100 protein-coding genes, 1 tRNA gene and 2 pseudogenes (2 of these 103 running past the window's edge) are annotated in these 115,343 nt (G+C 42.0%); 61 read left to right on the forward strand and 42 right to left on the reverse strand.

Annotation, left to right across the window (positions count from 1 at the left end):
* Both polA and LBC_RS09055 read left to right on the forward strand, forming a co-directional pair.
* On the forward strand, positions 1 to 1,417 hold the 3' portion of the coding sequence (gene polA / locus LBC_RS06960; protein ID WP_221253722.1) for a DNA polymerase I. Its footprint begins 1,229 nt before the window's first position; 1,417 of the gene's 2,646 nt are visible here — the last part of the coding sequence; its start codon lies beyond the left edge, outside the window; its stop codon occupies positions 1,415 to 1,417.
* Positions 1,414 to 2,940, forward strand: a complete 1,527-nt coding sequence (locus LBC_RS09055; protein WP_260173349.1) for a glycosyltransferase family 9 protein — start codon at positions 1,414 to 1,416, stop codon at positions 2,938 to 2,940. The genes polA and LBC_RS09055 overlap by 4 nt, the downstream gene beginning before the upstream one ends.
* On the opposite strand, the gene LBC_RS06970 is transcribed toward LBC_RS09055, so the two are convergent.
* Together LBC_RS06970 and LBC_RS06975 are read right to left on the reverse strand one after the other, a co-directional pair.
* Positions 2,921 to 3,820 (reverse strand): glutamate--tRNA ligase family protein, encoded by a 900-nt coding sequence (locus LBC_RS06970; RefSeq protein WP_221253723.1) that lies wholly within the window; start codon positions 3,818 to 3,820, stop codon positions 2,921 to 2,923. The two genes, LBC_RS09055 and LBC_RS06970, sit on opposite strands and share 20 nt — an antisense overlap.
* A 1-nt stretch (position 3,821) precedes the next feature.
* Complete coding sequence (locus LBC_RS06975) at positions 3,822 to 4,154, reverse strand: SMR family transporter (protein WP_221254991.1); 333 nt, start codon at positions 4,152 to 4,154, stop codon at positions 3,822 to 3,824.
* Between the two features lie 345 nt (positions 4,155 to 4,499).
* Here LBC_RS06975 and LBC_RS06980 point away from each other — a divergent pair, with 345 nt between their 5' ends.
* A complete protein-coding gene (locus LBC_RS06980) occupies positions 4,500 to 4,685 on the forward strand; it encodes a hypothetical protein (RefSeq protein WP_221253724.1) in 186 nt (61 codons plus the stop codon).
* Between the two features lie 270 nt (positions 4,686 to 4,955).
* Here LBC_RS06980 and LBC_RS06985 read toward each other — a convergent pair whose 3' ends face one another.
* Positions 4,956 to 6,542 carry an ABC-F family ATP-binding cassette domain-containing protein gene (locus tag LBC_RS06985; protein ID WP_221253725.1) on the reverse strand — a complete coding sequence of 529 codons (1,587 nt, stop codon included), beginning with the start codon at positions 6,540 to 6,542 and terminating at the stop codon, positions 4,956 to 4,958.
* 259 nt (positions 6,543 to 6,801) lie between these two features.
* On the opposite strand from LBC_RS06985, the gene LBC_RS06990 reads away from it, so the two are divergent.
* Both LBC_RS06990 and LBC_RS06995 read left to right on the forward strand, forming a co-directional pair.
* Positions 6,802 to 7,110, forward strand: a complete 309-nt coding sequence (locus tag LBC_RS06990) for a hypothetical protein (RefSeq protein WP_221253726.1) — start codon at positions 6,802 to 6,804, stop codon at positions 7,108 to 7,110.
* Positions 7,111 to 7,123: 13 nt separating this feature from the next.
* The gene (locus LBC_RS06995) at positions 7,124 to 7,708 is read left to right on the forward strand and encodes a glycosyltransferase (RefSeq protein WP_260173473.1); all 585 of its coding nucleotides are present in this window, start codon (positions 7,124 to 7,126) and stop codon (positions 7,706 to 7,708) included.
* 26 nt (positions 7,709 to 7,734) lie between these two features.
* Here the strand turns inward: LBC_RS06995 and LBC_RS07000 are convergent, their stop codons facing one another.
* From LBC_RS07000 to LBC_RS07040, 9 genes are all read right to left on the reverse strand, one after another.
* Complete coding sequence (locus LBC_RS07000) at positions 7,735 to 9,072, reverse strand: anaerobic C4-dicarboxylate transporter (RefSeq protein WP_221253728.1); 1,338 nt, start codon at positions 9,070 to 9,072, stop codon at positions 7,735 to 7,737.
* 25 nt (positions 9,073 to 9,097) lie between these two features.
* Positions 9,098 to 10,498, reverse strand: coding sequence for an aspartate ammonia-lyase (locus LBC_RS07005; RefSeq protein ID WP_221253729.1), 1,401 nt, complete (start codon positions 10,496 to 10,498; stop codon positions 9,098 to 9,100).
* 217 nt (positions 10,499 to 10,715) lie between these two features.
* Positions 10,716 to 11,438 carry an NAD(P)-dependent oxidoreductase gene (locus LBC_RS07010; protein WP_221253730.1) on the reverse strand — a complete coding sequence of 241 codons (723 nt, stop codon included), beginning with the start codon at positions 11,436 to 11,438 and terminating at the stop codon, positions 10,716 to 10,718.
* Positions 11,435 to 11,827, reverse strand: coding sequence for an HIT family protein (locus LBC_RS07015; protein ID WP_221253731.1), 393 nt, complete (start codon positions 11,825 to 11,827; stop codon positions 11,435 to 11,437). The genes LBC_RS07010 and LBC_RS07015 overlap by 4 nt, the downstream gene beginning before the upstream one ends.
* Positions 11,824 to 13,965: a cation-translocating P-type ATPase gene (locus LBC_RS07020; RefSeq protein WP_221253732.1), complete on the reverse strand. Its 2,142-nt coding sequence runs from the start codon at positions 13,963 to 13,965 to the stop codon at positions 11,824 to 11,826. Before LBC_RS07020 ends, LBC_RS07015 begins: the two co-directional genes overlap by 4 nt.
* Positions 13,966 to 14,169, reverse strand: a complete 204-nt coding sequence (locus LBC_RS07025) for a heavy metal transport/detoxification protein (RefSeq protein WP_221253733.1) — start codon at positions 14,167 to 14,169, stop codon at positions 13,966 to 13,968. It abuts the gene before it with no gap.
* A complete protein-coding gene (locus LBC_RS07030; RefSeq protein ID WP_221253734.1) occupies positions 14,166 to 14,684 on the reverse strand; it encodes a GNAT family N-acetyltransferase in 519 nt (172 codons plus the stop codon). The genes LBC_RS07025 and LBC_RS07030 overlap by 4 nt, the downstream gene beginning before the upstream one ends.
* The gene (locus tag LBC_RS09210; protein ID WP_221254992.1) at positions 14,681 to 14,965 is read right to left on the reverse strand and encodes a GNAT family N-acetyltransferase; all 285 of its coding nucleotides are present in this window, start codon (positions 14,963 to 14,965) and stop codon (positions 14,681 to 14,683) included. The genes LBC_RS07030 and LBC_RS09210 overlap by 4 nt, the downstream gene beginning before the upstream one ends.
* A 24-nt stretch (positions 14,966 to 14,989) precedes the next feature.
* The gene (locus LBC_RS07040) at positions 14,990 to 15,172 is read right to left on the reverse strand and encodes a hypothetical protein (protein WP_221253735.1); all 183 of its coding nucleotides are present in this window, start codon (positions 15,170 to 15,172) and stop codon (positions 14,990 to 14,992) included.
* Positions 15,173 to 15,289: 117 nt separating this feature from the next.
* On the opposite strand from LBC_RS07040, the gene LBC_RS07045 reads away from it, so the two are divergent.
* From LBC_RS07045 to LBC_RS07055, 3 genes and pseudogenes are all read left to right on the forward strand, one after another.
* The gene (locus LBC_RS07045) at positions 15,290 to 15,997 is read left to right on the forward strand and encodes a YebC/PmpR family DNA-binding transcriptional regulator (RefSeq protein WP_221253736.1); all 708 of its coding nucleotides are present in this window, start codon (positions 15,290 to 15,292) and stop codon (positions 15,995 to 15,997) included.
* A 407-nt stretch (positions 15,998 to 16,404) separates the two neighbouring features.
* Positions 16,405 to 16,557, forward strand: a pseudogene (locus tag LBC_RS09215) (DapH/DapD/GlmU-related protein); the annotation flags it as partial.
* A gap of 15 nt (positions 16,558 to 16,572) precedes the next feature.
* Positions 16,573 to 17,065, forward strand: a pseudogene (locus LBC_RS07055) (peptidylprolyl isomerase).
* A gap of 738 nt (positions 17,066 to 17,803) precedes the next feature.
* Here LBC_RS07055 and nrfD (LBC_RS07060) read toward each other — a convergent pair.
* From nrfD (LBC_RS07060) to phsA, 3 genes are read right to left on the reverse strand one after another with little or no spacing between them, the layout of a single operon-like run.
* Entirely contained in the window at positions 17,804 to 18,685 is an 882-nt protein-coding gene (gene nrfD / locus LBC_RS07060) for an NrfD/PsrC family molybdoenzyme membrane anchor subunit (protein WP_221253738.1), read from the reverse strand.
* Positions 18,678 to 19,244 carry a 4Fe-4S dicluster domain-containing protein gene (locus LBC_RS07065; protein WP_221253739.1) on the reverse strand — a complete coding sequence of 189 codons (567 nt, stop codon included), beginning with the start codon at positions 19,242 to 19,244 and terminating at the stop codon, positions 18,678 to 18,680. Before LBC_RS07065 ends, nrfD (LBC_RS07060) begins: the two co-directional genes overlap by 8 nt.
* 3 nt (positions 19,245 to 19,247) lie before the next feature.
* A complete protein-coding gene (phsA, locus tag LBC_RS07070; RefSeq protein WP_221253740.1) occupies positions 19,248 to 21,524 on the reverse strand; it encodes a thiosulfate reductase PhsA in 2,277 nt (758 codons plus the stop codon).
* 175 nt (positions 21,525 to 21,699) lie between these two features.
* Here phsA and der point away from each other — a divergent pair, with 175 nt between their 5' ends.
* The 8 genes from der (at position 21,700) to LBC_RS07110 (ending at position 31,519) form a co-directional block, all read left to right on the forward strand.
* Entirely contained in the window at positions 21,700 to 23,085 is a 1,386-nt protein-coding gene (der, locus tag LBC_RS07075) for a ribosome biogenesis GTPase Der (RefSeq protein WP_221253741.1), read from the forward strand.
* Positions 23,086 to 23,143: 58 nt separating this feature from the next.
* Positions 23,144 to 23,641 (forward strand): shikimate kinase, encoded by a 498-nt coding sequence (locus LBC_RS07080; protein WP_221254993.1) that lies wholly within the window; start codon positions 23,144 to 23,146, stop codon positions 23,639 to 23,641.
* On the forward strand, positions 23,638 to 24,606 hold the full coding sequence (trpS, locus tag LBC_RS07085) for a tryptophan--tRNA ligase (protein ID WP_221253742.1): 969 nt from the start codon (positions 23,638 to 23,640) through the stop codon (positions 24,604 to 24,606). The genes LBC_RS07080 and trpS overlap by 4 nt, the downstream gene beginning before the upstream one ends.
* Positions 24,607 to 24,617: 11 nt before the next feature.
* Positions 24,618 to 25,862, forward strand: a complete 1,245-nt coding sequence (gene serS, locus LBC_RS07090; protein ID WP_221253743.1) for a serine--tRNA ligase — start codon at positions 24,618 to 24,620, stop codon at positions 25,860 to 25,862.
* The gene (locus tag LBC_RS07095; protein WP_221253744.1) at positions 25,862 to 28,225 is read left to right on the forward strand and encodes a tetratricopeptide repeat protein; all 2,364 of its coding nucleotides are present in this window, start codon (positions 25,862 to 25,864) and stop codon (positions 28,223 to 28,225) included. Before serS ends, LBC_RS07095 begins: the two co-directional genes overlap by 1 nt.
* Before the next feature lie 78 nt (positions 28,226 to 28,303).
* Positions 28,304 to 28,903 carry a peroxiredoxin gene (locus LBC_RS07100; RefSeq protein WP_221253745.1) on the forward strand — a complete coding sequence of 200 codons (600 nt, stop codon included), beginning with the start codon at positions 28,304 to 28,306 and terminating at the stop codon, positions 28,901 to 28,903.
* A gap of 306 nt (positions 28,904 to 29,209) precedes the next feature.
* Positions 29,210 to 29,755, forward strand: a complete 546-nt coding sequence (locus LBC_RS07105; protein ID WP_221253746.1) for an outer membrane beta-barrel protein — start codon at positions 29,210 to 29,212, stop codon at positions 29,753 to 29,755.
* A gap of 267 nt (positions 29,756 to 30,022) precedes the next feature.
* Complete coding sequence (locus tag LBC_RS07110; RefSeq protein ID WP_221253747.1) at positions 30,023 to 31,519, forward strand: hypothetical protein; 1,497 nt, start codon at positions 30,023 to 30,025, stop codon at positions 31,517 to 31,519.
* Between the two features lie 355 nt (positions 31,520 to 31,874).
* On the opposite strand, the gene bioD is transcribed toward LBC_RS07110, so the two are convergent.
* The 3 genes from bioD to LBC_RS07125 form a co-directional block, all read right to left on the reverse strand.
* Positions 31,875 to 32,582 carry an ATP-dependent dethiobiotin synthetase BioD gene (gene bioD / locus LBC_RS07115; RefSeq protein WP_221253748.1) on the reverse strand — a complete coding sequence of 236 codons (708 nt, stop codon included), beginning with the start codon at positions 32,580 to 32,582 and terminating at the stop codon, positions 31,875 to 31,877.
* Between the two features lie 334 nt (positions 32,583 to 32,916).
* Positions 32,917 to 34,854, reverse strand: a complete 1,938-nt coding sequence (locus LBC_RS07120; protein ID WP_221253749.1) for a BCCT family transporter — start codon at positions 34,852 to 34,854, stop codon at positions 32,917 to 32,919.
* Between the two features lie 307 nt (positions 34,855 to 35,161).
* Positions 35,162 to 37,453, reverse strand: coding sequence for an ATP-binding protein (locus tag LBC_RS07125; protein WP_221253750.1), 2,292 nt, complete (start codon positions 37,451 to 37,453; stop codon positions 35,162 to 35,164).
* A gap of 193 nt (positions 37,454 to 37,646) precedes the next feature.
* On the opposite strand from LBC_RS07125, the gene LBC_RS07130 reads away from it, so the two are divergent.
* Positions 37,647 to 38,084 carry a hypothetical protein gene (locus tag LBC_RS07130; RefSeq protein ID WP_221253751.1) on the forward strand — a complete coding sequence of 146 codons (438 nt, stop codon included), beginning with the start codon at positions 37,647 to 37,649 and terminating at the stop codon, positions 38,082 to 38,084.
* Positions 38,085 to 38,675: 591 nt separating this feature from the next.
* Here LBC_RS07130 and dnaE read toward each other — a convergent pair.
* Positions 38,676 to 42,272, reverse strand: a complete 3,597-nt coding sequence (gene dnaE / locus LBC_RS07135; RefSeq protein ID WP_221253752.1) for a DNA polymerase III subunit alpha — start codon at positions 42,270 to 42,272, stop codon at positions 38,676 to 38,678.
* A gap of 126 nt (positions 42,273 to 42,398) precedes the next feature.
* On the opposite strand from dnaE, the gene LBC_RS07140 reads away from it, so the two are divergent.
* The 11 genes from LBC_RS07140 (at position 42,399) to LBC_RS07190 (ending at position 51,842) form a co-directional block, all read left to right on the forward strand.
* Complete coding sequence (locus LBC_RS07140) at positions 42,399 to 43,295, forward strand: DMT family transporter (RefSeq protein ID WP_221253753.1); 897 nt, start codon at positions 42,399 to 42,401, stop codon at positions 43,293 to 43,295.
* A complete protein-coding gene (gene kdsA, locus LBC_RS07145) occupies positions 43,292 to 44,092 on the forward strand; it encodes a 3-deoxy-8-phosphooctulonate synthase (RefSeq protein WP_221253754.1) in 801 nt (266 codons plus the stop codon). The genes LBC_RS07140 and kdsA overlap by 4 nt, the downstream gene beginning before the upstream one ends.
* A gap of 3 nt (positions 44,093 to 44,095) precedes the next feature.
* Positions 44,096 to 44,566, forward strand: a complete 471-nt coding sequence (gene ribH, locus LBC_RS07150) for a 6,7-dimethyl-8-ribityllumazine synthase (RefSeq protein WP_221253755.1) — start codon at positions 44,096 to 44,098, stop codon at positions 44,564 to 44,566.
* Position 44,567: 1 nt separating this feature from the next.
* Complete coding sequence (nusB, locus tag LBC_RS07155; RefSeq protein ID WP_221253756.1) at positions 44,568 to 44,963, forward strand: transcription antitermination factor NusB; 396 nt, start codon at positions 44,568 to 44,570, stop codon at positions 44,961 to 44,963.
* Complete coding sequence (pyrF, locus tag LBC_RS07160) at positions 44,964 to 45,641, forward strand: orotidine-5'-phosphate decarboxylase (RefSeq protein ID WP_221253757.1); 678 nt, start codon at positions 44,964 to 44,966, stop codon at positions 45,639 to 45,641.
* 60 nt (positions 45,642 to 45,701) lie between these two features.
* The gene (locus LBC_RS07165; RefSeq protein ID WP_221253758.1) at positions 45,702 to 46,073 is read left to right on the forward strand and encodes a chemotaxis response regulator CheY; all 372 of its coding nucleotides are present in this window, start codon (positions 45,702 to 45,704) and stop codon (positions 46,071 to 46,073) included.
* Positions 46,070 to 46,906 carry a 50S ribosomal protein L11 methyltransferase gene (locus LBC_RS07170; protein ID WP_221253759.1) on the forward strand — a complete coding sequence of 279 codons (837 nt, stop codon included), beginning with the start codon at positions 46,070 to 46,072 and terminating at the stop codon, positions 46,904 to 46,906. Before LBC_RS07165 ends, LBC_RS07170 begins: the two co-directional genes overlap by 4 nt.
* Positions 46,906 to 48,867, forward strand: a complete 1,962-nt coding sequence (gene ftsH / locus LBC_RS07175; protein WP_221253760.1) for an ATP-dependent zinc metalloprotease FtsH — start codon at positions 46,906 to 46,908, stop codon at positions 48,865 to 48,867. The genes LBC_RS07170 and ftsH overlap by 1 nt, the downstream gene beginning before the upstream one ends.
* Positions 48,854 to 49,486, forward strand: coding sequence for a hypothetical protein (locus LBC_RS07180; protein ID WP_221253761.1), 633 nt, complete (start codon positions 48,854 to 48,856; stop codon positions 49,484 to 49,486). Before ftsH ends, LBC_RS07180 begins: the two co-directional genes overlap by 14 nt.
* Positions 49,487 to 49,490: 4 nt before the next feature.
* Positions 49,491 to 50,210 carry a CDP-diacylglycerol--serine O-phosphatidyltransferase gene (gene pssA / locus LBC_RS07185; protein ID WP_221253762.1) on the forward strand — a complete coding sequence of 240 codons (720 nt, stop codon included), beginning with the start codon at positions 49,491 to 49,493 and terminating at the stop codon, positions 50,208 to 50,210.
* Between the two features lie 123 nt (positions 50,211 to 50,333).
* Positions 50,334 to 51,842 (forward strand): 2-isopropylmalate synthase, encoded by a 1,509-nt coding sequence (locus tag LBC_RS07190; RefSeq protein ID WP_221253763.1) that lies wholly within the window; start codon positions 50,334 to 50,336, stop codon positions 51,840 to 51,842.
* A gap of 159 nt (positions 51,843 to 52,001) precedes the next feature.
* Here the strand turns inward: LBC_RS07190 and nrfD (LBC_RS07195) are convergent, their stop codons facing one another.
* The 8 genes from nrfD (LBC_RS07195) to LBC_RS07225 form a co-directional block, all read right to left on the reverse strand.
* Positions 52,002 to 52,823, reverse strand: coding sequence for an NrfD/PsrC family molybdoenzyme membrane anchor subunit (gene nrfD / locus LBC_RS07195; protein WP_221253764.1), 822 nt, complete (start codon positions 52,821 to 52,823; stop codon positions 52,002 to 52,004).
* A 1-nt stretch (position 52,824) separates the two neighbouring features.
* Positions 52,825 to 53,394: a molecular chaperone gene (locus LBC_RS07200; protein WP_221253765.1), complete on the reverse strand. Its 570-nt coding sequence runs from the start codon at positions 53,392 to 53,394 to the stop codon at positions 52,825 to 52,827.
* Entirely contained in the window at positions 53,387 to 53,932 is a 546-nt protein-coding gene (locus LBC_RS07205) for a 4Fe-4S dicluster domain-containing protein (protein WP_221253766.1), read from the reverse strand. Before LBC_RS07205 ends, LBC_RS07200 begins: the two co-directional genes overlap by 8 nt.
* 2 nt (positions 53,933 to 53,934) lie before the next feature.
* A complete protein-coding gene (locus LBC_RS09220) occupies positions 53,935 to 55,074 on the reverse strand; it encodes a molybdopterin dinucleotide binding domain-containing protein (RefSeq protein ID WP_409240980.1) in 1,140 nt (379 codons plus the stop codon).
* 68 nt (positions 55,075 to 55,142) lie between these two features.
* A complete protein-coding gene (locus LBC_RS09075; protein WP_260173351.1) occupies positions 55,143 to 56,219 on the reverse strand; it encodes a molybdopterin-dependent oxidoreductase in 1,077 nt (358 codons plus the stop codon).
* Between the two features lie 88 nt (positions 56,220 to 56,307).
* Entirely contained in the window at positions 56,308 to 57,396 is a 1,089-nt protein-coding gene (locus tag LBC_RS07215; RefSeq protein ID WP_221253767.1) for a hypothetical protein, read from the reverse strand.
* Between the two features lie 11 nt (positions 57,397 to 57,407).
* Entirely contained in the window at positions 57,408 to 58,127 is a 720-nt protein-coding gene (locus LBC_RS07220; RefSeq protein WP_221253768.1) for a disulfide bond formation protein B, read from the reverse strand.
* Between the two features lie 10 nt (positions 58,128 to 58,137).
* The gene (locus LBC_RS07225) at positions 58,138 to 58,305 is read right to left on the reverse strand and encodes a hypothetical protein (RefSeq protein ID WP_221253769.1); all 168 of its coding nucleotides are present in this window, start codon (positions 58,303 to 58,305) and stop codon (positions 58,138 to 58,140) included.
* Between the two features lie 304 nt (positions 58,306 to 58,609).
* Between LBC_RS07225 and LBC_RS07230 the strand changes: the two genes are divergently transcribed.
* Positions 58,610 to 58,927 carry a zinc ribbon domain-containing protein YjdM gene (locus LBC_RS07230; RefSeq protein ID WP_221253770.1) on the forward strand — a complete coding sequence of 106 codons (318 nt, stop codon included), beginning with the start codon at positions 58,610 to 58,612 and terminating at the stop codon, positions 58,925 to 58,927.
* Positions 58,928 to 58,966: 39 nt separating this feature from the next.
* Here LBC_RS07230 and LBC_RS07235 read toward each other — a convergent pair whose 3' ends face one another.
* The 3 genes from LBC_RS07235 to LBC_RS07245 form a co-directional block, all read right to left on the reverse strand.
* Positions 58,967 to 61,651 carry an ATP-dependent RecD-like DNA helicase gene (locus LBC_RS07235; protein ID WP_221253771.1) on the reverse strand — a complete coding sequence of 895 codons (2,685 nt, stop codon included), beginning with the start codon at positions 61,649 to 61,651 and terminating at the stop codon, positions 58,967 to 58,969.
* Positions 61,652 to 61,716: 65 nt separating this feature from the next.
* Positions 61,717 to 64,536, reverse strand: a complete 2,820-nt coding sequence (gene uvrA, locus LBC_RS07240) for an excinuclease ABC subunit UvrA (RefSeq protein WP_221253772.1) — start codon at positions 64,534 to 64,536, stop codon at positions 61,717 to 61,719.
* Between the two features lie 108 nt (positions 64,537 to 64,644).
* Positions 64,645 to 65,889 (reverse strand): nucleotide sugar dehydrogenase, encoded by a 1,245-nt coding sequence (locus tag LBC_RS07245; protein WP_221253773.1) that lies wholly within the window; start codon positions 65,887 to 65,889, stop codon positions 64,645 to 64,647.
* Positions 65,890 to 66,001: 112 nt separating this feature from the next.
* Here LBC_RS07245 and LBC_RS07250 point away from each other — a divergent pair, with 112 nt between their 5' ends.
* The 14 genes from LBC_RS07250 (at position 66,002) to LBC_RS07315 (ending at position 74,465) form a co-directional block, all read left to right on the forward strand.
* Complete coding sequence (locus LBC_RS07250) at positions 66,002 to 66,904, forward strand: PDC sensor domain-containing protein (protein WP_221253774.1); 903 nt, start codon at positions 66,002 to 66,004, stop codon at positions 66,902 to 66,904.
* Complete coding sequence (hisH, locus tag LBC_RS07255) at positions 66,901 to 67,518, forward strand: imidazole glycerol phosphate synthase subunit HisH (RefSeq protein ID WP_221253775.1); 618 nt, start codon at positions 66,901 to 66,903, stop codon at positions 67,516 to 67,518. The genes LBC_RS07250 and hisH overlap by 4 nt, the downstream gene beginning before the upstream one ends.
* Positions 67,518 to 68,231, forward strand: a complete 714-nt coding sequence (gene hisA / locus LBC_RS07260; RefSeq protein ID WP_221253776.1) for a 1-(5-phosphoribosyl)-5-[(5-phosphoribosylamino)methylideneamino]imidazole-4-carboxamide isomerase — start codon at positions 67,518 to 67,520, stop codon at positions 68,229 to 68,231. The genes hisH and hisA overlap by 1 nt, the downstream gene beginning before the upstream one ends.
* A 126-nt stretch (positions 68,232 to 68,357) precedes the next feature.
* Positions 68,358 to 68,448: transfer RNA gene (locus LBC_RS07265), tRNA-Ser, on the forward strand.
* Between the two features lie 351 nt (positions 68,449 to 68,799).
* Positions 68,800 to 69,366 carry an Arm DNA-binding domain-containing protein gene (locus tag LBC_RS07270; RefSeq protein WP_221253777.1) on the forward strand — a complete coding sequence of 189 codons (567 nt, stop codon included), beginning with the start codon at positions 68,800 to 68,802 and terminating at the stop codon, positions 69,364 to 69,366.
* A complete protein-coding gene (locus tag LBC_RS07275) occupies positions 69,360 to 70,586 on the forward strand; it encodes an integrase arm-type DNA-binding domain-containing protein (protein ID WP_221253778.1) in 1,227 nt (408 codons plus the stop codon). Before LBC_RS07270 ends, LBC_RS07275 begins: the two co-directional genes overlap by 7 nt.
* A 29-nt stretch (positions 70,587 to 70,615) precedes the next feature.
* The gene (locus LBC_RS07280; RefSeq protein ID WP_221253779.1) at positions 70,616 to 71,254 is read left to right on the forward strand and encodes a hypothetical protein; all 639 of its coding nucleotides are present in this window, start codon (positions 70,616 to 70,618) and stop codon (positions 71,252 to 71,254) included.
* 245 nt (positions 71,255 to 71,499) lie between these two features.
* Positions 71,500 to 71,718: an AlpA family transcriptional regulator gene (locus tag LBC_RS07285; RefSeq protein WP_221253780.1), complete on the forward strand. Its 219-nt coding sequence runs from the start codon at positions 71,500 to 71,502 to the stop codon at positions 71,716 to 71,718.
* Positions 71,705 to 72,007 carry a hypothetical protein gene (locus LBC_RS07290; protein WP_221253781.1) on the forward strand — a complete coding sequence of 101 codons (303 nt, stop codon included), beginning with the start codon at positions 71,705 to 71,707 and terminating at the stop codon, positions 72,005 to 72,007. The genes LBC_RS07285 and LBC_RS07290 overlap by 14 nt, the downstream gene beginning before the upstream one ends.
* Positions 72,000 to 72,215, forward strand: a complete 216-nt coding sequence (locus LBC_RS07295) for a hypothetical protein (protein ID WP_221253782.1) — start codon at positions 72,000 to 72,002, stop codon at positions 72,213 to 72,215. The genes LBC_RS07290 and LBC_RS07295 overlap by 8 nt, the downstream gene beginning before the upstream one ends.
* A gap of 101 nt (positions 72,216 to 72,316) precedes the next feature.
* Entirely contained in the window at positions 72,317 to 72,577 is a 261-nt protein-coding gene (locus LBC_RS07300) for a hypothetical protein (protein ID WP_221253783.1), read from the forward strand.
* Positions 72,578 to 72,583: 6 nt separating this feature from the next.
* The gene (locus LBC_RS07305; RefSeq protein WP_221253784.1) at positions 72,584 to 73,654 is read left to right on the forward strand and encodes a hypothetical protein; all 1,071 of its coding nucleotides are present in this window, start codon (positions 72,584 to 72,586) and stop codon (positions 73,652 to 73,654) included.
* Positions 73,655 to 73,889: 235 nt separating this feature from the next.
* The gene (locus LBC_RS07310; RefSeq protein ID WP_221253785.1) at positions 73,890 to 74,117 is read left to right on the forward strand and encodes a type II toxin-antitoxin system HicA family toxin; all 228 of its coding nucleotides are present in this window, start codon (positions 73,890 to 73,892) and stop codon (positions 74,115 to 74,117) included.
* Complete coding sequence (locus tag LBC_RS07315) at positions 74,118 to 74,465, forward strand: type II toxin-antitoxin system HicB family antitoxin (protein ID WP_221253786.1); 348 nt, start codon at positions 74,118 to 74,120, stop codon at positions 74,463 to 74,465.
* A gap of 236 nt (positions 74,466 to 74,701) precedes the next feature.
* On the opposite strand, the gene LBC_RS07320 is transcribed toward LBC_RS07315, so the two are convergent.
* Positions 74,702 to 74,917: a hypothetical protein gene (locus LBC_RS07320; RefSeq protein ID WP_221253787.1), complete on the reverse strand. Its 216-nt coding sequence runs from the start codon at positions 74,915 to 74,917 to the stop codon at positions 74,702 to 74,704.
* A gap of 267 nt (positions 74,918 to 75,184) precedes the next feature.
* Here LBC_RS07320 and LBC_RS07325 point away from each other — a divergent pair, with 267 nt between their 5' ends.
* The 8 genes from LBC_RS07325 (at position 75,185) to LBC_RS07360 (ending at position 83,549) form a co-directional block, all read left to right on the forward strand.
* Positions 75,185 to 75,340, forward strand: a complete 156-nt coding sequence (locus LBC_RS07325) for a hypothetical protein (RefSeq protein ID WP_221253788.1) — start codon at positions 75,185 to 75,187, stop codon at positions 75,338 to 75,340.
* Between the two features lie 106 nt (positions 75,341 to 75,446).
* Positions 75,447 to 75,614, forward strand: coding sequence for a hypothetical protein (locus LBC_RS07330; RefSeq protein WP_221253789.1), 168 nt, complete (start codon positions 75,447 to 75,449; stop codon positions 75,612 to 75,614).
* 177 nt (positions 75,615 to 75,791) lie between these two features.
* Complete coding sequence (locus tag LBC_RS07335) at positions 75,792 to 75,929, forward strand: hypothetical protein (RefSeq protein WP_221253790.1); 138 nt, start codon at positions 75,792 to 75,794, stop codon at positions 75,927 to 75,929.
* A 785-nt stretch (positions 75,930 to 76,714) separates the two neighbouring features.
* Positions 76,715 to 77,752, forward strand: a complete 1,038-nt coding sequence (locus LBC_RS07340; RefSeq protein ID WP_221253791.1) for an ABC transporter substrate-binding protein — start codon at positions 76,715 to 76,717, stop codon at positions 77,750 to 77,752.
* 16 nt (positions 77,753 to 77,768) lie between these two features.
* Positions 77,769 to 78,749: an iron ABC transporter permease gene (locus tag LBC_RS07345; RefSeq protein ID WP_221253792.1), complete on the forward strand. Its 981-nt coding sequence runs from the start codon at positions 77,769 to 77,771 to the stop codon at positions 78,747 to 78,749.
* A complete protein-coding gene (locus tag LBC_RS07350; RefSeq protein ID WP_221253793.1) occupies positions 78,733 to 79,497 on the forward strand; it encodes an ABC transporter ATP-binding protein in 765 nt (254 codons plus the stop codon). Before LBC_RS07345 ends, LBC_RS07350 begins: the two co-directional genes overlap by 17 nt.
* Before the next feature lie 61 nt (positions 79,498 to 79,558).
* The gene (locus tag LBC_RS07355) at positions 79,559 to 80,380 is read left to right on the forward strand and encodes a DNA ligase (RefSeq protein WP_221253794.1); all 822 of its coding nucleotides are present in this window, start codon (positions 79,559 to 79,561) and stop codon (positions 80,378 to 80,380) included.
* A 289-nt stretch (positions 80,381 to 80,669) separates the two neighbouring features.
* Positions 80,670 to 83,549 (forward strand): hypothetical protein, encoded by a 2,880-nt coding sequence (locus LBC_RS07360; RefSeq protein ID WP_221253795.1) that lies wholly within the window; start codon positions 80,670 to 80,672, stop codon positions 83,547 to 83,549.
* Between the two features lie 89 nt (positions 83,550 to 83,638).
* Here the strand turns inward: LBC_RS07360 and LBC_RS07365 are convergent, their stop codons facing one another.
* Complete coding sequence (locus LBC_RS07365) at positions 83,639 to 85,714, reverse strand: hypothetical protein (RefSeq protein ID WP_221253796.1); 2,076 nt, start codon at positions 85,712 to 85,714, stop codon at positions 83,639 to 83,641.
* 421 nt (positions 85,715 to 86,135) lie between these two features.
* On the opposite strand from LBC_RS07365, the gene LBC_RS07370 reads away from it, so the two are divergent.
* From LBC_RS07370 to LBC_RS07380, 3 genes are all read left to right on the forward strand, one after another.
* Positions 86,136 to 89,516, forward strand: coding sequence for a glycosyltransferase (locus tag LBC_RS07370; protein WP_221253797.1), 3,381 nt, complete (start codon positions 86,136 to 86,138; stop codon positions 89,514 to 89,516).
* Entirely contained in the window at positions 89,513 to 90,544 is a 1,032-nt protein-coding gene (gmd, locus tag LBC_RS07375; RefSeq protein WP_221253798.1) for a GDP-mannose 4,6-dehydratase, read from the forward strand. Before LBC_RS07370 ends, gmd begins: the two co-directional genes overlap by 4 nt.
* Positions 90,545 to 90,814: 270 nt before the next feature.
* Positions 90,815 to 93,538 carry a hypothetical protein gene (locus tag LBC_RS07380; RefSeq protein ID WP_221253799.1) on the forward strand — a complete coding sequence of 908 codons (2,724 nt, stop codon included), beginning with the start codon at positions 90,815 to 90,817 and terminating at the stop codon, positions 93,536 to 93,538.
* A gap of 44 nt (positions 93,539 to 93,582) precedes the next feature.
* On the opposite strand, the gene LBC_RS07385 is transcribed toward LBC_RS07380, so the two are convergent.
* The 5 genes from LBC_RS07385 to LBC_RS07405 all read right to left on the reverse strand — a co-directional run bounded on the left by LBC_RS07385 (position 93,583) and on the right by LBC_RS07405 (position 99,750).
* Complete coding sequence (locus LBC_RS07385; protein WP_221253800.1) at positions 93,583 to 95,295, reverse strand: hypothetical protein; 1,713 nt, start codon at positions 95,293 to 95,295, stop codon at positions 93,583 to 93,585.
* A gap of 278 nt (positions 95,296 to 95,573) precedes the next feature.
* Positions 95,574 to 96,704 (reverse strand): glycerate kinase, encoded by a 1,131-nt coding sequence (locus LBC_RS07390; protein ID WP_221253801.1) that lies wholly within the window; start codon positions 96,702 to 96,704, stop codon positions 95,574 to 95,576.
* A complete protein-coding gene (locus LBC_RS07395) occupies positions 96,701 to 98,071 on the reverse strand; it encodes a GntP family permease (RefSeq protein WP_221253802.1) in 1,371 nt (456 codons plus the stop codon). Before LBC_RS07395 ends, LBC_RS07390 begins: the two co-directional genes overlap by 4 nt.
* A 91-nt stretch (positions 98,072 to 98,162) precedes the next feature.
* Positions 98,163 to 99,155 carry a phospholipase A gene (locus LBC_RS07400; RefSeq protein ID WP_221253803.1) on the reverse strand — a complete coding sequence of 331 codons (993 nt, stop codon included), beginning with the start codon at positions 99,153 to 99,155 and terminating at the stop codon, positions 98,163 to 98,165.
* Positions 99,148 to 99,750: a molybdenum cofactor guanylyltransferase gene (locus LBC_RS07405; protein ID WP_221253804.1), complete on the reverse strand. Its 603-nt coding sequence runs from the start codon at positions 99,748 to 99,750 to the stop codon at positions 99,148 to 99,150. Before LBC_RS07405 ends, LBC_RS07400 begins: the two co-directional genes overlap by 8 nt.
* Before the next feature lie 104 nt (positions 99,751 to 99,854).
* Between LBC_RS07405 and LBC_RS07410 the strand changes: the two genes are divergently transcribed.
* The 3 genes from LBC_RS07410 (at position 99,855) to LBC_RS07420 (ending at position 104,243) form a co-directional block, all read left to right on the forward strand.
* On the forward strand, positions 99,855 to 101,426 hold the full coding sequence (locus LBC_RS07410; protein ID WP_221253805.1) for a phosphoethanolamine transferase: 1,572 nt from the start codon (positions 99,855 to 99,857) through the stop codon (positions 101,424 to 101,426).
* Between the two features lie 9 nt (positions 101,427 to 101,435).
* On the forward strand, positions 101,436 to 101,996 hold the full coding sequence (gene dcd, locus LBC_RS07415; protein WP_221253806.1) for a dCTP deaminase: 561 nt from the start codon (positions 101,436 to 101,438) through the stop codon (positions 101,994 to 101,996).
* A 96-nt stretch (positions 101,997 to 102,092) separates the two neighbouring features.
* A complete protein-coding gene (locus LBC_RS07420; protein WP_221253807.1) occupies positions 102,093 to 104,243 on the forward strand; it encodes a TonB-dependent siderophore receptor in 2,151 nt (716 codons plus the stop codon).
* A 515-nt stretch (positions 104,244 to 104,758) separates the two neighbouring features.
* On the opposite strand, the gene purF is transcribed toward LBC_RS07420, so the two are convergent.
* Genes purF through LBC_RS07440 form a run of 4 tightly spaced genes read right to left on the reverse strand, consistent with a single transcriptional unit; the run spans position 104,759 to position 109,275 of the window.
* Positions 104,759 to 106,096, reverse strand: coding sequence for an amidophosphoribosyltransferase (purF, locus tag LBC_RS07425; protein WP_221253808.1), 1,338 nt, complete (start codon positions 106,094 to 106,096; stop codon positions 104,759 to 104,761).
* Positions 106,097 to 106,861, reverse strand: a complete 765-nt coding sequence (gene dapB / locus LBC_RS07430) for a 4-hydroxy-tetrahydrodipicolinate reductase (RefSeq protein ID WP_221253809.1) — start codon at positions 106,859 to 106,861, stop codon at positions 106,097 to 106,099.
* Positions 106,862 to 106,913: 52 nt separating this feature from the next.
* Positions 106,914 to 107,621, reverse strand: coding sequence for a molecular chaperone (locus LBC_RS07435; protein WP_221253810.1), 708 nt, complete (start codon positions 107,619 to 107,621; stop codon positions 106,914 to 106,916).
* Positions 107,614 to 109,275 carry a 4Fe-4S dicluster domain-containing protein gene (locus LBC_RS07440; protein ID WP_221253811.1) on the reverse strand — a complete coding sequence of 554 codons (1,662 nt, stop codon included), beginning with the start codon at positions 109,273 to 109,275 and terminating at the stop codon, positions 107,614 to 107,616. Before LBC_RS07440 ends, LBC_RS07435 begins: the two co-directional genes overlap by 8 nt.
* Before the next feature lie 121 nt (positions 109,276 to 109,396).
* On the opposite strand from LBC_RS07440, the gene pseB reads away from it, so the two are divergent.
* Positions 109,397 to 110,392 (forward strand): UDP-N-acetylglucosamine 4,6-dehydratase (inverting), encoded by a 996-nt coding sequence (pseB, locus tag LBC_RS07445; RefSeq protein ID WP_221253812.1) that lies wholly within the window; start codon positions 109,397 to 109,399, stop codon positions 110,390 to 110,392.
* On the forward strand, positions 110,379 to 111,569 hold the full coding sequence (gene pseC / locus LBC_RS07450) for a UDP-4-amino-4,6-dideoxy-N-acetyl-beta-L-altrosamine transaminase (RefSeq protein WP_221253813.1): 1,191 nt from the start codon (positions 110,379 to 110,381) through the stop codon (positions 111,567 to 111,569). The genes pseB and pseC overlap by 14 nt, the downstream gene beginning before the upstream one ends.
* Before the next feature lie 203 nt (positions 111,570 to 111,772).
* Here the strand turns inward: pseC and LBC_RS07455 are convergent, their stop codons facing one another.
* Positions 111,773 to 113,083 carry an MFS transporter gene (locus LBC_RS07455; RefSeq protein ID WP_221253814.1) on the reverse strand — a complete coding sequence of 437 codons (1,311 nt, stop codon included), beginning with the start codon at positions 113,081 to 113,083 and terminating at the stop codon, positions 111,773 to 111,775.
* Positions 113,084 to 113,405: 322 nt separating this feature from the next.
* On the opposite strand from LBC_RS07455, the gene LBC_RS07460 reads away from it, so the two are divergent.
* Both LBC_RS07460 and LBC_RS07465 read left to right on the forward strand, forming a co-directional pair.
* Complete coding sequence (locus tag LBC_RS07460; protein WP_221253815.1) at positions 113,406 to 114,005, forward strand: non-canonical purine NTP pyrophosphatase; 600 nt, start codon at positions 113,406 to 113,408, stop codon at positions 114,003 to 114,005.
* 449 nt (positions 114,006 to 114,454) lie between these two features.
* A protein-coding gene (locus LBC_RS07465) for a flagellin B (RefSeq protein ID WP_221253816.1) crosses the window boundary here: on the forward strand, positions 114,455 to 115,343 show its 5' portion. It continues 620 nt past the right edge of the window; 889 of the gene's 1,509 nt are visible here — the first part of the coding sequence; it begins with the start codon at positions 114,455 to 114,457; its stop codon lies off the right edge, out of view.

The following is a 115,343-nucleotide window of genomic DNA, read 5'->3' on the forward strand; positions in this document are numbered from 1 at the left end:
TTTAGCCTGGCTAGAACGTCCAGGAGAGAGCGTAGGGATGGATGCTTTAGCACTTCGGCTTTTTAGCTACGAGACAGTGAAATTTGAAAGTATCGTCTCAAAAAAACAGACTTTTGCAGATGTGGAGATAGCGCAAGCTAGCAAATACGCAGCAGAGGATGCTTGGATTACGCTTAGATTTTATGAGTATTTTATGAAAAACCTACCCGCTGAGCTGCTTGATGAGGCGCACAGTGTGGAGATGCCCTTTGTTTGCGTACTACTTTACATGCAGCGCCTTGGAATTGGGCTTGATCGCATAGTTATGCGTGGGCTAATAGAGCAAAATGCGCAAATATTAAAAGAGCTAAGCGCAAAAATTTATGAGCTGGCTGGAGAGCAGTTTAATATAAACTCCACAAAGCAGCTTGGCGAGGTGCTTTTTGAGCGGCTTGGACTAAGCGCGAAAAAAAAGACAAAAACAGGCTACAGCACGGACGAGAGCGTGCTGGCTTCGCTGGTAAATGAGCATCCTATCATCAGCGAGCTTTTAAGCTACCGCGAGGTATACAAGCTGCAAAGCACCTACTGCGAGCCGCTTTTAGCTCTTGCTTTAAAAGATAGCGAGCATAGAATTTATACAAGCTTTGTCCAAACTGGCACCGCCACAGGCAGGCTAAGCAGCAAAAACCCAAACCTGCAAAATATCCCAGCTCGTGGCGAGAGAGCAAAGGCGGTAAGAGAGGCTTTTGTGCCTAGGCGTGGGTATAGCTTTGTTGGGCTTGATTACTCCCAGATTGAGCTTAGGCTGCTTGCGCATTTTAGCGGCGATCCTGCGCTTATAAGGGCGTTTAATGAAGGGCAGGATATACACTCTCACACGGCGATGACGATTTTTGGCGATAGCAATAGCGAGCATAGAGCCGTGGCAAAGAGCATAAATTTTGGGCTTATTTACGGCATGGGCTCAACTAAGCTAGCCGATCAACTAGGCATCGAGAGAAAGGCAGCAAAGGAGTATATAGAGCGTTATTTTGCGGCATTTGCGAGCATTAAAAGCTATCTTGAGAGCATAAAAACCGAGGCTAGAGAGCTGGGCTATGTAACGACGCTACTAAATAGACGGCGATATTTTGACTTTGAGCGTGCTACGCCTATGCAGTTAGCGATGTATGAGCGAGAAGCGGTAAATACACGCTTTCAAGGCTCAGCGGCGGATATTATAAAGCTGGCGATGATTAGAATTTATAACGAGCTTTTAGACGATAGCACACGTATGCTGTTGCAAATCCACGATGAGCTTATTTTTGAGGTGGCTGATGAGAGGGCACAGGAGTTTGCCAGTGCAGCGCAGGAGATTATGAGTGGCGTCGTGCGGCTAAATGTGCCACTTTTAACTTCGCTTAGCATAGCTAAAAACTGGGGCGAGCTAAAGTGAGAGTTTTTATCGAGCTGCCGACCTGGCTTGGGGATGCGGTGATGGCTAGCGGGGGCTTAAATCTGCTGCTAGCTAGCCTTGGGGGCGATATACCTTTTGCCAGATGGCAAGATAGTGCGGATAAAATGGGTGATGCGAGCGTTGCGTCTAGCCACTCTGCTACGCTAGAAGCGACTTTAAGCCCGGCTGGAAACTATCCAGCCCAAAGCGAAGTCGGCTTAAATTTAATCTACACAAACCAAAGCCAGCAGGCTGCTACGCCCAGCCGCTGCGATACTAGCACGCACCACGTACCACAGAGCGAGCGAGTCCAAAATGGGGCTAATTTAAATTTAACGCCCCAGCAAAATGCCAGCCAAGCCCCACGTCAATCAAAGCCCAGCCAGCTTAGCTTTGTGCTTTTTGGCTCAGCCGTAGCAAGCGAGCTATACGCCCCACTGCCAGGCTGCGAGCTAGCCCTAAGCGACACTAGCCGCCACGCACGCTTTAGGTTGGCTAGCCTGGTTCGCACTTACCGCAGCCTTGGTGAGTTTGACGCCGCTTTTAGCTTTCGTAGCTCGCTTGCCTCACGAGTGGCGTTGCGATTTTTGCGCACCAAGCACCGCTTTAGCTTTAGGCGTGATAAAAGCAGCACCGCTCACCAAGCACAGAGGTATTTTGACTTTATTAAAGCTAGCCTTTTAAGCCTGCAAAAAAGGGGATTTTTAAATTTAAACCAAGCCTTTTTTGGCGATGAGGCAGAGTTAAAAAATGCCAGCCAGCCAGCCATTAATCAAGGCGCAAAAAATAGCCACATATTTTTAGGCACGCCACAAATGAGCCAGCCAGAGCCAAAAAAGGCCACGTCTCAAACGAGCAAGCCCCAGCAAGCAAACAGCGGACAAGCTTTAAATTTAATTAACCACGCCCAGCCAGAGAGCCAATTAAATTTAAAAGCGGCGCGGCAAGCCAGCCAACTAAATTTAACCCACCCCCAGCTTTTTTTGCCCTTTGCGCCGCATAAATTTGCTCGCCCCACACTTGGCATAAACGCCGGTGCTAGCTACGGAAGTGCCAAGCGGTGGCTGCCCGAGCGGTTTGCTAGCGTTGCGGCAGAGCTAGCTGGGCAGTTTGAAATCGTGATTTTTGGTGGCAAGGCAGAGAGCGAAATCTGCGGCGAGATAGAGCGGCTGCTAGCCCAAAATGGCGTGGCGGCTAAAAACTTAGCTGGCAAAACAAGCATCGCCAAGCTTTGTTCGCTTATTGCTGGACTTGGCCTATTTATCACCAACGACAGCGGTCCAATGCACATCGCAGCGGCTTATAAAGTGCCTACAATCGCCATTTTTGGCAGCACAAAAGATGACGAGACAAGCCCCTTTGACAACCCAAACGCCCGCATTGTAAAGCTTAATCCACCATTAAAATGTATGCCCTGTATGAAGCGTGCCTGCCCCCTAAAAACACACGAATGTATGGATAAAGTCACCGCCCAAATGGTGCTAGACGAGGCGAGAAGGCTGCTTAAAATAAGCCAAATTTAAAAGAATTTGGCTTTAAAAACCCCTCCACCTTTAACCCCCTCACCATCCCATCCAAACTATCACACTCTCTTATACCAAGTATCTTGCTAGCTTGTAGGTATAGTGTGGCTGGGCTTTGGTTTAAATTTAATGCAGTAGCAGATGAGCTTTTACTTAGCTTTTTACCATCATCTTGTAAAAGCAGGTCATGATAGATAAAAAGGCTATCTTGAAAACTAAGCCCTAAGCAAGAACTAAGAAAGCTCTGCTGATAACTACACTCTCTTAAGTCAAGTCCTCGCACGAGTAGATTTACCCCAAGACTAGCATCATCAATAACGCTTGCTAGATTATAACTAGCTGAGCTATCTTTTTTAAGTAAGACAAAATCCCATGCCCATTTTGGTAGTTTTAAACTAGGCTCTTTAACCAATAAAAATAGCTCATTTATATTTAGCCTTTCATTGTTTGCTTTTATCCTTAAGGCCTTATCGCCATTACCGCTTTTTTGTAAGCTTTTACAAAGTCCAGTATACCTTCCATTCTCATCATATGCTCCAGGCTTAGTTTTAGAGCAAGCGCACGCATACACTAAGCCTTTTTTATCTAGCTCTTTTATAGCGTTTTTATATCTTTCTTGTCTAAAGCGTGAGCTAAAATGTCTTTCAAACTCATCTACGCTCCTAGATCCATAATCCCAGTTTATATCAAGCCATTTAAGAGTATCAAAGATATTTTGCACATATTCTCTGCGGTATCTTAAAAGGTCATAATCATCAATGCGAAGATGTAATACTCCATTTAAAGCTTTAGTAATAGCAGCTGTGAGAATGAAATTTAAAGCATTACCAGCATGTAAGTAGCCGCTGGGTGTTGGGGCTAGGCGGGAGATGATTTGCATTTTAATGGCTAGCAGTCTTTGAGAAAAGATTTATCACAACCACACCAGCAATAATTAAAGCTATGCCGATTAAGGCTGGCATATCTAGCTTTTGGGCTAGGAAAAAATATCCAATCAAAGATATCAAAACTATCCCAAGCCCACTCCATATAGCGTACGCTATACCGACTGGAATACTTTTAAAAACAATACTAAGCAGATAAAATAACACAAGATATATAAGCATGCTACAGATCGCATAAAGAGGCCTGCTAAAGCCCTCACTAAGCTTTAAAAGTGTAGTCGCCACGACCTCCATGACCACCGAAATTCCAAGAAGCACCCAAGCATTTATCATCTTTTCTCCTAATTTATGTGATATTTTAGCAAAACAGCGCTTAAAACCCATGCACGTATGGATAACTTTAAATAGGATTTTAGCTTGTGTTTGAATTTATCTTTACATCAAGAAAAAAAAAGGGGGGGCTTGAGTTATTACTAAGTCGCTCCCCTTCCTATTTATCCTTCGCTCACATTGCTTCATAATATGCTCACTCGCTTACAGCGCACAGGAGCGTATGCAAGCCACAAAGTAGCTTAGCACAGCAGTTGCTGTGCGTGCATAAAGTGAAAACAAGGCGTAGCCGCAGTTTTCTTCGCCACTTCGTGGCGCAAACCCATTGGGTCTAGGTAAAGCGTAGTGGAACTGGACGTCGGCGAACATATCGCTTGCGATGTGAGCCACACAAAAGCAGTGGACTTGCTAGGACTGCGTCCTGCTAGAGCTCCTGTGGGGTTTTGGGTGCAAAGCTTTTCTGCACAGGTATCGAGTGGAGAATACTTCGCACAAACTGGCTATATGCAAAATATCGTGAGATGGATTTAAATGTTGCGACGGATTTTCGCAAAGGAGTTACCGAGTGGGTAATTAATGAGCGAAAATCCTAGCTCATTTAAAGACGCTCACAAGACAAGCTGGTCTAACAAATTTAAATTCAAGATAAGTTAAACCAGCAAGACAGGAACGCAAAAATGCAAGCATCACTTGTCTAGGCGAGGCGCAGGAAGTTACCTGATAGGTAATGACCACAGCAGCTGCGGACTGAAACGAAGCATAGCCAAGCAAGACGAGCTAAATTCTAAAGCAAAGAAAAGTTTACTCAAGCCCTAGGCTCGCCCTATACTCCTCATAGCTTCCCCTAAAATCGACAATCTCGCCGTTCCCTTTAAGGTGCAAAATGCGGTTTGCAAAGGCGTCAATTAGCTCTCTGTCGTGGCTAATGCAAATGACTGAGCCAGCAAAGCTGTAAAACGCCTCGCCCAGGGCGATGATGGCTTCAAGATCTAGGTGGTTGTTTGGCTCGTCCATCACAAGCAGATTTGGGCGGTGTAGCATTAGCTGGGCTAGACGGACTCGGTGCTTTTCGCCCCCACTTAGCGCCCCCACTGCCTTTTCCTGCTCCGCACCGCTAAAAAGCATCCTGCCAAGGCACTTGCGAATTTCATCTATGTCTTTGTTTTTAGCATCCTGCAGGTATTCATAAAGCTTAAGCTCGCCTGAGAGTTTATTCGTCGTATCCTGCGCAAAATATCCAAGCTCAATAGTCGCCCCCACGTGCACGCTGCCGCTATCTGGGGCGACTTCGCCCATTATGATTTTAGCTAGCGTGCTTTTGCCAACGCCGTTGTGTCCGATGACGGCTAGCTTGTCGCCCTTTTCTAGCTTAAAGCTAAAGTCTTTAAAAATCACCTTTTCATTGTAGCTTTTGCTGATGTTTTTTAGCTCAATTAGCTCGTTTCCTATCTCACGATTTAGCCGAAACAGAATGCTCGGATCCCTCCTGCTTGAAGTGGCGATCTCGGCGATATTTAGCTTTTCAAGCTGCTTTGCACGGCTTGTAGCCTGGCGGGCTTTGCTTGCGTTTGCCGAAAAGCGCGCGATAAATTTCTCAAGCTCCTCTTTTTCTTTTAGCTTTTTATCTCGCTCCATTTCGGCTTGGCGGGCGATTAAATTTGCCGCCATATACCAGTCGTCATAATTGCCGCTAAACTCTCGGATTTTCTTAAAATCCACGTCCAGTATGTGCGTGCAAACTCGGTTTAAAAAGTGGCGGTCGTGGCTGATTACTACTAGCGTGCCTTCGTGGCGGTTTAGCTCGTTTTCTAGCCAGGCGATGGCGTCGATGTCTAGGTTGTTTGTCGGCTCGTCTAGGAAAAGCACGTCTGGGCGCGGGAAAAGCACCTGAGCTAGCAGGACTTTAAATTTATCCGAAGTTTCAAGCTCGCTCATAGCTGCGTCAAAGTCCGTAATGCCAAGGCTTGAGAGGATTTTTTCAATTCTTAGCTCATACTCGTAGCTTGGGTCTTCTTCAGCCGTGATTAGCTCAAGCTCGCTTAGGCGCTCATTAATGGCGTCGGTAAATTCCTCACTCATATAGAGCTTTTCTTTTTCTTTAACGGCGTCGTATAGGCGTTTGTTGCCATAAAGCACGGCGTCTTTTATGCTAAAGCTTTCAAAGGCAAACTGATCCTGTCCTAGCACGCCGATTTTTAGCCCATTTTCTACCGCTATCTCGCCGCTGCTTGGCTCGATTTCGCCGCTTAGGATTTTTAAAAATGTCGATTTGCCAGCGCCATTTGCGCCGATTAATCCGTAGCGGTTGCCACGATTTAGCTTTAGGCTCACGTCTTCAAAAAGCAGGCTAGAAGCAAATCTTTGCGTTAAATTTCTTATCTCTACCATATCTGTCCTTTTAAATTTAAAGCAGAGATTTTACTAAAAGTTAGTTTAAAGAGTGATTTTGCGTGATATAATACGCCATATTTTTTGCAAAAGGACGGCAAATGAGAGAGAGTAATGCCGCCATTTTGTTTAAGCAAAATGGCTTTGGCGGGGCGATAAAGGTATCTCGCTTTATTTATGATAGCCTTAAAAAGCTGGCTTTGGGCTAAAGGCTGTCTGTCTAAGAAGCCACGCTGATGGCAGTGGATATTTTGACGGAGTGGATTATCAAAAAACAAGTATCCCAAAGGTGGGCTTTGATCCGTTTTATTCTAAACGCATAAATTTTTTTAAATCCATAATAAAAGAACTTGATGTTGACCCAATCATCTGCACTTGCCACGAATATAACTTTTTTATAGCTTTTGCCGCTAAAAGTCTTGGCGTTAAGTGCATTATCTCAGAACACGGAAATCACCTGCTTGTAAGGGGGATTAAGAAAAAAATATTACGCTATTTTGCCTACAAAAGCGCCGCTTTTATCACGCTTTTGACTAAATTTGATATGGACTTTTTTAGGGGGGCATAAAAACATAGTGCAGATGTATAATCCAGTGGATTTAAAAATCCCTTTAAATTTGGCGCAAAAAGAAAATATCGTGCTATTTCCGAGCCGCCTTGATAAAAATAAGCGGCTTGATTTTCTGATTTGCGCCTTTAGCCTGCTAGATGATGAGCTAAAGCGCAGCTATAAAATCGTAGTCTGCGGCGACGGAGAGGAAAGGGCTAGCGGTGAAAGGCTAGCTAAAAGCCTAGGAATAAACCTGCAAGTGCTTGGCTTTGTTAAAGATATACAAAACTACTACGCAAAAGCTAAAGTGGTGGCGATGAGCTCAAGAAGCGAAGGCTTTGGCAACGTTTTGGTTGAGGCCATACCTTTTGACTGCGCTAGAATATCAACTAAGGCTATCGCTGGACCAGCAGAGCTAATTAAGGACGGCTGGGACGGCTTTTTGAGCGAGATTGACGATGTGAATGAATTTAGCCAAAAGCTTGGCTTGCTTTTAAGAGATGATGGGCTAAGGGCGGAGTTTTGTAAAAATGCTAGGGCTAGGCTAGCTGAGTTTGACCCTAAGCACATAGCCCAAAAATGGGTAGATTTAGCTAATAGAGCTTTAAAAATTTAAACTGCCCCAAAATAACCGGGGCAAAATCAAATAAGCACAGGAGCTATAACAAAACCCAAAGCCACAGTAATTGCTACCATTAGCGTACCAGGCACGATAAAGCTATGATCAAAGACATACTTACCCACCCTAGTAGTGCCTGTATCATCCATTGCAATAGCTCCTAGCGTAGTCGGATACGTCGGTAGGACAAATAGCCCTGAAACCGCCGCAAAACTAGCCACAACTACCCATAGGTTTTCGTGGTGCTCTGGGGTTAGCCCCATGGCGATGACGACTGTTGGAATAAGTGCCTTTGTGGTAACTGCCTGTGAATAAAGCAGCGAGCTAGCAAAGTATAGCACAATGGCTAGGACATAGGGGTGATCGCTCACTACAGCCGAGGCAAAGCTTTTAATCGCATCTGTGTGATTGCTCACAAATGTATCGCCCAACCACGCTATGCCAAGAACGCAGATACAGGCGTTCATGCCACTTTTAAACACGCTTGTATCCAGGAGCTTTTCTGACTTTACACCACAGCTTAGCACTATAAGCGCACCCACAACAAGCATAAAGCTCATGATAGCTTCATTTCTGCCTAGGGTCGGATTTTGTATAAGCCCCACACTTTTTGAGATGACTAGGGCGTAGGCTACGACTACTAAAACCCCAAGCGCAAATATCCACACAGAAAGTTTTGCGTCTGCGCTTACGCTTTTATACTGCGCCTCTTTTACCTCAGCCACAAGCCCAGCTTTTAGACGCTCTTTATAGATTTTGTCGCTACTTAGGTCTAAATTTGCAAAGGTGTTATACAAAAAGCTAGTGATTAAAATTCCAAAAAAGCTAGTACTTATAACAATCGCAAGTAGCGTCGGATAGCCAAGCCCAAGTGGCTCTACTATACCAGTCATAGCCACTACAGCCGCACTAATCGGACTGGCAGTGATTCCTATTTGAGATGCTACAACAGCTAGACTAAGTGGAGCTGACGGCTTGATATTTTGCCCCTTTGCCACCTCAACAATAACTGGTATGATAGAAAATGCCGTATGTCCAGTCCCTGCAAACATAGTAAGAAAATACGCCACCAAAGGGGCTAGGTAGTTTATATGCTTTGGATGCTTTCTAAGAAGCCGCTCAGCTATTTGCACAAGAAAATCAAGCCCACCAGCAGCCTGAAGCGCAGAAATAGCGGCAATTACCGAAGCAATGATAAGTATCACATCCACCGCAATATTTCCTGCCTTCATCCCCAGACACATGCTTAGCACCACCACGCCAAGTCCGCCAGCATAGCCTATACCCATGCCACCCATTCTCACGCCCAAATATATCGCACCAAAGAGCACGAGTATTTGCAAGACAACTATAAAGTCCATCTACTCTCCTTTAAATTTGATTGCGTTATTTTACCATAGTTGGGTTTAGCATATTTTTTGGATTTAAAATTTCCTCTATCTCTTTTTTACTTAAATACCCGCGCTCCTTTACTATCTCACCCACACTTTTGCCTGTATCTAGGGCTTCTTTGGCGATGCTAGCTGATTTTTCATAGCCTAAATATGGATTAAAAGCCGTTACTATTCCCACTGAGTTTAGCACCTGTCTTTCACACTCTTTTACGTTTGCACTTAGCCCAGAGATTGCCTTTTCACGCAGGGTATTTGTGGCGTTTATGGCTAGGGTTATCATGTCAAATAGCGCATATGCGATACCTGGCTCAAGCGCATTGAGCTCAAACTCTCCACCCTTGCTATTTAACATTATTGCAGTATCATAAGCGATTATTTGATTAGCCGCGATTAGCACGACTTCAGCAATGACTGGGTTTATCTTGCCTGGCATTATGGAACTACCTGGCTGCATTTGTGGTAGGTTTATCTCGCCCAGCCCACACCGTGGTCCAGAGTTCATAAGCCTTAGGTCGTTTGCGATTTTGCTTAGCCTTATGGCTAGGGTTTTCACGCTGCCGCTAACCTGCGCAAAATCTGCAGTATCTTGCGTCGCGCTTATTAAATTTAAAGCAGGCTTAAAGCTCTCTCCCACTATCTCGCTTAGCTTTTTATGCACCTCGTCTTTATAAAGCGGATGGCAGTTTATCCCTGTGCCTATAGCAGTGCCACCTAGATTTAGGATTTTCATTAGATTTTTTGTCTGTGTTATCTGCTCTAGACTTGATTTTATAGACGCCGCAAAAGCACCAAAGCTATTTCCCAGCGTCGTAGGCACAGCATCCTCAAGCTCTGTGCGTCCCATTTTTATCACATCTTTAAACTCGCTCTCCTTTGCCTCAAGTGCGGCAACAAGCCCATTTAGAGCACCCTCAAGCTCGCCCAAAATAGCACAAGTTGCCACCTTTATCGCACTTGGATAGGTGTCGTTTGTGCTTTGTCCTAAATTTGCATGATCATTTACATGAATATACTCATATTCGCCCTTTTTATGCCCTTTTATCTCAAGTGCTAAATTTGTTAAAACCTCATTTACGTTCATATTTGTGCTAGTGCCTGCGCCGCCTTGTATCATATCCACGACAAACTGCTCCCTTAGCTCGCCAGCTATCACTCTATCAGCTGCGGCTGCTAGTGCTTGAGCTATTTCATGCGGTAAAACACCCACCTTTGCATTTGTAAGCGCTGCTGCTTTTTTAATCTGCGCAAAAGCCTTTATAAAAAACGGATAATCCTTTAACTTTCGATCGCTAAATTTAAAATTTTGAGTAGCTCTAAAGGTCTGAATACCATAATAAACCGAATCATCTATCTCAAGCTCTCCGATAAAATCATGCTCTTTTCTACTTGACATTTTCATCTCCTTAAAAACCCTGACGGGTTTAAATTTAAAGATAAATTATACATACAAAAGGCATTTTTAACTTAAAATGTATAAATTTTATCCTTGATATTAAAAGTGATGTTACTATTATAAGCACTTTTTGGCTTTAATGATTAAATTTAAAAATGAAGTTTTAGAGGCAAAAAGGGCTTTTAAAAAACCCTTTTTAAGGATTAGCGGATTTGCCCTACTCCGCTATGCGAAAGCCGCTATCAAATTTAAGCTCCGCTTTTGCCTTTTGGCTACTTACATGTCCATTATCTTCTGAAATGTTATAAATTCCGCTTTTATACGCATTCATAGCTAGCTCTGCTGCCTTTGCCGCCGCATCCACATGCACCGTCGCCACAAAGTTAACAGGCTCAGAAAATCCACTATCCCTACCATAAAGCCAGCCATATCTTAGCACCACGCCTCCATTTTCTATTGTCTGAGTTTCGAGCGAATGCACCGCCCTTGCCGTCTCGCCGTATGTTGGTTCAGCAAAATCAAGTAGCGCACTCTCCTCGCTAAATGGGGCTTGCTCATTAGGACTATAGACAAAAGCTATGCTTTGAGCGATAAATTTACTAGCCCCACAGGCTTTGGCTGCATCTAGAAGGTTTGCGGTGCCGACCTCCCTTATTTTGGCGTTGCGTTTTAGGGCTTCGCTCATCTTGCCCTCATCTAGCCCATCAGGTAGGTCAGTAAGCTGGTGAAAGACGACTTCAGGCTTGATTTTTGCCACTTGAGCTATGAGATTGTCCTTATCAAAGACATCGAGTATTACGGGCTTTACGCCGAGATTTTCGAGCATTTTTGCCTTTGCTTCACTCCTTGTTGTGCCGTAAACTTCGTGTCCAGCCGCGACTAAAAGCTTGCTAAGCTGCTTACCAATAACGCCGCTAGCACCTGCTAAAAATATTTTCATTTTCTGTCCTTTTTTAAATTTAAACGGTGCATTGTAACTGCTTTATTTAAATTTTTGCCAAACTCCTCAAATGGCGCAAGCTCAAGGTTTGCCTGCCTTAGTGGCTCGCCCCAGACGCTATTTGGGAAAAATGCGTCATCTTTAAAGCGTGCAATGACGTGTATATGCACACGAGGGAGCATATTTGCAAAGCTTGCGATGTTGATTTTATCAGGTGCGTAGTACTGCCTTAGCGCTTTTTCGACTTCGCGCACGAGAAGCCAAAGCTCATTATAGGCGCTATCTGGCATGTCGCTTAGCTCTTTGTAGGGGGTTTGGGTAAAAATTTTAACCCACGGCAAGTCGTGAGGCTCTTTTTGTATGTAAAAATCGCAATCTTGGTATATCATATCACTTTTATCCTTTTTATGCGAAGGGAGTTTAGTATTACGCTTACTGAACTAAAGCACATCGCAAGTGCACCGTAGGCTGGATTTAGCACTATGCCAAAAAGCGGATAAAGCGCACCAGCAGCCACTGGGATACACACCGCATTATACGCAAACGCCCAGAATAAATTCTGCCTTATCACGCTAAGGCTAGCTCTGCCTATTTTTATAGCCTTTGCTACACTTGTTAGCTCAGAGTGCATTAGCACTACATCGCCACTATTTTTAGCTAGCTCGCTGCCTGCACCCATGGCTATGCCCACATCGGCCTCTTTTAGAGATACAGCGTCATTTATGCCATCTCCTATAAATATCACTCCACCCTCTTTTTTTAGCTCTTTTACTTGATTTAATTTATCGGCTGGCAGCATATTTGCCAGTGTCTTATCTATGCCTAAATCATCCGCTACTTTTGCGGCATTAGCACTACTATCACCAGTCATCATCACAGTTTTTATACCCAAATTTTGCAAGGCTTTTATAGCACTTTTTGCCTCTTGACGTATCTCGTCCTCTAGCTCAAGGCTTCCCACATATCTGCCATAAATTGCTGCGTATATGGCATCTTTTGTGCCGTCTGGTATGGCTATATTATTCTCTTTTAGCAATGCTTCGTTACCTATTATTATCTCGCCTTTTTCTTGAGTGACTATCATGCCTCTGCCAGATAAGGGGGTAAATTTAATCTCGCCCAAATCACTAAAGACTATTCTATTTTTACTTGCGTATTTTGTAATTGCTTTTGATATAGGGTGCTCACTTAGGCTCTCAGCTGCTGCGATTATGGATAGATCATCATCTCTAATATCTGTATTTTTCACACTTATTTCGCCCTTTGTTAGGGTGCCAGTCTTATCAAATACAGCAAATTTAACCCTTTGCATAAGCTCGATTATCTCGGGGGTTTTTATGAGTATGCCATCTCGTGCGGCTCTAGATATACTAGCAATAACAGCCATAGGCGTAGCAAGCCCTAAAGCACAAGGACAGGAGATTATAAGCACGGCTATAGCGCAAAGTATGCCGTAGTTTACATTACCAGCCGCGCTCCATACTAAAAGCGTGATTAAGGATATAGCAATGACAACTGGGACAAAGATATTTGAGGCTTTATCAGCTAGTCTAGCTATAGGGGCTTGCTTCGTGCCAGCTTCGCTTAAAAGCTGAGCTATTTGACTTAGCAGTGTATCCTTTGCAAGAGCGGTTACTTTTATACTTATAAAACCGCTTGTGTTTATGTATCCAGCGTATACCTCATCACCTACGGTTTTATATTTTGCTAGCACTTCACCCGTGATAGCCGAGGTATCAAGCTCCGCACCGCCTTGGATTATCACGCCATCGCTTGGCACAGCCTCGCCTGATTTTACCACGACAACATCGCCTAAGCTAAGCTCTTTTACCGGTATATTTTCATGACAGCCGTCAGCTTTTATGCGAGTAGCCATTTTTGGAGCCAGTGTAGATAGCGAGCGCAAAAAATCCGCCGTACTAGCCTTTGAACACTCCTCTAAATACTTGCCAAACAGCACAAAAGTAACTATCATACTAGCCCCACCAATATATGAGTGAGCCATGCTTTGAGGTATTAAATTTGACACAAAAGCACTAAAAGCTGAGTAGATAAAAGCCGCACTTGCCCCTAAAGCCACAAGCACGCTCATGCCGTAGCTACGCTCTTTTATCCCCTCTATAGCCTGCTTGTAAAATCCGCTCGCACTATATCCTAGCACCACAAGCCCAAGCCCCAAAGCACACATCTTCGCCCACTTCCACGCTCTAAGCCCACTCATCTCAAGCACCATTATAGCCGCACTTAAAACCGCCGCCACGATGAGCTTTTTGCGCAAATTTATAGCTTGTGCTTTCTGCTTTTGCTCATACTCCTCATAGCTTTGTGCCACATCATATCCTAGCTTTTTTATCTTTTGCACGAGTGCAAATTCTATCTCATCATTTTCAACCTCAAACTCCCCATTGCCAGAGGCAAAGCTTACCTTTGCACTTCTTACACCCTGCATTTTTGACGCCACTCGCTCAATCGCACTTGAGCAGTTTACACAGGTCATTCCTGTGATATTTAGCTTAAGCTTTGTCATTTAAAGCTCTCTTATTACATCAAATCCCAAATCGCTAAGCTCGATTTTAAATTTTTCCACTTCGCTATCTTTGATGTTTACACTTAGCACTCGCGGCGTTTGGTCAAAATCGACTAAAATCTCGCCAAATTCATCCTCAAGTGAGCCTTTTATCGTATTTGCGCAGTTTTGGCAATTTACATTTGCTACTTCAAATTTTTTCATCTTATCTCCTTTATCATATGCAAAAAACTAAATCCATAAGCTAGTATTTTATCATCTTTTTTAAAGCCTAAACTTTCATAAAATTTTATATTTTTTATTTTATCTTGCTTTACGATTAGGGCTATTTTGCTTAAATTTTTAGCACGTGCTATCTCATCTGCGCTTTTTAAGAGTGCGCTTGCATAGCCCTTTTTACGCTGATTTTTAAATGTAGCTATAAAATCTATATAAAGCTCGCCACTAAAGCACTCTTTTTGAAATTTAATCCCGCTTTTTGCGTCCATTTGCCCCTGAGTAGCGCCGTCATAGCAGCCCATAGCAGCCACCACCTCGCTGCCAGTTTCTACGACGCTTATATGCTCGTGGCTTAGTCTACTATTTTCCGCACTTTGGCTAAAAAGTCGCTCTAAGGCATTTTGATTAAGCCCAAGAGTCTGTATTATGCCATCCATGGCAAGTTCTATCAATCTCACGCAAGAGTGCGTATCGTTTAAATTTGCTTTTCGTATTTTCATATTTTTTGAACCATTTTTGTAAAGTAAATCCCGTTTATCTCGCCACTATTTACTGCGTTAAAACCCCTATTTTGATAAAATTTCAAAACGCTTTTATCATTGCTTCTAGCTAGCAAGCTAACGCTGCTAAGCCCAGCCTTTTTTGCCGATTTTACCGCACTAGCTAAAAGTGCGCTTGCTACGCCTTTATTACAAAAGCGCTTAAAAGTGGCGATAAAATCGACATAATACTCATCATTAAAGCTAAAATCGCCTATTTTTAGGGTTTGGCCTTGCTTGATATTATCATACCAGCTATCTCGCTCCTACCCCCCTGCGCCATTTATATATACATTTATATTTTTACTATTTAGTCTGCTTAGCCTAAAATCAAAACAAGCTGCAATTTTGCACTCATTAAAGCCAAGCGCTAAAGCCGCGTCTCCAAGGGCTAGCAACGTTAGCTGTACACACCCATTTTTATGCTCTTTTGTGGCGTTTGTTACCATTTTTTACCTTTTAAATTTAATAAAACCAAATTATATGCACTAAAGGTTTAAAATTTTTTAAATTTTTAAGCCCATTTTTGCTAAAATCCGCGTTAAAAATTTAAAAAAGGAATAGTAATGGGACGAGCATTTGAATACCGCCGAGCCGCAAAAGAAGCACGCTGGGACAAGATGAGTAAGGTCTTTCCAAAGCTGGCAAAGGCTATTACAGTAGCTGCTAAAGAGGGCGGCACAGAACCTGATATGAATCCAAAGCTACGAGCCGCCATAGCTGCAGCTAAAGCCCAAAATATGCCAAAAGACAATATAGACGCCGCCATAAAGCGCGCAAGCGGCAAAGATAGCGCAGATATAAAGACTATCTTTTATGACGGCAAGGCGGCAAATGGCGTGCAAATCATAGTAGAAACTGCGACCGATAACCCAACTCGCACCGTAGCAAATGTAAAGGCAATTTTTAACAAAAACGGCGGCGAGATACTACCGTCTGGCTCACTTAGCTTTATGTTTAGCAGAAAGAGCGTATTTGAGCTGGTTTTACCTGATATGGCGCTTGATGAGCTTGAGCTTGAGCTTATTGATTTTGGGCTTGAGGAGCTAAAAAGCGAAGGAGAGAGCCTGTTTATTTACGGCGATTACACTAGCTTTGGTACACTAAATGAGGGCGTGGAAAAGCTGGGACTTGAGATAAAAAAAGCAAGCCTAGCATACGTACCAAACTCAACTGTTGAGCTAGATGATAGCCAACTTGAGGCGGTGGAAAAGCTACTTGATAAACTTGAGGATGATGACGACGTGCAGGCAGTTTATACAAACATAGAGTAAAAATGCAATTAGGCGAATTTAACCAAAGCGTGAAAAATAGCGGCGTCGTGAGTGCTGGGAGTGCGGAGTTTGCCTTTATGCACGAAGCAGCCCAGCAGGCTATGCAAATAAGTGCAAGGCTAAACGTAGGCTATCATACGCCAGATGAGATAAACGCCATTCTTAGCGAGCTGGTGGGCAAAAGTGTGGATAAGTCGGTGGTGGTTTTTCCGCCTTTTTATAGTGATTTTGGCAAAAATATAAGCCTGGGCAAAAATGTCTTTATAAACGCAGGCTGCAAATTTCAAGACCAAGGCGGCATCGAAATAGCAGACAATGTCCTAATCGGACACAACGTCGTCCTTGCTACCATTAACCACGCCGAGGCTCCAAGCCAAAGGGCAAATATGCACCTAAAGCCCATTAAAATCGCTAAAAACGTCTGGATAGGCTCAGGGGCTATCATCACCCAGGGCGTAAGTGTGGGCGAAGGCGCTATCATCGCAGCTGGTTCAGTGGTGACAAAGGACGTCCCAGCTATGGTGGTAGTGGGCGGAGTGCCTGCAAAGGTGATAAAATTTATAAAAGGAGAATAAATGAGAAACGAGCCATTAAAGTTATATGAGATAGATTTAGAAGCGCTGAAAAACGAGCGTTTTGTAACGCTTAGCACGGACAAGGGCGAGATAAAGCTCGAGCTTTTTCCTGACGAAGCACCGCAAGCTGTGGCAAATTTTTTAGAGCTAATAAAAAGTGGCTTTTATGATGGATTAAATTTTCACAGGGTGATACCAAACTTCGTGATCCAAGGTGGATGTCCACAAGGTAGCGGTATGGGTGGCCCTGGCTGGCGTATAAAATGCGAGTGCGATAAACAGGGCGTAAAGCACGAACGAGGCAGCCTAAGTATGGCGCACGCTGGCAGGGACACAGGGGGGTAGTCAGTTTTTCATCTGCCACAGCCCTCAGCCGCACCTAGACGGCATGCACACGGTATTTGGCAAGTGCGTGGACGAGGCGAGCCTAAAGGTGCTAGACGCCATTCGTCAGGGAGATAAGATAAAATCCGCCAAAATAGCCAGCGAATAAGCAAGGCTTAAAAGAGCGATTTAGCAGGGCTTTGCCGTGGCTAGGTCGCTTTGCGTTTTAAATTTAAATCTACACTTTTGCTACTTTTTGCGCTATTGTTTGCTCCTTGTTGGCAAATTTATATTGCCACTTTTATGTTTTCTAAGCAATGGCGGTACTCACTCTGTTTTATAAATACCGTAAGTGCATTTGCTGATATTACGAGTATTTTCATGCCTCATACACAAATAGCAAAACCTTACTTTATCAAATTTATAAGCTCGGCAAAACCACATACAGCCATCGTATTTTTATTTTAAAAAAAATACGATGATTTTGCCTTGCCTTGTTTACATTATTTAAGAACCCTGATATGACGATAATTTTGCATGTTAAAAAGTACTTGATCCGAATGGCTAATGTTTTTTGCAAAACCCGCTAATCTGTTAAAAGGGTGTAAGGCATTTAAACCTACCCATAGCATTGGTTATCACTCTTGTAAGTTGTAAAGCAAAACTCCACAAAAACGCTCACAGCACAAGCTATCCATCGCAGCAAAAGAACGTCAAAATACGAAGTATAGCCAGTCTTATCTGGGTGTAGAGCTAAGGCAAAAAGCTAGCTAATAAGCAATATCTGCGGATTTTGGCGACGTATTTTTAGTTTTACTTCGCCAAAACCGATGAATCTAAAAAGATAAAATGGCAAAAATGCGGTTTTAAAACTGCATCTGTGCCATGTTTTGCAAAGCAAACCAGCCTATATGGAAATGGCGCTAATCTGCCCAGCATAAACTATAAAATATCTAAGCGCTAAAACGCCCACTAAAACGGCGCTACACTTTATCATCACGGCTAGCTTTGAGTGGGCTTTGCTAAGCAGCAGCGGTAAAGCCAGCCCCACGCCAAGCACGAGAGCAAAAAATACCACTCCCCAGCCCCCGCTTAGCACCGCAGCCACGCCATCTTTGCCAAGCCCAGCAAAAAGCGCCCCTAAAAAAACAATCTCAAAAACAATAGCCACTACATCGATGCGTAGCACCAGAGCGCTTGCCCTTGAGCCAGCCCCAGCAAAAAGCCCCACGCAAGCAGCTCCTGCGCTAATGGCACTGGCTAAAAATAGCAAAGGCAGCACCCAGTTATGCCACAGGGCGATCTTTGCCACAGCAGAGAGCAAAAAGCCCGTGTATGCGCCCACGCCAAGGGCTAGCAGGATAAGCAGTGGCTCGATTAAATTTATCGCTCTAAGCAGCGGCTTAGCCAAGGAGCTACCCAAAAAAGCGATAAAAGCGTAGGCAAAAGCAAGCGGCGTATATACAAGAAGTAGTGCTACGCCAATACTCATCACGCTATCCCAGTTATACCTTAGCAGTATCCAGTAAAAGCTAAGCGGCTTGCCAAGGTCAAGCACGAGCAGCCCAAGCCCTAGCACGATAGCAAGCGGAGCTGTTAAAACAGCGGCTTTAAAGCCGGGGGCTAGGACACTGCCTTTTAAATCTAACCCAGCAAGCCCAGCACGGCGCAAAAGCACCGCCACTATCATCGCCCCAGCCGAAAGCCCAGCCAAAAAGAGATAAAGCGCTATCTCGCCGCCCCAGTAAATTTGAGTATATTGCGCTAGGCTGCCTGACATACTATTCATCTTTCGCTCCTTTTGTGTTTGCTATCATCGCTAGCTGTGGACGTGTGAGAAGCTCCGCTTTTGGGTAGTAGTGTGGGCTTGTTTTTAGCGTCTTAGCTACTTGGCTATTTTCATCATTTAAATCACCAAAGATTAAAGCGTCCGTCGGACACACGCTCACGCAGGCTGGCTCTTGCCCGACGCTTAGGCGGTTGGTGTAGCAAAAGGTGCATTTGCCTATCTCGCCGCTACTAGGCTCTACATAGCGCGCGTCGTAAGGACAAGCTAGAATGCAGTATTTGCAGCTTATGCAGATGGAGTGGTCTAGCAGGGTGATATTTTCAGCCGTTTTAAAGCTAGCGCCCGTTGGGCAGACATCAACACAGGGACTATCCTCGCACATTACGCAGCTGTGGCGGATAAAGTCCGTTTTTAAATTTGGAAACGTCCCGCTCATCTTAGCGTGCACCTGCAGGCGATATACGCCGCGCGGCACGTCGTTTTCACTACGACAGGCTACGGAGCAGGCCTGGCAGCCTATGCAGAGATTTTCATCGTGTATCATTGTGTATTTTTTCATTTTTTAGCCCTTTATTTTCTCAATATCCACGCCGACGTTTGTTACCATAGTCGCCGCTACTGCCCCTTCGGCTGGGTTTAGTAGCACGCTTTGATTTATGCCCATACCATTTGTGCGTGGCATTCCTGGCGTGGTATGCCCAAAGCCGTGATAGACAAAAAGCGTATCAGGGCGGATGCCTTCTGTGATAAAAATTTTCGCCCTTGCCTGGCCAAATTTATTCTTTATTAGCACCATTTCGCCCTGCTTTAGCCCCTTTTTAGCAGCGGCTTGCGGATGTATCCAGACTGGGCTTTCGCTCATTAGGTCATTTAGCACTTCGATATTTTGAGTGTGTCCGTTAGTATGAATAGGCGTTTTGCCGCTCATTAGGCAAAACTCGCAGCCGTCAAAGACATCTATATCGTTTGCATTTAGTCCGCCATATCCCTTAAACTCGGCTTCGACATCGGCTTTAAATAGCTCAATCTTGCCACTTTTAGTCTTTGGTTTAGCCAGCTCGCTCATTAGCCCATCATCGCCCACAAATTTTGCCGCCTGCGGATAGCGTGCGATAAATTTATCCACCATCGCCTTTTCACGAAATAGCAAAGGCGGCACGTCATAAGTAAGATAGCCATCACTTTCAAGTTTAGCTAAAAGCTCCACATTTCCCTTTGCCTGAGCCATACGCCACTGCCGCATATCATCCCAGGTATATAGCTCATCGCAATTTAGCCTGCGAGCTAGCTCCCTAAATATGCTCGCGCCGTCTTTGGTATCTCCAATAGGCTCTACTACCTTATTTCGTATCATATAGGCTGGCTTGGTGCCGCTTTTATCCTCTATGCCCTCATCTCGCTCAAGATATGTGCTCTCAGGCAAAATCACATCAGCATAGGTCGCCATATCGTTTAGGTAAATGTCACTAACGACGATAAATTCAAGCTTCTTAAGCGCCTCTATACTTTTAGCCGAGCCAGCGACGTTTATTATGTGGTTAAAGCGAATGTTAAACCAGCCCTTTATCGGATAGGGCTTTTCGCTTAGAATTGCCTCAGCTATATCCATTAGCACGCCGTGACTGCGGCCAATGAATTTATGAGCTCCAGCTTCGCCAGCTGCGTCTAGGCGCGGGGTCTTTGGCACTTTAAAGGCGGCGTCAGGGTTAGCTAGCTCGGCAAATTCATTACTATCAGTTAGCTTATTAAACAGCTTTGCTTTTTTGCCGCTAAAAATACCGCCCTTTCGCTCCCAGTTGCCCATCATCGCATTTGCTACCATTATCGCTTTTGTGCGCATATACTCAGCCCTTGTGGTGGTGGTTTTATGCCCAAAGTCAATGATAACCCTTGGTGCTGCTGCCCAGATTTCAGCGGCTATTCGCTCCACATCAGAGGCCTTTATGCCAGTAATGCTCTCTTGCCACTGCGGAGTTTTATCGGCCACATCCCTAGCTATCTCATCAAAGCCAGTGGTAAAATTAGCTATAAATTCCTTATCATAAGTGCCGTTTTTTATCCAAGTGTGAATGAGTGCTTGCACAAAGGCTATATCAGTGCCAGGCTTAACTGGCAGCCACTCATCAGCCTTAGCGGCTATGACGCTAAAGCGAGGTTCTAGCACTAGTAGCTTTGTGTCCTTTTTTTGGATAAATTTCATAAGCTTTTTGGCGTCTGAAATGACTATACCCTCAAAGATATTGTGTCCGAAATTTACCACGTATTTGGCATTTGCAAAGTCTCTCTTTAGCTTGCTATCGCCATACATATGAGAACACACCATCTGATAGGTGATAGGACAGGCTGAAAGATGAGAGAAGATATTTGGGCTGCCGTAGCTTGCGGCAAAGGCGGTCATTAGCTTGTGTGTTTGGCTACTTTTAGCAGTAAAAACAAAGCTCTTTGCGCCATATTTTTCCTTTATCTCGGCCATCTTTTTAGCCACTAAATCAAGTGCCTCATCCCAGCTAGCCTCGCGCCACTTGCCCTCTCCACGCTCGCCTACTCGAATAAGCGGCCTCACCACTCGCTGTGGGTCATAAAGCTGATACCGCCCAGCCCCACCCCTAGCACACACCGATGTGGACGTGCCTTTTACTCGGTGGTTGCCTTGGATAAAGATAGCCTGCTCATCAACGACTTTTGCTTCGATAGTGCAGCGGGTAGAGCACATCTCGCAAAAGCTTGGGATAAATTTATCGCTTGGAGTTAGCGCCTTTGCGCCCACAGCCCCCAGCGTCCCAGGGGCGAAACTACAGGCTGCGATAGAGCCTAGCTTTAAAAAATTTCGTCTATCCATCAAATCTCCTTTTGGAAGTTTGATTATACTAAAATAATTCTTAAAAAAATAATATAATTTTTAAATTTTATATTATATATTTAATTTAAATTTTTAATAAAATTAAACCAAAATAAAACAGATAAATTTTTAAGCCATTTATAGCTATAATAGCTAAAAAATTTCAAGGATTTTGGTGCAAAAAGTAATCATTATAGGCAGACCAAATGTCGGAAAATCAAGCCTTTTTAACCGTTTAGCAAAAGAGCGCATAGCAATCACAAGCGAAGTCGCAGGCACTACAAGAGACACAAATAAAGCCATCATAGACATAGAACAAAAGCAGTGTATGCTAGTTGATAGCGGCGGACTTGACGATAGTAGCGAGCTTTTTAAAAACGTCAAAAAAAAGACGCTAGAGGAGGCAAAAAGCGCGGACATTATACTATTTATGGTAAATGGAAAAATGCTTCCAGATGAGGAGGACAGGCGGATTTTTTACGATTTGGCAAAGCTTAAAAAGCCCATTGCGCTTGTGATAAATAAAATCGACAGCAAAAGGGACGAGCAGCGTAGCTGGGAATTTGATAGCTTTGGCGCAAAGGTCGTCTTTGCAATCTCCGTAAGCCATGCAAGTGGCATCGATGAGCTTTGCGAGTGGATTTATAAACTCCTGCCAAATGACGAGCTAAAAGCCGATGAGAGCGATGATTTTGAGGACTTCATCGCTGGCTTTAATCAGAGCGGCGAAAAAGCTAGCGAAGACTTTGCAAACCGCCCTATAAAAGTGGGCATAATAGGCAGGGTAAATGTGGGCAAATCAAGCCTGCTAAACGCCCTAGTAAAAGAAGCCCGCGCGGTAGTGAGCGACGTAGCAGGCACGACCATTGATCCAGTCAATGAAAGCTACGAAATAGACGGGCGAGTGTATGAATTTGTCGATACTGCTGGCATTCGTCGCCGTGGCAAAATTGAAGGCATCGAACGCTACGCCCTAAACCGCACCGAAAAGGTGCTTGAAGCTAGCGACATCGCTCTGCTGGTGCTTGATTCTAGCGAGCCGCTTAGCGAGCTAGATGAGCGTATAGCGGGGCTTGCGGCGAAGTTTGAGCTTGGCATTATCATCGTGCTAAATAAGTGGGACAAGAGCCAAGCGGAGTTTGACAAGGTCTGCGTGGATATTCGTGATAGGTTTAAATTTCTTGCCTATGCGCCCATTATTAGCGTCTCAGCCCTTGGTGGCAAGCGAATTCACAAGCTCTATCCGCTCATAAATGAAGTGTATGAAAACTTCACCCAAAAGCTGCAAACCGCAAAGCTAAACGACGTAATCGCCGCTGCCACACGCCTGCACCCCATACCAAGCGACCGCGGCAAGGTGGTGAAAATTTACTACGCCGTGCAGTTTGGCTTTGCGCCACCTAAAATCGCCCTAATCTCAAACCGCCCAAAGGCGATACACTTTAGCTACAAGCGATTTTTAGCTAATCAAATCAGGGCTAGCTTTGAGCTAACTGGCTCACCACTCGTGCTAATCCCACGCAAAAAAGGCGGCGAGCAAACGGAGAGTGAGAGTGAGTAAAAAGGCTAAATTAAATTTAAGCTGCAAAGACAAGCTTAGCTCATCTGCGAAGCCAAAAATAAAGTCAAATATCATTCTAATCGGCTTTATGGGCTGTGGTAAAAGCTCGGTGGCTAGGGCTTTGGCTAAAAAGCTTGAGCGAATTTGCCTTGACACTGACGCACTAATTGAGCAAAGCCAAAATAGAAAAATCAAAAAAATTTTTAGCGCACAGGGCGAAGCGGCGTTTCGCAAAATGGAAAAAGAGCTTTTAAAGCGTCTAAAAGCGAGCGTGCAAAATGCCGTCATCGCCACTGGTGGGGGCTTTGGTGTGCAAAAGGGGCTAAAAAAGCTTGGGCTGGTGGTCTATTTGAAAATGGAATTTGATGAGATTTTAAGCCGATTAAGTGGGGATAAAAAGCAGCTAAAATCCCGCCCACTGCTAAAGGATTTAAACGCCGCAAAAGCCCTTTTTAACGCAAGAGCTGGGCTATATGAAAAAAGGGCAAATTTGATAATCGAAGTAAAAAATAAAAGCGTAAAAGAGATAGCAAAAGAGATAAGGAGTAAAATTTGAGAGTGCTTACAGGGCTTCAGCCTAGCGGACGGCTGCATTTGGGGAACTATTTTGCCAGCATAAAGCAGATGGTAGATGAGCAAAATAGCGGTAAAAGCGATATGTTTATGTTTATCGCCAACTACCACGCTATGACTTCAGTAAGCGACGCTAGCACGCTTAGGCAAAGCAGCATTGAAGCGGCGGCAGCGTTTATGGCGCTTGGCATTGATCCGGGCAAATGCACCTTTTGGATGCAAAGCGATGTAAAGGAGGTGCTGGAGCTTTACTGGGTGCTAAGCCAATACACGCCTATGGGGCTGCTTGAGCGAGCGCACAGCTACAAGGACAAGGTCGCAAAGGGCATAGCTGCCAGCCACGGACTTTTTAGCTATCCTGTGCTAATGGCGGCTGATATTTTGCTCTTTAGTGCCGACGTCGTCCCAGTGGGCAAGGATCAAATTCAGCACGTCGAAATCGCACGAGATGTGGCTATTAAATTTAATAACGAACACGGCGAGATACTCCGCCTGCCAGAGCATAAAGTCGCCGAGAGCGTAGCCGTAGTGCCAGGCATTGACGGAGCAAAGATGAGTAAGAGCTATAAAAATACGATTGATATTTTTTGCACTCAAAAGGAGCTAAAAAAACGCACATCAAGCATAGTAACCGATAGCACGCCACTAGAAGAGCCAAAGCAGTGGCAAAGCTGCAACGTCTATGCGCTGGCAAAGCTATTTTTAGACGAAGCTGGACAGGCCGAGCTAAGGGCAAGATATGAGCGTGGGGGCGAAGGATATGGGCATTTTAAGGCGTATCTAGCCGAGCTAGTGTGGGAGTATTTTGCCCCAGCGAGAGAAAAATATGAGTATTTTATGGCAAATCAGGGTGAAATTAAAGCCATACTAGCCAGCGGAGCGGCAAAGGCTAGGGAGGTCGCCCTGCCACTAATAGAGCAAATAAGAGCAAAAACTGGTATATACTAAAAGGAGAGATGATGATAAATTTAAAACTGCTTGAGAGTAATTATGATGAGTTTTTGGCCAAGCTAAAGGGCAAAAAGGTAGCCCCTGCCCTGCTTGATGAGCTTGTGAGTAAATTTAATGCGCTTAAAGCCGCTAAGCTCGAGCTAGAAAGCCTGCAAGCCGTGCAAAATGCCAAAAGCAAGGAGCTAGGCATAAAGGCTAGAAACGGCGAGGATGTGAGCACGCTAAAGGACGAGCTAAGCGAGAATAAAGCCAAAGCCAGCGAGCTTGAAGCGGTCGTTAGAGAGCTTGATGAGAGCCTAAGCCAAATCGCCGCTAGCGTGCCAAATATCACTGACGATGACGTGCCAGCTGGGGCTGATGAGAATGATAACGTCTGCTTAAAAGTGGTGGGCGAAGTGCCGCACTTTAGCTTTACGCCAAAGGAGCATTACGAGCTTGGGGCTCAGCTTGGCTGGCTTGATTTTGAGCGTGGGGTAAAGCTAAGCGGGAGCCGATTTACAGCCATTCGTGGCGAGGGAGCACGGCTAAATAGGGCTCTAATTAACTATATGATAGACTTTAACGCCGCTCGTGGCTTTGAGCTAGTGAATGTGCCGTTTTTGGTAAGTTCTGCTACGCTTTATGGCACTGGACAGCTGCCTAAATTTGAAGATGACCTTTACAAAGTCCGTGATGAGGATCTTTACCTAATCCCAACCAGCGAAGTGCCTGTAACAAATTTATACGCAGATGAAATTATTCCAGCCGATGAGCTACCTAAAAAGATGACTTGCTACTCGGCTTGCTTTCGCAAAGAAGCAGGAAGTGCGGGGCGAGATACGCGCGGTATGATACGCCAGCACCAGTTTGAAAAGGTCGAGCTGGTGGCGATCACAAAGGCGGATGAGAGCGAAGCTATGCTTGAAGAGATGATTTCTTGTGCGTCTGATCTGCTTAGCTCGCTTGGGCTTGCGCACCGCCATATGCTCCTTTGCAGTGGGGATCTTGGCTTTAGTGCGGCAAAGACGATTGACCTTGAAGTCTGGCTACCAGGACAGGGCAAATACCGAGAGATAAGCTCAATTTCAAACACTCGTGATTTTCAAGCACGCCGAGCTAAAATTCGATATCGTGACGGCAAGAAAAACACCCTAGCCCACACGCTAAACGGCTCTAGCCTAGCTGTAGGTAGGACGCTAATAGCCATAATGGAAAACTACCAGCAAAGTGACGGCAGTATCGCCATACCAGACGTGCTTAAAAGGTATATGTAGTGGCAGACAGGGACGAAGTCAGCGCTAGCCAAAACGAGGATGTAATAGTCCTAAAGCCAGCCGGCGAGGAAAGCGGCGAAGCTGACGAGATAATAGACCTGCAAAGCCTAGAGGAGAGCGAAGCAGACGATGAGATACAGCCTGAACCAACCGCCCCCAAAAGCAAAAAAAAGCTCTTTATAATAGCTGGGGCGGCGGCTCTTTTTATTATCATAATAGCTATTGTTTTGATAATGCTACTACGCAGTGACGACAAAGCTCAAAGCTCTCAAGACCTAGCCGGCCAGATAGGACAAAGCTACAAAACACAGGAGTTTAAAGCTGGCAAAATCGATGATATGATCCGCAAAGCAAATGAGCTATACGAGCGTGGGAATAAATTTGAAGCGCTTAAAATTTATGAAAATGTAGCCACGTATAATCAAGCCCTATCAAACTACAACCTAGGTGTAAGCCAGCTAAAACAAGAACGCTACACCGAAGCACTATCAAGCTTTAAAAAAGCCATAGATGACGGCGAAAATATAGCCGTAAGTGCGATAAATGCGGCAGTTTGCGCGCTGGAGTTAAAAAATGAAATGGAGTTTAACTACTACATCGAACTTGCAAATTCATTCCTAAAAAACGAAAAATCAAGTCCGCTATACTCCTACTACTACGCACTCATTCGCTATTATAAAGGCGAATATTTAGCCGCACTTGAGGCACTTAAAAATCCTAGTAGTAAAGATTACAAATCTCAGTATGCCTATCTAGCGGCTAAAATTTATGCAAGCCTCGGGAATATGAGGCTAGCGGCTGAGTATTTAGACGAGGCAAAAGCGCTAAAACCATACCTAACACAGGCTCAAGTTTACGCAAGCTTGGGGGATTTTAAAAAAGCACGCGAACACATAGCACAAGCCCAAAAAGAAGGCATAAAACCAGATGAAGTAAGCAAAAGCGAAATACTAATCGATCTAAAAACCAGCCAGTACGGCGACGCAGCAGCTAAGCTAAAGCAGCTCTTTAGCGCCTCGCCAGCTGCAGCAGCTGACATTTACCCCATAAAAGCGCGGCTAAATCCAGAGCTTTTTGATATAAATTTAGCCCAGCAAAGCTTTAAAAATGACATTTTCTATACCAAAAAAGGGCGCTATGAGACGCTGTTTTATTTCGCGCCTTACAAGGTCTTTAATGCAAAGCAAAGCATGGAGTACATAAGAAAAGGCGGGGTAAATTTATTCCTTGACGATACGGCAGAGGCTGGAAATTATCTCGAGGCTGGCAGGGCGCTTTCAAAGGTAAATATGCAGCTTTCAAGCGCGATCGCAAATGCGCTAAACTACGATTTAAGAGCAGCGAATGCTAAATTTAAAGAGTTAATAAGCCTCTATCCAGAGCATGCCATACTGCGGTATAATCTAGCGCTCAGCTACGCTCAAATGGGCGATTTTAAGGAAGCTGCGAGGAATTTCATAGCAAGCTATCACTTAGCGCCACGTGATTACATAGCTGGGGCTTTGGGCGTGCTAGCAAGCGAGCTAAGCGGGGGAGCAAATGCGAAATTTATTAACGAAATCACTGAAAATATGCAAAACGATCCAAATCTAAAAAGCACAAATTTATACGAAGCGTTAATAAATTTAACCACCACAAACCAGGCTGCACTCATGCGCTGGCTTGATGAGTCAAAGCCCCAAAGTGCGCTAAATCTAGCCTTTGATGTGATAATTGCAAAGCTAATCTCAAACCAAAGCATAATGAAAGCCGAGGCGCGCAAATTACGAGAGCTTTTGCCTGATGATATAATGGCAAACATAGTCGAATTTATCGCGAATCACGAGGGCGAGGAGATAAAAACCTACGCCAAAAATATCCAAATCGCGTTTAACAACGCAAAATTGCGGCAAGATAGCTTTTACCACGGCGCAAGCATAGTAAGAGAACAGTATATAAAGCTGCTACAAATTGCTGGATTGCTCGACAAAGAAAGAGAACGCGTCAAAGCCGAGCTAGACAAAGCCCCAGAAAACGTAAGCTACATGCAGACGTTGGCTTACGTGGATATTTTTACAGGCAATTTTGATGAGGCTTATCATCTATATAACACAGTCATTGATAAATTTAAAATAGATGACGCTAGCACGCTTTTTTTGGCTTCTGTTGCCGCTACTGGAGCTGGCAAGGACGCAAACGCAATCGCGCTTTTAGAGCTTAGCAAGCTGGCAAACTCAGGCGCGTCCGAGCCACGTGCAGCGCTTGGCTATCTGTATCAATCGCAAAAAAATATAGAAGCCGCAATAATCCAGTATAATAAAATAGGAAACGACGCCGAGAAAAATGAATTTTACGATTTTGAAATTTCATACGATAAAAATTGAAATGATTTATCAAATGTTAACTTTTTACAGATATAATTTCGCAATCAATAAATTTTATTAATTACAAGGAGAACTAAAATGTTAGTAACAAAAAAAGCAGCTGACTTTACAGCACCAGCAGTCCTAGGAAACAACCAAATCGTAGGCGATTTTAACCTATACAAAAACATCGGCGAAAAGGGCGCGGTGGTATTTTTCTACCCTATGGACTTTACTTTCGTTTGCCCAAGCGAAATCATAGCATTTGACAAGCGATACGATGAGTTTAAAAGCCGCGGCATCGAAGTAATCGCCGTAAGCACAGACAACGAATTTAGCCACTTTGCGTGGAAAGAGACTCCAGTAAATAAGGGCGGTATCGGCCAAGTGCGCTTCCCAATAGTAGCTGATAGAAACCACGCAATCGCTAAGGCTTTTGATGTGCTAGTTGAGGATATGGGCGTTGCGCTTCGTGGAAGCTTCTTACTAGACAAAGACGGCACTATCCGCCACGCAGTAATCAATGACCTACCACTAGGCAGAAACATCGACGAAATGGTAAGAATGGTCGATACTATGATCTTTACAAACGAGCACGGCGAAGTATGCCCAGCTGGCTGGAACAAAGGCGATAAAGGTATGAAAGCTGATACAGCTGGCGTGGCTGAGTATCTATCAAGCAACGCTGACAAGCTATAATCATAGCTTAATAATAAACCTTTTTTGGGGCGGGCTTCTGGCTCGCCCTTTTTTATTATTTGCTTTTAAAATTTAACTTTACTTTCAAAAATCACGACAACTTTAATGCTAAAGTGCCGATAAAAATTTTACAACACAAAAAAATACAAACCATATACCACTACTATGATTTAAATTTATAAAATAACACCATCCTTTAAAAGAGCTATCGAATTTAAATTTTTAATCCATTAATCTATTTTTAAGTAAAAATTAAGGGGGGGGGTAATATACCCTTTCATTTTTTAAATTTAAAAGGAGAAAAAGATGAAAAAACTACTCATCACATCAGTAGCAGCCCTAGCCCTAGCTAGCCAAGCTATGGCAAATGGCGCATTTATGGGCGTTGGCGCAGATTATAGCCTAAGCACGAAACTAAAATTCGACGGCGATAGCGACAGCATCAAAAAAGCTCAACCTGGAATAAGCCTAAAAGCGGGCTATGATTTTGGTATTATGAGGGCTTATGGTCAGTATGATTATAGATTTAAGTTTAAAAAAGAGGTACAAGGCGTCAAGTACAAATATGACAGCCATAGATTTATCGTGGGTGCTGACTTCACACCAAGCCTAAGCGACAGCTTCAAGCTAGCGGTGGGTGCGTACACTGGCGTAACAAAAAGCAAACTAAAAGTAGAGGATTTAGAGGGAGATAGCGCAAACGGCTGGCTAATAGGCGCAAAACTAGGCGGGCTTTATGAGATAAACGAGCACAACGAGCTTGATTTTGGCTTTAAATTTGACACTACAAAATTTAAAGACGCAAGAGAAACAAGCCCAGCAATCTACCTAGGGTACAACTTCAAATTCTAACGCAAAAAGCTTGCATATCCCTATGCAAGCTGCCCAACTGCACTGCCAAACACACTGCAGCTAAAGGAGCATAATTTATTATCATAAAAAGACTTTAGAGGCTAAATTTTATAAAAACTCGACCTCAAACTAATCCTAAGCTTACGCCCACAAAATCCGCCCAGCAAAAGCAAAAATCAAGGCTAAATAACTTTTAAAAATAAAACAACATTTACCAAAACCAGCTAAAATACGTAAAATATAAAATAATATACAAAGGATAAAACGATGAAACGGCTTTTATTTTTGGCTACGCCTCTTGTGCTTTTTGCCACCTCGCACATCACGTCAGTTACGGCGATTACGAAGGTTTATGGAGATGGCGAGCATATCGCTAAAATCGTGCTAAGCTACGACGCGCCCATTTTGGCTAGCTCATTATCTAGCGATGATTTTAGCGTAGAAGGCAGGCAGATAGTAAAAGCTGCCCTAAGCGACGCCGCTGGGACGCAAACAGGGGCAAAAAGCTCTAAATTTATAGCGCTTGACTTAGCCCCACTTGCCTTTTCTGGCTCGCCAGCTAGCCCCAACAAGCCAAAATCCCTAGGCAAGGGCGGCCCAAAGCTAAATAGCCTAGGAAATCCAAAGCAAATCCCAGACATAAAAGCCAGCATAAGCCAAACTGGCACGCTACAAACCGCCACCGCCACCTACCCAGCAGGAAAGAGCGTAAGCGTGGATATAAGGGGTAGTTCTATGAGCGAAGAGGCGTGGCAAGAGGCCGTGCAAAAGGCTGCCGCGCAAAGAGCAAGTGAAGCTAAAAATACCCAAAACAAAACGCCAAATTTAACCCCAGCCAGCCACGAAAATAGCATAGTCAAAACCGCGCAAAACTCAGCCCAGTTAAGCGATCTGGCCACAAGCAGTCTTAATCACCCTAGCCAGTCTGCAAGCAAAGCTAGCCAAACCGCTACTAAATCTAGCCAGTCAAGCAATAATCTATCCAAACCCCACTCCACGCCCCAAACGCAAGCACTCAGGCTTGGGGTGAGAGACTTCACTCAGCATAAATTTATAGCAAAAGATGGCGAGAGCCTAGAATATAATCTTTTCATACCAAAGGATTATAACGCAAGCAAAACCTACCCGCTCGTGCTTTTTATGCACGACGCTGGGGCGGTCTCGCCTGACGTGCTTACCACGCTCACGCAGGGGCGGGGTGCGGTGGCGTGGAGCGAAAGTGCAGTGCAGGACATGCAGAGTGCCTTCGTGCTAGCGCCACAATACTCACGCATAATGGTCGATGATAACTACGCTCACAGCGCGGATTTAGATCGGACAATCGAGCTAATAAACGAGCTAAAAACCCGCTATAACATCGGCAAAATTTATAACAGCGGGCAGTCTATGGGCGGTATGACTTCGCTTGCTATGGATATGCTCCATCCTGGGTTTTTCGCTGGTTCTTACGTGGTGGCGAGCAAGTGGGAGTTTAGCAAGGCGGCAAATCTAAGCGGCACGAAGCTGTTTTTAATCGCTAGCGAAAATGACCCTGGCGCAAAGCCTAGTATGGACGAGCTAACAAGCAAGCTTACTCAGATTGGACGCTGCGTCAAACGCCTAGAGATAGACGCCAAGAGTGCCGATTTAAACGCACGAGTGGCTAGCCTTTTTAGCCCTGATTGCGACGTTTATTATCTCATCTTTAAAGGCGGCGATCACCGCTATACGTGGCAGTATGGCTATGATATTACCCCAGCTTTGATTTGGCTTTTAAAGGGTTAAATTTGATTTAAAAGCCAACTCGTCTCGTGAGCCCTTTTTGCGGAGCTTCGCCATTTTCAATGCTCACATACTTTATGTATGCTCCGCTTGAAAATGGCTCACAACCCCAAAAATCATCTCACGATACTTCGCATATAGCCATTCCGTGCGGAGTAGTCGCCAGCCGTTGCGATTTAAATTTGTTACTTAACAAATTTAAATATCAGCGACCCATTACACGTGTGGTTGTCAAGGGGTGGGGTGGCTTCATAACTCCAACCCCATCCCTTGACATAAAAATAAATGTAAAAATAAATTTAAATCACAAACCTAAAAATTCCAAAGTTTCTGCGGCTTTGCCACTTGCTCTGTCAACCTAAGCGTCCAAAACACCAACCTGCCTAATCTGCCTACCTAGCCAAGCCGCCGCCGCTTTAAAATCGCCATCCACACCAAAGCGTGGCAGACTAAAAACTCTCTCACCACGTCTAGATAAAAACTCACCCAGCACTCTATCCTCGCCGCTTACTATCACGCCAAGCACCCTTATACCCCTGCTAGTTAGGGCGTTTAGGCTTAGCATAGTGTGGTTTATCGCACCCAAATAATCCGCACAAACCAAAAAAGTCGCCAAGGAGTGCGTGGCAAGATAATCAATCATAAACCCACCCCCAAAAGCGCTATCAGGGCTTTGCTCTGTGCGGCTCTGCCCTAAATTAGGCTTTAAATTTACGCCCCTAAGCTCCATCTCATTTTTACCACCAAGCGGCGTATATAGCCCCCCAGCAAGCTCGACTAAAACGCCGCTAGTAGCGGGCAAAGCTATACTAAGTGCGTCATAGCTAACGCCTTGCGCTTGACTTGCGATGTGGGGGCTGGCTGGCTGGTTCAGGCTCACTCCGTTTGGGTAAATTTGCACGCTCGCCCCAGCACTTTTTGCTAGGCTTGCCACTCTAGCACTATCGTGCTCGCTTCCTGCTTGAATAAGCTTAAAATACGAGTAGCCAAATTCGGCGCAAAGTGCGGCAGATACGGCTGTTTTACCTATTTCGGTGTGGATACCACATACGCTTATATTTTGCATTTTTTGCCTTTTTTATTTGGCATTATACCCCAAAACTTTGGTTTTGTTTGGGTTTAAATTCTTTTTTTGCGCCTGTCGCCCCACCCCTTGACTCCGACAAAGTTAGAAGTGTCGCTAGCATTTAAAAATTTGCCTTTGTCAAATTTTTAAATCGCAACGTTTAAAGTTTGCTCCGCACAGACTGGCTATATGCGAAGTATCGCAAAGCTAGGCAAGGCGGATTTAAATTTTTACGACCGAGCATACATATAGTATGTGAGAGAGTAAAAATTTAAATCTAACGACGCATAGCAAAGCGAGACAAGCTGGCTTTTAAAGCAAAGAAACCCCCAGCCTATCTAATCCTGTGCAAAAACTGCATATGCTTTCTATACTGCTCGATTACGTCATTTAGTAGTGTGCTTTTGCTCCAGCCTAGCACGTCATAATCCTGCCCACCCTGCGCTAAAAACACCTCCGCACGGTAATAAATCTCCTCGCCATCGCTAGCGTAATCAGGCACATCCTGCCCCACAAGCCTCACGCCATAGACAAAATCGCTCTCCTCGCCTAGATCTACCCTTAGACTAGTCTGCCTCTCTCCCTCGCTAAGGCTAGCTTTTAGCCCTAGCTGTTCAAACTCTCGTGCCACTTCGCTAAAAGCTGGCACTACCACGGCTTTTAGGTATTTGGCTGCGTCTTTTTTATTAGGTAGTTCTACTATCGCCTCAAGCCGTTCTTGCCAGCTTTTGCTAGCGTCGCTTAGTGGCATGGCAGCGAAGTTTTGCGTCTCCTTTTTTAGCGCATCAAGCCTAAGGGCGCGAAATAATCCAGCTGTGCCAGCTAAAAGCGCTATTGAAAGTGGCAAAGCAGTAGCTATCGTCATGGCTTGAAGGCTCGCAAGCCCACCACTGCGTAGCAGCACCACAGCCACCACGCCTATTGCCATGCTCCAAAAAATTTTCTGCCATAGTGGGGTATTATCAGCGCCATTGCTTGTAAGCATATTTATCACCATGGCTGCCGAGTCGGCTGAAGTAATAAAAAATACCACAACCATAGCCACAGCCACTAGGCTAAGCAGCGTAGAAAAGGGCATAGCGTCTAAAAATGCAAAAAGGCTAAGGGCTGAGTTTTGGCTTAGGCTAGTAGCAAGTGCGGCGTTATGAGAGAGCATATCTATAGCAGAGTTGCCAAATATGCTAAGCCAAGCAAAGGTAAAGCCAGTCGGCACCAAAAGCACCCCTATAACAAATTCTCTAATAGTGCGCCCCTTGCTGATTTTGGCGATAAAAACACCCACAAAAGGCGACCAGCTAAGCCACCACGCCCAGTAAAGCAGCGTCCAGCCCCCAAGCCAGCTTTGGCTTTCTTGTTTGTAGGCGTAAAGGTTAAAGGTGTTTGAGATAAAAGTAGAGATGTAATTTCCCGTATTTTGCACCAGATCACGTAAAAGCACGACCGTATCGCCAAGTGTTAGCACAAGTAGCATAAAGACAATGGCAATTGCTATGTTTGTGTTTGAGAGGATTTTTATGCCCTTATCGACGCCGCTACTAGCCGAGATGGTCGCAAGCACAGTAAGCAGGGCTAGCAGGATTAAATTTGAGCTAGCGTCATTAGCCATTCCAAATACGTGACTAAGTCCAGCATTTACCTGAAGTACGCCATATCCTAGCGATGTGGCTATGCCAAAGAGCGTTGAAATCGCAGCAAAGCTATCTACCATTGCGCCCCAAAAGCCATAAATCCTATCTCCAATAAGCGGATAAAACGCCGATTTTAACGACAGCGGCAAGCCGTGGCGATAGGCAAAAAATGCAAGCATGAGTGCTACAAGCGCATAGATCGCCCATGCTGAAAGTCCCCAGTGAAAAAAGGTGATATTCATAGCAAGCCGTGCGGCTTCTGGGGTAGATGGGGTAGCATTTGGCGGAGCTAGATAGTGCATAAGTGGCTCAGCCACACCAAAAAATACTAGCCCAATCCCCATACCAGCGCTAAAAAGCATGGCAAACCAGCTTATGTTTGAATACTCCGCCAAAGCGTGATCAAGCCCCAGCTTTATCTCGCCAAGCCTGCTAAAGCCAAGTACTAGCACAGCCAGCACCATAATCGCCACAACAAGTACGTAAAACCAGCCAAAATAGTCATTTATGCCAGCTTGCAAGGCTTTAAATTTATCGCTAGAAAACTCTGGGAAAATCATCGCAAATAGCGTAATAATTGTGATTGTAATTACGGATGGGTAAAAGATGTTGGGGTTAAATCTCTGTAATTTTTCTCTATTCATATCGTTCCTTTAAGTTATTTTTAATATTTCTTAGCTCCTTTTACCATAACAAAAAATTTTAAATTTGACAAATTTTAATGGTATTTTAAGCGTGCAAAATCCCCATATCTTTGATTTGGTGTGGTTTTTTGGTACTTGCGAAAGTAACGTGGGGCGCGCATAAATTAAACGCGCAGTTTTTAAGCCCACGAGGATTTAATAGTGCGTGGCTTTTGCGCTACTTTGCGTAAAGAGTGATAATAAAGCCCCTGTGGTTTTAGGGGGGGGGCGATTTGTGAAACGTAAATTTAACTTGCCAAAAAGCTGGCTAGTTTTGCCATAAAATTGCGAGATTTTCGCCGTAAATGTCGGTGCGTTTTGGGCTTAAAAACATCTCGTTTATCTGTATGTTTCTTATGTCGTTTTTCTCTTTTATGACTAGAATTTGCTCTTTGTAAACCTCATTTAGCCTAGCTATTTCAAGCTCTAGTCCCTCTACGCTAGCTTCGCTGCTTTTTACATCGCCTCGCTCTTTTATCACTCGATTTGCGCTTCTTGCGCCTGAGGCTAGCTTAGATGCGTTTGTGCTAGAGAGGATTTTTTTAGAGCCAAAAATCGCCCCAAGAATGCTAGCGCCTATACTAATAGCTGCGTCTATTCCGCTTTTTTTAAGCTCGTCTTTTTCTTTTTCTAGCTTTAAAATAGCCTGATTTAGCTTTGTCTCTAGCTTTGATTTTTCTTTTTCAAATTTATCACCAAGCTCGCTTAGCTCGATATTTGCCAGCTCATCGCACCTGCTTGCAAGCCTAGCACAAAAGCTCTCTTTGCTCTCATTTGGCTCTGAGAAAATCCCAGCTGCGCTAAAAATTTTTAGCTTATAATCCCTGTAAATGTAGTCCTTAAACTCACGGCTAAACTCTTTTAAATTTTTTGCATTTAAAATTATACTAGGCAGGCTGTAATACTCGCTCGTTGCAGGCTTTTGGTCGCTATATGCGCTCTTGTTGCTCTCATAAGCCTCGCTAAAATCAAGCCTTTTTAAGCTCTCATCAAGGTATAAAACAAGGCTTAAATCCTTAGTAATATCAACCCCTTTTTTAGCGTCATTAAAACGCACTTTGGCATTTGCTAACAAATAAGGCTCAAGCGCACCATTATTTTTGGCGTTAAAAAGCTGAGGTATTTCATCAGATAGTAGTGGCGAGCCAAAGGTCTGGCTTTGCGTGGTTTTATGGGGTGTCTGCGGCTCTTGTTTTGCTTTTTTGCTAGCCATTAAATTTGAAATTTGCTCTTTATTTAGTGGGCCTTTTAGGTAGCTTAGCGCCCAGCGTGTGGTGATTTTATCAATGCTATCTTTATTTATATTTTTAACCAAAAAATTGCGCTTTTGCAAATTTGAAATACTATCCTCAAGCTGAGATTTGCTAGCCCCTTTAAGCGTGCTAAGCCCATCAATCACTCGAGCTTTATCCTGCGCAGTCTGAAGTCTGCCGATAAACCACGTGCCTATGTTGCTAAGCCCTTTATAGTCGATATCGACTGGATTTTGCGTGCTTAGCACCACACCTATGCCAAAGGCGCGTGCTTGCTTTAGTAGCGTTAGCATTGGGGTTTTTGAGCTAGGGTTTTGATTTGGCGGGAAAAAGCCAAAAATTTCATCCATATATAGCACCATTTTAAGCGAGCCCAGGCCCTCGCTTTGGCGCATAAAAGAGATTATTTCATTTAGCAAAATCGTTACAAAAAACATCCTCTCGCTATCGCTTAAATGCGCTATGCTAAAGATATTGCACCGCGCTTTGCCTTCGCTATTAAAAAGCATATTTTTAATATCCAGCCGCTCTCCATTTTGCCACGGCGCAAAGCTAGGGCTTGCTAGTAGTGCATTTAGCTTCATCGCTAGTTTTAGCCGCTCATTTTGCGGATAGAAAGTCTTTAAATCAAATACGCCAAGCTTGCTAAATGGTGGATTTGCGATAAGCTCTATGAGCTGCGGCAGAGTAAGGCTTGAGTTTTGTTTAAATTTATCCATAAAAATGGAGCAGATGAGCAAAAACTCCCTAGAAGTTGCGTCTATGTCCATTTCAAGCAAAGATAGCAGAGAGCTTGTAAGCGTAGCTGAATATTCGCTTAAGCTCTCATCATCAAGCCCCACCGCTCTAAACTCCCCAAGTAGCGCCACGCCAGCCCCAGCGCTACTTTTTGGCGTAAAGATGGTAAAATCGCAGCTATCTTTAAATAGCCCCACACGAGCCTTATCCTGATATGTCCGCTCTAGTCCGTCTTGCCATTTTTGCGCTTCACTTTTGGCGTATTCTAGTGGGCTTAGCCCAGAGTTTTTGGCTTCGTTTTCATCGACGTAGGGCAAAAACTCATCTGCGCTTAAATCCCTAAAAGCGAGCAATAAATTTGTCATATCACCCTTTGGGTCGATGATAATAGTCGGAATATTGTCTATGCACGCCTCTTCAAGTAGTGTGATACCAAGCCCGGTCTTACCGCTACCTGTCATCCCGATGATGGCTGCGTGCGTGGTTAGGTCTTTGCTTTTATAGATAAATGGCTCATCATCGCTAAGCCCTAAATAAAACGACTTTATATCCTCTTTTATGCTCTGCATGCTCCTGCCTTTTATTAAATTTAAACGCTATTTTAGCATATTTAGCCCTTATACTCAGGCTGCTTAGCCCATACTGCCTGCGCCAAAGCAGACGTAGTGTTGCTAGGTCATTTCGCCGCTTATTTTTAAAGTGCTCAAATTTTGTAGCCTGTCTATGATATAATCATAAGAATATTTTTAAAGGATACGCTTTATGAAAAAAATGCTCTTAGCCTCACTTTTGTTTTGCACTTTCATTTTCGCTGCTGATAATAGTGCATTAGATAAAGTAAAAATACTTAAGAGTATGACTGCTGCTAAAGCAGCTAAGTATTTAGTTGATGATATGAAGCCATTTTTGCCATTAAATGTTGAGCCAGGTGATGTTATAGTAGATATAAAAAATGATGGAACTACCTTAGAATACGTCCATACTTTACTTAATACCATAGCTTTTTCTATCAGCAAAATGAAAGAGGAGGATTATCCTTTAACGGGCAGGCTTGTTAAAGGAGTTGAGGTTGATAAACTCTGCTCTAACGAAAGCAATCGCTCTTTAATGGAGGGTGGTTTGGTGTATAAACATACTTACTTCATAAACTCTAAAAAAGCATTTGATTATGAGGTAGGTATTGGTGATTGCAGGGAGTAAAATATTTTTAGGGCTTTTCTTTGCTTTTTGGCTAGCTCGTCTCGCTTTGGCTTGATTTCGCTTTTTAAGCCAGCTCGTCTCGTGAGTGCTTTTTGCGGAGCTTCGCCATTTTCAATGCTCACATACTTTATGTATGCTCCGCTTGAAAATGGCTCACAACCCCAAAAATCATCTCACGATACTTCGCATATAGCCATTCCGTGCGGAGTAGTCGCCAGCCGTTGCGATTTAAATTTGTTACTTAACAAATTTAAATATCAGCGACCCATTACACGTGTGGTTGTCAAGGGGTGGGGCGACAGGCGCAAAAAAAAGAATTTAAACCCAAACAAAACCAAAGTTTCTGCGGTTTTGTTCATTTTAACGTCAAAAAACAAAGTTTAAATTTACACCACCATATTTCACGATTTAAATTTGAAAAAAGTCAAACTTAAATGAAAGCAATGTCTCATACGTACAGTTAAACAACTTAATATAACCCTTTACGTAGCGCAAAACAAAAGCTTCAAATAAGCGCATAACTCAAACGCCATGCAAAAGCAAAGCCAAATTTAGACCAAAATCAAAGCCCGATAGGCTGCACAGAGCTCGCTAGCTTACTAAAAGCTCCTTTGCGCCGTTTATAAACTCGTCTCTAACGATAAAATCGGTATTATAAGCCAGCATTTTATCGTTAGCTTGCACCTTTATGACAAGCCTTTTTGTCGCGCTTGTCCTAGCCTCCCTATCCTCTGCTATGCAGCGGCGATAAAGCTCAGCAACCTTTTTCTTATCAAGCGAGGCTAGATTTAAAACAAGCTCGACAACGCCTGTTATGACTATCTTTTGCGCTTGTGCACTAGCGCTATTTTCAAAGCTGCCTTTGTTGTAGCCGTCCTTTTTGTACGAACGCTGAGCCTTTACCTTAAAGTTTAAATTCGCCGCATCATCTAGGCTTAAAACCTCTCTTACACGCATGTTTACAAACTGATCTCTACGCTCAAACTCCACCCTAAAAGCTTGCGGCGCGTCCTTTTGCTCGTCATTTAGCCGCTCAACGCTCTTTAGCTCACGCTCAAAAACGGTCGCCTCGATGTTGCCATGCAAATCTAAAAGCTTAAGGGTGGCTATTTTCTTGCCACTTTTTGTTATTCTAGTTACCACATCCTCTATCTTTGCGACTACCATTATTTCGGCATTTTCAGGTAGCTCGTCAAATTCAGAGCTTAATGTGTAATTTATCCTTGAAATGTCCTCCCTAAACTCATCAAGAGGGTGTCCACTGATATAAATTCCCACACTCTCTTGCTCAAATTTAAGCTTGGTTTTTTGGTCAAATTCATTCTTTATCTCATCCATTTTTACCTGAACTTTACCCATGCTATCATCATCACCAAATAGACTCTCAGCCTTTTCTTTTCGGATTTTTCCAGCATCCTTGCAAGCTTCTATTATGATTTCAACGTTTTGCATTAGCATTAATCTAGTGTGTCCAAAAATATCAAAGCTTCCTGATTTTATAAGACTTTCAACGACTTTTTTATTGACTTTAAAGGCATCCACTCTGGATACAAAATCACTCATATCCTTATACTCTCCGCCCTCGTTTCGCTCACCTATTATGTTTTCTATCGCTGTCTCTCCTACGCCTTTAATAGCGCAAAATCCAAAGACGATTGCATCCTTACCATCTTTTTTAGTAACACTAAACTCATTTGCCGAGTGGTTTATCGATGGCGGTAAAAGCTCGATATTTAGGCGTTTACACTCATCTATGTAGCGCACAATTTTATCGACATTATTTTTCTCACTCGTTAAAAGTGCCGCCATAAACTCAGCTGGATAATAGGTCTTTAAATACGCAGTTTGAAAGGTGATGTAAGCGTAGGCTGCGGAGTGAGATTTATTAAATCCATATCCTGCAAATTTTACGATTAATTCAAACAGATCATCGGCCTTTTGCCCGTCTAGCCCATTTTTAACAGCACCAGCGACAAACTCGCCCTTTAGCTTATCCATCTCCTCTTTTATCTTTTTACCCATAGCACGGCGCACGAGATCGGCTCCACCTAGGCTAAAACCGCCTATGCTTTGAACGATTTGCATGACCTGCTCTTGATAAACTATGACGCCATATGTTGGAGCCAAAATCGGCTCAAGCTCGTCAAAAGCATATGTTATCGCTGCTCGTCCGTGCTTTCGTTCGACAAAGTCATCGAGCATACCGCTCTCCATAGGCCCTGGACGATAAAGTGCAAGCATCGCAATAACGTCCTCAAAGCAGTCAGGGCGCAGACTAGCACCAAGCTTGCGCATACCTTCGCTTTCTACCTGAAATATCCCTATCGCATGTCCGCCTGCAAGCATCTCATAGACTTTTGCGTCGTTTTTATCGATTTGCTCCCAAATTATCTCCTTGCCGTAGCGCTGCTTAATTAGCTTTATAGCATTATCTATCACAGTTAGGGTCTTAAGTCCCAAAAAGTCAAATTTGATTAAATCAACATCCTCAAGATACTTTAAGCTATACTGCGTTACGAAGTGATTTTCTTCGCTATTGCTCTGCTTAAAAAGCGGAGTTTTATTCCATAGCTCATCATTGCTTATTACCACGCCAGCTGCATGCTGTCCTGCATTTCGGTTAAGCCCTTCTAAATCAAGAGCAAACTTCCACACCTCAGCCGCCTTTGCGTCAGTATCTAGTAGCTTTTTAATCTCTGGTTCTTTATTAAACGCTCCCTCAAGCGTGATACCCAGCTCATCTGGGATTAGCTTTGCCATAGCGTCTGCTTCAGAGTATGGCATACCGCACACTCTTGCGACGTCCCTAATAACGCCCTTTGCCAAAAGCTTACCAAATGTTATAACGCCAGCGACGTTAAATTTGCCATACTTTTCGATGACATAATCAATTATCTCCCCTCGCCTATCCTGACAAAAATCGACGTCAATATCGGGCATGCTTACGCGCTCTGGGTTTAGAAATCTCTCAAAAAGTAGACTATAAGGTATGGGGTCAAGGTCGGTTATTTTTAGCGCATACGCGACTAGGCTTCCAGCCGCTGAGCCTCGCCCAGGTCCCACTGGCACGCCACGCTTTTTGGCTTCGTTGATAAAATCCCAAACTATCATCATATAACCAGGGAAGTTCATCTTGTTAATAATATCAATCTCCCTTTGCAGGCGGTCTTTATAAATTTGATGCTGCTCCTCGGAGATAAACTTAAGCCTCTCATCAAGCCCTTTTTTACACTCTGCTTCAAAAAACACAGCGTCATTTTTAAAGCTATATCGCTCACTTGGCTCTGGCAGGGCTATACCACGCTCGGCAGCGTATTCGATGGTAAATTTAAAATTCGGAGGAGTTGCGTCACCTAGCTTTATCTCAAGATTACATTTATCCACTATCTCTTGGGTATTTTCTATCACTTCTGGCATATCAAGAAAAAGGCGCTTCATATCATCAGGGGTCTTTAAATAAAACTCATGAATGGTATTTGGCATGTCAGCACCTGAGATGTATTTATAAATTTCTTGCGATTTTGAGCGGTCTTTGTAGATATAATGCACGTCATTTGTTGCGACCATTTTTATATCAAGCTCTTTTGCTATCCTTAAAAGCTGATCATCAATATCTCTTTGATCGCTTATGCCATGGCGCATAATCTCAAGGTAAAAATCATCGCCAAATATCTCCTTATACTCCGCAGCCACTGCCTTTGCCGCCTCATATCCCTTTGCACCATTTCTTACATTTCGTTCGTTGTTTATGTTTAGATTCCAGCTCACCTCACCCTGCAAGCAAGCCCCAGTGCAGACTATGCCCTCAGTGTGTTCGCGTAGGAGCTTTTTGTTTATGCGTGGGTTGTAGTAAAAGCCCTCAATAAAGCTCATTGAGCTAAGATACATTAAATTCTTATACCCTATTTCATTTTTGGCTAGGAGTATGAGGTGAAAGCGGTTTCTAGTACTTTTATCGCCTAAATCGTCCATATTATGAATATAAGCCTCAATGCCGATAAGCGGCTTTATACCATAGCTTTTCATCGTCTTATAAAAATCAATCGCGCCAAACATATTACCATGATCGGTTATTGCCGCGCTTGTAACGCCTTGTTCTTTTAGCACTTTTGCTAGCTCTTTTATCTTGTTTGTGCCATCAAGCATTGAGTATTCGGTGTGTAAATGTAAATGTGTAAAATCGCTCATTTTTTATCCTTTATATTTTGACATTTTAGCAAGCATTTGCTTTAAGGCTTTTAAATTGGAAGCAAAAATTTTTCTCGTTTTAAGTCTGTTTATAATAAAATACTTTTTTAAATTTAAGGAGAAAGTATGGGACTTAGGCGAGTAATCGTGCGAAATCTCGGCGTATACTACATGATTATAGCTTGCTTGATGTTTGCCGTAACTGGCTCTTTGGCAAAGTTTGTAAGCAAAGATTTACCATCAATTGAGGTTGTGTTTTTTAGAAATTTAATAGGGCTAATAATCGTCATTTTTACTGCGATTAAACTCTCTAAAAAGATAAAAGGTGGGGCATTTTGGCTTTTGATGTTTAGGGGATTTATAGGATCGGTCGCACTTTTTGCCTTTTTTTACAACATCGCTCACATTAACCTAGCAGCCGCCTTTACATTTTCAAAAACTAGCACCATTTGGATAGCACTAATTGCCGCAATCTGGCTTAAAGAACGCCTCAGCAGCCTAGGCTGGTTTGCCGTATTTTTGGGCTTTGGCGGAATAATTTTAATAATTCAGCCAAATATCGGCATAAGCAAAAGCGACCTACTTGGCGTATTTAGTGGGCTTGGCGCAGCACTTGCATACACAAGCGCTAGAGAGCTAAGCCGCCACTATCCGCCAAATATCATAGTCCTTAGCTTTATGGCGTGGGGGAGCGTACTTCCGCTTGTCTGCATGGGAGCGGCTGAGTTTATTAGCGTAGATGGGTTTGATTTTTTATTTTCAAAATTTGTACCACCTAGCCTTTTTAGTATCGCGATTTTACTTTTGGTTGGGATTTTTGGCTATCTTTTTCAAATTTATATGACAAAATCCTACGCCGTAAGCAAAAAAGCTGGCACAGTGGCGACTGTAAGCTATAGTGATGTGATATTTACCATCATCATAGGGTATTTTATGGGAGATGGCTTGCCAAATGCTATGGCATTTTTTGGTATAATGCTCGTCATTTTAAGTGGAATATTAGTTTTAAAGGATAAAAAGTGATACTAATAGCTGGTCCTTGCGTGATAGAAAGCGAAGAGATAGTTTTTAATATAGCGCGCGAGCTTGTTAAATTTAATGAAAACAGCAAGATAGATTTTTATTTTAAAGCTAGCTTTGATAAGGCAAACCGCACGAGCATTGATAGCTTTAGGGGGCCTGGGCTAGAGCGTGGGCTTGAGATTTTAGGCAGGGTAAAAAGCGAGTTTGGCTTTAAAATTTTAACCGACATTCACGAAAGCTACCAGGCAGCCCCAGTTGCCAAGGTAGCCGACGTCTTGCAAATCCCAGCCTTTTTATGCCGCCAGACTGATCTGCTTGTGGCTGCGGCAAAGACAAAGGCTGTGGTAAATATTAAAAAGGGGCAGTTTTTGGCTCCAGCTGCGATGAAGCACAGCGTAAAAAAGGTGCTAGAAGCTAGGGGCGTAAAATCTAGCGGCTTTGAGGCAGCAAGCCAAAACGGCGTGTGGCTAACGGAGCGTGGTAGCACCTTTGGCTATGGGAATTTGGTCGTGGATATGCGAAGCTTGCCTTTAATGCGAGAGTATGCGCCAGTCATCTTTGACGCCACTCACAGCGTGCAAATGCCAGCTGGAGCGGATGCAAAAAGTGGCGGAGACGCACGCTTTGTGCCCTATTTAGCCCGCGCAGCCGCAGCCGTGGGGGTGGATGGCTTTTTTTACGAGACACACCTAAATCCGTGCGAAGCCCTATGCGACGGAGCAAATATGCTAAATTTAAGCGAGCTTGAAGCGCTTGTAAATAAAACTTTAGAAATTGAAAATTTAATAAAAGGATAAATGATGAAAATAATCGAAGGCAAGCTAAGACTAAACGGCGATGAGCGAGTGGCGATAATTAACGCACGCTTTAACCACATCATCACAGACAGGCTCGTAGAAGGGGCAAAGGACGCCTTCATCCGCCACGGCGGCGATGAAGAGAAGCTAAGCCTAATCCTAGTGCCAGGGGCGTTTGAGATACCTTTTGCCCTGCAAAAAGCGTGCGAGAGCGGTAAATTTGACGCCATCTGCTGCGTGGGAGCGGTCATCCGTGGTAGCACTCCACATTTTGATTATGTAAGTGCCGAGATGACAAAGGGCATAGCAAATGTAACGCTAAAATACGGCCTGCCTGTAAGCTTTGGCGTGCTAACGACTGATAGCATAGAGCAAGCGATAGAGCGAGCTGGCTCAAAGGTCGGAAACAAGGGCTTTGAAGCGATGACAGGCGTGATTGAAATGCTAAATCTTTACTCAAATTTAAAGGGCTAAAATGGCGACAAGACATCAGGCTAGACAGGCGGTAGTATCGCTGCTTTACGCAGATGAGCTAAGCGGTATAAATGATCAATTTTTGGATGAGTTTTTAGAGGGTAAAAAGATAAGAAACGAAAGGCGCACTCAGGTAGAGGCGAGCCTAAATGGCATAAGCGAAAACTTAGAAAAAATAGACGCTATTATAAATGAAAATTTAAAAGAGCATAAAGTCGCTGAACTGGGCGTTATAGAGAGAGCTATTTTAAGGCTTGGGGTGTATGAGATGAAATTTAGCGATACAGACGCTCCAGTAATCATAAACGAAGCCATCGAACTAGCCAAAGAGCTCGGTAGCGAAAGTGCGCCAAAGCTCGTAAATGGCGTGCTTGATGCGATTAAAAAGGCGCAATAGATGAAGCTTTGCGTGGCGCTTGACCTACCTAGCCTTGAGCAAAACTTGGCTCTAGCCAAAGAACTAAAGGGCATGGATTTGTGGCTAAAAGTGGGCATGAGAGAGTTTTACGCTAGTGGAACAAGCGGCATAAATGAGCTAAAAAATCTTGGATTTAAGCTATTTTTAGATCTAAAACTACACGACATACCAAACACAATGGCAAATGCGGCCTTGGTGCTTGCAGACCTTGAAATAGACATGATAAATCTACACGCAAGCGCTGGAAAGATAGCCATGCAAACTGTAATAAACGCCCTAAATATCCGCACCTCTCGCCCTCTTGTACTAGCTGTTTCAGCCCTTACTAGCTTTAGCGATAACGAATTTAAAAAGGTATACAATAAAAACATAGACAAAGCAGTCATAGACATGAGTAAAGCGGCGTACGAGGCTGGGGTTGATGGCATGGTCTGTTCGGTATTTGAAAGCGATAAGATAAAATCAGCAACAAGTGATAAATTTATCACTCTAACGCCAGGCATTCGCCCCTTTGGTGAAAGTGCGGCAGATCAAAGCAGGGTAGCCGATATAGCCAGTGCAAAAGCCCATAAAAGCGACTTTATTGTAGTTGGACGCCCGATATATGAAGCCCAAAAACCAAAAGAGGTAGTAGAGGCTATATTAAGTCATTTTTAAAGCTTTTTAAATTTATTTTCGCTAAAATAGCGACGATTTTATATTTTTGAAGGATTTGACGTGAAAATATTAGTAGTAGATGATAGCTCAACTATGAGAAGAATCATCAAAAATACCCTACAAAAACTAGGATATACAGATATACTTGAGGCAGAACACGGCGTAGAGGCTTGGTCTTTAATGGGGCAGCACAGCGATATAAGCGTTTTAATAACAGACTGGAATATGCCTGAGATGAATGGTCTTGAGCTAGTAAAAAAGGTACGTGCTGAGGAAAAATATGTAGACATGCCTATAATAATGGTAACTACAGAGGGAGGAAAGGCCGAGGTTATCACTGCTTTAAAAGCTGGGGTAAACAACTATATAGTTAAACCATTTGATACAAAAACGCTAAAAACTAAGCTAGAAGAGACGTGCTTGGGTAAATGAGAGAGAATTTTTTTGAGCTAAGAATTTTTAGCTCGGAATTTAAAGACGAGATTATAGAGCTACTTTTTGCTCTTGGCATAAGTGCGATAGAGGAAAAAGACGCAGACACTATAATCGTGCGAGATGAGTATGAGCTTGATGATATAGCAAGCGGAGTAAATGAGTATGTAGTTGCACTTGCTAAAGCAAAAGGCAAGGATGTGCAATTTAGCACTGAAATCTCGCAAAAGCCAAATGAGGACTGGGTAGAAAAATACAAGCAAGGCGTAAGACCTGTTAGTCTTGGCAATTTTTATGTCCGCCCTACTTGGGAAGAGCCAAAAAATGGCAGCATAGATCTTTTAATAGACCCCGCTCTTGCGTTTGGTTCTGGGCATCATGAGAGTACTGCGGCCTGTATTTTAAATTTGCAAACCCTACCAGAAATAGCAGGCAAAAGTGCCCTTGATGTTGGCTGTGGTAGTGGGATATTAAGCATCGCTATGACAAAGCTAGGTTGCGTGGTGGATGCTTGCGATACAGATGAGCTAGCTATTGAAGCAACAAAAACAAACTCTACGCTAAACGGCGTAACCTTAAACAAAACTTGGGTCGGATCTATATCAAATTTAAACCAAACTTACGACATAGTTGTGGCAAACATAATAGCCGATGTGATTTTAATGCTTTCTAATGAGCTTAAAAACAGCTTAAAACCTAACGGATATTTGCTACTTGCTGGAGTACTTGAAAAATACTCAGATAGAATATTAAAAACCTTTAGCTCACTTGAGCTTATTAGCAAAAAGCAGGATAACGACTGGGTAAGTTTTATATTTAAAAGAGGAAATTAATGGAAAACAAAAACGCACAAAATTCGAATAATTCGGGCGGTTTTTTTAACAAAAATCCTATCATAATATTTGCTATATTTGCACTAATTATCATAGTAGCATTTCGTAGCTTTGGAGGGGATGGTTTAGGCGGAGTCATGGGGCAAGCCCAAGGACAAAGCAAAAGCATAGCCTATTCCGATTTAAAAGAGCTTATTAAAAATAAACAAATAAGCAAGGTAGAAATCTCAGAAGCAAACATAAAAGCCCTAGGCAATAACCAAATAATCTACACAGCTCGCAGAGTACCAGATTCTACTTTAGTACCGCTACTTGAGCAAAACGGCGTGGAATATGGCGCATTTAGCGAGGGTAACTGGCTAAGCGATCTGCTATTTTCATGGGTGTTACCTGTATTTATATTTTTTGGAATTTGGATGCTTTTAGCAAGCAGAGTACAAAGAAATATGAGTAGTGGTATACTTGGTGTTGGCTCTGCTAAAAAGCTCATAAACTCAGAAAAACCAAAAGTCAAATTTACCGATGTAGCAGGAGTTGAGGAGGCAAAAGAGGAAGTAAAAGAGATAGTTGATTTTCTCAAGCACCCTGACCGATATATCCGCCTTGGAGCTAAAATTCCAAAAGGCGTGCTTTTAGTTGGCCCTCCTGGCACTGGTAAAACCCTACTAGCAAAGGCGGTTGCTGGCGAAGCTGATGTTCCATTTTTTAGTGTGTCTGGCTCGAGCTTTATAGAGATGTTTGTGGGCGTAGGCGCAAGCCGCGTGAGAGATCTTTTTGAAACAGCTAAAAAAGAAGCCCCTGCAATAGTCTTTATAGACGAAATAGACGCCATAGGTAAAAGCCGTGCTGCTGGTGCAATGATGGGTGGAAACGACGAGCGAGAGCAGACGCTAAATCAGCTTCTAGCCGAGATGGACGGCTTTAGCTCAGACGCTAGTCCGGTCATCGTCCTGGCTGCTACAAACCGCCCAGAAGTGCTTGACGCAGCGTTAATGCGTCCAGGGAGATTTGATAGGCAGGTATTAGTGGATAAGCCTGATTTTAAAGGCAGGGTCGAGATACTAAAAGTACATATGAGTGATGTTAAATTTGATCCAAATATCAATATAGATGAGATAGCTAGGCTTACTGCTGGTCTTGCTGGGGCAGATTTAGCAAACATAATAAACGAAGCCGCACTTTTAGCAGGACGTAATTCAAAGCCCGAGGTTACACAACAAGACTTGGTTGAGGCAGTTGAGCGTGCCATTGCTGGACTCGAGAAAAAATCACGCCGCATAAACCCAAAAGAAAAGCGTATCGTAGCATATCACGAAAGCGGACATGCACTAATAAGCGAGACTACAAAAGGTGCTGACAGGGTTACAAAAGTAAGCATCATACCACGTGGCTTAGCCGCTCTTGGCTACACACTAAACACGCCTGAAGAGAATAAATTTATGATGCAAAAGCATGAGTTGATGGCGAAAGTTGATGTATTGTTAGCTGGGCGTGCCGCTGAAGAGGTATTTATAAAAGAAATCTCAACTGGCGCAAGCAATGATTTAGAACGTGCTACAGACATACTAAAAGCGATGATAAGCATGTATGGAATGAGTGATATAGCTGGGCTTATGGTGCTTGAAAAGCAGAGAAATTTATTCCTAAACGGCGGACAAAGTGTTAAGGAATATAGCGAAAAAATGGCTGAAAAAGTGGATGATTTTGTCAAGCAAACCCTAAATGAGCGCTATGCCGTGGTGCTACAAACCTTGCGTGATTATAGCGGTGCGATAGAAAATATGGTAAGCGCCCTATACGAAGAAGAGACAATAGAGGGCGAAAAAGTGCGAGAAATAATCAAAGCCTGGGAAGAGGAAAACTCTATGACAAGTCGCCTTAATGGACTAGATGACGAAGAGGATGCTGATGTAATAAATGCCGCGAAAAAGGCAAAAGAAGAGAGCGATGAGAATATCTAAATACTTTGTAAAAAGTGGACTAAAAGTACTACGTGTGGCACTTTTGGCTCTTATTTTTGCATTTATATTTAGCTTTGGCGAGTGCTTTTTTTCTTTAGTTTTTATAGTTTTTGTGCTTATTTACCTAGAACGTGACAAAAAAATAAATCAAACTAATCTAAACGGAATTTATTCGCCCATTAGTGGCGTGGTAAAAATAATAGAAATAGGCGAATTTAACGGCAAAAAATGCCTAAAAGTAACGATAAAAAAGAGTCTTTTTTCTGGCAATATAATCTGCCCTTTTAACGCTAAATTTATAGAGCTAAAAAAACGTCATGGATTGTTTATGTGCAAGCATATAAAAACAGCTGATTTCTTAAGTGAAAGGGCGCTTTTTATATTCTCTTTAAAAAATCAGCCTGTAGGACTTAGACTAATAGCTGGAGCTTTTAGTCTAAGCCTTGAAACAAACGAACCAAAAAACGAACGATACATAAATGCCGTAAAAGCTGGCAGTGAGCTTGGATTTATGAGTAGTGGCGAGATAGAGCTACTTTTGCCACTTAACACACAAATAAGCCTAAGCGTATCAGAGCGCGTGAAAAAATCGGCTCTTATAGGATATTTAAGGAGTTAAAACCATGAAACAACCAGCTCAATTAATGTATATTCTGCCAAATCTTTTTACCGCATCTTCGGCATTTTTAGGCGTAATCAGTATAATAGCCTCTATAAATGGACACTACACAAGGGCAATCATTTTCATAGTATTATCGCTTATCCTAGATGGACTTGACGGCAGGGTCGCGCGCCTGACAAAAACGACGAGTAAATTTGGAGTTGAGTTTGATAGCCTTGCTGATTTAGTAGCATTTGGAGTAGCCCCAGCTATATTATCATACTGCGCCATAGGGGCTAGCTTTGGCAAACTTGGCTCACTCATGAGTGCTATGTTTGTGGTCTTTGGAGCTATTCGCCTAGCTCGCTTTAACGTAACCACAGGCACATATGAGCCAAATATCTTTATCGGATTACCTATTCCAACAGCCGCGATAGTAAGCGCACTGTGGACTGGAATTTATCTAAATTATAGCTTCACGCAAGGGCTTGAGTGGGCATTTATCATAGCACAAGGCATCCTTGCTATTTTGATGGTTAGCAATATCCGCTACCCTAGCTTTAAAAAGGTAAATTTCAAACAGATGCACGTCTTAAGAGTGCTTGCAGCTTTGGTTGTGATATTTTCTCTTTTATATCTTTTCCCACTTGAAAGCGCTGCGATATTAATGAGTGCTTATACGCTTTATGGTATAATTAGAGCGATTTATCTTTTCACCAAAACAAAAAAGGAGGCGTCATGATAAAAATAAGCCCTATCTACACTTACTTTTTTGCTAACTTTTTGCTGCTGCGCTAAGCAGCATTTTCTCCTTTTTTAAACCAAATCACACCAAAAACTATAAATAAATTTAAAAGGCACACATATGAATGATAAAATAATAATCTTTGACACCACATTAAGAGACGGCGAGCAGTCCCCAGGTGCTAGCATGAATACGGCTGAGAAATTGCGCGTAGCTATGCAGCTAGAACGACTTGGCGTAGACGTGATAGAGGCTGGATTTGCGGCTGCTAGTCCTGGAGATTTTGAGGCAGTTAGTCAGATAGCAAAGCAAGCTAGCACAATAAAAGTCTGCTCTTTATCTCGTGCTACACAAAACGACATAAAAGCAGCAGGCGAAGCCCTCGTGCATGCTAAAAATAGGCGCATACACACATTTATCGCTACAAGCCCCATACACATGGAGTATAAGCTAAAAATGACACCAAATGAGGTCATAAAGCGCGCCGTAGAAGCTGTAGAGTACGCTCGCACATTTTGCGATGATGTGGAGTTTAGCTGCGAGGATGCTGGCAGAAGCGACATTAGCTTTTTAAAAGAGATTACTGACGCAGTCATAGCAGCAGGGGCTAGTACTATAAATTTACCAGACACCGTCGGCTACCGCCTACCACACGAGCTAAGCCAGATGATAGCTACTATGGTTGAGTTTGTCAATAATAGAGCCATCATCTCAGTGCATAATCACAATGACTTAGGGCTTGCTACAGCAAATAGCCTAGCCTGCATACAAGCAGGAGCTAGGCAGGTAGAGTGTACGATAAACGGCATAGGCGAACGTGCTGGAAATGCAGCACTTGAGGAGATAGTTATGGCGCTAAAGACTAGAGCCGATATATTTGCGCCACTTCACACTGGCATAATCACAAAAGAAATTTATCCAACAAGCAGGCTAATAGCAAGCATAACAGGCATCGAACCTCAGCCAAACAAAGCAATAGTAGGCAAAAACGCCTTCGCTCATGAAAGCGGAATCCATCAAGACGGCATGCTAAAACACAGGCAGACTTATGAGATTATAAGTGCAGCCGATATAGGCATAGAAGCTGATACTCTTGTCCTTGGCAAGCACAGCGGCAGACATGCATTTAAAGACAAGCTAGCACGCCTAGGCTATGAGCTAAGCGAGGAGGCGCTAAATGAGGCGTTTGATAAATTTAAACTCCTAGCCGATAAGAAAAAAGAGGTCTTTGACGATGATATAAGAGAGATTGTGGCGAATGAATTTATCAAAATAGACGAGGTTTACGAGCTAGTAAGCCTAAGCGCAGCAGGCAGCAACAAAGCCCACACAAGCGCTGCTATCACGATTAAAAACGAAGGCGAGCTAAAAAGCGATGCAAGCCTGGGAAATGGCGTGATGGACGCTATTTTTAAAGCAATTGACAGAAGCACTGGCACAAAAGGCGTACTAAAAGACTATCAAGTCCGCGCAGTCTCAAGCGGCAAGGACGCAATGGCAAAGGTAACCGTAAAGGTAAAATTTGAAGGAGCAAAAACGGTAACTGGGCATGGGCTTGATGTAGACACAGCCACAGCAAGCGCCAAAGCCTACCTGAACGCGTTAAATAGCTACCTTTGTAAGGCTTAAGCTTTTTTGCAAAGCCCACCTAGCTTTATCTTAGAGGACTTTAAACAGGGATTAAATTTATCCCTGTTTTTTAAGGTTTGGTGCGTCATGAGCATAATTTTAATGCAAAGCTTAGGACTATACTTAATGCCTTTAAATTTATAAAGGCTAAATTATCAGCTAATAAACACTAACCGCAGCATATACAGCCACAGCTCTAAGGCACAAACTAGCTGCTATTACAGCGCACTCACAAGCAAGTACCGACACGCTAAATCTACCCAGTCTAAATCCGCCAAAGCTAGCCAAAAGCGGCACCACTACGCCAAGCCCAACAAAGCCAAACCAAAACATCAGCCAAAACTCGCCACTTAATATCGCCACCACACTAGCGTATCCAGCATCAGTAGCACTAGCACCAAAAAGCCAAAGCCCAGCCACCGCTAGCTCACAAAATGCAAGCACAAGTGAGATATTTTTAAGCCTAGTGGGTAAGCTTGCCTTTGATTTAAGCTCATAAATAAGGCAAAGCGCAAGCCCACTTGAAAGAGCAGAAAGCACAAATAAAAGCGGCAAAAACGCATTATGCCAAAGCGAAAAAGCCCTAACAGCATAGAGCAAAAGCCCAGTATAGCCCATAGTCGCCACGCTTAGCAAAAGTCCCAAAATCCACGCCCAGCCAAAGCCTCTAAGCCTAGAGTAAAATATACTAAAAAGCCAAAAACAAGCCAGCACCCACGTACCAAGGCTCATCATAGAATACGGATGAAAGAGCAAATTTAAAATTTTAAAAGGATTAAGCGTAGCCAAATCAAAAAGCAAAAGCAAAATCCCAACACCGATAAGATATGGCGTAATAAAAAATGCACGCTTGCTAAAATCCTCACTCACCTCGCCTAAAAGCCCACGCTCTGCTAGCAAGCCAAAAGCAAACGCCCCAGCCCCAAGCCCTCCTAAAAATAGGTAAAGCACTATCATAAATCCCCAAATTTCTTGTTGCATTTTATTCTCCTTGTGCGGTTAAAATTTCGCTATAAGTAGCGAAAAGCTGAGCAAATTCCAGCCACTCTGGGCTGGGGTTGGCTGCTTTTATATTTAGGGCAAACTGGCTAAACCAAAGCCCGCAGTGCTGGGATATAAACTCACGCCTAGCCCCTAAAGCTACCTTATCGCAGCTTAGCGCCTTTAGGCCTAGGAAGTGTAAAAACTCAAGCTCATAGCCTACATAATCATCAGCATATTCGCCCCCAGCACGCCTAATGCCAGCCCTTTCGTAGCTCTGCCTTACACTAGCGCAACGCTGCGAAAACAGCCCCTGTCCAAAATAAGCGCTCTCGTAAGGAATGGCCTTAGGCTTAAATAAAAACAGCTCATTAAATTCCCACCTAAACTCATCTGCCCTCTCATCACTTAGGCTAAGCTGGCTAAAAAACTGCCCCATATTATCAAGACTACTTCCCTCTAGCCCAGCGCACAGGCTGCTAAGGCTAGCAAGCAGGCTTTTATCTATGGGCAGTAAAAATATCCGCCTAAAAATATCCTCAGCTAAAACGAGAGTGGCTAGATTATTCATAGCTTAGCTTTATGCGTGGATAAAATCTCACATTTGGCTTTGTAAATAGATACTTAAAGCCACTCATCTGCTTTTGCAGTCCTTCATTATCCGCTAGGCTAATATCGCCTATTTTCAGCACATCACACGGACAGCCCTGCACGCAGGCTGGCAGCTCGCCACGCTCTAATCGCTCGGCGCAGAGATTGCACTTTTGTGCTTTGCCGTCTTTGCCCTTGCTTATAGCGCCGTATGGACAGGCTAGTAGGCAGTATCCGCAGCCAATGCAGCGTGAGTGGATTGTATTTACTATGCCATTACTTAGCTTTTCGTATGCCCCAACAGGACAGACGTTTAAGCAGGCTGGGTCATCGCAGTGGTGGTAGGAGTGAGTGAGATAAATTTCTTTCTGCCTTGAGTGCTCGTAAATCTCGATTGTGTCGACTTTGCGCCAGTTTATCTCTGGGTCTTGATTGTGATAGACTTGGCAAGAAATTTCACAGGCCTTACAGCCTATGCAGAAGTTCTGATCGAAAATAAATCCTAATTTTTGTGCCATTTTTAACCCCTATATTGCTTTTTTGCTCGTCTTACTTGAATAAAGCTAGCTGTGTATGTAGAGCCTTGCCCTAAATCGCTAATGCCGTCGCTGCATAGGGTGTTTGCCCCTGTGCCGGATTTTGTCGGCTTTAGCCAGATATTATTCCACGCGTAGCATATGCCAGGCTTTACTTGAGTGGTGGCTACAGCGGTAAAAATAGCCGTGCCTTTTTCGTTGGTGGCCTCAATTGTATCGCCGTCATTTATGCCACGTGCTTTCATATCATCAGCGTGCATAAATATCTCTGCGTTGCCGTTTCTTATCACACGCTTTGTGATATAAGGCATATTGCCCCAGTTTGAGTTATCCTGTAGCTGGGTGCCTGGGGTCATAAAGTATAGAGGGTATTTTTGCAGATATTTTTCGCCAAAATCCTTATGCTCTTTGTAATAATCCCAGTCGTCTTTTAAATCAATCACAGGGTGATAGCCCGCATCTTTAAAGGTCTTTGAGTATAGCTCGCACTTGCCACTTTCAGTTTTAAATTTCAAATCATCACTTGGCGAGTATGGGTAGTATGGGAAAAGCTCTTTCATCGTCTGCGGCGTGCGCATAGGCTTTATCCAGCCGATTTTCTTTAGCTTTTCGTAGGTGATGTTTTGGCTTCTTGCAAATGGAGTGTTTAGGAATTTACGACATACCGCCTCGCTGTTCCAGGTAAAGCACTTTTCTGTATAGCCCATCGCCTTTGCAAGAGCGTTAAAAAACTCCAAATTCGTCTTAGCCTCGCCTAGGGGCTTAACGGCCTGGGCGTTGTAGCACACATAGCCAGAGATTTGGTCATTTTGTATGTCCTCACTCTCCATAAACGTAACTCCAGGCAGCACGTAATCGCTCACGTCGCAGGTGTCTGTAAAGTATGGATCAATGGTAACTAAGAAAAAGTCCTCATCCATTACTCGCTTTTTAATTAGCTCTGTATTTGGCGCAGTTACCATTAAATTTGAATTGTAATTTATACACGCTCTAATTGGCGTTTTTATCGGCACGCCAAAGCTTGTTGCACCCTGTTTTTGAATTCCCTTGCCAAACTCGACGTAGTTTATGCTTTGGCGTTCTATCTTTTTGCCGTTTTTATCTTTTGGGGCTAAATCTGGCATACAGGCTTCAAAATTAAAACAGCCCTTAACGTGCACGTAAGCCCAAAATAGTCCGCCGCCGTGCTTATTTAGCGCACCACAAGCACAGGCAAAAACGTAACAGCCCGCACAAGACGCGCGCCATTAAAGTGTCGCTGACCGCCGTCGCCGTGCATAATGGCTGGGGCTTTTGCCTTTGCATACTCCCTAGCAAAGACCTTAATCTCATCAACGCTAACTCCACACATAGCAGCTAGCTCGCCGTAAGTATAAAGGCTACACTCCTTTACTAGCTCGTCAAAGCCCATTGCGTATTTGGCGACAAATTCCTTATCATAAAGCTCCTCTTCGATTAAGAATTTACACACCGCAAGGCAAAATGCCGGATCTGAGCTAGGGCGCAGCTGGATAAACATATCTGCCTGATTTGCCATAGGCACACGCACGGAGTTTATGACGATTATCTTGCCGCCTTTTTTCTTTACCCTGTGGGCAAATTTAACCCAATGCACCGCTGTGTAGGCCTCATTTGAGCCCCAGCTAATATACATATCACTCTCGTCAATCTCTAGTGCGTCCTTGCTAAAATCAGTCCCTATTACGCTCGGAGTGCCTACGTAGCGCGGCCAGTCGCAAGGGTTTCTAACAAGCCTTGTAGCGCCGTATTTTTCGAAAAAATTCCCAGGCGCTATAGTCTTGCTAATATGCCCTTCGTTGCCTGAATAAACAAACTCCGTAAGCGCCTCGCCGCCGTATTTTGCCTTTATCTCTTTTAGCTTTGCGGCTATTTCGCTTAGGGCCCTATCCCAGCTTATGCGCTCCCATTTGCCGCTGCCCTTTTTGCCTACTCGCTTCATAGGATACATCACTCGGTCGTAGTTGTATAGGTGCATAGCGTAGGTGTGGCCTTTAACGCAGGCTGTGCCTTGGGTTAGCGGGTGGGCTGGGTCGCCAGTAATGCCAGTCATTTTGCCGTCTTCTACCTGTGCGATTAGGGCGCAGGCGTCACGGCAGTTTCTAGGACAGGTAAGGTGGTGATACTGGGCGTTTTTGCCAGCTGGTGCTGGGCTAAAATCGGCCTCAAACTGCTCTAGGCCAAATAGCTCTGGCGTGCTACAGGCTGTGGCTGTTATGGCGGCTGTTTTTAAAAATTCTCGGCGTTGCATTAATTTTCTCCTTTGTATTGGATTATCTGTTTTGCCTTTTTTGGGCTCTTTTTGGGCTTCCCCCATTTGTGAATGGGGGCTTTTAAATTTACTCCACCGCCTTTTGTGGAATGGAGAGAATTTGATCCTTTGTAGGAGCTGGCTCATCTAATTTATCTAATGCCGGCTCGCTTGTGGCTGGCTTGGCTGGCTCATCCAAGACCGGCTCAGTCTGCACGACCTCAACACTTACCACCGGACAATCCGGCTTTTTTGGCTCAAGCTTTGGCGCAGCAAAGACAAAGACCCTATTTTCATCACCCTCTCTTGAGAATATATAAATTTTCTCATCTTTTAGGGCGATTGCCTGAGGGTTTGCCACCCCGCTAAAGCCGTATGCGGCATCGATTTTGTGCGTGTCTGGGTTTAAGACTAGGACGCTTGAGTAGTTTTTGCTTAGCAGATAAATAGCGTCTTTGCTGGCGTCAATGCCGGTTATATAGTAGCTATTAATCCCCTTGCCATCTTTTAGGCTTAGCCCCTGGCTAAGTGCTGGGATGTATTCGGCTAGCGGGAGCTTATCATCGCCGTCAAACTCGGCTATAGACCAGCTTGGTTTGAGATTATCCGGCACGCTTGCTATAATAAATTTATTAGATTTTGGCTCATAGTCCCAGCCTAAAATATACTGCTGCTTTGCCCTAATGGTAGAAAACCTGCCCTTGTTTGCCATATCGCTTAGCTTAAATTTATCATAGCCACTAAGCAGATGTTTCCACTGCTCGTTTTGCTCATCAGGGCTTAAATTTGGGGCGTATTCGTAGCTTACGAAGGTTTTATTATAACTTATCATTGCCGCTTCGCTTTGGTTGCTTGAGGCTGTTTTTACCCAGCTAGCCCCCACGCTATCTTCCATCTCCATTATAAAATGGCGGTCGTGCTTTAGGTATTCGTAATTAATAAATTTATCATCAGTGATATAAAGCTCATTGTAGCGGCTGCTTAGTGTCCATTTGCCACTTTCTGGCTCGTAATCCGCCCCTGTTATTGGATTATCATTTTCTAGCTTTAGCGTCAAAGTCTGAAGTGGCGCACCTAGACTTAGAGTGGGTGAAATTGGGGCGTTTTGATAGCTTAAATCAAAACTAAAGCCAAATGCCAGCGTGGCTAGCAGGCTTAGAGTTAGTGCTTTTTTCATTCTTTTGCTCCTTATTTTGGCAGATCTGGCAGATCTGGATTCCAATCAGCTCGCCAGTCGGCTTCGCTTTGCCAGTGGTCTTGTTCCCAAAACCATTTTTGCGGATCTAGGCTCATTCTTGCAGGGGTAGAGCTGGCTAGAAATGGCGGGTAGCCAGATGTGATGTAGGCTTGCAGGGCATTTAGACTGGTTATTATGATAAAGGCTATAAAGGCGGACTTGCTTAGGCGGTTTAGCCCTAGGTAGCGTCCATACTGGCCAGCTTCGCTTTTAGCCATCATCTGCCCTAAATTTGGCGTAAAAAGTAAAATCAGAGCCAAAAATACAAGCACGCAAAAATCCACCACCATAACCCAAAACTGAGTGTGTGCGCCAAGTATCTTTAGTCCAAAGCCCTGTCCGATGTCTAAATATCCGCCCCAAAGCCCATCTATGCTGTAATGCAAAAGGCCATTAAACAGCCCCCAGCAGGCAAGTAGCATAAGTGAAACTAAATAAATTTTTTTAATTCCGTACCTTAATATAAAAAGTCCAACCAAAGCTATGGCTATCATTGTAATTCTCTCAGCCCAGCACATAATGCAAGGACTATCCCCAAGCCCAAAACCAAGCACCACGCAGGCTATGCCAACTGGCAAAATAATAAGCCCAAGAACGGCGATTGAGATTAAATTTAAAAGCCGCCTTTCGCTTGCTAATAGCTCTTGCGTTGCCATATTTTCGTAACTCACCGCTGCCTCCTTATAAATTTCCAATAGGCACTATCGTCCAAAGATTTACATAAAACTCAAGCCCAACAAGTATCGCACATCCTGCCAGCGCAAGCAGCACGGCTAGCACCCTTGCCCGCGGAATGACAAATATTATTATCGCTGCGAGCAAAAACAATATGATCTGTAAAAACTCCATAAGCCCTCCTTTGAGTAGTTTTACTTAAATAAATTTATTACTTTTTATATTAATAAATTATTAAAATAATAAGCAAAAAAGCCTATTTTTAAATATTATTTTTTAAATTTAATATACTAAAAATAGGCTTTTAAATAATCAAATTCAAATAAATATGATAAAAATACCGTATTTTACTTAAAATATAAAATTAAATATAAATATTAATAAATTTATATTTATAATTCATAAATCCTAAGCTAGTATTTGACTTTTTAAAATTTAAACGCTAATATCAAGGCTTTAAATTTTTAAAGGAGAGAGTATGTCATATCCAAAATGCCCAAAATGCAACAGTGAGTACACCTACCTTGACGGCGAGCTTTTCGTATGCCCTGAGTGTGCACACGAGTGGAAAGACGATAGCGAAAAAAGTGAACTAATAGTAAAAGACGCAAATGGTACACAGTTAGCCGACGGCGATAGTGTAGTATTAATAAAAGATCTAAAATCGCGCGGCACAACGCTAAAACAAGGCACAAAAATAAAAAGCATAAAACTGCAAGATAAAGACCATAACATAGCCTGTAAAATCGACGGCAGTGCGTGGGAACTAAAGTCTGAATTTGTCAAAAAGGCGTGATTTAAATTTGCTACATTTTAAAATGTAGCAAATTTAAATCTAAACCAGACCAATACCCTTTATAAAATCAGCGTCTTTTTTAGAGCTAGATAGCATAAAAGAACTTAACATTTTCTCTTGAGTTTCTGCAGAACAGTATATTTTTAATTTTCTTTTTGCTCTAGTAATTGCAGTGTAAAAAATGTTGTGTGTTATCTGCTCACCCACTTCATCGGTAATTACTATTTTTACAGAATCATACTCCAAACCCTGAGATTTATGAATGGAAACTGCATATGATATTGAAAAAGGAACGCTTTTTATAGCATCGTCGCTATCGCTGTCTATTATTTTATTTACGCTAAATCCAACAATACTTTTACCATTTGAAACAGATATTAATTTTAGCTCTTGAGTAAGCCCTATATCTGCTATAATCTTATCCACCTCAACTTCAAAATATACCTCGTGTTCTCTGTCTTGTATAAATTTAATAGCCCCTTTTAAATTATTATGAAGCACTGTTGAGAAAATATTATTTTCATTAAACACCACTGGATCATTTTCCTTAAAAATCCAAATACCCCAAGCTACAGTATTAGATTTGTTCGCACTTTGTAAAAAATGATTAATATTATTTACTCCGTATAACCCATCGTAATTTAAACAAAGGACTATCTCATCATCAAAATCTTTATTAAAAATATCATCTCCTAGCTCAAAAACGTAATTATACGTTGCCATAAGTTCAGCTATACATTTATTATCCCTTACATTGCTCCAAAAATCAAGCAAGTTTTTATCATCGCTTCTGTAAGGATTTTTTAGCTCATAAATACAGTGTTTTGGCAGAAAATACCTAAGCACATCAAACCAGTTTCCATATTTTATAGCTTCTATTTGATATGTATCGCCAGATAAAATCAAAAGATTAAATTTAGCCTTTTTTAAAATTTTAACCATATCTTCGTTGCTAACAGTACTGCACTCATCTATAAATAATATATCACACTCTATTTCTTGGTTCTTTTTGTCTAAAAACTTAGAAATAGTCTTTGTATTTTTATTATTCCCTGATACTTTTGTCTTTAAATTTTCCACCGCTGGATTTGTCTGAGCTAAATAAATTTTATCTTTATCAAAAAATATCTCAGATATATATCTTAATAGCGTAGATTTGCCAGTTCCAGCCGCTCCACACACAAAAGCAACTCTTGATTTTGTAAAAATATTTTGCAATGTTTCCTTTTTATAGCTATCATCTATATCATTTTCATCAAGCCACCTCTTTGCCAAATCAACATACCCCATAACACCATTAGTACAAAATTTTTTTATTGTATTAATAACATCTACTATATTATCTTCGTATCCTTTTATAAAAATTTTATTATTACGGATGCAAAGCTCTCTATTTTTATGTGTTTTATATAATTTGCTATTAAATTCTTTAATTAATTTTTCAATATCTTGCGCACCTAGTGTATCTTTGGCTTCTTGGACGTCTGTATAAAGCTGCTTATTTATTTCTGCATTATTTAATATCTTTCTTGCTAAAAATTCACACCTTCTGTTTTCATAATCTATACATTTTAATAAATCTTTTAATTTTGGATTATGCTTAATAAGCGATGTAGCAAACGGCATTTGATCAAACGGAATAACACCGTTTGTAAGGTAAAGATTGTTTATCAAATTATTTTCTTGTGATTGCCACTGATTTTTTATTACTTTATTTTTCATAGTAAAAAGCAAATACCTAATTATATTTGCGCTAGATTTCTTCTTTAAAACAATATCTCTACATTTGTCTAAAATATTTAAAAAAGTAATAGCAATTTTCTTATCATCAATATGATTTTTAAATCTCAAATACTCATCATCATTCATAAGAACAATATCAAGGAGATTGCTGCCCGTATTAGATATATATTTAGAGATTCTTTCACACTCTGTTTTGCCTATATTTTTTGAATTTGAAAAAATATAGGCAAAATTTTTATATTCACAATATCTTATAGATACTTCCATATTGTATATTATATTTATTGGCATAGTCTTATTTAAAATAGAAACACCATCTTTTAATATGCTTGCAGAAATAGAATAGTTTCTAGGCGGCTCTTCTTTGCTAAATGCTATTATTCTATCAAATTTGCTAGCATTGTCTGTAGCTATACTCAAAGATATCTCATAAAATAAAACATCATTGAGCACAATAGGCTTTACTTTGTGTATATAAAATCTATCCCTCCTACTCTCTGGAATAAGCCTAAAATTATTCAATCTATCAAATATTTTTTCATAATACTCAGTAAACTTAGGATCTAAGTCTAATGGAAATAAATTTAAATTATGTAGTATTTTTATATTATATTTTTCTGAAAAAATATTTTTTAATCTTACTAAATAAGAATAATATTTAAGCATTAACCTTTGGGAATTATCTTCCGTTTGTATATAATGGGATGTAACAATTTGCAAATAATGATGAAAGTCGCTTAAAAACCTAAACTCTTTTTTTAAATTTTTTATCTTACTTGGTGCACATTTTATATTATAATATTTTATTTCAGCACCTAATTTCTGTTCTTTTGCACAGATATATAAGCTTACATATTCTACGAATGTTCTTAGATTACCCAGTATGTTTTGGGCTAAAAAGCCTCTTTCATTAGAACTTTTATCAATATTTTTGCATATATTTTTATCTAAATCATAAATTTTACTCAATAAATTATCCATATACCAATCCTTAATAATAATTATCAAATTAGTATATTATATCTATATAAAAATTTAATTAAATCTCACCCTATCCCAAGCTCCTGCGCTAGGTATTTGCCTGTGTAGCTGCCAGTTTTTTCCCACTCACGAGCAACCTTTGCTACGCTACCTTTAGCTATTACCTTGCCGCCCTTTGCACCGCCCTCTGGCCCCATGTCGATTAGGTAGTCGCAGTTTTTTATCACGTCCAAATTATGCTCAATCACCAGCACCGAGTTGCCAAGCTCCACTAGGTGATGCAGTACCCTTACTAGCCTATCCACATCGGCAAAGTGAAGTCCAGTCGTCGGCTCATCGAGTACATATAGCGTCTTTCCAGTATCACTCCTACTTAGCTCTTTGGCTAGCTTTACACGCTGCGCCTCGCCTCCACTAAGCGTCGTAGCGTTTTGCCCCAGCGTGATATATCCTAGCCCCACATCAGATAGCGTCTTTAGCTTTTGTTTTATCTTTGGCACCGCTGCAAAAAACTCAAGCGCCTCGTCTATACTCATATTTAGCACGTCGCTTATATTTTTGCCCTTGTATAAAATTTCAAGCGTCTGGGGATTATACCGCTTGCCAGCACATGCGTCACAGATGACATTTATATCGGGCAGAAAGTGCATCTCTATCTTTAGCTCACCCTCGCCCTGGCACTTCTCACAACGCCCACCACGCACGTTAAAGCTAAACCGCCCTATCTTATACCCACGCAGCTTTGCCTCCTTTGTCTCAGCAAAGATAGAGCGTATATCATCCATTACACCCGTGTATGTGGCTGGATTTGAGCGTGGGGTGCGCCCTATGGGGCTTTGATCTAGGTAGATTACCTTATCGCACTGATCAAGCCCATCTAGCTGCACGCCTTTTACCTTTTTTACCTTTTTGGCGTGATTTAGCGCTTCAAGCGCATTTGGCAGTAGCGTTTGAAGTATCAGCGAGCTTTTACCACTGCCACTAACACCTGTAATGCCTACGAGATTTCGTAATGGGAATTTAACACTTAGATTTTGTATATTATTTATGCTTACCCCACTTAGGCTTAGCCACTGCTCTTGCTTGCGATTTTTCTGGTAGTTTATCTCACGCTCACCGTTTAGATACTGCGCAGTTGCGGTGTGAGCCTTTAAAAGCTCATCATAGCTACCACTAAATATCACTCGTCCGCCATTTACCCCAGCGCCATCACCTATATCGACGATAAAATCGCTCGCCTCAATAGTCTTTTTATCATGCTCTACGACGATTACGGAGTTGCCTTTTTGCTGTAAATTTTTAAGCGTTCTTATAAGCTTTACAGTGTCTCTTTCGTGAAGTCCGATACTAGGCTCATCAAGCACGTACATCACGCCACTTAGTCCACTTCCTATCTGGCTTGCGATGCGGATACGCTGAGCCTCACCACCACTTATCGTGCGTGCGTCGCGTCCCAGTGAGAGATAGCCAAGCCCCACATCAAAAAGAAAATAAAGCCTCTCGTTAATCTCTTTTAAAATAGGTGCGGCTATCATGGAGTTTTGCTCACTTAAATAGCTAAAATTGCCAGCATCGCTAAAAAATTTAACACAATCTTCTATGCTAAGATCAAGTATATCCCCTATCCCTCGCCCAGCCACTCGCACAGCCAGACTTTCGGGGCGCAGACGCTTGCCACCGCACTCAGAGCAGACTTTTTCACTCATATATTCGCTTAGGTCTTTTTCGTTTTTTAAAATATCATAAGCCATCTTCATTACGCCCTCAAATTTACGGCTTAAAAGGTGTCTTTTCCAGTAAAACTCTACCTCCTTTGCACTTCCATACAGCACCAGCCTACGCTCATCATCACTTAACTCATCGTAAGCAACATTTGTCCGCACGCCGTTTTGCTCGCAAAAAGCAGCTAGAAATTTAGCATAGTAGCTCATGTTGTACCCATGCATTATCCTTACAGCACCCTGCTCTATGCTCTTACTTTCGTCGATGATTTTAGCCAGGTCTATGGTGTAGCGAATGCCCAACCCATCGCAGTTTGGGCAGGCTCCCTTTGGGCTATTAAAGCTAAAGCTAAGCGGCTCAAGCGGAGTGAATGAAATTTTACAATCAAAGCACGCCATATGCTCGCTGTAGTGTATGTGAGCCTGCTCAAGCCCCAGCTCATCGGCATTTAGTACGTCTATTTCCACCTCGCCATAGCTCTCTTTTAGGGCTTTTTCCACATCGCTTGCTAGACGGGTTTTATTCTCGTCATTTATACTTATACGATCAATTAATAATTTTATGGTGTGTTTTTTAGTTTTTGCCAGCTCTATCTCATCATCAAGACGCACAATTACGCCGTCTATTAGCGCTCTGACGTAGCCCTTTTGGCGCAGGCTTTCTATAAGCCCCTCAAAGCTACCCTTTTTCTCACGTACAAGCGGAGCTAGGATATTTATTTTTGCACCCTCTTTTAATTTTGCGATTTCATTTATTATATCGCTTGAGCTCATTTTGCTGATAGGCTTGCCGCATTTATGGCAGTGCTGTACACCCACCCTAGCATAAAGCAGCCTTAAATAATCATAAATCTCAGTGATAGTCCCCACAGTTGAGCGCGGGTTTTTGCTCGTTGTTTTTTGATCTATCGCAATAGCTGGAGTTAGCCCCTCGATTTTATCCACATCAGGCTTTCCCACACGGTCAAGAAACTGCCTTGCATAGCTTGAAAGGCTCTCGATATATCGTCGCTGCCCCTCAGCATAAAGTGTATCAAAAGCAAGTGTGCTCTTGCCACTACCTGAAAGACCTGTAAAAACCACAAGCTTGTTTTTTGGAATTTCTAGGCTTATATTTTTTAGATTATGCTCTTTTGCGCCTGTTATTCTTATAGTATCGTTCATGTTTTATCCAAATTTAAATTTAACCTGTGATTATATCTAAGTTTTTAAAACAGCTTTTTAAATTTGAAAAATTAAAATGCAGATTAAAGCCGCACAAATTACCGACGACTAAAGCCTACCCTCAGCGTTTTTGTAGATATTTTTTATATCATACACGAGACAACCATTAAGCTCTAAATTTTTAAATTCATTATGCGCCACAGCTAGCACAACGCAGTCATAATCTTTAAATTTAACCTCATTAAATTTAAGTATACTTATGCCATACTCATGCTCCACCTCAGCCTCGCTCGCCCACGGATCACACACCGACACACAGCAGCCAAACTCCCCTAGCTCACGCACTACGTCAATTACTCGTGAGTTGCGTATGTCTGGGCAGTTTTCCTTAAACGTAATTCCACACACAAGCACCCTCGCGCCCTTTATCTGCACGCCATGTTTTATCATCATTTTTACCACGCTTGAAGCGACGTAGCGCCCCATTTCGTCATTTATACGCCTGCCAGCTAGAATGATCTCAGGATGATAGCCCACCTGCGTAGCCTTGTGCGTGAGGTAGTACGGATCCACGCCTATGCAGTGTCCGCCCACAAGCCCAGGGCGGAAGTTTAAAAAATTCCACTTCGTACTAGCTGCGTCAAGCACTGCGTTTGTATCGATGTCTAGGCGATTAAAGAGCATTGCAAGCTCGTTTACAAAGGCGATATTTATATCGCGCTGAGTATTTTCTATCACCTTTGCAGCCTCAGCCACTTTTATGCTTTGTGCACGGTATGTGCCAGCGGTTATGACGCTAGAATAGACGCTGTCAACTATATCAAGCGCAGCCTCGGAGCTAGCGGAGACTATTTTTCTGATTTTAGTGACTGTATGCTCTTTGTCGCCTGGATTTATCCGCTCTGGGCTGTATCCGCACTCAAAATCTTGATTAAACTTAAGTCCGCTAATCTCCTCTAAAATAGGCACGCAAACCTCCTGCGTAACCCCTGGATAAACGGTGCTTTCATACACCACTATATCGCCGCGCTTTAGTACGCTAGCTACTGTTTTTGTCGCCCCTATGACCGGACGTAGGTCTGGTTGATTTGCGCTATCAACTGGGGTTGGGACGGTAACTATATAAAAATCGCAATCAGCAATACTTGCCGCATCAGAGCTAAATCTTAGCCCATTGCGCTTAGCTTCATTTAGCAAATCACTATCAACCTCAAGCGTACGGTCAAAGCCCTCATTTAGCTCATCTATGCGAGATTTATTTATATCAAATCCGATAACTTCGTGCTTTGCGCTTAAAGCCACTCCTAGAGGAAGCCCAACATAACCAAGTCCTATTAGCGCTATTTTTCTCATATTTTGTCCTTGATATTTTTGTGAGTGATTTTATCAAAATTTACTTAAATTTATCGTTTTTTTACGCAAAAAAGGCTAAAATCAAGCTTACATTATAAATTTAAGGATATAAGTGATAATCAAAGAGATCGAACGCTTTAAGCAAGCGCGCTACAAGCTAAGAGCCTACGTCAGCTATCTTTTTGAGCGCAATCTACCAAATCATCTGCCAGGAGTAAATGAGAGCATTTTACGAGAGGGATTTGACAAAATCGCTCACGAAGTTGACGGATTTGAGGCGTTTTATCTGCTTGATGCGTGTGGGGTGCAGTTAGGGGATGCGATATGCGTTAGTGGCGAGCTAAACACACAGGCTGGAAAAGACAGGAGTAACCGCGCCTACTACTACCGCGCAGTTAGAGAGCAGCACGCCATCATCACAGACCCCTACCCATCAAGCATAAATGGCGAGCTTTGCGTTACGGCTAGCATGCCAGTTTATGATGATAAGGGCGTGCTTAAATTTGTCGCTTGCATGGATATAAGCCTCTCAAATATCCTAAAAATCGCTGGTAGTGGCTGGCTTGAAGGCTGCTTTGACAAGACGCTAAAGGGAATTTATGCACTATTTTGCGCTGCGCTTTTGATGATATGTGCGGTGCTATTTTATCGCGGAGTGGAGAGCTTTTTACAGCGGGATTTTAGGCATATAAATATAGAGGAAATTTTCTCATCCACCATAATCCTCACACTTGCTTTGGCGATTTTTGATCTAGTAAAGACAATTTTTGAAGAGGAAGTCATAGGGGAAAATCACAACAACGACACGCTAGCTTATAAAACCATGGTGCGCTTTATAGGCTCAATCATCATAGCCCTTGCAATTGAGGCGCTCATGCTCGTATTTAAATTTGCTATCACCGCACCAGAACAAATTGTAAACGCTATTTATTTAATAGGTGGCGTTTCACTTTTGATGGTCTCACTCTCGCTTTATCTCTTTGCCGCAAACAGACGAAAAAAGGAGACAAAATGATAGCCATTATAAACTACGGCGCAGGCAATATTAAAAGCGTACAAAACGCCTTGCTAGCAATAGGGGCTGATAGTAGGCTAATCTCCAGTAAAGACGAGCTTTTAGCCGGCGGATTTACGCACGCAATACTGCCTGGGGTCGGGGCGTTTGGTGAGGCAATAACAAAGCTAAAAGAGCGCGAACTAGATTACGCCTTGCACGAGTATGTGGCGCGTGGTGGGGCACTTCTTGGAATTTGTCTTGGATTTCAGATACTTTTTGAGAGAGGGTATGAGTTTGGCTCGCACGAAGGGCTTGGGCTGCTTAAAGGCGAGGTCGTAAGCTTTAATAAAAATAAATTCAAATCCTCGCTAAAAATCCCCCACATGGGCTGGAATGAGATAAACTTTACTAAACAAAATAGCCTAACAAAGGGGTTAAAGCCGAGTGAATATTTTTACTTCGTGCATAGCTTTCACGCAATCTGCGATGATGATTTAGCCCTTGGAGTTTGCGAGTATGGCTATAAATTTATCGCAGCCGCTGGGGCTAATAGGGTCTGGGGCTTTCAGCCGCACCCAGAAAAAAGCGCTAACGCAGGGCTAAAAATACTAAAAAATTTCAAGGAAATGTAATGCAAATTTATCCAGCCATAGATCTAAAAGAAGGCTGCGCCGTAAGGCTAAGCAAGGGCGAAATGAGTAGCGCAAAAATTTACAGCCGCGAGCCAGCCGAGCTTGCAAAGGTATTTGCTGATTTTGGAGCACAGTGGCTGCACGTTGTAGACCTTGATGGAGCGTTTGCCGCAGAGCTTGTAAATTTTAAAACTATTGAGAAAATCATAAAAGCAACAAATTTAAAAGTGCAAATAGGTGGCGGAATACGTGATGAGGAGCGCATAAAACGCTATCTTGACATAGGTGCAAGCAGAGTGATTTTAGGCTCAATTGCGCTTAAAAATCCTAGCTTTGTCAAGGAAGTTGCACCAAAATATCCAGTCGTAGTCGGCATCGACGCAAGAGGCGGAATGGTCGCTACTGAGGGCTGGGCGCAGACTAGCAATGTAAGAGCTGATGTGCTAGCAAAGGAATTTAACACAAGCGGCGTAAGAGCCATAATCACCACAGACATCGAAAAAGACGGCATGCTAAAGGGTGTAAACACGGAACTTGTAAGGCAGGTAGCACTCTCTAGCGGACTTGAGACCATCGCAAGCGGAGGCGTAAGCTCACTAGATGACATACGCACTCTTGCTGAGCTTGAGTACGTGGGAGGAGTGATTGTCGGCAAGGCGTACTATGAGGCTGGACTTGATTTAAGGCAGGCTTTTAGGATAGCTGGGGCTTGATTTTGGTTTTGGCTGGGCTGGGTTTTAACCCAACTAACTTTAAATTTCAAAAAAAGCATATATGAATTTAAAATTTAAGCTAAAAATTATATTATTTTGCGTATAATCCTAATTTCAAAAACTTACGGACAGGTGGGTGAGCGGCTGAAACCACACCCCTGCTAAGGGTGCAGCTCTTAATCGGGGCTCGAGGGTTCAAATCCCTCCCTGTCCGCCATACCCCTATTTTTCCCCAAACTTAAGCCACTGTTTCAGACTGTTTCAAGCCAAATTAAAAACTATTAAAATCATCTCTCAAACCCGTATTTTAGGCACTTTTAGACCTCATCAGACGCCTTATTTTTACCCCCTTAATCTTGCTTTAGTGTTTCATTTAGGCTAAAATAACAGCAGGGAAACAGCCAAATCGTGAGCCCATAAGTTAGACCACGAGCCTATTTTTACTAAACTTAAGCACTCTGTGGGCTCACAAATAATTACAAATAGTCACAATATGGCTACAACATAGCCATAAATGGGCTCAAAAATAGCTATTTGTGGTTACAGGGAAATATTAAAGGGGAATGCAATGCTAACTGATTTAAAGGCAAGAAAAGCAAAACCGCAAGAAAAAGAATACACTTTAGGCGATGGGAACCGCCTATTTTTACTTGTAAGACCAAATGGGACAAAGAGTTGGCTTTTTATCTACACCGCACCAAACGGCAAGCGAGCCAAATTAACCCTAGGACGCTATCCAGCCCTAGGCATAGCAGGAGCGAGAAAGCTACGGGACCACGCCAGCACGCTACTAAATCAGAGCATAGACCCAAGAGAGTATCACAAAGCATTGAAAGCGGACGGCAAAAAAGAAGCGTGGCTACAGGAAAATTATCCGTCGTTACACAAAAATAAAAACGTGCTTACATCAGAGCTATTAAAAGACTACGCCACACTAAAGCAAAAAGAACACGCCATAAACGAAGCTTTTAAATTTATTAGTGAGATTAATATCAGCAAGGACGAAAGAAGTGCGCTTAAAAAACTTGCCAGCACGCTAAATCACGCAAGCGAGCTATTAGCAAAAGCAAGCCCAGCACTAGAAAAAATTAGCAAGCTAGACTATGAAATTAAAGCAAGGGGGCAGGAATGCTAACGGCTCTACAAATAGACAAGGCAAAACCGCAAGCCAAAGAATACAAAATCAACGACAGCGACAGACTTTACATTGAAATAAGACCGACAGGGCTTAAGCGGTGGCTTTTTGTTTTTCTAACTCCGCAGGGCAAGCGAGCCAAATTAACCCTAGGACGCTACCCAGCCTTAAGCATAGCCGACGCTAGAAAAAAGCGAGATGAAGCGGTGAATTTATTAAATAACGGCATAGACCCAAGAGAGCACGCAAAAGAGCAAGAAAAAGCCGAGCAGTTAAAAGAGCTTAGCACGCTAGGCAGGGTATTTAACGAGTGGAGCGAGTATCAAGGCGGAGAAGCAGTTACTAAACACCGCAGGCTTAGGCGTGCAGGGTGGCTACTTAATGAATTTAAAGAGCGTCCCATTAGCGAGATTAAAAAAGCCGACATCATAAGACATCTCGAGCTAGTCGCCAGCGAGCTAAATAACGATAGTGCAAACCGCCTACACCAAGACCTAAACAGCCTTTACCGCTACGCCTGCACCAAAGACTACACCGAGCATAACATCATCGCCGACTTTGATAAGAGAGTGTTTTTAAAAGCTCACATCTCAAAGCCCCTGCCAGCTATCACGGACGAGACGACTTTTAGCGAGCTTTGCAGGGCTATCTACGCACACCGCCCCACAAATGCAAGCGTTAAAAACGCCCTAAAGCTCATTTTGCACTTGCCACTACGCAACACAAGCCTAATAAGCCTAAAATGGGACTACGTCGACTTTGACCGCCGTATTTTAAGCGTCCCGCGCGAGAATATGAAAGGCGGGCGAATGGCTAAAAGTGCTTTAAAAGATGATTTTAAGCTCCCGCTTTCGGCTGAGGTAGTGGCGATTTTGCAGGCTCAAAAATTACATAGCAAGAATGAATTTATTTTCTCCAGCCAGCAAGGGCAAGCCCACATCAAGGGCGAGAGCCTAAATAACGCACTTATCCGCCTAGGCTTTGGCGATGAGAGCAGGGGCAGGAAACAGACGGCTCACTCTTTTCGCTCGAGCTTTTCAAGCATAGCCAGCGACCACGCAAGCGAGCACCAAGCCAGCGAGCAGACTATTGAAAAAGCCCTCGACCACGCCGAACGCAACGAAGTAAAGGCGGTTTATTCACGAAGCGAGCGACTAAACGAGCTAAGCAGGCTTTTAGAGTGGTGGAGCGGGTTTATTTTAAGCCAGTTAGAAATGTGAAAGAAAATAAATTTAAAGAAAGGTAGAAAATGGCTCAAGACATAGATAAAAGAATAGATAAGCAAAACGAAAAAGAAGCGGAGCAAAACGAGAAAATAAGGCACCTATTAAAAGAAATGATAACATTTTGCACTTACAAATCAGACAATAAGAATATTGTGGCTGCAAAAGCGGAAATAAGAACTTTCCTTGAGTATATTTTACTAGGCAACGAGGAGGGCGAAATATTTTTAAGTGATTTCGTCCCTTTCTTAAAAATCGCAAAATATGAATATACAAAATATAAGCTTTTTATTGATTTTGAGAATTTTGTAGTTAGACTTTTGGCAGTAAAGGATACTTCTGAAAGATTTGAATTTATACAATTAGAAAATCTTAAAAAGGGGTTTAGTTTATTAAAAACAGCTTTAACATATAAGGTTAGCTCTGAGCTTTGTCTTTCACTCGAGGAGCTGGAGAAGGAAAGCTATGACCGCTACCAATATATCATAAATGAGTATGAGGCTTTTTACAAAGACAGAAATCCAGCAAAAGCTAGGCAAGATTTTAATAATGCAATGCTTGAACTTTGCGAGCTTTACAAAATTGACGCTAAAGAAGCATTTGGCAAAAATGGCACTTTGGCAACTAAAATTCAAAAATATTTTTTGCCAAATTTAAAAGATTAAAAAACTTGTCGGAAAATTTTTTCCGACATAATAAAAGTCCGTTATTTTGGGGCTTTTAGAGCAATACCACACAAGCAAAGCAGACCAAAAAACCCACAAAACAGCAATTTTTTAAAACTTGTCGGAAAATTTTTTCCGTTGAAAAACTCCCGCAAAATCCGCATAATTCTCCCATCGCTTTGCAGTGTTTCAGATTTTCGCAATCAAACCATCAAAGCGAAATTTAATCCACAAGGGGGAACCCAATGGCATACAAGCCAAGCATTAATCTTGACGCGATAGAGCCCGTTACAATCAGGGCAGGACAGGCAGGACGCTACTACGGCGTAAGTAGGGCGACAATATGGCGATACGCAAAGGAGGGCTATTTTAAAGCTATGAAAATATCGCCTTGCGTTACGCTATTTAGCAAAAAAGAGCTTGACGCATTTTTCTTAAAAGGGGGCGTAAATGAAAGCAAGTAAACAAGCTTTCAAACGCTGGGAAATACTCCAGCAAATTTACATCTATCACGGGCTAGGCGCAGTATTTGACGCCGATTTGTGTTGTGGCGAGTATGGCATAGACCTTTTAAGCCTAAAGCGTGGCAAGCATTATGACATCAGCCACGGCGTAAGCGTATCAGAAAGTGGGATAAAGCCAGAAGCTAGCATTTATTTCACAGCTAAGGGCATAAAAAAGCTACTTAAGAGCAATGAAGCAATGCAAGCACGCATAAACGAGCTTTGGGCGGAGTACTTAAAAGATGAGTGAGCCTGCAAACTCGATAATGCTTAGCTCCGAGCAAGCCACAGCCAAAGCCCAAAGAAAAGCCTTTAATAAGCACCTTTTAGCTTATGGGGCTAAGCGGGCAGATTTTGCTAGCGACGGGGCTTTTAATTGTGCTTTTGATTTGTTTTTAAAAATGCAAGTGGCTAGTGAGAGCTTAAAAGAGCTAGAAAAAAAGTTGGGGATAAGATAAAAGCCCCCTTACTAAGACTACAAAGCAAGAGAGCAAACAAAAAAGCAAATTGATTATCTCTAAATTTAGCTTTGTAGTCCTTTAAATTTTAAGGACCAATTATGTCAGTAAAATTAACACACAAAACAAGATTAATCCGCCTAATGCTTGAGCGTGGCGAGATAACAGCCAGCCAAGTAACAGGCATATCAAATCCAAATGTTTATTTTGTTGAGCTAGAGCGGGCGGGCATATGCCAACACCGAGAGGGCATAATAGGCAACGCAAGAGTAAGGTGGCGAAGCATAAAGGACATCAACAAGGCAAAAGCCTTTTTAACCCAGCAAAAAGTGGCAAATCCTACGCCCCAACAAGGGCAATAACGCCCGATGATACGGGCGGGGATAGCTAGCCAAAAAGCTCCCCGCCAAAGAAAACCCACCCCCAAAACTGTTTCAAACAAAAGCAAAAATAATCATACAAACGCAAAACCCCAAAACCCAAGCCAAACCCCAGTTTTAAATATTGACAGCTTAGCCCTTGAGCTTGATAGCTCACAACTTGAGGCGTTAAAATCTGTGGGCGTAGTCGTAGAGCATAAGAGCATAGGAGAGTTTAACGCCGATGAGGTAAAAGCCCTAGCCAAAAAAGAGAGGCTAAACGCAAAAGCCTATGACTACCTAGGGACATACCACACAAAGCGGGGGATAAGCTGCCTAATCACAAAGCACAAGCGGGCGAAGTCTTTTAAACTCACTTTTAAAGGGCTAGCACAATACAGCCAGACAAGCGAGCTAATGCGGACTGACCTCATCGAAGTCTTAAAGCTAATAGACAAAGCAGGCAAGGACGTGAAACTTGCACGCCTAGACATAGCCCTAGACACGCCACGTCTAGCGAGCAAAGACAACGCCCAAATAGCCAAAAACACAAAGCGAGAGGCGTTTAAATTTAAAAACACGACATATTTTAAGACCCCAGCCGAAAAAGCACGCCATAAACGCACAAATGAGCGATTAGACATCAAAACTTATGCAAAGCCATACGCAGGTATTAGTCGCCTTGAGTTTTGTTTTAAAGGCTCGTTTTTTAGCTCTAAATCAACAGCCCTTAAAAGAGTGCAAAAGACCATAGTAAAAGCGAGCAAAAACACAAGCTTTAGCAAGGCAGATTTAAGCTCTTTAAGCTTTGATATTTTTGCCCCTAATAAGTTAATCGATTATTTTTCTGCTTATACCCAGCCAAAACGCCGACCAGTGCGGGCTTGTGAGCAGTTTTTAAGCTTAGCAAAAACTAGCCCAAAATCAAAGCTTTTAAAGCCTGTTTTTAAAGCCAAATCCGCAAAGAAAATCAAGCCTAGCAAGAAAGGGTTTAAAAAGCTAAGATTTAGCAATAAATTTAACCTCCAAAAAGCAAAAATAACACCCAAACCCAAGCAAACAATAAACGCACCACCATAATTTAATAGGTTCTTTTTGTGTTGTTTGCGTACAGGGGTCGTCAGTGCCGCAAAAATATTTTCTCTGTCAGGATTTTAAAATTTTTGCAGACTTTAAAAAAAGTACTATTACGTAGTAATAGTAAAAATTCCAAAGTCTGCAAAAGTGGCAGGTTTAGCCAAATCCAGCAAACAAAACCGCCATAAGCAAAGCCAAAGCCAAAAATAAGTATGATACTACGCATAAAGGAAAGAGAGTGAGCCAATTAGATAAGCTTATTAAAGAGCTAGAAAATAACCCAACCAACGCAAGATTTGAGGATATTAAAAAACTGCTTGAGCGAGTGGGGTATGTAGCGTCAAATAATGCGACTTCGCATTGGCAGTTTAGAAAACTTGGGAAAGATACAATCACCATACCATACAAAAAACCAGTAAAAGCCTGCTACGTAAAAACCGCACTAAAAGCCATAAAAGGGGAGTAGATGAAAGACCTAAACTATTATTTAAATTTGCCATATGAGATTATCGTCCGTCCGCTTGATGAGGGTGGTGGGTATTATGCTTATTATCGTGATTTTCCAGGCATTATGGGGGACGGCGAGAGCTATGCCGAGGCGATTGAGGATGTTAAAAAAGCCTTTGCTTTTGTCATTGAAACAGACTTAAAAGAGGGGCTAAGCATAAAAGAGCCAACTGACCCACTAAACGACCCAAGCGTAAGAATAAATATTACAATGCCTAAAAGCGTGCTTGAAGCGATTGACAGAGTGAGTAAAAACCGCTCAAAGTATCTTACCACGCTAGTAAGGGCGGATTTGGCTTTGGCTTAAAACACTTTGCCAGTTTATTTTAATGGCAAAGTATTGTTTACTTTTTAACGGGTGGGGGTAGGTAAATCTCTAGGGCTTAAAACGCCGACCAAATGGGGTGTTTTGATTTTATGCGTGGGATATTTTGGCAAAGTGTTAGGCAAAGTATTGTTTACTTTTAAAGCACTAAGCCTAATTTTCGGCTGAGTGAATACAAAGACCCAACAGACTACAAGCCCCCAATTTCAAACTCCGCTTTAAAGCTCATTAATAAATCTCCTAGCCTCATCAGCGTTAAGACTTTGCTCACCGAGCCTACTCTCTGCAATTGCCAAATCTAGCCTATCGAGATAATCCTCAATCGCTTGGGCTAGCATTTCATCAGGATTTTTATTTAGCTCCCTTGCATACTCGTTTAAGCTTGCGTAAAGCCCCATAAGGCTGACGCCTTGCACGTCTGTATTTGTCTGCATTTTTGCCCCCTTGTTTTTGCCCTTATCCTACCAGTAAAACGCTTAAAATATGTTTCATTTAGTCGCATTTAGTATCAAATTTAAAAATCAAAGCTTAAACGCAAAAAAAATAGTTTTATAAATGAAGGTAAATGACTTAAGCAAAAATCAAGAAAGATTTAAGCTTGCAAAAAATCGTATGCTATGATTTTGCTTGCAAGCTGTTAAGACGGCTTGAGTTCTTTAACATCAAGAGAGTTTTAAGAAAAGTGCTGTTAGAATTCTGAAATGACTGAATTAATCAAAAACATAGGTTTAGGCATTTTTGTAAATGGTGCTTATGCGTGGCAGTTTTCAGACAATAGCGAGCTTGGAGCGTGGGCGGTATTTGAAGGCATTTTTTTAATGACTTCAGCAATCTACCTACAAAGGGGGAGACAATGAGTAATCAAGAGCTTTTTGTAATCTTTGGGGCAGTCCTTTGCGTTTGCGTGGGATTTATGCTTGTAAGAGAGATAAGAAAGAGAAAACCGCAATATTAAACTAAGCTATGATAGAGCTTTTAGAGTTAGTTAAAAACATAGGCTTAGGTTTGTTTGTAAATGGTAGCTATGGCTTGCTAAATGGAGAGCTTAGCCTTGCAAACGCCTACATTACCATTAGTAGCGTTGCCATTATGGCAGGAGCATTTCACCTACAAAGGAGATTTAAGAGATGACAGGACAAGACATTATCTTAGCTTTAACCACAGCTTGCCTGCTTTTTGTGGGCTATGGCTTTGTGAAATTAAAGCTACAAGAAAGAAAAGCCCAGCACTAAAATTTTAAATCTCTCTTGACTTAAGGCGAGTTCTTTAAAATGGGGGTTGTTAAAAATTAGTTTTGGCTTTGGTATTATGGAAGCAATAAGAGCAGTTTTTTACGGACTTATCGTAAATGGAATTTATGACGTGCTACACGACGACTTAAGCGACCTTAGAGCGTGGTTTTTAGTCGTGGCTAGCGCATACATCATCAATAAAATAAGGGGCTAAAATGGACGGAAAAGACTTAGCAGTCATTTTTACGCTAATAATGGCGGTTTATGTAACATTCTTTTACAAAAAGAAAGAAAAACCAAAGGACGCCCAAAACTAGCCTAATACGACCCCTTTTTAAAAGATAAATTTAAATCAAAGGGGGTATTATGAAAACCACACAACAAACATCACAGACAATCCACGCCCAAAATATGGGGGGGGGGGGGGACAAGCGACCCCAATCACCAAAAGCAACTTGAGAGATTTAGCAAGCTTTTAGACAAGTACAAAATTAACGATGACAACGAAAATCGATCTTACGCCGTCTTAGATTTGGCGTTTGATTTATTTTGTTCGCTAGATAATTACATTCAAAACGTCAAAGCACGAGACGAGCGAGTAATTAAAATTTTAAAAGAAGCATACAACGAATAACCGCCCAAAAGCGTTAAATTTGCCCCATTTGTAATATTTGGGGCAGACGCCTAATTTAAAGCCCTATTTATCAAGCTTGCCCCACTGCTTTAAAGCATTTGGCAAAAACTCCAAAACTTTCTAAGCGTTTGCAATTTGTAACCCTATCTGTAACCTTGCACCCATTTTCACAAACCTTAAACACCACAAAATCCCGTAAAATACGAAATTTGAAAGCCATATGGTGTAACTCCCTCCCTGTCCGCCAGCTCACACTTGATTTATCCATTAAAATCTTTTTAATCATGCAAAACTAAAAATCTACCTAAATTTAATTTTAAACTTTATAGTTTATGATAAAATATATCTTTTTAAAAAGGATAAAGATGAAAATTTTAAATATTATTTTTATTGTGGCGATTTTTTGCGGAAATATCCTCGCAAGTCGCGAAATAATAGACCAAACAGGACGCAAAATAATCCTACCAAATAATGTAGAGCGCATAGTCGTCCTACAGCACCAAAGCCTAAATTTATTAAACGAAATAAACGCTCTATCAAAAGTAGTCGGCATACAAAAAAGCTGGCAAAATAGACTAGGTTCAAACTACACAAAACTAGCCCCAAACCTACCTAATCTACCCATAGTCGGAGATTTAAACAGCATAAATTTAGAAGCCACCCTAGCACTCAAACCAGACGTAGTCATCGTGGCAAATTACATGCCAAAAGAGTACATAAACAAGCTAGAAAACGCTGGCGTGCCTGTGGTAGCCATGAGCTTTTTTAGCGTAAGCAGCGACGAAAAATATAAACAGCACCCAAATTTAAAAGACGCATTTAACGCATATGATGATGGGTTTTACGAGGCTGTGCGCATACTAGGCACAGTCGCAAACCGCGAAACCGAGGCGCAAGAACTCATAGACTACGTCAAAAAAGCGCAAGCCGAGATAAAAAAAGAGCTTGCGTTTTTAGCAGAAAAAAAGCAGCTAAAAACGGTCTATGTAGCGGTGCCATTTTTTGAGACTTACGGCAGTGGAAAATATCCTGAGGTGCTATTTAGACGAGCCGGAGCAGTAAATGTCGCCGCAAGTACAATAAAAGGCTATGCAAAGGTAAGCCCAGAGCAAATTTTAAAATGGAACCCAGAGGTGATATTTGCCCAAAATAGATACCCACAAGCCATCGATGAGATAAAAAACACAAGCGCACTAAGCTCGCTACAAGCGCTTAAAAGCGGACAAATTTACCTAATGCCCGAATATGCCAAAGCCTGGGGACACCCTAGTGCTAGCGATATGGCACTAGGCGAGCTTTGGGTGGCAAAGACGCTTTATAAAGACGAGCTAGCCCACATCGATTTAGACGCAAAGGTGCAGGAGTTTTATCATAAATTCTACCGCACCAGCTATCAAAAATGAGCCAAATTTAAATTTAATGCGTTTTAGGTTTTTAGCGCTGCTCTTGCTTTGGCTAGCTGTTGCGATTTTCTCGCTTGGGCTTGGCAGATATTCGCTTACGCCCAGTGAGCTTATGGCTACGCTTTTTTATGGCAGTAGCGACGTGGCAAATAGCGTGATTTACGACATTAGGCTACCGCGCATACTGCTAGCTAGCCTGTGTGGTGGGGTGCTGGGGCTTGTGGGCATTAGCCTACAAGGCGTGTTTAAAAATCCGCTAGTAGGACCACATATCGTAGGCGTTAGCACTGCAGCAGCCTTTGGCGGAGCTTTGGCGATTTTATTTGGGCTTGGAGGCTATGGGATTACAGCGGCGGCGTTTGGCTTTGGGGTGCTTGCACTATTTATTCTTTATCTCATCGCTACTTACACCAAAGGCTCAGATATTTTCTCGCTCGTGCTTGCTGGCATAGTCATAAATGGCGTATTTGCCGCACTCATTAGCCTAGTGCAGTATCTATCTGATAGCGAAGAAGTGTTGCCAAACATCATCTACTGGCTGCTTGGCAGCTTCGTGGGCGCAGACGCGAGCAAGCTGTGGCTTATGGTGATTATCACGCTGCCTTGTGGGGGTGCGCTCGTGCTTATGCGGTATAGATTAAATTTACTAAGCCTAAGCGAGCAAGACCTGCGTACCATGGGGATAAACGCCACACTTTTACAAGGCGTGATACTCCTGCTTTGCACGCTTTTAATCGCTGCGCAAGTCTCAATCAGCGGAAATATCGGCTGGGTGGGGCTAGTGGTGCCTCATATCACAAGGCTAATCGTAGGCGCAGATCATACCAGAAGCGTGCCAGCTAGCTTTGTCTTTGGGGCGATTTTTATGCTCGTTGTAGATGACGTAGCAAGGGCAGTGGCAAGCACTGAAATACCTCTTGGCATACTAAACGCACTCATAGGAAGCCCCATTTTTGCCCTACTTTTAAAAAGGAGCATAGGTGCAAAATCTGCTTAGTGCAAGCTCGATAAGCTTTTATTATGATGATAGCTCGTGGTGTTTTAAGGAGCTTAGCTTTGAGATTAAAAGGGGCGAAGTGCTGGCGATTTTAGGGCTAAATGGGCAGGGAAAAAGTACGCTTTTAAACTGCCTAATAGGGCTAATTAACCCCAAAAGCGGCACAATCAAGCAAAACGCCACTTATGCCTTTTTGCCGCAAAGCTTTAGCCTTAGCTTTGATTATTCTTGCCTAGATGTCGTAGTTATGGGACGCGCTAGGGATATATCGGTCTTTAGCACGCCTAGCATTAGCGATAGACAAATCGCAACTGATGCTATGAAACTTTTGGGTATAAGTGAGCTAGCAAAGGCTAAATTTAATAGCCTAAGCGGCGGACAGAAGCAGCTCGTGCTGTTTGCTAGAGCAGTCGCAAGCAGGAGCGATGTGCTGTTTTTAGACGAGCCAGCCAGTGCTTTGGATTTGAAAAATCAAGATAAAATTCTAAGCCTAATTAGCAAGCTTAAAAGCGGACTAGACGGCAAGAAAACGAGCATAGTCTTTACCACTCATCAGCCCACGCACGCCCTAGCTGTGGCGGATAAGACGCTCGTTTTGCTACCCGATTTAAGCTACGCCTTTGGAAAAACCGACGAGATACTCTCAGAAAATACACTAAGAAATCTTTATAATATTAATATAAAAGAAGTTGATATAGATGATATAAAAACTTTGGCTCAAATTTTTAGCGTGCAAGTTAATAAATAATAAATTTTTTATTAACTTTTTGGTATAATCATAAATTTAATCCCCTAATATGAGTGAGTAAATGATAAAATTTATAATTTCTATTGCACTATTTTGCCTAAATTTATCAGCCTTTGAGATACTAAAGCTGGGAATTTATAGCGGTCAGGACATATCAGGCTGGCTAGCAAGCGAAAAACTAGATGGAGTGCGGGCATACTGGGACACAAAGGAGCTTTTAAGCCGTCAGGGAAAGAAAATACAAGCCCCAGATGAGCTTTTGGCTATCTTACCGCCATTTGAGGTAGACGGCGAGCTATGGATAGCTAGAGAGAGTTTTGAGCGCACTCAAAGCGTGGTCATGGATCAAACCCCAGACGTAAACGCTTGGCGAGAAGTAAGCTACAATATCTTTGACGCTCCAATGCAAAAAGGTGGGCTTTTAGAAAGATTAAGCGTGGTGCAAAAATACATCGATAGCCTTGATAACGCCTCAAAATCTAGGATAAAAATCATAGCTCAGCACAAAATAAAAAACAGGCAAGAGCTTGATAAAATGCTAGATGAAATCGTAAAAATAGGCGGCGAAGGAGTAGTGATAAGGGAACCTACGCACGCCTATAAATGGGGCAAAAGCAATAAAGACTTAAAATACAAGCGCTTCATAGACGCCGAGTGTCAGGTCATCTCGCTAAACGAAGGAAAGGGTAAATTTAAAAATATGCTAGGTTCAATAACCTGCGAGACAAAAGATGGCAAACGCTTTAAAATAGGCTCTGGCTTTAGTGATGAAGTAAGATTAAACCCACCTAAAATAGGCGAAATAATCACGTATAAATACCTAAATCTCACCTCAAAAGGCATACCGCGCTTTGCTGTGTTTATGAGAGTGAGGAGGGATTAAGCAAAATTTAACATACTAAAAATAACTTAAAATCCCTATAATATGGGGTTTTAAGAATTTAAACTTAATAAAATATAAAAAGTTTGAAAATTACGATTTTCAAAACTTTACTAAAGCACTTACACTTGTAACAACAGATGGTTCTGACACCGCTGCAAAAGCTTGGATTGAAAGTGTTGTAAACGGAGAAGATACTACAAAGTATGATAGTACAACTGCTTTAAATTCTACCGATAAAGTATACAATGGTACAGATAAAAATGATCTGTTTACTGCAGTAGTTAGTTCTTTGCCAAATGATAATACCTTAAAACCTGACTATACAGTAGATGGTAAAGAAGGTACTGATAAATTAGCTGTTGAATTAGGGGCAAATTTTACAGGATTTGCTGCTGGTAAGGGGTTAAAGGGTGTTGAAGTACTTGAGTTAAAAGGAACCACAAGTGTTACAAGAGCGTTCAATGCAGATAAAATATCTGGATTAAATGAAATTGTGATAAAAGGTGAGCAAGGCGCTACTGTCCAAAATCTAGCAAATATAGTAGAAGTGTCAGCTCAAGGCGTAAAAGCAACTAATGGTATTAATGTAAATTATACAACTAATGCACTAGAAGGTACTTCCGATGTACAAAAAATCACACTAGATGGAATTGGAGCAGCTAGAAGTGAAAATGTAGAGCGCACAGCAAATAATACAAAAGCGGTAGCTGTTGGCAATCAATCCATAGAAACCATAAACATCACAACAAAGGGTGAGGCAAGCTATATCAACAACGTACAAACAGCAGCAAACGGCACCCTAAACATAGAAGGTAGTGCAAATTTAGAGCTTACTACTGCAGGTACTGGAGTGGTAAATGTAGACGCTAGTGCTTTAACTGGCGATTTAGATGCCGACCTAAGAAGCGCAACATCACTTAAAAGCGTAAAACTAGGTAGCGGAAACGATAAGGTATATCTTGCAAATACATCAGGAGTCCTTACTGTAGACGGTGGCAACGGAGATGATACTCTGATTTACGAGGGATACCAAGGAACACATAAGCTTTCTGCTTCAAACATAGAGTCTTTAAAGATTAACACAATAGCTGCAGATAACTCTATGCTAGAAATGAGTGATGCTAGCGGCATAAAAGAGCTTAGCCTAAAAGAGCTAGGTGCAACCCAAAACATAAGGATAGCAAATTCATCCATATCTAAACTAAACATCGTTAACGATAAAAACACAGCAGCTCCAGCAGCGGCTACATCAGCAGTTACAATAACAGGTACTAGCCTAAGTGAGATAAACTACGTAAACACAGACCCAGTCACAGCAAATACAGCAGAAGGTTTTGGTGGCTCTGTTATTGCAGCAGATGTGACGGCTTTAAAAGTACATTTTGATAATTTATCAAATTCTCTAGAATCAAACACTATTACAGCCCAAAAAGCTAGTACCATAGAATTAGCACTAGACGCAGTAAAAGGCACTCAAGGTCTAACTTTGGCAACTCCTCAAGTGCAAAATTTAATAGCCAATGTAAAGTCAACTGATGCCACAAACGTTACAATAACCAATGCTAACGCAAATAATATCGAGATATTAAATATTAGCACAGATGGTGCATTTAGACTTATTTCAGCGGCTAATACATCTACAAATTTAACTAAAGTTAGTGAGATAAAACTATCTGGTACAAATGCTAATTCAGCAGTTACACTAGGAAATATAGGGGATTTAAATAACTCAAATGGTTTAGAAGTTAATGCTAGTGGTCTTCAGGCTGGTCTGACATTTGGTTCAGTAAATAGCAGACAAAACAGTGGCGCAGTAGCTAATGTAAAAGCCACCGACCTAAAAGGAGCAGCTACCATCTTTAATGGTGCAGATTCAGACGTAGGTGGTGATGTTAATATATCTGTAAATGGGGTAAGTGGAGCATTGGCTATAGCAAACGGCAACTCTATCACATCAACAGGTGGCAAAATCAGCCTAGACGTATCAAACGCAAAAAGCACAGTAAACGTAGGCGGTCTAACATCTGCTACATCTAGCGTAGACGTAAGCGTTACAAACGCCTCAGGAAACGTAACAGTAGGCGCACTAACTAGCACAAACAATAGCGGAGACATCTCAGTGTCTGCAAGTGGGCTAAATGGTACTTTAAATGTGGGAAACATAGCTAGCACCAATGCAAACGTAAACGTAACAGTTGATGATATGGGCGGAAAAGTCACACTAGGCACTATATCAGCACAAAAAGCTGTCGTAGACCTAAGCCAAACTATGGCAGCTAATGCAGTAGGAGCTATAACAGCAGCAGATGTTACATACAAAGGCTCTCTGCTTCAGGCAATAGATGCAACTGGCAATATAGCTCTAACAGCAAAAAATGGCACAGCTCAAGCGCTTACAGACTTTAAAGCCAATATAACTGGCTCACTAGGACAAGATAATGTAGCTGTAACTATGGGTGGCGCAAACATCGGCTCAGTAACCCTAACAGGCGATCTAAAAGATGGACAATCTCTGACTGCTAATGGCGTTAGCTTTGCTAGCCTAAACACAGCTGCAGCAAATTTAAAAACAATCGACATCAGCACACTAGCTAACTACGGACACAGCGCAATAGCTCTAAATGCGGGCAACACCGGACTTACAGCTATTAAAACAGGTAACGGAAACGACGCTATAGATATAAGCGCAGCCGCAGTAGGACTAAGTGCTCACAAGCTAGCCATATCAGCTGGCGCTGGAGATGACACCATCACTACAGGTGCTGTCACAGGAACTAACCTAACCATCGACGGTGGAGAAGGAAACGATACATTTGTTCTAACAGCTGCGGTAACTACAGCTGCTGCTGCAAATGTGGTAACACTTACTAGCCTAAATACCGGAGATAAGATAACTTTTGGAGATGTTGCGCTTAACTTTACTAAAGGAACAGTAATAAATGCTAACACACTAACTGAAGCTGCAAATACGCTACTATCAACGAATGACAAAGAAAATACAGTATACGCTTTTGCGTATAAGGGAGACACATACCTGCTTCACAACGTTGCTACAGGTACAAATAAAATAGCTGTGACTGATCATTTAGTCAAACTAGCTGGCGTTAGCCTAGACTCACTAAATGCTCAAGCAGATACAGCTGGAACTATTGCGCTTACTATAAACTAAGAATTTATTAGTTTAGAGATATCCGAGAAAGTCTCGGATATTTTAGGGTTTATCCCTGGGGCTTTAACGCCCCAAAGATTTATAGCGCATTAAACAAGTGTTAGATCTTGTCCGCTTACGCTAGCTGTTGATAGGTCGTATGTGCCTACTAGTTTTACTACGCTATCATTGGCAGCTTCAAGTTGACCTGCATTATTTGCATCTTGAATAACATAAGTGTTACCTTTGTAGTTAAACCAGATTACATTATTTGCTGTAGTATTAGCTGCTACTGCGTTAGTGATATTGTGAGATAGGTCTATATCTTCGTTGATATTTGTAAATTTAGCAGTATTTGCTAATTTGCCATTATTTGTAGGTGCGATGGCAGCAGCAAATGTGATCTTATCCCCAGCATTTAGCCCAGTTACGGTGTTAAACTGAGTGTTGCTACCTGTATTTGCCACTAAAGTAATCGTATCATTTCCGCCAGCACTTACGTCTATGTTAGCGTACATACCTGCTCCTAGAGTGATAGCGTCATTGCCAGCACCGCCTTTTATAGTGATGTTGCTAGCTGATACGGTATCAACAGTTAGGGTGCCTTTTAGTGCGCTTGCGTCTATGCTTGCATTAACATTTTCAAATCTAACACTAGCATCGCCAGTTACTACAAATTTAGCCTGCGGAGAGTTAGCTACGTCAATAGCTGTGATTGTATGGATAACTGTATTGTTTTTACCAAGTGCTACTAGGTTTACAGTCTCTATGTCGTGGTTTGCTACGCCTAAATTTAAGCTAGCGATAGTTGTGCCTTCACGAGCTGTGGTTGCGTCAGCCTTGCCTAGTTTTAGAGTAACAGCTTCAGCGTCAGTGTCCGCTCCAGCCATTTGTAGGATCACGATATCTTGTGTATGGGTAGTTTGCTCTATGCTTATGCTAGCTCCATTTTTGATATTAGATACGGTTAGATTTTTTTGTCCAGCTTGGTCTAAATTTAAATCCGTAACAACTAGGCTGTCAAATCCAGTGTAGTTATTCATATTAATGCCTACACTCTGATTACCGCTTACCGCACCACCTATCGCCTCAAATCCAGACACGTTTGTTAGTGCGTTGCCAGCCCAAGCGCTTAGGATTAGAGTGTCGTTACCTGCGCCGCCTACTAGCTTAGTGTTTGCAGTTGTTGCTGCTGACATCTCTACTCTGTCGTCTCCGCTACCAAATGTACCATTTACAGTAGCGCCTGCTTGCATTACAGTTACGCCGCCAGTGTTTGCGCTAGCGTCGATTTTAGCTACTTTTGCGTTAACTGCGTCGTTATATACTACCTTACCAGTACCTGTTACAGTTAGGTCACTCACACCTCCATTAGTTACTTCTCTTACAGTAGTGGTGTGCTTTGCGTCTGTGTTTGCATTTAGCGTTAGCTTTGTAAATGCGCTATTTAAACCTAGGGTTGAGTTTTCTGTGCCATTAGATGTGATAACGCCGGTTGTAGCCACTGATGTAGCTAGGGTAACAAGCTGAGCGCCATTGTTTGCAGTCTCTAGGTTTTCGATAGTTATGTTTTGTGTAGTGCCTGCGTTTTTACCAGCGATAGTGATAGTGCTAGCATTTGTGCCTGTTAAATTTTTTAGAGATATGCTCTCTACAGTTGCGGTATTGCCTGATGTTAAATTTAAAGCAGCAGCTAGGCTTACATCATCTAGACTTAGAGATTTGATCTCCGCTGAAGCTAGGCTAGTTACAGCTAAAGCGCCATCTGTTTTTACGCTTAGGCTATCGATTACCTTATCTGTCTCGTTTGTTTTGTTAATGCTTACAGTTGCAGTACCAGTAGCTACAAGTGACACATTTTTAGCTTTGTTTGCTGTTACTGAAGCTGTTGTACCAGCTATTTCAGAGATATTTTTAGCATTCTCTGAATCTATGGTTACTGCACCAAGTGTATTTACAGCTATATCTGTGTAGTCATCAACTGTGTCGTCTAGGTCTACATCAGCGTTAGCTATTGATTTTACGTTTAGTTTTTCTACATTGCTGATATTTAGGGCTCTTACAACAGCGTCATCTATATCTACACCAGCCACTGTGCCTACTAGGTTTAATGTATCTATACCAGCTCCACCGTCTACACTCTCGCCAGCTGTAAATGTAAGTGGATATAGCGCATCTTTATCCATAGCGCCGTTTACGTATCCTGTAAAAGTGTCATCTTTTGCAGTACCTACTAGGGCGTCATTTAGCTCAGTTGTGAAGTTAAAAGTCTCACCTTTACCAGCTGGAGAAGTGCTAGAAACCTCGTCTATCCAAGCTTTTGCAGCGGTGTCAGAACCATCTGTTGAGACAAGTGCAAGTGCCTTAGTGAAGTTTTGAAAATCGTAATTTTCAAACTTTTTATATTTTATTAAGTTTAAATTCTTAAAACCCCATATTATAGGGATTTTAAGTTATTTTTAGTATGTTAAATTTTGCTTAATTTTGTTTTAAGACCGTACACTAGCACTTTTTGCAAAATAAGATATTTATAAAAATTTTGTTATAATTTTCATCTTATTTACAACTTAAATAAGATGAATACTTATTTTTTAGAAAGAATACTATATGGATAGTTTTTATAAAGATTTAGAAGATAAATTTAGAGGAGAAAGAAATCAAATTAAAAATAGGCTTTATTTTTATAAAGATATTCTAGATGCCATAAAACAGCAAAATCATCAAGATGAAATTATAGCAATAGATATAGGTTGTGGTAGAGGGGAATGGCTTGAAATTTTAAAAGAGAATAAAATTAATGGCATGGGGTGTGATAACGATGAAAGAATGGTGCTAGAATGTAGCAAAAGGGGCCTTCAGGCAAAAAAGATAGATGCCATAGAATTTTTAAAGAGCATTAAAGACTCTAGTGTAGATATAGTAAGTGGATTTCATATAGCAGAACATTTTCAGTTTGATGTTTTAAAAGACTTTTTAAAACAAGCAAATAGAATATTAAAAAATGATGGTGTTTTGATATTGGAAACCCCTAATGCTGAAAATATAAGAGTAGCAACTTTAAATTTTTACATAGATCCAACACACCAAAAACCAATACCCCCTGTATTTTTGGAATATTTATATAAATTTAGTGGTTTTAATCATGTTTTTATGTTAAGAATAAATTCTAACTTATATTCTGATGATTTGTCACTTTTAAATAATGTTGGCGTAAAAGAAATATTATCCGGAGTAGGTCTTGATTATGCTATGATTGGAATAAAACAAGGGTCTTCCCATATTATTTCACTATTTAGTAAGAAATATAGACAAGGTCCTAGTTTTGAACAATTGGTTGATATGTTTGATTCTGAATATTTAAATACTAAAAATAAACTTATAGACGCACAAGAAAGATTGCAACAAGCAGAAATAAAAATAGAACATATAGAATTTTTTATATCAAAACTTAAAAAATTATTCGCTATACCTATTAAAATTTTAAAAGCTTTAATAAAAATAAGATGCTATTTGCTTAATAAAATTTTATATTTTTCCAAGCAAAATATAAAATTTATTGAAGATTTGGCAAACAAAAATCCAAAAATTAAAAAAATATTAAAAACTACTTTAAATAAATTTCCATCAGTAAGAGCTAAAATATTTAAATTTAAAAGTTCACTTCAAACAAGAAATGATATATATATATCAAAAAATAGTGGATTTATGAAAACAATTTTTAAACAAAAACACTCAGAAGAATATAATGAAAATTTAAAATTTAAAGAATTAAAATATTTAAAAAAATTTAATGAAATTTATGTAATTGGTAGCATAAGTGGGCATTACAGTTTGGCTGCGATAAATAGAAATATAGTATTTAATATAATGGATAAGATAGAAACATCAATAGTTGTCTATCACGAAAAGTATTTTGATCCTATTGAGCCAATATCTCTTTTGGAAAATGAGTTTAATACTTTAAAAAAAATAAATATCACAAGCGATCAAAACATAATAGATAACAAAAATAGAATTGGGCTTTACCATCACTATCCCGTGATAGATAAAACAAAGGAAATTTATGGTTATTCTATAGCTGTATTTTTTTGGGAAGAGTCTAGAATTCCGCAAGACACAATTAATATACTTAATACAAAATATAATGGTGTCGTAGTATCTACTTGGTTTATTAAAAAAATACTCATAGACAATGGCTGTATAAAACCAATAAAAGTAGCAAATATACCATTAAAAGAATTACCAAGCATCGGCAAAGAAAAAGTTGATACAGAAAAAAATGAAATAAGACTTTTGCATATATCATCAGCTCTTCCAAGAAAAGGAGTAGATATACTTCTGCGAGCCTTTAATAAAATTTGTAAAATATCGGATAAAAATTTTACCTTAACCATAAAGACGTTTCCGAATCCACATAATACAACGTCTGAACAAGTTGAAATTTTAATAGATAAAAAATTTCAAAATAGGATTAATATTATTTTTGATGAAAATCTTACCGCATTAGATATAGCTAATTTGTATAAAAACGCAGATATAGTCGTTCTTCCAACTCGTGGGGAAGGGCTTAATATGCCAGCAATAGAAGCTGCCCATTATAAAAAACCAGTGGTTACCACAAACTATAGTGGTCAATGTGAATTTATGGAAGAACCAACAGAATTTATTGATTATAAATTTGAAAAAGCAATTACCCACTTTTTTATGCCAGGATCTGTCTGGGCAGAACCTAGTGTTGATGATTTAGTAGAAAAAATACTAAAAATATCAAATAGATTAAATGATTCAGATCTAAATATTCAACTAGAAAAATTGCAACATTTAGTTGATGAGCAAATGTTTGGCAAAAAATGTGTTGATAATTTTATATCTAGCCTTTCTTTATTGAAAGAATTTAACCAAAAAATAGAAACACCAAAAATAGCCATAATATCTACATATAACACAAAATGTGGAATAGCTGAATATTCAAAGTATATGCAAGAATCCTTATTAAACAATGGCTGCAATGTAAATATATATTCATGGGATGATATTTCTTACAAAAACTACATAAACAAAGATAACCTTTTTGGAAATTTAGACATAAATGAAAATATAGTATGGCTACAATACCACTTTAGCTTTTATGATATAAACAAGAGACTAAAAAATGACATTAAACTTTTAAAAGATAATGACAAAATAATAGTCATCACTCTACACTCTGTTAGACAAATACTAAATCATAAAAAAGATGAACAATTAAATTGGTCTGAAACACTAAATGAATTCGATAGGGTTTTTGTGCATAACATAAACGATTTAAATGCCTTAAAAGCTATAGGAATTATAGATAACGCAGTATTAATACCTCATGCCAGCCAAGGAGATATTAGCAAAAATAATCAAAATTTATCAAAATTAAAAATAGGGTTTTTTGGATTACTTCTACCACATAAAAATTTACAAGAACTAATAAAGGCATTTTCAAAATTTTTAAAGAATCAGCAAGCAGAGCTACATTTAATAGCAAGTATAGTGAATGAGGATTCTAGGCGTGAATTTTTAGAATGCTCAAAATTGATTAAAAAACTACACATTGAAAATCATATTACTTGGAATACAGATTTTTTGCCCCTTAATCAGGTAAATAATATATTAACACAATGCGATGTTATAATTATGCCATACTTGCAAAGTGAAGAGGGGGCTAGTGGAGCAGCAAGAATAGCTTTAAGCTGTTGCAAAAATTTAATAGTTTCTCCTTCTGAAATCTTCGACGAATTAAGAGAAGTTAGCATATCCACCCTTGGATACGATAGTGAAGATATACTGTTTTCACTAAAAAATTATATTAATAACCCAATAGATAAAAATAGATTGGAGGCTAGAAAAAAATGGCTACAAGAGCATGACTGGAAAAATATATCCAAACGATATCTAAGCATATTTCAATCTATCTTAATGGATAAAAAATTTATGAGTTATATAAAGGAAAAAGAATGAAAAAAGCATTAATAACTGGTGTTAGCGGACAAGATGGAGCATATTTAGCAAAATATCTATTGTCTTTAGGATACGAGGTATATGGAGGATACAGGAGATCTTCTAGTGTAAATTTTTGGAGATTGAGTTATCTAAATATTTTAGATGATCCTAAATTTAAACTAATCGAATTTGAACTTACGGACCCTTTTAATATTTTAAATGCTATTAAGGACATAAGACCAAGTGAAATATATAATTTAGCAGCGCAAAGTTTTGTTGGAGTTAGTTTCACCGAACCATTTCATACTTTAAATGCAACTGCTGCAGGAGTATTGAATATTTTAGAAGCTATAAAAACAATAAATAAAGAAATCAAATTCTATCAAGCTAGCACATCAGAAATGTTTGGTATGGTGCAAGCTATACCACAAAATGAAGTAACACCTTTTTATCCAAGATCACCATATGGCGTAGCAAAATTATATGCGCATTTTATAAGCATAAACTATCGCGAGAGTTACGACATATTTGCTACTAGCGGTATACTTTTTAATCATGAAAGCCCTCTACGAGGATTAGAGTTTGTAACTAGAAAAATAACTAATGCTGTGGCAAAAATTTATTTAAACAAAGCAGATAAATTAGTTTTAGGAAATTTAGATGCAAAAAGAGATTGGGGCTATGCTGCCGAATATGTTGTCGGTATGCATGCTATGTTACAAGCTGAAAAAGCAGATACATTTGTTTTAGCCACAAATACAACAACAACAGTAAGAGATTTTGTTAAATTTGCATTTGAAGCAATTGATACTCCGATAGAATTTATTGGGGAAGGAATTAATGAGACAGGAGTGGATAGGTATGGCAAGGTGCTGGTTGAAATTAATAAATCACTATTTAGGCCTGCAGAAGTAGATTTGCTAATAGGTGACGCTAGCAAGGCTAAAAAACAACTTGGTTGGGAAGCCAAAACAGATGCAAGAAGTCTTTGCGAAATGATGGTAAAGGATGATATAAACAAAATTAAGCAAAATTTAACATACTAAAAATAACTTAAAATCCCTATAATATGGGGTTTTAAGAATTTAAACTTAATAAAATATAAAAAGTTTGAAAATTACGATTTTCAAAACTTTACTAAGGCACTTGCACTTGTCTCAACAGATGGTTCTGACACCGCTGCAAAAGCTTGGATTGAAAGTGTTGTAAACGGAGAAGATACTACAAAGTATGATAGTACAACTGCTTTAAATTCTACCGATAAAGTATACAATGGTACAGATAAAAATGATCTGTTTACTGCAGTAGTTAGTTCTTTGCCAAATGATAATACCTTAAAACCTGACTATACAGTAGATGGTAAAGAAGGTACTGATAAATTAGCTGTTGAATTAGGGGCAAATTTTACAGGATTTGCTGCTGGTAAGGGGTTAAAGGGTGTTGAAAATTTAGAAATTACCAACAGCACTTCAAATATAAGAACTTTCAATGTAGCCGGGATAAAAGGTCTGGAAAAAATTACAGTAAAAGGCAATATCGTTACAGATATTACAAACATAGAAGAGCTGCCTACATTAGAGTTTGTAGACGTAAAAAATGGCAATATCGTAGCGGGTCACACAGTTCAAGCTGTAAGCGGTGGAAATGATTCTATGAATCTTATAGTTAACAACGTGGGTGCAAAAAATCAAGCAGTAGCTGCTGGCTACCGTCAAATAGAAAATCTAAATATAGAGACAAAAGGTGGAGCTAGTTTCTTAAGCGGACTATCTAGTGATAACGTAACAGTAAAAGGTAGTGCTGATTTAAGTATTACAGCTACGCAAAATTCACTTCAAAATCTAGATGCTAGTGCTCTTACAGGTAAACTTACCGCAAACCTCACTGGTGGCAATGGTATAGCGTCTGTAAAAGGTGGTGGAGCAGATGATAAAATCACTCTAGCTAACACAGCAGCAGAGATTAGTGTAGACGGTGGAGCTGGAAGCGACACAGTTATATATAAAGGACTAACAGGAGCCCATAAACTAAACCTAACAAATGTAGAAAAAGTAGAAGTAGCTACTATTGCAGCAGCAGCTACATTGGATATGTCTGGCTCTGATGTAAAAGAAGTAACGATAGCTGAAACATCAGCCGCCGCAAGCACAGTGACTATAGCAAATTCAAAAATTGAAACGCTAAATTTAAATGCAGCAGAGCTAGCAAGTACGACACAAACTGGCGCCATAACTTTAACTGGTAGCACACTAAAAAATATAAATTTTGTAAACACTAACGAAGGTGCAACAGCTGGGGCTGTAGCCGGTGTAGCTGTAGCAAACGAAGCAACAGAGCTAAACATAACTGCTAGCGAGCTAGTAAACACAGCTGCAACTGCGGCAAATGCAGGTAATGGCGTAACAGCAAATAAAGCTAAAACTATCAACCTAAACATAAACTCAAAAGACAGCACAGGCTTTACCCTAACTGGTACAAATGAGCTAAATACTCTAGCTATCGATAGTAAGGCTGATGCTTTTGCTCTAACAGCAGCAAATGTAGGCAAGCTTCAGACTCTAAATGTAAAAACAGCTGGAGCTTTCACTTATAACCAAGCACTAGCTCAAGCAACATATGTAAATTTAACAGGCACAGGCAACGATGCAGCGGTTACGCTAAATAATCTAGGTAGCGCAAATAGCGCAAACGGCATAATGCTAAATGCAAGTGGATTAAATTCATTAACAGTAGGCAATGTAATGACTGGGCATAGTGGCGTGGCTATATTAAACTTGGGTAATATTGGCGGAAATTTAACCGTGGGTACATCAGGAACAAGAGTTGCACAAAATGGCGTATCTGGTGATTATACCATTAATGCAGGCGTAATTGACGGAGCTGTTACTATAGCAAATGGTGGTGAGATTAATGTTGCTGGAAATATATCTATCAATATAGGTGAGATAAAAGGCGGAAACTCCCAAATAGCTAGAGGTCAAAACATAACTGCAAACAGCAGTGCTAGTATAGAGGTGGGTAAAGTAAGTGATTCTACTACTACTTTAGGCATAGGAAATGTAACTGCGAATGACAATGTCAATGTAAAAGTTGGCTCCATAGCATCAGCTGTAACAGTTGGAAATCTAGCTTCTGATAATATTACCTTAGATCTTTCTGCCACCCTAGGTCAAAATACTCTGGGTAGCATAGGTGGTAAAAATATAGTTTATAAAGGCTCTAGTCTAAAAGCAGTAGCTGCTGGAGTAACTCTAACTGCTGAAGCTGGCGCTAACGCTAATAGCAAATATGACTTTAAAGCAAGTGCAACTGGATCTATAGAAAATGATACCTTAACAATACAGGCAAATGATTATCTAAAATCAATCACGGTAACAGGCGATCTAGGAGGAGGTGTAGATACTTTTGCTATCACTGGTTTAGATAATGACGATAATAACGCTTTAGAGAGCATCGACTTTAGCGGTCTTAAGTATGAGACACTTACTCCTCTTACGATAGATGATGCTAACACAGCTCTAAAATCTATCAAAATGGGTGATGGTAACGACACGCTAACACTAAATGAAAACATAGCAAACGATATCACAGTATACACTGGTGCTGGCACAGATACTATCACAGCTACTGCTCTAGCAGACGGTAAACACCTAAGCATAGTAAGTGGCGAAGGTGCTAAGACATTTACTCTAACAGCAGCCAAGGCAAAAGCTAACTCAGCCGATAAATACACAGAAATCGTTGGTATAAAATCAGGCGACACCATCACTGTAGCAGGTGTAGCTGCTGGAAGAATAGTAAATGCTAACGACGTGGCTCAAGGAGCAAACACTCTAGCTGATAAGCTAATAGCCGTAGCTGCAAACGCTACAAGCGTAAAAGTTAAAGCGTTTGATTATGAAGGTAGCGCATACCTAGTAGTAGCTGATACTACGACTGGCTTAGGCGATGATGACGTAATCATCAAGCTAGCAGGTGCGAGCGTAGGCTCACTAGAAAACACAGTCACACTTACTGCAAACACTATCACGTTTGGCTAATAGTACGTGTAATCCAAGGGGAAACCCTTGGATTATTTTAAATTTTAAGCGATAGTTACAGTTACGTCTGTGCCAGAAGCACTTAGGCTTAGGTCGTGTAAGCCAGCTAGCTTGATTATGCTATCAGTTACATCAAATGTAGCGCCTGCTGTAACGTCAGTTACCACATATGTATCCCCATTGTACTGGAACCAAGAAGTTATAGAATTTGTATTGCCATCTCCTGCTACAGCTTTATTTACATAGTCTAGGAATGTAAATGCCTTAGATGTTTCATCAGGGTTCATGCTGTGTGCAAGCTCTATCTTAGCATCTACTTTTGTAGCAGTGCCTTTACCTTTTACTACCAGGCTGTCGCCCTTAGCGAAATCTTTTATAGTAACGAACTGGTCTGTGCTACCAGCAGCAGCGGCAGCTTTTTGAATGAATCTATCATCGCCAGCACCACCAGTTAGGTCTACGTTGCTATCTACGCTAAATGTGATAGCGTCATTACCAGCGCCACCATTTACTGTTTTTACAGTAGTTAGTCCGCTTACATCAACGCTTAGTACGCCAGTTAGGTTGCTTGCGTTTAGGGTAGTTAATTTAACAGCAGTTAGTCCATCAGCTAGTGTTAGGTTTTGATCTCCGCTTACATTTATAGTAGTAGCATCAGCAAAAGTCGCAGCTGTAAGTGTAGCAGCTTGTTCTCCTGTGGTTATATTTACAGTTTCAAATTTAGCCGCAGTAAGAGCCGCTACAGTACCGCTAACTACATTTACGTTTAGCACGTCATTTGCATTTGCTTCTTCGCTATCTTTTTGGATAACAGCTGTTACGCTTGTTACAGCATCAGTATCTTTTAGTACTAGCGTTGAGCCAGCTGCAACGTTGTTTATCGTAAGTGCTTGAGCTAGGTCTGTGGTTAGCTCTACTTTGGCTAAGCCAGCAGCATCAGCAGTTACAGCACCACCAGCACCAGTCATATCTAGACCTAGCTGATTGAAATTTGTATATTTTGCAGTATCCATAGTGATAGCATCGCTAGCTGCTTTGATTACCACCATGTTATCGCCAGCGCCACCGTCTACTTTTCCTGCGTAAGCACCTACGATGACTTTATCATTTCCGCTACCTAGTTTTACATCAGATAGACCAGCGTTTGCTGCTAGTGTTAAAGTTAGGTCGCCGTTGTAGTTGTTTGTGAATTTTGTTAGTGCGTTGGTTGCGGCTTTTAGCTCTATATTAGCACTAGCTGCATTACCTGATAGGGTTAGCTCTTTTAGGGTTGCAGATGCTAGTTTTAGGCTATCAGACTCTCCGCCTAGATTTAGCGCTAGTTTAGTACCTGTAGCAAAGTTAAAATCAGCTGTATTTACCACATCTTTTAAATTTACAGCTACATCTTGATCAGCCGCAGCTGTTACTGTTACTACGCTAGCTCCTACTTTAGATAGAGTTACGTCTTTTAGGCTTGAGTTTGTAAAGTTAACACCAACTGTGCCACCAAAGTTATCAACTGTAAGCTTAGTTAGCTCTTTTAAATTAGCACCAACAGCTACATTTTTGTTTGCACCATTTGAGTTTGTATATAGCTCAACTACGCCTTTGATATCATTGTTGTAAGTTACAGCTTCTGTAGTTTGTATGTCAAGCTTTTCCACGCTTGTTAGCTGAGGTAGAGGTGTCGTACCAGCTGTAAATGCCGCATCTGTATAAATTTTTAGTGTATCATAGCCTTCTTTTGCGTCGATTGTATCACCAGAGTGTATCACGTCTGCGCCATCGCCTACAAAAGTATCATCTTTAGCTGTACCAACTAGCGCATCATCAAAGTCGCGAGTTAGGTTAAAAGTCTCACCTTTGCCAGCTGAAGAAGTGTTAGAAACCTCGTCTATCCAAGCTTTTGCAGCGGTGTCAGAACCATCTGTTGAGACAAGTGCAAGTGCCTTAGTAAAGTTTTGAAAATCGTAATTTTCAAACTTTTTATATTTTATTAAGTTTAAATTCTTAAAACCCCATATTATAGGGATTTTAAGTTATTTTTAGTATGTTAAATTTCTAATCCAGCACCCGCGATAAATAGCTTCACAGCCTGTCTTGCGCTTTGCTTTAAATTTATTCGCGCGATATCTGCCCTCATCGCCTCCTTTAAAGAACACGGTGCACGAACCACGCTAAAGCAAGCATCTATTAGCTCACTATCAGCCAAATCATCACCCAAACTTCCAGCCAGTACCACCACCTTAGCTCCAGCTGCTTTGGCGAGCTTTGCCACTCCGCTTGGGGTCTTTCCCATTAGACTTTGAGTGTCAAAGCGCCCCTCCCCAGTGATAACCAAATCAGCCCCAACAAGGGCGCTTTTAAGCCCCACTTCATCGCAGACTATATCCACACCACGCCTTAGACTAGCTCCCAAAAAAGCCAAAAGCGCATACCCTAGCCCACCAGCGGCTCCAGCCCCAGCAACTTGCTCCATATCCGCGCCAAGCTCACGAGACGCCACCTCACAAAACCGCCTAAGCCCAGCGTCAAGCTGCTCTATCATATCGGCATTTGCGCCCTTTTGCGCGCCGTATATATAGGCTGCACCGTTTTCGCCATAAAGCGGATTATTCACATCACAAGCCACGACTATCTCGCACTCTCTTATGCGCGCGTCAAGTCCGCTAATATCCACGCTAGCCACCCGCATTAAATCAGCCCCCACGCCAGCTAAATACGCACCGCTTGCGTCTTTAAATTTAACCCCGAGCGCACGTAGCATGCCCATACCAGCGTCGTTTGTGGCGCTTCCACCTATGCCTATTATAAATTTCCTAGCTCCTTTATTTAGCGCATCTAGCAAAAGCTCGCCAAAGCCGTAAGTGCTAGTTTTCATAGGGTTTCGCTCACTAGGCTCAAGCAGAGGCAGTCCAGAGCTAGCCGCCATCTCAAAAATAGCTCTATCAAAAGCCATAGCGTAGCTTGCGCTAATCTTTCGCCCTAAAGGATCGCTTACTACCACGCTCACACTCTTTCCGCCCAAAGCATCCCTTAAGGCTTCCACAGTCCCCTCTCCACCGTCAGCTATGGGGACTACCGCCACCTCGGCTAAATCGCCTATGCCCTCTTTTACAGCCTCTCCTGCCTCAAGCGAGCTTAAAGAGCCCTTAAAAGAATCTATCGCGACGACTACTTTCATAATAGCACCACCGATAATAAACACACGCTTAAAACGCCTACAAGCCCCATTATAAGCGTCATCGCAGTCTGAGTACGATACCCCTGCTGCGTGCTTAGTCCGCTTAGACTAGTAACCACCCAAAAGTAGCTGTCATTTGCATGTGACACGCACATCGCCCCAGCACCTATAGCAAGCACAGCAAGTGCCGCACCCATCTCGCTACCAAGCCCTAAAATCGTAAGCATAGAATCATCAACCGTATAAAGCCCAAGTATAGAAGCGGTAGTGACAATAGCCACCGTAGAGCTGCCCTGAGCTGTTTTTAAAACCGCCGAAATAACAAAAGCAAGCACCAGCCCAGCACCGCTTAGCGCACTTGCGTTTGCCTTTATAATATCCACAAAGCCAGCCGATTTTATCACTCCACCTAGCACTCCACCAGCTGCTGTGATAAAAAGTATAGGGCCGACTGTTTTTAGCGTGTCCTCGGTAAGCTTGCTTAGATTTTTAAATTTATCCTGTAAAGCTAGCAAAACCAAGGCCAAAATCAAACCAAACGCAAGCGCTATGACTGGATTTCCTATAAATTTAATCACCTCAGCAAACTCGCCACCAAGCCCTGCAATAGAAGATATAGAACCAAGCGCCATAAGTAAAACAGGCACTAAAATAGGCGCTATAGATAGCGTAAAGCTAGGCAGCTTTGTCTCATTTATCGCAGTGTCAAATTCATTAAATATAACCTCGTTTGAAGCTGGCAAAAGCTCATCTTTTCTAGCCACATACCTAGCAAAAATATAAACCGCCGCTAAAACTGGCACAGACACCACAACTCCCAAAATAATGACTAAAAGCAGACTATCTCCTAGTCCCAAAGCCCCAGCAGCTGCGACTGGCCCAGGTGTAGGTGGGATAAAAACATGAGAGGCATAAAGCCCTCCAGAAAGCGCAACTGAAAGCGCAGTCGGACTTGTAGCTAGCCTTGAGGCTATGGCTTTTCGCACTGGATTTAGCACGACAAATCCGCTATCACAAAACACAGGTATACCCACTATCCAGCCTATAATTAGCATAGCCAGGTCTGGATGACGATTGCGAAGTGCGCCCACAACGACGCTAGCTATCTTTAGCCCAGCCCCAGTATGCTCTAAAATCGCCCCTATTAAAGCACCAAAAATAATAACTATGCCTATGCTTTTAAATATCCCGCTAAAGCTAGTCCCTATAATGCCAGGCATGTTAGCAAGTGGCACACCAGCGAATAATCCAAGCAAAACAGAAACTGACATGAGGGTTAAAAATGGATGAATTTTTAGCCGCGCTATCATAAATATAATAAGCACAACAGCAATTACAAAACAGAATAAAAGCAAGCCTAAAGACATATCTACGCTCCTTAAAAAATATGTCAAAATGCTAGCATAAATTTAATAATTAACTTATAAATTTAATATTTTTATAAAATTTATCAAACCCCTAGCGTAAAATCATAATACCAAAACCAAGCCTGCTTATGCTGCGATTATAATCAATCAAACTCTCGCCATAGCCATTAAAATACTGCAAATAGCCGTAAAATCCGCTATAAATAGGGAAAATTAGCCCAGCTTGCACTGCGCCTTTGTTGCCGCTAGCTCTTAAGTTATTTCTAAGTAAAAGCTCCAAAGCATAGCCGCTAGCATCATATCTTACTCGCAAATCGCCGTATCCTAAGTAGCGGCTAATGTCTGCATTATCGCTTAAATCCCCTAAATGCTGCCAAACTCGTGGCGTAATAGTAAAATCACCAAATCTAAAATCCGCGCTAAGATAAGCCCTATTCCAGCTACGACTAGTCTCTCCACCTAACCCATTTGACTCGTGCAAAAAGCCTAAATTTACCGCCTTTAAATACTCATCATCGCTTTTAAATCTCATAAAAATTTCCGGACGATAATTTGTCTCACGAAAAGGTACGCTAGACTTTGCTGTCTGCCACCACGAAGTCTGAGAATAAGCTAAGAAAAGTTCTTTATCATCGCCTAAAAATGGCAGCTTGAGCGGTTTTTTAAAGCTTAGATTAAACTTCGTCTCAAAAGAGCGCCTGCCGTCATTTGGGGTATTAAAAGTATGCGAGCCAAGCAAGAGGTAATTTTGTTCGTGTAAGCTTATGCCGCTGCCGTCAAACACCTCACTAAGGCTAACGTCATCTTTACTAGCGCTAGCCTTTTGGGACGTATTTGCCGAGCCTTGATTAGCCAAAATGGAGGCTGGCGCAAGCGATTTATCAATTTTTTGATTATCGATTATAGCGGCTTGTGATTTATTTTTAAGCCCAATCTGCTTTAAGGCAAGGGCTTTATAAATGGCCATAGCTGCGTCTTTTTCGCCTATGCTCTCAAGATAAAGCGCCCTCTCATACTCGCTTAAATCATTTGCACCCAGCACAAGAGCGCAAAAAAGCAAAACAAGCTTAACGCCCTTAGGCATTAGCCAAATCCTCAGGAGAGTTTAAATTTATCCCCTCTTTTTCGCCCCCTAGCTCAACCCTAATGACATCGCAAAGTTTTAAAAGCGCACCCACGCTATGCTCGCCGCTTTTTGCTAGATTTAGCGCCTTATCAGCCACGTTTGGAGAGAAAAATCCGCACAGATTGTGATCCCTGCCGCCCTCGCAAGCAATGACGACTTCAAAATCATCGCTAAGCCTAAACATATCTTTTATGCTATTTGCGCTAACGTTTGGCATATCCACAGGTTGGATAAACACTGGCTTTTTAAAGCGTTTAAGCACGCTAGCAAGCGCGATTAGAGGCGAGTGAAGCTCGCTATCATCAAGCAAGATTTTCACACTTTTATCGAGGTCTTTAAATTTATCACCCTTGCTTGAGATATAAACATCATCAAACACCGCCAAAAGCCGCCCACTCACGTAGCTAGCCAGACTTTTGCCGTCTTTAAAGTCCATAAGTGCCTTATCCTCGCCCATACGAGTACTACGCCCACCAGCAAGTACTACAGCAGTCTGCTTTTTAAGCTCCATAAAGCCATCACAAGCACCCTCGCTAGAACAGCTATGACCCATTTTCACTCCTTTTTTCTTGACATTTTACTTAGTTTTGGCTTTTTGTTGCCTTTTGTTTGCCGTTTTTGCCTATAATTATCATTTACAAACATACAAGGAATTCAATGAAACCTATCTCCTCGATGAAATTTAATCTCATCTTTGCGCTATATTTGACAGTGCTAAATTATAAATTTTTCGAATTTTGCCTACAAAATTTACCAGATGATAGCACGTCGTGGATAATGTTTGCCACGCTACCAGTGGTGATGGTTGCGCTTTTAATGCTTGTTTTTAGCCTGATTTTTGTGCCGTTTACCACAAAGCCACTTGCTATTTTACTCCTTAGCATAAGCGCACCAGTGGCGTATTTTATGAATACTTACGGCATAGTCATAGGAAATGAAATCATCATAAGCACACTAAAAACGGACGTAAAAGAGGCTGGAGCGCTTATAAACTTTAGACTCATAGGTTCGCTTTTTTTGCTATGGATAGCACCAGCAATCTTAATAATAAAGTGCAAAATCTCATACGGAAATCTCTTTGGCGCATTGATTAAACGCATAGGCACGATAGCGGCTACAGCGGGCTTTATCACACTTTGCTTTGCTATGCTTTCAAAAGCTTATATACCATTTTTTAGAAACAACCACGAAGCAAAAATGTATATAATCCCAACCTACGCCACATATAGCGCCTATAAAGTCTATCACAAGCTAACAGCAAAGCCGGTGCCACTAGCAAAAATAGGCGAGGATGCTGCATTAAACGATGATAAAAAGCGCCTATTTATACTAATAATAGGCGAAACCGCAAGAGCTGCAAACTCCTCGCTAAATGGCTACACCACAAACGACACAAACGCCTATACAAAGGGCATTTCTGGACTTGTTAGCTTTAGCGATTTTTACTCGTGTGGGACATACACAGCAAGAAGCGTACCGTGCCTGCTTTCACCATTTACACGCGATGAATTTACCGATTTTAAGGGCGCAAATACCGAAAACCTAACCGATATACTAGCACGAGTAAATGTGCCAACATTTTGGTATGATAATAACTCAGGAGGCTGCATAGGAGGCTGCACGCGATTGCCAGAACAAAATGTGCAAGAATTTAAAGACAAAAATAAAGAAGGAGACGCCAAAATTTTTAAGCTAGCAGGGAGCAAAATAGACGAGCTTACAGACTCTGCGCTAATCGTGCTACATCTACAAGGCAGTCACGGACCAGCCTACTATGAGCGCTATCCAAAAGAATTTGACCGCTTTAAACCAACCTGCGACACGAATGAGCTAAGCAGCTGCACAACACAAGAAATAGTAAACACCTATGATAATACCCTACTTTACACGGATTATCTAATCGCGAATTTGATAAAAAATTTACAAAAAAACGAGGTCAAATTTGACGAAATTGGACTACTTTATGCAAGTGACCACGGCGAGAGTTTGGGCGAGAATGGCATATATTTGCACGGCATGCCCTACTCCATCGCACCTGATTTTCAAAAGCATATCCCAGCCATCGTGTATACAAACAATCAAAATACAAACAAAAGGCTAAAATTGCGCAAAGACGACACCCTAAGCCATGATAATATCTTTAGCACGGTGCTCGGATTTTTTGGCGTAAAAAGCGACATAGTAGATGACAAACTAAATATTTTTAGCTATAATCAGGGCAAAAATTAAAGGAAAATCATGGGACTAAAAAGCGATAAATGGATACGCAATATGAGCCAGCAGCACGAGATGATCGTGCCTTTTTGCGAGGAGCAAATAGGGCGTGGCGTGGTCAGCTATGGGCTAAGCAGCTATGGCTATGACATCAGAGTGGGCGATGAGTTTAAAATTTTTACAAATATCGGCGGGACGGTCGTGGATCCAAAGAATTTTGACGCAAAAAATGTCGTTGATTTTAAAGGCGAGGTCTGTATCGTCCCACCAAATTCATTCGCACTTGCTAGAACGGTCGAGTATTTTAACATGCCCAAAGATGTGCTTGCAATATGCCTAGGCAAAAGCACCTATGCAAGATGTGGCATAATCGTAAATGTAACGCCATTTGAGCCTGGCTTTCGTGGGCATATCACGATAGAAATCTCAAACACCACGCCTCTACCAGCCAAAATCTACGCAAACGAGGGCATAGCACAGGTGCTATTTTTACAAGGCGACGAGCCATGCGAAGTAAGCTACGCCGATAAAGGTGGCAAATACCAAGCACAGGAAGGTATCACACTGCCTAGGATATTAAAATAATACTAACTTAATGATACTTATTTTCAAATTTATTGATAATTAATATTAAATTAGTTAATATTTTGTTGCTTCATTATTAAATTTAAAAGGCAAAATATGACTAAATTAAGCCTAGCCATGGCGGTGACACTCTACTCCATAAATTTAATCGCCGCCGAGCAAATCCCCAGCGAAAAGACCCTACAAACCATAAACGTAAACGAAACAGTCCTAGACTCCACAACAGAAGGCAGCAGCACCTACTCATACTCCGCTACGAGCGCAGGCAGCGGATTTTTGCTGCCACCAGCCCTAGTGCCACAGTCGGTTGATGTGCTAACAAGCGAGCGTATCCAAGACGCCCCAGGCACATACCGAGTAACCGACGCCATAAACGGCAGCACAGGCATTAAGGTATATTCATTTATCCCTGACCGCGTGCGAATGTACGCGCGCAAAATGCTAATAGACCAGCTTCAAACAGACGGCGTGCCTATGCGGTATAATACAAACTACACATTTGGTGATAATCTAGGCGACACGAGCATCTATGACCGTGTCGAAGTAGTGCGTGGCGCAAACGGCGTACTAAGCGGCGCTGGAAACCCATCGGCTAGTATAAATTTAGTCCGCAAAGCCCCTGTGGCTACGCCGTTTTTAAGCATCAGTGGGGCGGTTGGCTCATACGATCTTTACCACGTCGGATTAGACGCTGGAGGCGCGCTGAGTAAGGACGAGCGCATTAGGGCACGCATTAGTCTAGCAGAGCAAAAAAGGCACGGCTACCTAGACCGCTATAAGGAAAATAAGGCATCAGTTTATACGGCTTTTGATTTTGACGTGGGTGATAGTGGGGTGTTTGGGCTTGGTGCAAACTACCAAGACACCGATATAGACGGCACTATGTGGAGTGGGGTACCGCTTAAATACGATGATGGCACACCCACAAATTTTAGCCAAAACGTCTCCGTTGCGCCTAGCTGGGCTGGGGTTCGCACGAAGCTTTTTGACATTTATGGCAGGTACACGCACGTCTTTGAAAATGGTGCAGAGCTTGAGCTAGGACACGATCATCAGCAGGCTCGCGGTAGCCGCATAAACGTGCAAGTGCCGAGCAAAAACTACCTAAACTCGGCGACGAACGTCTTTACAAGCAACGACATCAGGCTTTTTGATGGCAAGCGCACGCAGGATTTTTCTCACATCAAAGCAAATGGCGAGGCTGAGATTTTCTCGCTAGAACATGAGTTAAGCCTCACGCTAAGCACCTCTAGGCAAAGTCTAAATATGCCAGTTTATACAAACATTACTGGCTCGCAAATCTCAGGGGATATAACGAATTTTAACCCACAAAAGCCAAGCTTTACAAGCTCGCCAGTCGCAGCTGATATACTAAAGACCTATCAGCATTCGGCGGTTTTTATGGATAGGATAAAGCTAAGTGATAAATTTGCGCTCATAGCTGGGCTTCGCTACACCCATTTTGACGAGAAAAGTACAGGCTATAACGACTCTGGCAAAAAAACATGGGCGTCATATAAACCCTATCGCTTGCGCGAGGATGACATCTCAAAATACCTAGCACTAACGTATGAATTTGCCCCAAATAGCGCACTTTATGCGGCATATACTGATATATTTTCTCCGCAAAATGCCTTTGACGAGCAGGATAATCCGCTAAAGCCAACTATCGGCAAAAGCTACGAAATAGGCGCAAAAAGCCAGTTTGAGAGTGGTTTGCTGCTAAGTGCATCGCTATTTCACATTATAAGAAACAACCTAGCCGTTAGTACGGGCAAAACCAGAACCGACGGCAGTACCATATATGCAAGCGCAAATGGAGCGACCACAAATGGCTTTGAGCTAAGCGCGCAGGGTAAAGTGCTAAAAAATCTCGATATTTACGCTGGATACAGCTACGTAAAAAGCCGCGACGCAGACAAAAATGAGATAGACAAGAATCTGCCAAATAGTTTGTTTAAATTCTTTGCTAGTTATGAGGTATCTAGTATAAATGGCTTAAGCGTGGGCGCTGGGCTAAACTGGCAGTCAAAAACCGAAGTAGTAAAGAATGGAGAGACGTTTAAAACCCAATCTATAGCGGTTTATGACGCGCTCTTAAGATATGAGCTTAATAAGCACGCCAAAGTCCAACTAAACGTCAATAATATCTTTAACAAACGCTACATCTCAGGCTATGGTAGCACAGGACACTATAAACTAGGCGAACCAAGAACGTTTATGCTGAGTTTTAGGTATGAAATTTAACTTTTAAATTTGCTTTGCTGGGTATTTTTTAATTAAGTACCCAGCGATAGTCTTGAAATTTAAACATTTAAATAAGTACTATGCAAAAGCTACTTTATAATTATGCTAAAAAATGAGAAGTTAAAGGGCTATATCTTAAAAGCACTGCTATTTTTATTTATGGCAGTATGACGGTAAAACTTGATATTGATAAGTAGACTGCCTTATATAGATTATACACCAAGCAATATTCGCCAAATGTAAAGCTTTCAATACTTCCACATATTCAAGCCAAAAAACGGCGTATAAATTGCAACTTCTTTAAAACGCAGTTTTAAAAAACTATGTCTATGTCTTATTTTACTAAAGACACATAGTTAATTAGCATAGCGCAAAAACTAAATAAGGCTCGCATAAAACTCAAGCTTTGAGGCAATGACTTTAAAAACAAAGCAAACAAGCCTAAAATATTCGCAAAAAATGCCAAAATAAGCTTTTAAGCATTTAGTAATAGCTATTTAAATTTAATTTTCACCCTACCTAATAAAATAATCCCCATCAAAGCTAACAAGGGAATATTTTCTCTCATCACCCAAAGCTTCCACTAGCGCCTCAAGTCCCAAAAACTCAAGACTATCAGCCCCTATATACTCGCACACTTCATCGCAATTTAAACGGTAGCTAATAAGCTCCTCGGACGTAGGCGTGTCTATGCCGTAGCGCTCAGGATAGCGAAGCTCAGGTGCAGCCACGCGAAAATGCACCTGCTTAGCCCCAGCCGTACGCAAAAGCTCGACTATCTTTTTACTCGTAGTCCCACGCACTATGCTATCATCGACTACTACCACACTCTTGCCTGCTAGCTCACTACTCATAGGATTTAGTTTTAGCTTTACTTTTAAATTCCTAAGCTCCTGGGTTGGCTCAATAAAAGTACGTCCCACGTAGTGGTTACGCACGATAGCAGCCTCATAAGCAAGCCCTGCCTCCTTCGCATACCCAAGAGCCGCAGCTACGCCACTATCTGGCACAGCTACTACCATATCAGCTCCTTCTGGCACCCCAGCACGAGCCAAAGCTGCCCCCATAAGCTTTCTAGCAGCATAGACGCTTTTGCCCTCTATTACACTATCAGGGCGCGCAAAATATATATACTCAAATGCGCAAATCCTAGGCTCGCTCTCATAAAGCTGCTCGCTAGCAAACTCACTCTGTCCACGCTTTATACTAAGCATTTCGCCAGGTCTTACATCACGGATAAATTTAGCCCCCACTAGATCAAACGCGCAGGTTTCACTAGCGACGATTAGCCCACCGTCTTTTAGCCTGCCTATGCTAAGCGGTCGCACACCCCATCTATCGCGCACCACATACATAGCGTCGCCTTCAAGTATAAGCAGACAATATGCTCCTATAATCTGCCCCAAAGCCTCTTTTATCCGTTCTTTTAGCGTTGCTTTGGTACTTCTTGCGATTAGGTGTGCGATATTTTCGGTATCCATATTTGAGCTAAATATCGCCCCATTTTGCACGAGACGCTCTCTTACTTCGTCCTTATTTACGAGATTTCCATTATGCACTATGCTAAGCTCCCCTAAAGCATAGCTAATAGCCACAGGTTGTGCATCTCCAGCACTTGCGCTTCCAGCTGTGGCGTAGCGATTATGCCCCACAGCCATATCACCTTTTAGCTTTTTAAAGCTCTCTGTGTTAAAAACCTCAGTAACTAACCCATTGCCCTTTATCGTGCAAAGCTTGCCGTCGCTTGTACTAATGCCACTTGCCTCCTGACCTCTATGCTGCATAGCAAAAAGTGCATAATACGCAATACTAGCGGCATCTTGGCTGTTTACTACTCCGACTATCGCACACATTTAAAGCCCCAAACAATCATCTATACTATAAAGCCCTGGCTCTTTATTTACCAGCCATAAAGCCGCTCTTAAGGCTCCATTTGCAAAAGTCGCTCGACTTGTCGCAGTGTGATTTAGTTCGATAAATTCGCCGTCATTGTAAAATCCGACCGTGTGCCTGCCGACTATATCGCCCCCACGCTGCGAAAGCACGGCTATCTCATCAGCGCTTCTTGCACCCACCATCCCCTGTCTGCCACACACCATCACGTCTTTTAAATTTAACTCTCTAGCCTTTGCTACACTACTAGCTAGAGTAAGGGCAGTGCCGCTTGGGGCGTCCTTTTTATGCCTGTGGTGCATCTCTACTATCTCCGCGTCAAATCCCACTAATGCCTTTGCGGCGATTTGGGCTAGACGGTTTAGCACAGCCACGCCTAGACTCATATTTGTTGCGTACAAGATAGGCATATCCTCACTTAAGCTTTTTATAAGCTCAAGTGTCTCATCGCTTAGCCCAGTAGTACCGATGACTAGAGGCTTTGGTACAGTTGTGGCTATTTCAAGCAGCGAGAGTGTGCCACTTGGGGAGCTAAAATCAATGACAACATCGCTTTTATTCATAAACTCATCATCAAGCTTAAAGGCTATATACTCATCACTTCTAGACTTTAACTCGCCCTTATCGACTATTGCGGCTAGCCTTGCCATATCGTTAGCTTCGATGCTTTTAATGATCTCTTGTCCCATTTTACCGCTAGCGCCGCAAAGTCCGATGTTTATCATTTTCTCCCTTTTTGTTACAAATTTATTTAAGATGATTATAGCACACAAAATTTTAAAGAGCTGTAAATTCGTCCCAGAAAAGCTTTGATTTTGGCGTTGGCATTTTGCTTTGATACGGCTTTTTACTCATTGCTTCACGTGCGATGGAGCGGGCTTTGCTAGCTGGTGCGCCAACCCCTAAAAGGCCTCGCTCAAGTGCAATAAAGCTAGATAAAATTTGAGCTATCCCAGCGTAGAATCTAGCCTCTGAGTGATCTGCTAAAAGTGCGATAAACTCATCTATAAAAGGATTTATCACGCTTTTAAAAAGCTCCTCTTGAATAGATATCATCTCGCTCGCACCACCACTTGCATCAAGCAAAAGCTGTGAGGAAAACAAAAACACAAATCCGATAAAATCCTCACTATCCTTACATCTGGACAAATTCCTACGATAATCGCTTTTTTTAAGTAGCTCAATCACCCTAAGCCGTGCCGCGCCATCATCTCGCCCATCCTCGTAAAAGCTCGCATTTAGCGGAATATTTGCATAGCTTAGATCAAAAAGTACGCTATTTTGCTCGTTTATAAATTTATCAAAATCATGCTCTTTTAAAGTATTAAAAGCAGCCTCATCAGCCACACTTAATGCAGACTGGCTTAAATGCTCTAGCTGCCCTTTCCAGCGTAAAAATCCACTACCCTTTTCATCGTAAAAAAAGACAAAAGCCAAAAACTCATAATAATACGCCCTAGCGCGTAGTGTGTCTGCGTCAAACATCTATATCTCCCCTTTGCTGCTTAATTTGCGCTTCAAACATTATTTTAGCTTTACACTCTCCACAGCAGTAAAGAGTGCGTGCTTTTAGGCTATCTGCGCCAAAATGTGGTAGCATAATGCTGGCGATTTTTTCAATTGATTTTTTAGTGGCAAATTCCTTACCGCACTCTATACAGGCAAATAGCTCATCGCTTGCAAGCTTGATAAATTCAAAACTAGCTGGAGCTAGCCTAAGCTCACCCGTCCTTACCTCTATCGCGCCAGGTTCTGCGCAGCTAGACTCGCAATATCCGCACGCCGTGCAAATGCTTGCGTTAAATTTGATAGAATTGTCCTTTTTATCAGCTATTAAAGCCCCAACGTTACAGGCTCCTACGCAGCTTAGACAAAGAGTGCATTTATCCTCATTAATTATCACATTTGCATATCGCACACGCTCATCTGTATGCACCGTGCCAAGCTCGCTATCTCCGACTAAATGCTCCACTCGCTTTGCAAATATTTCGCGCATTAATAAGGCATTTTCGCTCATATTATAATAGCTTCCTTCTATCGTGCCAGCCTCGTTTAAAGCCGCTTCAAGCTCAGTTAAATTTTTGGCTAAATAAATCGCTTTTTTATTAAATTTGAGCTCATAAATTTGATTAATAATATCCACCGCTCCGCTTGTGCCACGAGCTGGTGCGCTATCATAAAGCACCACCGCGCAGCCACTTTCTTGCAATAGTCCCATAAGATGAGCCTGAGTTAAAAAGCGCGCACCTAAGGCTAGAGGCAGGACATTTTCAGGCAGGCTGACGTGGCTTTTATAAAGGCTCTCATCAGCCACCACAAGCGCCACCTTGCCCTCATACAGCCTAGCAACGCTAGCCCACGCTTCGCGCATAAATGGCGCAAAATCAAGCGAGCCAGACGGGCAGACACTCACGCACTCACCGCACCCCACGCAATCTACGTGAGAAAACACAAGCTGTCTATTTTCATCGTCCTTTAGTATCGCCACAGTCGGACACACCTCCACGCAACGCGCGCATATCTCATCACGACGCTTTGCGTACTGGCAAATACTCTCATCATAGGTTGTTAGGCTTTTAAATTTATACTTTGGACTTGCGCCTTTTACTATCTCAAGCACCGCCTCATCGCTAAGAGCAGCTATATCAAAGCAACCTGATTGGCGCAGCATAAATGGTGCAGCGTGCGAAGCTAGCAGCAAATCACACTCTACTTCGCCCAAATTAGTCCCAGCATAATCGCTAAGAATGACGCTAAGCTCGCCAACCGCACCGTAGACAAACTTAACCTCAAAGCTAGCTAGAGAAATGACCTCATATCCACTATCACACAAAAGGCTTTTTAAAGTGTCTCGCGGTTCATTTGAGACGATGATAATGCGATTTCCTACCTGCTTTTCATATGGCACATCACGCGCTAAATCATAAACCTGCGCCCTAGATTCATAAAGCAAGCTTACGCCCTTTGATACCTCAAGTGCGCTTGCTTTTGAGCATGCGATATAAAAATCTATCTCAGGCGCTATGACATCAGCTTCTAGCCTTGCGTCATTACTTACTAAATACCGTCCACTTTGGCTTATCTCTATCGCATCATTTAGCGGAATAATGGGCTTGCCAAAATATCCAAATTCTTTCATATTTTCACTTCTTTTTGTGGTTTTAAGCCAAAATCATACCATACGAAGGTTAAATTTAAACAAACTTTTTGCCAGCCCTAGGTAAAATCACGACTATATTATTTAATGAAAAGGCTGTGCGATGTTTAACGGTAAATCTATCCTAGTTACTGGCGGGACTGGGAGCTTTGGTAAGAAATTTATCTCCACTATCCTAGCTAGATACAAGCCAGCGCGCCTAATCGTATACTCTCGAGATGAGCTAAAGCAGTATGAAATGGCGCAGATATTTACGGATAATTGTATGAGGTATTTTATCGGCGATGTTAGAGACGCTTCAAGATTAAAGCGTGCAATGCAAGAAGTCGACATAGTAGTTCACGCTGCAGCGATGAAGCATGTCCCAATAGCCGAATATAATCCCATGGAATGTATAAACACCAATATAAACGGCGCACAAAATGTAATAAACTCCGCCTTAGAATGCGAGGTAGAGCGTGTCATAGCCCTATCCACGGACAAAGCCTGCAATCCGGTAAATTTATACGGTGCTACAAAGCTAGCAAGCGATAAACTCTTTGTCGCTGCAAATAACGTAGCAGGCAAGCGCCGCACACGCTTTAGCGTCGTAAGATACGGCAACGTCCTAGGCAGCCGCGGCTCTGTAGTGCCGTTTTTTAAGCGGCTTTTAGCAGATGGGGCGAGCGAGCTGCCTATCACAGATGAGCGTATGACACGCTTTTTTATCACGCTCTCTCAGGGGGTGGATTTTGTTATTAAAAGCTTTAGCAGAATGCACGGCGGAGAGATATTTGTCCCTAAAATTCCAAGCATGCGAATAATCGACCTAGCCAAAGCCCTAGCCCCAGAGACAAAAACCAAAATCATAGGCATACGACCAGGTGAGAAGTTGCATGAGATAATGATAAGCCTAGATGACGCGCATATTACGCTTGAGTTTGACGAGTTTTACACTATAAAGCCTAGCATTGTATTTACCTCACAGCCTGATTACTCAAAGGCAGCCACTGGCGAGGTAGGCAGAGCAGTAAATGATGATTTTGCATATAGTTCTGACAGAAACTCCCAGTGGCTTGATAAAGCCTCTCTTTTAAGGTTACTTGATGATACCATATAGCAGACAAAGCATAACTGAGGCTGATATAAACGCTGTAGTGGAGGCGCTAAAAGGCGACATACTCACAGCTGGGGAGATAGTGGATAAATTTGAAGCCGCTTTGGCAAATTATGTCGGCACAAAGCACGCAGTGGTACTAAACTCCGCCACAAGCGCACTTCACGCACTTTACCTAGCCATAGGGCTAAAAAGCGGCGATGAGATAGTTACTACGCCCATTACCTTTGCTGCAACGGCAAATGCAGCCTTAATGGCTGGGGCTGATGTGCGCTGGGCAGATATTAAATTTAACGGAAACATCGACCCGCAAAAAATATCCGCCGCAATCACACCCTGCACCAAAGCCATAGTCGCAGTGGATCTAGGCGGCGCGCCAGTTGACATAGCCCCACTTTATGAGATAGCTAAAAAGCACGGCATAGCCTTGCTAAATGACGCCAGCCATGCCCTAGGCTCAAGCTACGGCGATGAAGCAGCCGCGTGGGCTAAGCAAAACTCACTCTACCACGCAGAAAAAAGCGAAAAAAACCCAAAAGTAGGCAGCCTAGCGCTTGCAAGCGTTTTTAGCTTTCACCCCATAAAACCCATCACAACACTTGAGGGCGGAGCAGTGCTGACAAATGACGATGACATAGCTACCAAAGTACGCCTGCTACGCAGCCACGGTATCACAAAGCGCACCGCATGGGACAGCCAAATGCAAAGCCTAGGCTATAATTACCGCCTAAGCGACGTCGCATGCGCCCTGGGGCTAAGCCAGCTTGGACGGCTTGATGAGATGATAGCTAGACGAAACGAGATAGCAAACTTTTATGATGATAAATTTAAAAATAACCACTACTTTAGCACCCCTATGCTAAAGGCAGGTGAAATAAGCAGCAGGCACCTTTATCCCATACTACTACATCCTCACATGCACTGCGCCAAACAAGAACTTTATGACAGGCTAAAAGAGGCTGGCATAATCACGCAAGTGCATTATAAACCGACGTATAAATTTGAGCTTTACAGGGCAAAATATGGCGAGATAGAGCTAAAAAATGCGGAGGAGTTTTACAAAGCAGAGCTGAGTATACCGTGTCATCAAGGCATGAGCGACGATGAGGCTAAGTTTGTTGCAAGCACTATTTTAAAGCTTTGCCAAAAGCTAGATACAAGTGGCTGTAAGGTACGCTAAATTCAGCATACCTTGCTTCTATTGGCTTACTTAATCATAAACTTTGTTTTAAGTACAAATTTAAACTGTATTAATTTGTGCCAGTGGCTTAAGCACTATTTTTGCTCTTCACAGAGTAGGTTTAGCAAGCTCACTGCTAGGCTTGCTCCCCTAAGCGCTTAGTAAAAAACAAGTGATTAATAAAATTTAACCACACGCACCGACTAAAGCCCCAGTATTTCTCGTACCTTAGCCTCATTTATTAGCTTTGTGTCTATCTTTACAGCGGTATTTTCACCAGCGCAATAGACATCATAAATGCCTTTTATGCCGCCTAGTTTTGCTCGTGCTAGATCCTTGCTTAGAGCATTTTGTGGTACATAGATATTTTTAAATTCATTTGGATTTTTAAGCCTAAGTAATAGCAAAAACCAAAGCACGCAAACCGCCAAAGCAAGCGCATACACCCCACTAGCCCCCCAAAGCCCAAGCACCGCACCACCAAGCGCACCGCCTATGAAGCTACCAGCGTATCCGCACGAGGTAAAAAGCCCAAGCGCACCACCCCTTTCGTCATGCGTACAAAATTTACTCGCACATGATTGCATGACTGGCTCGTGCAGGTTAAATCCTACAAAAAATATCACAGCTCCAACCACAAACCCAAAGCTACTTTTTCCAAAGACGACAAAAAGCAAAAACGCCACAGCAAAAAGCCCCACACCAAATAGCAGCATAGCTTTTGCTAGCCCCTTGCCATCTCCTAGCGCTCCAGCCGCACCCATAGCCAAAAATCCAGCCCCAGCCCCAGCCGCATAGACCTTCCACAACTCATCACGCCCCCAGCCTAGGCTATTTACAAGCACAAGTGGCACGAGCAAAAACACCACAGACATCAGCATTTTTTGCAAAAATGAGGTCAAATTTAATATTAATAAATCATGATTTTTCGCAATTTTTATTAGACTAAATTTATCACTTTTATCGCTTGCTTTTCTAGTCTCTTTTATGCCAAAAAGCAGCCCCACACAAAGCAGCGATATACCAGCGCTGAGGTAAAACAGCCCCTCTAGCCCCCATAAATTTGAAAGCGTCGAGCCAAATACCATAGCCATACAAAAGCTAAGCCCTATCATAGCCCCCATTATAGCCATAGCCTTGCTTCTATTCTCCTCGCTCACGCTATCAGCTATCATCGCACTTGCCACTCCACCTATAGCACCCACGCCTTGTAGTACGCGCCCAGCGAGCATGGTATAAATATCACTAGATACCGCACACACAACGCTTCCTATGGCAAATATCAAAAGCCCAAGCACCATGGCTTTTTTACGCCCTACACGATCGCTTAGCACCCCAAAAGGTACCTGAAAAATCATCTGTGAAAGCGCATAAACACCGATAATAAGCCCTACCGTTTTCTCTGTTGCTCCTTGCAAGCTTAAAGCATATATACTAAGTGTAGGTAACACCACAAAAAGTCCGAAAAATCGGCTCGCTGCAATAAAACTAAGCGGCAAAACAGTCTTTATCATTCTTTCCTCCAACTAAAAGGGCAAATTTTAGCACATTTTTGACTTTTTTTGATAAAATGGGGGATAAATTTTTAGGCTCTATTTTTAAAAAAGTATTACTTTTTTAAAGCTTTATTAGTTTTTGCAAGCAAGTATTGCATATGAGTATCTTGGCGACGATTTTAAGGGCACGCAAAATAAACCCACCAAAATCGTGCCGACATCGTTTGCAACGCCCCATAATGCCAAAAGCTACTGACACGAATTAGTGGCGTTGCGCTTGTCGCAGTATGCTTAAGGGTAGTACTTTTACAAAACAGAACCATTTTTTAAAGGCAAAATAATGAAAATAGTACTAGCGACCTCAAATAACGGCAAGGTAAGGGAACTTTCGCAAATGCTTAGTGGCTTTAGCGTGCTGGGGCTTAGCGACGTCTGCGAGCCTTTTGAGATAGTCGAGGATGGCGATAGCTTTGCGGCAAATGCCCTTATTAAATCACGCGCAGTTTATGAAAAGATAAAAGGCTTAGGTGATGACTTTGTTGCACTTTCTGATGATAGTGGCATTAGTGTTGATGTCCTAGGCGGTGCACCTGGCATTCACTCAGCACGCTATGCAGACGGCACCGAGGAGGGCAATCGCGCGGCTCTTAGACGCGCTATTATTGACGCTGGGGTCGATAGCTCAGGCGCGCACTATACAGCCTGTATCTCCGTAGTTTGTGCTCTTGGTGAGTACTATACGCATGGTTTTATGCACGGTAGGGCTTTTAGCTTTGAGCGTGGTAGTGGTGGTTTTGGCTATGATGCTATGTTTATCCCAGAGGGATTTAGTGAGACTTTGGCCGAGCTATCTCCTAGTATTAAAGAGCGCTTAAGTCATCGCAGTAAAGCTATCTATTCAATGCTTCCTGTGCTTAAAATGCTCTCCAAAAAGCTTTAAATTTATTTTGCCTACTAGCCCAGAATACTTTTAAATTTGTATATCAAAGCTGTATAATTGCGCCACATTATTTATTTTAGTGGCACTTGTAAGAAAGGACTTGGCTTAAGTGCAGGCTGGCTTTTGCTAACCCACTAAAGATTTACCCACTTATTAAGTGTCATATCTTAAACTATATCGATAAAAGCTTTAAATAATGGATATAATCACTTTATTTTTCTTCATTTTCATCACCACCTTTTTAAGATATGATTACAAAATCCGAAAGAGATTAACGCCTTTTTTGATGCAACCTTGACACAATTATAATTATACCTGCAAAATCTTACCCCCCCCCCATTTAAAAAAATAAAATTTTTTCAAAAAAAGTGTAAAGTTTTTTAAAAATCAGCCGATATAGCTTTTAACAATCAAGGAATGATTGAAATTACAAACATAAAGGATTTAAAATGAGTTTCCGAATTAACACTAACATCAATGCGATGAATTCACACGCTAACGCTGTAGGCAACAACAGAGACATTCAGCTTTCTCTTGGTCGCCTTAGCTCAGGTCTTAGAATTTCAACCGCAGCCGATGACGCTTCAGGTCTAGCTATCTCAGACAGCCTACGCGCTCAGTCAAGCACACTAGGTCAAGCAATATCAAACGGAAATGACGCTATCGGTATCATTCAAGTAGCCGATAAAGCTATGGACGAGCAGCTAAAGATTCTTGAAACCATCAAAGTAAAAGCTACTCAATCAGCTCAAGATGGTCAAACAACCGAGTCTCGCCGCGCTCTACAAGCCGACATCGTTCGCCTTATGGAGGAGCTTGATAATATCGCTAACACTACAAGCTTCAACGGTCAGCAACTACTAAATGGTACGTTTTCAAACAAAGAGTTCCAAATCGGTGCTTACTCAAACCAAACAGTAAAAGCTAGTATTGGTGCTACAAGCTCTGATAAAATCGGTCTTACTCGCTTTGAAAGCTCAAGGCTGTTAACAGCTATGAATGCAAACGTGCAGTTAAAATTCCTATCAGTTGATGGCGTAAACGACGTAAACGTTGCTGGTGCTACTATTTCTACTGGCTTAGGTCACGGTCTAGGTGCACTTGTAGAAAACATCAACAAAGTAAGCGATAAAACTGGCGTACGTGCAAGCTATGATGTTACTTGGATAAGCGACAAAACCATTGCTGGTGGTACTATTAAATCTCTTACAATAAACGGTGTAAAAATCGGTGAGCTAGTAGTACAAAAAGACGACGCAAACGGTGCTTTAGTAAATGCTATAAACGCTGTAAAAGATCAAACTGGTGTAGCAGCTAGCGTTGATACTGAAGGCAGAA

The organism is Campylobacter sp. 19-13652, assembly GCF_019702925.1.
Classification (GTDB): Bacteria; Campylobacterota; Campylobacteria; order Campylobacterales; family Campylobacteraceae; genus Campylobacter_A.

Coding starts and splice junctions, on each gene's coding strand:
- LBC_RS06970 (WP_221253723.1), bottom strand. CDS start 3,820: ATGCAAATCATCTCCCGCCTAGCCCCAACACCCAGCGGCTACTTACAT.
- LBC_RS06985 (WP_221253725.1), bottom strand. CDS start 6,542: ATGGTAGAGATAAGAAATTTAACGCAAAGATTTGCTTCTAGCCTGCTT.
- LBC_RS06995 (WP_260173473.1), top strand. CDS start 7,124: ATGTATAATCCAGTGGATTTAAAAATCCCTTTAAATTTGGCGCAAAAA.
- LBC_RS07000 (WP_221253728.1), bottom strand. CDS start 9,072: ATGGACTTTATAGTTGTCTTGCAAATACTCGTGCTCTTTGGTGCGATA.
- LBC_RS07005 (WP_221253729.1), bottom strand. CDS start 10,498: ATGTCAAGTAGAAAAGAGCATGATTTTATCGGAGAGCTTGAGATAGAT.
- LBC_RS07010 (WP_221253730.1), bottom strand. CDS start 11,438: ATGAAAATATTTTTAGCAGGTGCTAGCGGCGTTATTGGTAAGCAGCTT.
- LBC_RS07015 (WP_221253731.1), bottom strand. CDS start 11,827: ATGATATACCAAGATTGCGATTTTTACATACAAAAAGAGCCTCACGAC.
- LBC_RS07020 (WP_221253732.1), bottom strand. CDS start 13,965: ATGACAAAGCTTAAGCTAAATATCACAGGAATGACCTGTGTAAACTGC.
- LBC_RS07025 (WP_221253733.1), bottom strand. CDS start 14,169: ATGAAAAAATTTGAAGTAGCAAATGTAAATTGCCAAAACTGCGCAAAT.
- LBC_RS07030 (WP_221253734.1), bottom strand. CDS start 14,684: ATGAAAATACGAAAAGCAAATTTAAACGATACGCACTCTTGCGTGAGA.
- LBC_RS07040 (WP_221253735.1), bottom strand. CDS start 15,172: ATGGTAACAAACGCCACAAAAGAGCATAAAAATGGGTGTGTACAGCTA.
- LBC_RS07045 (WP_221253736.1), top strand. CDS start 15,290: ATGGGACGAGCATTTGAATACCGCCGAGCCGCAAAAGAAGCACGCTGG.
- nrfD (WP_221253738.1), bottom strand. CDS start 18,685: ATGAATAGTATGTCAGGCAGCCTAGCGCAATATACTCAAATTTACTGG.
- LBC_RS07065 (WP_221253739.1), bottom strand. CDS start 19,244: ATGAAAAAATACACAATGATACACGATGAAAATCTCTGCATAGGCTGC.
- phsA (WP_221253740.1), bottom strand. CDS start 21,524: ATGGATAGACGAAATTTTTTAAAGCTAGGCTCTATCGCAGCCTGTAGT.
- serS (WP_221253743.1), top strand. CDS start 24,618: ATGATAAATTTAAAACTGCTTGAGAGTAATTATGATGAGTTTTTGGCC.
- LBC_RS07100 (WP_221253745.1), top strand. CDS start 28,304: ATGTTAGTAACAAAAAAAGCAGCTGACTTTACAGCACCAGCAGTCCTA.
- LBC_RS07105 (WP_221253746.1), top strand. CDS start 29,210: ATGAAAAAACTACTCATCACATCAGTAGCAGCCCTAGCCCTAGCTAGC.
- LBC_RS07110 (WP_221253747.1), top strand. CDS start 30,023: ATGAAACGGCTTTTATTTTTGGCTACGCCTCTTGTGCTTTTTGCCACC.
- bioD (WP_221253748.1), bottom strand. CDS start 32,582: ATGCAAAATATAAGCGTATGTGGTATCCACACCGAAATAGGTAAAACA.
- LBC_RS07120 (WP_221253749.1), bottom strand. CDS start 34,854: ATGAATAGAGAAAAATTACAGAGATTTAACCCCAACATCTTTTACCCA.
- LBC_RS07125 (WP_221253750.1), bottom strand. CDS start 37,453: ATGCAGAGCATAAAAGAGGATATAAAGTCGTTTTATTTAGGGCTTAGC.
- LBC_RS07130 (WP_221253751.1), top strand. CDS start 37,647: ATGAAAAAAATGCTCTTAGCCTCACTTTTGTTTTGCACTTTCATTTTC.
- dnaE (WP_221253752.1), bottom strand. CDS start 42,272: ATGAGCGATTTTACACATTTACATTTACACACCGAATACTCAATGCTT.
- LBC_RS07140 (WP_221253753.1), top strand. CDS start 42,399: ATGGGACTTAGGCGAGTAATCGTGCGAAATCTCGGCGTATACTACATG.
- ribH (WP_221253755.1), top strand. CDS start 44,096: ATGAAAATAATCGAAGGCAAGCTAAGACTAAACGGCGATGAGCGAGTG.
- nusB (WP_221253756.1), top strand. CDS start 44,568: ATGGCGACAAGACATCAGGCTAGACAGGCGGTAGTATCGCTGCTTTAC.
- pyrF (WP_221253757.1), top strand. CDS start 44,964: ATGAAGCTTTGCGTGGCGCTTGACCTACCTAGCCTTGAGCAAAACTTG.
- LBC_RS07170 (WP_221253759.1), top strand. CDS start 46,070: ATGAGAGAGAATTTTTTTGAGCTAAGAATTTTTAGCTCGGAATTTAAA.
- ftsH (WP_221253760.1), top strand. CDS start 46,906: ATGGAAAACAAAAACGCACAAAATTCGAATAATTCGGGCGGTTTTTTT.
- LBC_RS07180 (WP_221253761.1), top strand. CDS start 48,854: ATGAGAATATCTAAATACTTTGTAAAAAGTGGACTAAAAGTACTACGT.
- pssA (WP_221253762.1), top strand. CDS start 49,491: ATGAAACAACCAGCTCAATTAATGTATATTCTGCCAAATCTTTTTACC.
- LBC_RS07190 (WP_221253763.1), top strand. CDS start 50,334: ATGAATGATAAAATAATAATCTTTGACACCACATTAAGAGACGGCGAG.
- nrfD (WP_221253764.1), bottom strand. CDS start 52,823: ATGCAACAAGAAATTTGGGGATTTATGATAGTGCTTTACCTATTTTTA.
- LBC_RS07200 (WP_221253765.1), bottom strand. CDS start 53,394: ATGAATAATCTAGCCACTCTCGTTTTAGCTGAGGATATTTTTAGGCGG.
- LBC_RS07205 (WP_221253766.1), bottom strand. CDS start 53,932: ATGGCACAAAAATTAGGATTTATTTTCGATCAGAACTTCTGCATAGGC.
- LBC_RS09220 (WP_409240980.1), bottom strand. CDS start 55,074: ATGCCAGATTTAGCCCCAAAAGATAAAAACGGCAAAAAGATAGAACGC.
- LBC_RS09075 (WP_260173351.1), bottom strand. CDS start 56,219: ATGCAACGCCGAGAATTTTTAAAAACAGCCGCCATAACAGCCACAGCC.
- LBC_RS07215 (WP_221253767.1), bottom strand. CDS start 57,396: ATGAAAAAAGCACTAACTCTAAGCCTGCTAGCCACGCTGGCATTTGGC.
- LBC_RS07225 (WP_221253769.1), bottom strand. CDS start 58,305: ATGGAGTTTTTACAGATCATATTGTTTTTGCTCGCAGCGATAATAATA.
- LBC_RS07230 (WP_221253770.1), top strand. CDS start 58,610: ATGTCATATCCAAAATGCCCAAAATGCAACAGTGAGTACACCTACCTT.
- LBC_RS07235 (WP_221253771.1), bottom strand. CDS start 61,651: ATGGATAATTTATTGAGTAAAATTTATGATTTAGATAAAAATATATGC.
- uvrA (WP_221253772.1), bottom strand. CDS start 64,536: ATGAACGATACTATAAGAATAACAGGCGCAAAAGAGCATAATCTAAAA.
- LBC_RS07245 (WP_221253773.1), bottom strand. CDS start 65,889: ATGAGAAAAATAGCGCTAATAGGACTTGGTTATGTTGGGCTTCCTCTA.
- hisH (WP_221253775.1), top strand. CDS start 66,901: ATGATAGCCATTATAAACTACGGCGCAGGCAATATTAAAAGCGTACAA.
- hisA (WP_221253776.1), top strand. CDS start 67,518: ATGCAAATTTATCCAGCCATAGATCTAAAAGAAGGCTGCGCCGTAAGG.
- LBC_RS07270 (WP_221253777.1), top strand. CDS start 68,800: ATGCTAACTGATTTAAAGGCAAGAAAAGCAAAACCGCAAGAAAAAGAA.
- LBC_RS07275 (WP_221253778.1), top strand. CDS start 69,360: ATGCTAACGGCTCTACAAATAGACAAGGCAAAACCGCAAGCCAAAGAA.
- LBC_RS07280 (WP_221253779.1), top strand. CDS start 70,616: ATGGCTCAAGACATAGATAAAAGAATAGATAAGCAAAACGAAAAAGAA.
- LBC_RS07285 (WP_221253780.1), top strand. CDS start 71,500: ATGGCATACAAGCCAAGCATTAATCTTGACGCGATAGAGCCCGTTACA.
- LBC_RS07290 (WP_221253781.1), top strand. CDS start 71,705: ATGAAAGCAAGTAAACAAGCTTTCAAACGCTGGGAAATACTCCAGCAA.
- LBC_RS07295 (WP_221253782.1), top strand. CDS start 72,000: ATGAGTGAGCCTGCAAACTCGATAATGCTTAGCTCCGAGCAAGCCACA.
- LBC_RS07300 (WP_221253783.1), top strand. CDS start 72,317: ATGTCAGTAAAATTAACACACAAAACAAGATTAATCCGCCTAATGCTT.
- LBC_RS07305 (WP_221253784.1), top strand. CDS start 72,584: ATGATACGGGCGGGGATAGCTAGCCAAAAAGCTCCCCGCCAAAGAAAA.
- LBC_RS07315 (WP_221253786.1), top strand. CDS start 74,118: ATGAAAGACCTAAACTATTATTTAAATTTGCCATATGAGATTATCGTC.
- LBC_RS07320 (WP_221253787.1), bottom strand. CDS start 74,917: ATGCAGACAAATACAGACGTGCAAGGCGTCAGCCTTATGGGGCTTTAC.
- LBC_RS07325 (WP_221253788.1), top strand. CDS start 75,185: ATGACTGAATTAATCAAAAACATAGGTTTAGGCATTTTTGTAAATGGT.
- LBC_RS07330 (WP_221253789.1), top strand. CDS start 75,447: ATGATAGAGCTTTTAGAGTTAGTTAAAAACATAGGCTTAGGTTTGTTT.
- LBC_RS07335 (WP_221253790.1), top strand. CDS start 75,792: ATGGAAGCAATAAGAGCAGTTTTTTACGGACTTATCGTAAATGGAATT.
- LBC_RS07340 (WP_221253791.1), top strand. CDS start 76,715: ATGAAAATTTTAAATATTATTTTTATTGTGGCGATTTTTTGCGGAAAT.
- LBC_RS07345 (WP_221253792.1), top strand. CDS start 77,769: ATGCGTTTTAGGTTTTTAGCGCTGCTCTTGCTTTGGCTAGCTGTTGCG.
- LBC_RS07355 (WP_221253794.1), top strand. CDS start 79,559: ATGATAAAATTTATAATTTCTATTGCACTATTTTGCCTAAATTTATCA.
- LBC_RS07365 (WP_221253796.1), bottom strand. CDS start 85,714: ATGGATAAAGATGCGCTATATCCACTTACATTTACAGCTGGCGAGAGT.
- LBC_RS07370 (WP_221253797.1), top strand. CDS start 86,136: ATGGATAGTTTTTATAAAGATTTAGAAGATAAATTTAGAGGAGAAAGA.
- gmd (WP_221253798.1), top strand. CDS start 89,513: ATGAAAAAAGCATTAATAACTGGTGTTAGCGGACAAGATGGAGCATAT.
- LBC_RS07390 (WP_221253801.1), bottom strand. CDS start 96,704: ATGAAAGTAGTCGTCGCGATAGATTCTTTTAAGGGCTCTTTAAGCTCG.
- LBC_RS07395 (WP_221253802.1), bottom strand. CDS start 98,071: ATGTCTTTAGGCTTGCTTTTATTCTGTTTTGTAATTGCTGTTGTGCTT.
- LBC_RS07400 (WP_221253803.1), bottom strand. CDS start 99,155: ATGCCTAAGGGCGTTAAGCTTGTTTTGCTTTTTTGCGCTCTTGTGCTG.
- LBC_RS07405 (WP_221253804.1), bottom strand. CDS start 99,750: ATGGGTCATAGCTGTTCTAGCGAGGGTGCTTGTGATGGCTTTATGGAG.
- LBC_RS07410 (WP_221253805.1), top strand. CDS start 99,855: ATGAAACCTATCTCCTCGATGAAATTTAATCTCATCTTTGCGCTATAT.
- dcd (WP_221253806.1), top strand. CDS start 101,436: ATGGGACTAAAAAGCGATAAATGGATACGCAATATGAGCCAGCAGCAC.
- LBC_RS07420 (WP_221253807.1), top strand. CDS start 102,093: ATGACTAAATTAAGCCTAGCCATGGCGGTGACACTCTACTCCATAAAT.
- purF (WP_221253808.1), bottom strand. CDS start 106,096: ATGTGTGCGATAGTCGGAGTAGTAAACAGCCAAGATGCCGCTAGTATT.
- dapB (WP_221253809.1), bottom strand. CDS start 106,861: ATGATAAACATCGGACTTTGCGGCGCTAGCGGTAAAATGGGACAAGAG.
- LBC_RS07435 (WP_221253810.1), bottom strand. CDS start 107,621: ATGTTTGACGCAGACACACTACGCGCTAGGGCGTATTATTATGAGTTT.
- LBC_RS07440 (WP_221253811.1), bottom strand. CDS start 109,275: ATGAAAGAATTTGGATATTTTGGCAAGCCCATTATTCCGCTAAATGAT.
- pseB (WP_221253812.1), top strand. CDS start 109,397: ATGTTTAACGGTAAATCTATCCTAGTTACTGGCGGGACTGGGAGCTTT.
- pseC (WP_221253813.1), top strand. CDS start 110,379: ATGATACCATATAGCAGACAAAGCATAACTGAGGCTGATATAAACGCT.
- LBC_RS07455 (WP_221253814.1), bottom strand. CDS start 113,083: ATGATAAAGACTGTTTTGCCGCTTAGTTTTATTGCAGCGAGCCGATTT.
- LBC_RS07460 (WP_221253815.1), top strand. CDS start 113,406: ATGAAAATAGTACTAGCGACCTCAAATAACGGCAAGGTAAGGGAACTT.